This is a genomic window from Agromyces salentinus (assembly GCF_009749395.1).
Classification (GTDB): domain Bacteria; phylum Actinomycetota; class Actinomycetes; order Actinomycetales; family Microbacteriaceae; genus Agromyces; species Agromyces salentinus.
Map to the genome: position 1 here is coordinate 1 of NZ_WBIR01000016.1, position 114,434 is coordinate 114,434.

The following is a 114,434-nucleotide window of genomic DNA, read 5'->3' on the forward strand; positions in this document are numbered from 1 at the left end:
CGCGGCGCGCCCGCTCGGCCCGGTCGGCCCGGTGCATCGCAGCGCGCCCGGGCGGCCCGGTGCTGCGTCGCGGTGCGCGCCGGGCGGCTCAGGCGAGACGCGGGGTGCGCGGCGGCTCGGTCCGCCGGTGGCCGGTCCCCTCGAAGGCGGCGGCCAGGCGCAGCAGCGTCGTGTCGTCGTAGGCACGGCCCGCGAACGTCAGTCCGACCGGCATCCGGATGTCGGCCATCGTGCCCATCGGCACCGTCACCGTCGGGATGCCGAGATGCCGCGGCACGAGGTTGCCGTTCGCCACCCAGACGCCGTTGCGCCAGCCGAGGTCGGCGGATGCCTCGTTCACGTCCATGTCCGCGGGGCCGACGTCGGCGACGGCCGGGAACACGACCGCGTCGAGTCCGAGCCCGTCCATCCACGCCTCGAGGTCGACCCGGCGGGTCTCCTCGAGTCCCCGGAGGCCGTCCTCGAGCTCGGGCATGTCGTCGAGCGTCGCGCCGGGGTGCGCGCGCGCCCAGTCCGGGTACTCGGCGATGTCGTCGTCGAAGCCCGTGTACCGGTCGGGCAGCGCGCCCTCGGGGTGCGGGAAGATGCGGGCGCCGTCGACGTCGGCGAGGGCCCGCAGCGCGGGGTCGCCGTTGGCGTCGAGGAAGTCGTTCCACGACCAGGCCGAGAGGTCGACGATCTCGCGCCGCAGGTACTCCGGCGCGACGAGTCCACGCGTCGCGATCGTCGGCGTCCCCGGGCGGTCGCCCTCGTAGTTGGACACCACCGGGAAGTCGACGAGCACGACCTCGGCGCCCGCCGCCTCGAGGTCGCGGCGCGCGGCCTCCCAGAGGTCGAGGACCGTCGCCCTCGTCCGGATGCGCTGCCCGGTGGGCCCGCCTATGCCGGGCCTGCGCCCGGGCTCGGCCGTGCCCGCCTCGGGGTCGGCGTCGACGTACATGCGCGGCACGCCGAAGCGTCGCCCGGCGAGCACGGCGCGAGCGACCGCAGGTGGTTCGGCGGCGGCATCCGGCTCGCCCGCGGCATCCGCTTCGCCCGCGGCATCCGCCCCCAGCAGGGCGACGTACGAGTCGGGGCGCACGTCGGAGGATGCGGGGATCTCGACCCAGGGCTGGACGCGCCAGAAGTCGCCGCGCGTCTCGGGGTCGTCGGCGACGATGACGTCGAGCACCTCGAGCAGGTCGGCCATGGTGCGCGTGTGCGGCACGACGACGTCCATGGTCGGCACGAGGGGCCAGTTGCCGCGCACCGAGATCACGCCGCGCGAGGGCGTGTAGGCGCAGAGCGCGTTGTTGGACGCCGGGGCGCGGCCGGACGACCACGTCTCCTCGCCGAGGCCGAACGCCGCGAACGACGCCGCGGTCGCCGTGCCGGAGCCGTTGGAGGAGCCCGAGCCGAACGCGGCCGTGAGGTACGCCGCGTTGTACGGGCTCTCGGCGCGGCCGTAGACGCCGCGCTGCATGCCGCCGTTCGCCATCGGCGGCATGTTCGTGAGCCCGATGAGCACGGCGCCAGCATCGCGCAGGCGCTCGATCGTGAAGGCGTCGCGCTGCGCGACGAGGTGCTCGAACGCGGGCGATCCGGCGGCGGCGGTCAGGCCGCGCGCGAGGTAGCTGTCCTTCGCGGTGTACGGGATGCCGTCGAGCGGGCCGCGCACGCGCCCCGCCGCCCTGCGCTCATCGGAGGCGAGCGCGTCGGCCCGAGCTTCCGGGTTCATCACGACGACGGCGTTGAGCGCGGTGTCCGTCTCGGGCGCGTCGTACGCGGCGATGCGCGCGAGGTAGGCGTCGAGCAGCCCGACCGCGGTGACGCGCCCAGTCTCGAGCGCGGCGCGGAGGTCGGCGATCGACGCCTCGACGACGTCGAACCCGCTCCCCGGCGGTCGAGTGGGCAGCGACGCAGGAGCAGCCCCCGGCGGTCGAGTAGGCAGCGACGCAGGAGCAGCCCCCGGCGGTCGAGTAGGCAGCGACGTAGGAGCAGCCCCCGGGGGTCGAGTAGGCAGCGACGCAGGAGCAGCCGTATCGAGACCCCCCTCCAGGGGGTCTCGAGACGCTTCGCTCCTCGACCGCCGGGACTCCTCCGTCATCGGCCGGCCTCCACCTCGAGCGAGGGCTGCTGCTGCGTGATGCAGTGGATGCCGCCGCCGCGGGCGAAGATCTCGCGCGAGTCGATGGTGACGACGCGGCGGCCGGGGTAGGCGTCGGCGAGGATCTCGCGCGCCGCGGCATCCGCCCGCTCCTCGCCGAAGCCGCACGCGATCACGCCGTCGTTCACGACGAGGTGGTTGACGTAGCTCCAGTCGACGAAGCCCTCGTGGTCGCGCAGCGTCGCGGGCGCCGGCAGGTCGACGATCTCGAAGGGGCGGCCCGCGGCATCCGTCTCGGTCTCGAGCTGTTCCCGGAGCGCGCGCGTGACCTCGAAGTCGGGGTGCTCGGGGTTCGTCTGCGAGTGCAGCAGGAGGCGACCGGGTGACGGGATGGTCGCGACGATGTCGACGTGCCCGTTCGTGCCGAAGTCGTCGTAGTCGCGCTCGAGTCCGCGGGGGAGCCAGATCGCCTTGGTCGTGCCGATCGTGCGCGCGAACTCCGCCTCGACCCTCGCCCGGTCGGCGTAGGGGTTCCGGCGCGGGTCGAGCTGCACGGTCTCGGTGAGCAGCACGGTGCCCTCGCCGTCGACGTGGATGCCGCCGCCCTCGTTCACGAGCACCGAACTCACGAGCTCGGCTCCGATGCGATCGGCGATGAACCGCGCGATCTCGGCGGACTTGGCCCACTCGGCCCACTCGGGGGCGCCCCAGCCGTTGAAGACCCAGTCGACGGCGCCGAGCACGCCGGGGCGCTCGTCGTCGACGACGAAGGTGGGGCCGAAGTCGCGCATCCAGAACTCGTCGAGCGGGGCCTCGACGAGCTCGATCGCGCCGTCGAGCATGCGACGGGCGCGGGCGGTCTCGGTCGGGTCGACGACCATGACCAGCGGCTCGAACGGCACGATCGCGTTCGCGACGGCCGACCAGGCGGCGTAGCCGGCCTCGCGTTCGACCTCGGTCTCGCCGAGTGTCAGGCCCTCGCGCGGGAACGCCATCCAGGTGCGGTCGTGAGGGGCGGTCTCTGCGGGCATGCGCCAGGTCATGCGGGCACCTCCTGAGTGCGAGCTTCTGCAGTGCGGTCGGCAGTGCGGTCGGCCGTGCCGTCGGCCGTGCGAGCGTCGGATGCCGCGGGGCGCGCGGCCGGGTCCCGGTACGGCGGCGTGGTGAGCCACAGCACGGCGTAGAGCCCGCCGGCCAACAGCGGTCCGACGATCGCCGAGAGGTCTGCGCCGCCGAGCGCCTCGGAAATCGGCCCGACGTAGAGCGTCGTGTTGGCCATGAGCACGGCCGTCGTGGTGGCGCCGACCATGGCGATCACGCCGGGCCAGAACACGCCGCCGCGATACCAGAACGGGCTGCCTTGGCGCTCGTCGGTGAGGGCCCGTCCGTCGTATCGGTTGCGGCGCAGCAGGATGTCGACCGCGTACACGGCGACGAGCGGGCCGAGCACGGTCACGGCGAGTTCGAGCGAGGAGTTCAGGGCGTCGAGGAAGCTCGGGGCGATGAACAGCAGCCAGGCCGCGGCGGCGGTCGCGGCGGCGCCGGTGACGACGACGGTCAGTGCTCGGGGCATCCGGAACCCGAGGCCCTGGGCGTAGAGGCCCGTGGAGTAGGCGACGAGCACGTTGTTCGTGATGCTCGAGAGCACGATCATCGCCAGGAAGACCGGCGTGAACCAGGCGGGCACGATCTCGGCGATCGTCAACTGCGGGTCGGTCATGTCGATCGCGGTGCCGGCGACGACGCCGAGCGTGCCGATGAAGATCGCGGGGATGAAGCCGCCGAGCGCCGTCCACAGCGCGACCCTGCGCTTGGACACATCCGTCGGCAGGTAGCGCGCGTAGTCGGCGCCGGTGCCCCACGACAGCGGGCTCGACGCGACGATCGCGAAGCCGAGCAGCAGCATCGCCCAGTGCTCGCCGGGCTCGAGCGGCGCGGGGGCGTACGAGAGGTCGGCCGCGCCGAACACGAACACCGCGAGCACGATGAAGACCACGGCGAGCGCGGCCGAGAAGTACGGAGCCAGCTTCAGGATGGTCGCGTGGCCGTAGATGCCGATGACGAAGCTGAGCGCGGCGACGACGACGAGCACGCCCCACTCGGCGCCGGCCGGGAGCACGATGCCGATCTGCGCGACGAGCGCGAGCGCGGCCAGGGTCGCGAACGCGATGTTGATGATCTCGTAGAAGATGCCGATGGCCACGCCGAGGCCCGCGCCGAAGACGCGGCTGCCGCGGATGCCGAACATGGCCCGCATGATCGCGACGCTCGGCGTGCCCGAGACCGGTCCGCTGATCGCGAGCAGGCCCACGGCCGCCCACCAGAGGTTGCCGAGCACCGTGATGAGCAGGGCCTCCCACACCGGGAGGCCGAGCAGCATGAGCACGCCGCCGACGACGAAGTAGAGGTAGATGACGTTGGCCGACATCCACACCCAGAAGAGCTCGCGCGGGCGGCCGCGCCGCTCGTCCTCGGGGATGAAGTCGGCGCCGTGGGTTTCGATGCGGCCGGCGCGGTCGGCGTCGGCGGCTGCGGTGGCCGCGGTGGCGGTGGCGGATGCCGCGGCAGCCGCGGCTGCGGGCGCGATCGCGCCGGGCTGCGTGATCGCGCCGGGCTGCGGCGTCGCTGCGGCATCCGGGGTCGCTGCGGCATCCGGGGTCGCGGTGGTGGTGTTGCTCATCGTTGAGGACTCTCTGCTCGTCGATCTCTCGACAGGATCGGGGACTCGATCTACTATTGATCACACGATCAATAAGTTGCAGCGACGCTACCGACACGAGGTCACCATGTCAAGACCGGCCCGCAAGAAGGCCGCCCGCAAGAGCGCAGCCGAACGCTCGGTCGAGATCGCGGATGCCGCGTGCGCGGTCGCCCTCGAACACGGGCTCTACGCGGTCACGCTGCGCGGCGTCGCGGCCCAGGTCGACGTGGCCCCCGCCCTCGTCGCGCACTACGAGCCCAACATGGACGCCCTCGTCGCGAACACGTTCGGCACCATCGTCGCGCGGGAGCTGGCCGAGGTCGGCGAGCTCGTCGCCGAGCGCGAGAGCCCCCGCACGCGCCTCGCCCTGCTCCTCGAGACCCTCCTCGACGGCTCCCGCGACGACGTGACGCTCATCTGGGTCGAGGCGTGGGCGCTCGGCCGCCGTAACGAGGCGCTCGCCGAGCGCGTGCGCGCCGAGATGGACGACTGGCGCACCTTCCTGCAGGCCATCATCGAGGCGGGCATCGCCAGCGGGGAGTTCGAGACCGACGACGCGGCATCCGTCGCCTGGCAGGTGCTCGGCATGATCGACGGCCTGAACGCCCACGCGCTGGTCAGCTGGGAGGACTCCGGCGATCGCGGCACCCGCATCGGCCACGCCGTCGAGGGCATGCTCGGCCTGCACCGGGGCGTGCTCGCCGAGCCCTGATACGTGGGACGGAGCACGCGGCGGCGCCGGGCCGTGCCGTGCCGCGCCGCCGATTCGGCACCGTCCGCGATGTCGGATGCCGCGACTACCGTGGAGGCACGGCGAAGGGAACCCGATGTATCTGGTCGACGGCATGGTGGTCACGAGCGCGAGCGACCTCAAGAAGGCCTCGGAGTGCGAGTTCGCCTTCCTCCGCGCGCTCGACGCCAAGCTCGGCCGCATCGAGGCCGTGCCCGATCCCGAAGACGCCATGCTCGAACGCTCGGGGCGCATGGGCGACGAGCACGAGCTGCGGGTGCTCGAGCGGTACCGCGAGCAGTTCGGCGCCGGCGTCGTCGAGATCGAGCGGCCGTCCGTGCGCGACGCCGATGCGATCGCCGCCGCGGTCGCGGCCACCAACGCCGCCTTCGCCGCCGGTGCGCCCGTGGTCTTCCAGGCCACGTTCGCCGACGACGGCTTCATCGGGTTCGCCGACTTCATCGTGCGCCAGGCAGACGGCCGCTACCTCGTGCAGGACAGCAAGCTCGCCCGCCGGGCGAAGGTCACCGCGCTGCTGCAGCTCGCCGCGTACGCCCAGCAGCTGCACCGCATCGGAGTGCCCTGCGCCGACACCGTCGAGCTCCTCCTCGGCGACGGCACGACGAGCACGCACCGGCTCGACGACATCCTCCCCGTCTACGGACTGCGTCGGGCCCGACTCGAGCAGATCATCGACGAGCGGCTGGCCGACACGGGCCCCGTCGCCTGGGGCGACCCCAGGTACGGGCTCGACGGTCGGTGCCCGACCTGCGACCTCGAGGTGCAGGCGCACCGCGACGTCCTGCTCGTCGCCGGCCTGCGCGTCACGCAGCGCCCGGCCCTGGCTGAGGCCGGTATCACGAGGATCGACGCGCTCGTGGCCTCCGACGGGCCGGTGCCCGGGGTGCTCGACAACACCCTCGCGAACCTGCGCCTGCAGGCACGGCTGCAGCTCGAGGCCGAGGCCGCCCAGTTCGCGGCAGACGCGGCGGGCGGGCGCTCGCCCGACGACCCGCCGCTCCCCCCGCCGGTCGCGCTCCGCGATGCGGCATCCCTCTCGGCGATCCCCGAGCCCGACGCCGGCGACCTCTTCTTCGACTTCGAGGGCGACCCCCTCTACACCGAGGGCCCCGCCAAGGAGTGGGGCATCGACTACCTGTTCGGCATGGTCGACGTCGACGAGCAGTTCACCCCGCTCTGGGCGCACAGCTTCGCCGAGGAGAAGGTCGCGCTCGAGCGGTTCCTCGACCTCGTGGCCCTGCGCCGCGCAGCGCACCCCGAGATGCACATCTACCACTACGCCAACTACGAGCGTGCGCACCTGCTCGCCATCGCCGCCAGGCACGGCGTCCGCGAGGCCGAGGTCGACCAGCTGCTCTCCGACGGCGTGTTCGTCGACCTCTACCCGATCGTCAAGCGCGCGGTGCGCATCGGCAGCCGCTCGTACTCGATCAAGAAGCTCGAGCCGCTGTACATGGGCACCGAGCTGCGCGAGGCCGAGGTCAAGTCCGGCGGCGACTCGATCCTCGAGTACGTGCGGGCGCGCGACCTGGCCTCGAGCGGCGCCACCGACCCGGCCACCGGACTGTCCGGGCAGGCCGCCGCGCAGCACATCCTCGACGACCTCGCCGACTACAACCGCTACGACTGCGTCTCGACGCTCCGACTGCGTGACTGGCTGCTCGGGCTCGCGCGCGGCGCGGGCATCCCCTCGGTTCCCGAGTCCCAGCTCGTCGAGGCCGCGAAGGCCGAGGGCAAGGTCTACGAGCCCTCGCCGATCGCCCTCCACCTCCAGCATCTCGCCGGCCCCCGTGATGACCCCGACCGCGACGCCGACCACACGGCCCTCGCCCTCGCCGCAGCCGCCATCGACTACCACGACCGCGAGGCGAAGAGCTTCTGGTGGGCGCACTTCTTCCGGCTCGAGCAGCCGATCGAAGGGTGGGAGGAGCAGCGCGACGTCATCGTCGTCGACCCCGCGGCGTCCGCCGTCGTGCAGCCCTGGTTCCGTGAAGAGGGTCAGCAGGTCGACCGTCGTCACGTGCGCCTGCGCGGGCGCATCGCGCCCGGCTCGCGCTTCTCGGTCGGCGCCAGCGTGTTCGTGCTCTACGACTTCCCGGCGCCGTTCGCCCGGCGTGCCGCACGACCGGGGTCTCGCACGCCCAACCCCGTCCAGATCGTCGAGGTGCTCGACGACGGCGTCGTCGTCGAGGAGCGAGCCGTGGCCGGCGACCTCTGGTCGACCATGCCGGTGGCGGTCGTGCCGGGTCCGCCGCCGCACGCCGGTCGCCAGAAGGACGCGATCGCGGCCTGGGCCGAGCAGGTCGCGCGCACCTGGCCCAGGTGGCCCGCGAACCCGGCGGTCGACATCCTGCGCCGCATCGAACCACGCACCCGTGACGGGCTGGGGCTCCGCTCGATCGGCGCGCTCGCAGCCGACCTCGACTACGTCGGCGCGGTCGTCGCAGGGGTGCGGCACCTCGACGACTCCTACCTCGCGGTGCAGGGGCCTCCCGGCACGGGCAAGACCTACGTGGCCTCGCACGTGATCGCGACGCTCGTCGCGCAGCACGGGTGGAAGGTCGGCGTGGTCGCCCAGTCGCACGCCGTGGTCGAGAACGTGCTCGATGCGACGATCCGCGCGGGGCTCGCGCCCGACCTCGTCGGCAAGGCCCCGAAAGACGACGGCGAGCCCTTCGACCACGAGTACACGCGCCTCGACAAGCGTCGCAACGGCATCGCGCAGTTCGCCGAGGCCCATGCCACCACCGGGTTCGTCGTGGGCGGCACGGCCTGGGACTTCGCCAACGCCGACCGGGTGCCCCGAGGGTCGCTCGACCTGCTCGTCATCGACGAGGCCGGGCAGTTCTCGCTCGCGTCGACCATCGCCGCGTCGGTGTCGGCCCGCAACCTGCTGCTGCTCGGCGACCCGCAGCAGCTCCCGCAGGTGAGCCAGGGCATCCACCTCGAACCCGTCGACACCTCGGCGCTCGGGTGGATCGCCGACGGCCACGACGTGCTGCCGCCAGAGCTCGGCATCTTCCTCGCCGAGAGCCGCCGCATGCACCCGGCGGTCGCCGCACCGGTCTCACGCCTCTCGTACGAGGGCGAGCTGCACTCCCACGAGGTCGCCTCGACCCGCTCGCTCGACGGCGTGCATCCCGGACTCGTACCCGTGCCGGTGCTCCACGAGGGCAACACCGTCGCGTCGGGCGAAGAGGCCGCGGTCGTCGTCGAGGTCGTCGCCGACCTGCTCGGGCGCCACTGGGTCGACCCCACCGACCCCGATGCCGCCGGCGGGCGCCCGCTCGAGGAGTGCGACCTCATCGTGGTCACGCCCTACAACGCGCAGCTCACCCTCGTACGTCGTGCCCTCGACGAGGCCGGCTATCACGACGTCCCCGTCGGCACGGTCGACAAGTTCCAGGGTCAGGAGGCCGCGGTCGCCATCGTCTCCCTCGCGGCCTCGAGCGCCACCTCCGCGCCTCGAGGCGTGGAGTTCCTGCTGCTGAAGAACCGGCTCAACGTCGCGATCTCACGCGCCAAGTGGGCGGCGTACCTGCTCTTCTCGCCCGGACTGCTCGACGCCCTGCCGTACACGCCGGCCGGCGTCGCCCAGCTGAGCGCGTTCGTCCGGCTGGTCGGCGCCTCGCGCCCCGCGCTCCCCCGGCCCGGCGGAGTCCATCCGGGCGGAGCCCAGCCCGGTGCCGCACGCCCCGACGCTGTCGACGCCACCGACGACGCGCCCGACCTCCTGCTGGGGTCGCGCTAACCTCATCGCCCGACTGCCCGTGCATGGCCATGGGCTTGGCGGCGCACGCGGCATCCGCTCGTCAGCCGAGACCGGCGACGATCCCCTCGATTCATCCCTGCCGACCCCGGCTCCGACGCCGACTCACCGCTCGGGCGGTCAGCTGAGCTTCGCGACGATCGCCTCGATCCGTCGCTGCCGGGTCTCCGGCGCCTTCGCCGCCTCGACGTTCGTCACGTGGGCCTTGCGGGCGCTCGGCGACAGCGCATCGAACGCGGCCCGACCACCTGATGCCTCGAGCGCCGCGGCGAGGTCGTCGGGCACCTCGACCGTGCGCGGCGCGGTGTCGACCTCCAGGTCGACGACGATCGGGTCCCCACCCCGGATGCCGGTCTGCGCGCGCTTGTCGGCACTGAATCCGATGAGGTACCTGCCGCCCATCACGGCGACCGTGCTGCGGTACTCGAAACCGTTGACCGTCACGACCACCGGCGGCTTGCGCCCGGCGCCGAGCGCCTCGATCACGTCTCGGGCACCTCGATGCCCGTGTTGTTGCCCGTCTGGAACATCGTCGACTCGAATCGCATGGGGCGAGTCTGCCACCGCGATGGCGCCGCCGACACCGTCGCGCGCGTCCGGGCCGAAGCCCGCCGAAGCCCCCCGAACGCTGGGAATACCCCTCAGCGTCGAAACGTAGGTTATGGGTATGACTTCCCCTGCATCCGACCTGAACCCCGACCGCATCACCATGTACGGCGCCGAATGGTGCATCGACTGCCGCCGCTCCAAGGCGCTGCTCGACGGCCGTGGCGTCGACTACGACTACGTCGACCTCGAGGTCGTCCTCGACGGCGCCGACCGCGCCAAGGCGATCTCGGGACGCACCCAGATCCCCGTGGTCGTCTTCCCCGACGGCACGCACTTCACCGAGCCCACTGACGCCCAGCTCGCCGCGAAGCTCGACGAGGCCATCGCGGCGTAACCGGCGCCCACCGCCCAGCGCGCACGCGCTCGGCGACGCGGGCGGAGGAGATCGCGGGATCGGGAGGACCATTCCGCGGAATCGGTCCTCCCGATCGTGCGAACTCCTCCCGACCGGCGACAGCGCCCACCGAGTCCGGCGCTGACGCAGACAGCGAGGCCCGCGGCATCCGCCGCGGGCCTCGCTGTGTGTGCTGCTCTAGTCGGCGAGCGCGGGGATGACCTCCGCCTCGAACAGCTCGAGGCCGCTGCGGTCGTAGGCGAGCTCGGGCATGTAGTGGATCGCGTAGCCGAGGCCGCGGTCGCGCAGACGCTCGATCTTGGCCACGACCTCGCTCACCGTGCCGACGGCGGCGTCCTCGGAGTGGAAACCCTGCAGGTACCGCTCGGTGCCGGCCTGGCCGAGGTACGGCGCCACCCGCGCCTCGATCGCCGCGAGCCGGCGCTCCACGTCCGCGGCATCCGTGCCGACGACCGTGTTGAAGTTCGAGCTGCGCACGATGGAGTCGAAGTCGCGACCGAGGGCGTCGGTGTGCCCGCGCAGGACCTCGCTCTTGTGGGTGAAGCCCTCGGCGCCGCCGTTGAAGTTCGTGTAGCTCGCGTACTTCGCCGCGATCTTCAGGGTGACCTTCTCGCCGCCGCCGGCGATCCACATCGGGATGCCCCCGGCCTGGAGCGGCTTCGGCTGCACGATGGCGTCGTCGATCTGCCAGAACTCGCCGTCGAGGCTCGCCCGGCCGGTCGTCCAGGCCTGGTGCATGACCTCGACGCCCTCGCGCAACATCCGGAGCCTCGTGGGGGCGTCGGGGAATCCGTAGCCGTAGGCGAGCCACTCGTGCTCGTACCAGCCTGCGCCGATGCCCATCTCGGTGCGTCCACCCGAGATGAGGTCGACCGTCGCGGCGATCTTCGCGAGGTACGCGGGGTTGCGATAGGCGACGCACGTGCACATCTGGCCGAGGCGCACGCGCGAGGTCGACGCCGCGAAGGCCGACATGAGGGTCCATGCCTCGTGCGTGGCCTCGGTCTCGCTCGGCACCGGCACGGTGTGGAAGTGGTCGTAGACCCAGATGGACTCCCATCCGGAGTCGGGCGCATCCGCGTGCGCGGCGAGGTCGTGCATGGTCTGCCAGTGCTCGGCCGGGTCGATGTCGACGAGGTCGTGGCGCCAGCCCTGGGGGATGAACATTCCGAAACGCATGTCGTTCAGCCTAGGACGGATGCCGCGCGGATCGCCGTCGCGAATTCAGCGTTGTCCCTGAGGACGCGCCGTCAGGCCGGCCGTAGCGTGCTCGGAATGAACACGACCCACTGCGAATTCTCCGCCGAGGACTTCACCGCCACCGCCGTCACCTCGTCGGCGGGCCGCATCGTGCACGTCACGGGCTTCGGCCTCTGCCCGACCAGCGGCTGGGAGCTCTCGCTCGTCGCCGCGAACCCCGGCGTCGTCCCGCATCCGGAGAGCCTCTGGCTCGAACTCCGCGAGGCCGCGCCGCGCCGCGGCATGCCGCGCGTGCTCGTCGACACGCGCGTCGAGGCGATCATCGAGGACACGCAGGCGCGGGAGATCGTCATCCGCTTCGGGTGGCGCGAGCCGTTCCGTGTCGCGGTGGTCGAGCAGGTGCGCCACGGCGAGCGAGCGGATGCCGCGACTCGACGTGCCGCGGCATCCGTCTCCGTGTCGTGACCCGGCGCTCCGGAGGCTGAACGAGGGTCGACTGCGCGATCGGGCGCCCGACGAGGGCGACCGATCGCGAGCCGGCCGGCCGCTGATCAGGCGAGCGCGAACCGCAGCTCGGCCATCGCCGGGCCGTTCCACGTGTCACCGTCGAGGTCCTCGCCGCGCACGGTGACGACCTTGCCGCCCTTGGACACGACCAGCATGGCGAGCTGCGGGAGCAGGTCGCCGGCCGGCGTGCCGTCCGCGAGCGCGTCGCCGGTGCCGTTCGCCGTGGCGAACTCGATCGCCCCGCTCTCGCGGTCGAGCGTGCCGTTGACCGAGGTCGTGAAGTCGAACCACATGGTCTCGACCGCTCCGTCGGCGGCGAGCCTCGCGATGGCCGCGAGATCGCGCTCGACCCGCCCGGCATTGGCCTCGGCGAGCCCGCGGAGCGCGGCATCCGCTTCGGCGATGTTCAGGTGCGCCAACTGCTCGCGCAGGGCCGCGTCGATCTCGGCTGCGCCGAGCCGGTCGGGGGACCCAGGCACGCCGACGACGCGACGGCCGTTGCGGGAACGGTCGATGAACCCGCTGAGCAGCGGTTCCGCTGCGAACACGAAGAGCGGCACGCGCCCGTCGGGGTCGATCGCGGCGAGCTCGTGCTTGGTGGCGTCGGCGATGCGCTTGGCGTAGATGTCGAGCAGCGTCTTGCGACGCTCGTCGCCGACCTCGCCGCGGTCGCCGTGCTGGCCGCCACGGGGACTGGTCTCGCCCGGCTCGCGGTTCGTCGCGGCGTCGAGGTCGGCCGGATGCGACGGGTCGGTCTCGAGGCGGGCGGCACGCGCGGTGGGCGTGGCGTGCCACAGGCACCACTCGTGCGCCGAGAGCGTGAGGGCGAAGGCCTCCTGGTCCTGGCTCGGGGCGCGGAGCAGCTGGCCGAGCGTGAAGTGCGAGCCCACGTGCCAGGCGTCGTCGAGCCGGTTCGGCAGCACGAAGACCTCGGAGAAGCCCGGCGCGACGAAGATCGCCAGCGACCGGGAGAGTCCGCCCCAGAGCGTGACGTCGCCGAGCACGCCGTCGCGTTCGCGCCGGAGCGCATCGAGTTCGGAGGCGGAGGCCCCGCCGAGCTTGATCTGGTCGATCGCGTGGTCGAACGCGCTCTTGACCGCGACCTCGGCGCGTTCGCGCTCGTTGACCACGGGCGACGTCGAGGCGTAGACGGTGATGGCCGGTCGGTGCTCACCCGCCAGTGTTGCGAAATCGGCGCTGGTCGGCAGCTCGTGATGGAGCGTCATTCGTTCCTCCCCCGTGGATCGTGCGACGGCGATGTCGCTGAGACCCCAGCCTATGAAGGCGAGGCCGCGAGCGACACCCCCAGAGCGCGACGCTCGGCGCTCACGCAGGGTTCGGCGCCGTCAGCGGAGGAGCGGCGTCCGGGGCGCCGTCGGCGTCCTGCTCCCACTCCCGCACCGCGCGCGCCGCGATGAACGGCGCCCGCTGCTCCGCCCACTCGTCGACCGCCGCGAGCTCGGCCTCCTCCTGTCGCGCGACGAACGCGTCGGCGATGCGGCGGCCGGACTCGCGCCGGAGGCCGGCGCGGTACTCCGCGACGTCGAGCCTCGGCGCCGACTCCTCGCGAGCGGCGCGGAGCCGCTCGGCCGCGCGTTCGCGGTCGGCCGCCACGATGGTGTCGTCCGTGATCCCGGCCACCTCGTCGTAGGCGGTCGGCACCATGAGGTTCTGGAGGGTCTTGGTCAGCACGGGCATGAGTTCGATGCAGACGAAGAGCAGCGCGATCATGGCATGCGCGAACGCGAGCATTCCGTTGCGCTCGCCGATGCGCCACAGGGCGTCGAGACGGGCGAGCATGCCCGTGCTCTGGTCGGCGGCCGCGTCGTAGCGGGCGGCCTCCACGTCGCGGGCGGCGGTCAGCCGGTCGAGCCGCTCGGTGTCGGCGGCGAGGGTCTGCTCGGCCTGCTGCACCGCCGCGGCCGATCCGGCCTCGATGCGCGCCTCGGCCTGCGCCTTCGCGTCCGCCTCCGCGGCCTTCGCCGCATCGAGCGCGGCGAGCTTGCCGTCGCGGTCGAGCTTCTTGGACTGCGTGATCGGGCCGTCTCCGACGATGCCGGTGCCGCCGGTGCCGTCGAGCTCGGCGAGCCAGACCCGGTTGGCCTCGTCGTAGGCGGCCTGTGCGGCCGCGGTCGCCGCCTGGGCCGCGACGTAGTCGGCGTCGGCATCGAGCGCCGCACGTCCGCCGTCGGAGATGAGCGCCTGCTGGGCGGCGACGCTCTCGGTGAGCGACGCGATCTCGTCGTACCGCGGATCGGCGGCGAGCCGCTCCTCGAACGCCTGCTTCGCCTCGAGCACCATGACCTCGGTCTCGGCGGCGATCTCGCGCTCGAAGACCTGCAGCGTGAGCGGGGTCGCGACCACGACGCCGATCACGAGCGCGAGCGCGACCCGGGGCAGCGCGAGCAGCAGGTTCGCGGAGGCGCGGGGCTGCCTCGGCATGCCGACGACGAGCATGCGGTCGATGGCCAGGATCACGAGGCCCCAGCCGAGGCCGACGATGACGGCCACCCAGACGGGCGCCGTCAGCGCCATGGCCATCGCGAACGACGCCGCGGCCGCCGAGACGGCCGCGGTGGCGATGAGCACGAGGCCCATGGCGAGGTAGCGCTGACGCTCCCCCGGCGTGCGTTCGAGCACCTCGGGCCGCGCGCCGCCGAATGTCGCGAGCCTGTCGCCGAGCCGACTCATCCGTCCCCCGATTCCTTTGCGGCCGGCCCACCCGGTCCGGTCCGGCTCGCCACGCTACGCCGGGAGCCGGGCGAGGTCACTCGGGGAATCCCCCCAATCGACCCTGAGCGGGGCGGCCGCGAAGCCACCCCGCTGAGGTCGGGCGAGGGTCACGCGCAGTTCGCGCGCGGTTGGAGGTCTCAGCCGAGCACGGGGTGGTTCGAGCGGATCGTGCCGCTCGGGTCGACCGCCTGCTTGACCGCGCGCAGGCGGTGGACCCGCTCGCCGAACAGCCGCTCGGCCGGGCGTCGGCTCTCGCTGAAGTTCAGGTACTCGACGGGGGCGCGCCACGGTTCGATCCTCGAGAACAGCCGGCCGAGCGAGGCGACGAGCGCCTCCTGCATGCCGGGCATCGGGATGCCGCCGGCGAACACGAGGTACCCGGCGTCGAAGCCCGCGACGACCCCGGGCGCCGGAACGCCGTGGTCGTCAGCCGCGGCCAGCGCCGCGTCGGGGTCGAGCACACCGCCGAGGTGTCGCAGCTCGGCGACGAGCAGGGCCGTGTCGGCGCCGGGCCCCACCGCGGAGAGGAAGGCGCGCACGCCCTCGGGCGTCAGCTCGGTCAGCATCATGCCGTCGCCGAAGCCCGGAGTGGGCTCCGGCGGATCCATGTGGAGCTGCAGCAGTTCGGCGACGGGCTGCGGATGCACCGTGTCGATCTCGGGCGCGAAGGCGCGGAGCGGGGCGAGCAGCTCCGCGGTGCGCTCCGGCCCCTCCTGGCACACGGCCTCGATGAGCAGGAGCTCTCGTCCGGAGAGGAACGGCGGCAGGTCGGGCAGCGCCGGCAGGCGCATGACCCGCGCCGTCGAGGTGACGCTGTCGGGCAGCTCGGCCGTCCAGGCGGCCCACGCCGGCAGTACCTCGGTCGCGTCATCCAGCGGCCACAGCAGCATGCCGGCGATGACCTCGGCGATCGGGAAGAGGCGGAACTCGAGCGCGGTGACCACGCCGAAGTCCCCGCCGCCGCCCCGGATGGCCCAGAACAGGTCGGCGTCGTGCTCGGCGTCGATGCGCCGCATCCGCCCGTCGGCCGTCACGATCTCGGCGGCCAGCACCTGGTTCGCGGCGAGCCCGTGCGAGCGGGCGAGCCAGCTGATGCCGCCGCCGAGCGTGTAGCCCATGACGCCGACGTCGTGCGAGGAGCCGGCGAGCGCCGCGAGCCCGTGCGGCGATGCGGCCGCGACGACGTCGCCCCACTGGGCGCCCGGCTCGATGCGGGCGACACGGGCGGACGCGTCGATCTCGACGCCGCGCAGCTCGGACAGCTTGAGCAGCACGACCTCGTCGAAGCCGGCCTGCGCCGCGAGCGGTCCCGCGTTGTGGCCGGTGGCCTGGGCGGCGATGGCGAGCCCGAGGCTCGCGGCGGTGCGCACGGCCCGCCCGGCGTCTTCGGCGCTGCCCGCGATGACGACCGCCGCGGGCAGCTGGTCGACGGCGAGGTTCCACGCGAGGCGGTCGACGTCCCAGGTGGGGCCGCCCGGCAGGCTCAGCCGGCCGTCGAGCCGGTCGGCGAGGTCGGCGAAGGCCGCCTCGCGATCGGCGGCGGCCCGGTCCTGTCCGTGACGGGCACGTGCGGTGGCGAGGTCGGCGACGGGCGCGAGCGCGGGTTCCGCGGTCGGGGTGGTCTCGGGTTCGGCGGCGCTTCGAGCGGCGCCGGACACAGGGGTGTTCACAGCTGGTTCCTTTCGATGGGTCGCGCCGCGGGCCCAGGCCCCACTCGGGAGGCGGACGGCCGCGGGGGATCCCATCGGCACGCACGAACGCGAGATCCATCCAACGGCCGTCGCCCGCCCCGCGCCCCAGTGGCATCCCTCCACCCGCCTCAGGGTTATCCCTCGAGATCGGATGCCGCGGCGGTCGAGGCGGCGAAGAGGTCCGGATGCCGCATCCGCCGGAATACCCGGACGCGATCGGCGGTTCTCCTCATCGATGTCCGAAACACTGCGCCTGTCCGTCCTCGACCTCGTTCCCGTTCGGAGCGGCCAGACCAGCGCGGGGGCCGTCGCGGCATCCGTGGGTCTCGCCAAGCTCGCCGATCGGCTGGGGTTCACCCGCTACTGGTTCGCCGAGCACCACAACATGCGCTCCGTCGCGTCGACGACCCCGCCCGTGCTGATCGCGGCGACCGTGGCGCAGACCGAGCGCATCCGCGTCGGCTCGGGCGGCGTGATGCTGCCGAACCACGCGCCCTTCGTGGTGGCGGAGCAGTTCGCCGCCCTCGAGGCCATCGCCCCCGGACGCATCGACCTGGGCCTCGGCCGCGCGCCGGGCAGCGATCCCGTCATCACGCAGCTGCTGCGCATCTCGGGGCCGACCGCCGACGTCGACCGGTTCCCCGATCACATCGCCGACATCCTGAGCCTCGTCTCGCCCGACGGCGCGAACCTGCGACTGACGAGCGGCCGCGAGTACGCGATCACGGCGACGCCGGCCGCGACCTCGACGCCGCAGGTGTGGCTGCTGGGCTCGAGCGACTACTCGGCGAAGCTCGCCGCCGAGCTCGGGCTCCCCTACGTGTTCGCGAACCACTTCTCGGGCGAGGGCCTCGAGCGGGCGCTCGAGCTGTACCGCACGGAGTACCGGCCGAGCGAGGCGCACCCCGCTCCCGAGACCTTCCTGACCGTCAACGCGTCCGTCGCGCCGACGCTCGAGGAGGCGCGTGCGCGAGCGCTGCCGCAGCTCCGCGCCATGGCGCGCCTGCGCACCAACCGTCCGATGCGGGAGCTCGAGACGGTCGAGGCGGCCCAGGCGGCTCCCGCCGACAGCATGGTCGACGAGCTCATCGCCGGCATGGAGCGGCGCTGGATCATCGGCGACGCGGCATCCGCGGCATCCGAGCTGCGCACCCTGGCGACGCGCCACGGCATCGACGAGGTGATGATCTCGCCGATCGCCGGGTCGTACGAGACGGAGCCGGCGGATGCCGCGCCGGGCCGTGAGCAGACCCTCGAGCTGCTCGCGGGCGACCTCGGCACGGCGCGGGCGGCCGAGTAGCGGAACGCACGACGCCCGCGTGACCACGGTCACGCGGGCGTTCTCCATGCGGCGATCGACCGCGCCTCGGCGTCGTGCCGAGGCGCTGCAGCGCCTAGGCGGCCAGGCCCAGACGGCGCAGGTCGTCACCAGAGGCGCGGTAGTCGGCACCCGGCTCGACCACCAGCTCGCGCGGGACCCGGGCGGCGTTCTGCACGCGCGCGTCGGCGCCGACCTGGGCGAACGGCCCCACGACCGCGCTGCGGCCGATGACGGCGCGCTGGCCGATGCGGGCGTTCACGCCCACGGTCGCACGCTCGGCGATGATCGCCCCGGCCTCGACCCAGGCGCCGTGCTCGATCTGCGCACCCCGCTGCACCTCGGCCCCGGGGTCGACGTACGCCGTCGGATCGACGAAGGCGGTCGCATCGACCTTCGCGGTCGTCGAGACGAGACCGCGGCCGTTGACGTGCTTGCGGTAGCGACGCAGGACTCCGGCTTCGTCTTCGAACTCGACGTAACTGATGCCCACGTTCTCCTCCTTCCGGCGCGGATCCTCCGCACCCGGACATTGATACAACACGCGGGATGACCGGGGAATTCCCGGAACCCGGGCGGGGCTCGGTGCCAACCCTGAATCCCGGACGTGCCAGCACTGGGATCGGCCGGGAACCGTGGCGGCCGCGCCTGCCCGGGGCTAGCGTCGCACCACGTGCCGGGTCCTCCGGCATGCCCCGCGCTTCCGCTCGGCCCGCCGCATCCGTCGAAGAGATCCCATGTCGAACTACCTGCTCTGCTCGAGCCCCATCCAGGGCCACGCCGCCCCCGTCATCGCGATCGCGAGCGACCTCATCGCCCGCGGGCACACCGTCACCGTGCTCACCGGCTCGCGGTTCCGCGCCGCCGTCGAGGCGACGGGCGCCGGGCACCGCGCATTCGGCGGCATCGCCGACTTCGACGACCGCACCATGATGGACCACCTTCCGGAGCGCGACCGCCACCGCGGCATCGGCAAGCTCCAGTACGACGTGCAGACCATCTTCGTGAAGACGGTGCCCGACCAGTTCGCGGCTGTCGAGTCGGCCGTCGCGGAACTCTCGCCCGATGCGATCCTCGTCGACTCCGCCTTCGCCGGCGTGCTGCCGCTGCTCCTGGACGGCGTCACCACCCGGCCGCCGGTCCTGGCGCTCGGCGTGCTGCCGCTCAGCCAGTCGAGCGCGGATGTCGCGCCCTACGGGCTCGGACTGGCACCGAAGCCCGGCCCGTTCGGGCGCCTGCGCAACCGGGTGCTGAACCTGCTCGTGCAGCGCGTGGTGTTCCGCGCGACCCAGCGCCTCGCGAACGAGGTCATGCACTCGCTCGGACGCCCGACGCTGCCGGCCTTCGTGCTCGACTGCTCGCGCCTGTTCGACCGCTTCCTCCAGCTCGGCCCGTCGACGCTCGAACCCGCGCGGAGCGACCTCTCCGGCAACCTCCGCTTCGTCGGCACGGTGCTGCCGCCGGCACCGGAGGCCGGCCGGCTCCCCGGCTGGTGGTCGGAGTTGGACGGATCGCGCCCGGTCGTGCACGTCACGCAGGGCACGATCGACAACCACGACTTCGACCGGCTGATCCGGCCGACGCTCGACGGGCTCGCCGATCGCGACGTGCTCGTCGTCGTGTCGACCGGAGGCCGCCCGGTCGCCGAGCTCGGCGACCTTCCCGCCAACGCGCGGGCCGCGGAGTTCCTCCCATACGACCTCCTGATGGCGAAGGCCGACGTCTTCGTCACGAACGCCGGCTTCGGCGGCACGCAGTTCGCCCTGAGCCACGGCGTGCCGATGGTCGCCGCCGGCGACACCGAGGACAAGCCGGAGGTGGCGATGCGCATCGCCTGGTCGGGCGCCGGCGTGAACCTCGGCACCGGCACGCCGACCGCCGAGGCCGTGCGCGAGGGCGTCGACCGCGTGCTCGGCGACGAGCGGTACCGCGAACGGGCGCAGGGGCTGGCCGCGGACATCGCGGCGTACGACACGTCCGCCCTCGTCGAGGCCGAGCTCGAGGCCGCGGTCATCTCCCGGCTCGCCGAGGCCGCGCGCTGAGTCGCCGGCCCGCGTCGCGAGATCGGGCTGAACCCGTGGTCGCGGCATCCGCCACCAAAGGTTAGGCTCTCCTAAGCCGACGCTCTGGTCGGCGGACCCCTCCGGCATCCGGCCGGCCGATCCGGCGAGACCACGTGAACGCACAGCCCCTGATCACCCTCGATGGCGTGAGCATCCGCCACGACGAGGCGACGCGCGCCACCCCGGCCGACGTCTCCTTCGAGGTGCGGCCCGGCGAGGTCGTGCTGCTGCTCGGGCCGTCCGGATGCGGCAAGTCGACGCTCGCGCTCGCGCTCGACGGGCTCATCCCGCACGCCGTCCCCGCGACGCTCGAGGGCACGGTGCGCGTCGCGGGCCTCGAGACGTCGGCGCACACCGTCGCCGAGCTCAGCGAGCACGTCGCCATGGTCTTCCAGGACCCCGACGCGCAGGTCGTGACCGGCACCCTGCTCGACGAGGTCTGCTTCGGTCCCGAGAACCAGCTCGTCGCGGCATCCGAGGTGCTCGAACGCGCCGAGCGCGCGCTGAAGCTCGTCGGGCTCTGGGACCGGCGCACCGACAACCCCGACGTGCTCTCGGGAGGCGGGCGCCAGCGCCTCGCGGTCGCCTGCGCCCTGGCCCTCGCCGCACCGGTGCTCGTGCTCGACGAGCCGACCGCGAACCTCGACCCCGCGGGCATCGACGAGGTCTACGCCGTGCTCCGCGAACTCGCGAGCGAACGCGACCACGCGATCGTGCTCGTCGAGCACAACCTCGACGCGGCCGTCGACATCGTCGACCGCGTCGTCGTGCTCGACGCCTCGGGCCGGCTCGTGATCGACGGGCCCGCACGCGAGGTGCTGCAGCAGCGGGCCGACGAGCTGCTCGAGCTCGGCGTGTGGCTCCCGGTCTCGACGCTCGCGGCGATGCGCCTCCGCGCCGCCGGCGTGACGCTCAGCCCGCTCCCCCTGAACCCGGCGGAGCTCGCGGCCGCGCTCGACGCGGTCGACGTGCTGCCCTCCCCGCTCCTCGCACCCCCCGGCACGGATGCCGCTCGGTCGCGAATGGTCGCGTCCTCCGCCGAAGCGCGACCAGATGCGTCCGAACTCGCCGGCGCCACCGACGTCACGGCGCCCGCACCCGCGATCCGCGTGCGCGACTGCTCGGTTCGTCGCGGCGGGCGCCGCGGACCCGTCGTCGTCGACGGGGTCGACCTCGACGTGGCATCCGGCGACTTCCTCGCGATCGTCGGCACGAACGGCGCGGGCAAGACGACACTGCTGCAGGCGATCGCGGGCGTCATCCCGGCGCCGCGCGGCAGCATCGACGTGCTCGGCATGGACCCGTCGCGCGCCGACGCCCGCGCCCGAGCGCGCCAGATCGGCTTCGTCTTCCAGAACCCCGAGCACCAGTTCGTCGCGCACACCGTCGCCGAGGAACTCGAGCTCGGACTGCGCCTCCAGGGCGTCGACGAGGCGACCCGGCACGCCGAGGTCGAACGCATGCTCGCCCGCTTCGACCTCGTCGAGCACCGAGACCGGCACCCGTTCCTCCTCTCGGGCGGGCAGAAGCGCCGGCTCTCGGTCGGCACCGCGCTCGTGGCCGGCGCCCCCGTGCTCGCCCTCGACGAGCCGACCTTCGGCCAGGACCGCGCCCGCGCCTCCGAGCTGCTCGACATCCTGGGCGGCCTGAACGCCGAGGGCACGACCGTGCTCGTCGTCACCCACGACCTCCAGCTCGTCGCCGACCACGCCAGCCACGTCGCCGTCATGCGCGACGGCCGCCTGCTCGGCGCCGGGCCGACGGCCGAGGTCCTCGCCGGCCCCCTCGTCGAGGAGGCCGGGCTGCGGCATCCGCCCCTCGCCCGCGCCACGCGCGGGCTCGCCGGGCACCCCGAGTGGCATGCCGTCACGCGGATGTCGCAACTGCCCGTCGGCGATCGGGCCATCGCATGAGTGCCGCCACGCCCGGCACGGCCCCGACCCCGACGCCGCCCACCCCGACGCCGGTCACCCCGACGACGCCGGCCACCCCGACGCCGGCCGCCCAGACGACGCCGGCGACACCGGCGACGGGCGCGGCCGGCCCCGCATCGGTCGTGCGCGACCCGTACGCCGAGCAGGCGCCGGTGAGCGGCATCCGCTTCCTGCACCACCTCAACCCGCTCGCGAAGTTCGCCGCGCCGCTGCCCGTGATGCTCGCGCTCATCTTCACGCGCGGCGTCGCGATCCCACTCGCCTTCATCGTGCTCGCGCTGGGGCTCCTCGTCATCGGCGCCCGCCTCTCGGGTCGCGCTCTGGCGGCACTGCTCCTCGGTGTCCCTGCCGCGATCCTCGTGCTCGGCTTCAGCTTCGGCATCTGGGTGGACCCCGCTCGCATCGAGGGCGCGAGCGCCGCGGCATCCGTCGTCATCTTCGCGATCGGCGACTGGCAGTTCACCCTCGCGGCGTACCTCGTCGGCCTCGCGACGGCCCTGCGCATCACCGCGCTGCTCATGCTCTCGCTGCTCGCCGGGCTCACCACGAGCGGCCCCGAACTCGTGCGCGCGCTCGTGCAGAACCTGCGCGTGCCGTACCGCATCGGCTACACGGCCCTCGCGGCGCTGCGCTTCGTCCCCCGATTCGGACATGAGCTCGAGGTCATCCGGGCCGCGCACCGCGTTCGCGGGACGGATGCCGGGCGCGGGCCGGTCGCGGCCGTCAGGCGCACGATCGCCACGGCCATCCCGTTGCTCGCGAGCGCGATCCGCCACGCCGAACGGGTTGCGCTGGCCATGGACGCGCGCGCCTTCGGCGCCCACGCGACGCGCACCGAGCGCACCATCAGCCGGTGGCGCGTCCGCGACACGGCCTTCGTCGTCGCGTTCTGGGTCGTGTCGGCCGCCATCTACTGGTGGGCGCTCCAGGCCGGCCTCGGCGGCGTGACCCCCGACCGCACCGAGGTCGGACTGTGAACGCGCGGCTCGCCGCCGTCGAGCCGTCGGCACCACGACCGACGCGACTTCCCCCGAACCCCCATCCGATCGGAGCCCGGCCATGCGCCTGAACGTCCCCACCCGCCTGCTGCTCACCTGCGCCGCGATCGGCGCCGCCGCCGGGCTGCTGCTCATCCCGGCGTTCGTGCTCTCGACGACCGTCGCGCCGGCGATCCCGCTGCTGTACGCCGCGTTCGCCGGCGTGTGGAGCGTGCCGTTCGTCGTGGCCATCGCCCTCATCCGGCAGCCGGGCGTCGCCCTGCTCACCTCGCTCATCGCCGGACTCGTCAACGCCGTGCTGACCCCGCAGGGGCCGTCGGCGATCCTCACGTGCCTCATGATCGGCGCGATGGTCGAGATCCCGCTCGCGATCGGCCTCTACCGCTCGTTCCGCCCGTGGATCTTCTACGTCGGCGCCGGCGTGTTCGCCTTCCCGTACGCGCTCTACTCGATGCCGTTTCTCGGCGTCGACCAGTTCCCGCTCTGGGCGCAGATCGCGTACCCGACGCTGTCGGTGCTGTCCAACCTCGCCGGCGTCTGGCTCGGCCTGCTCATCGCCCGCCGCCTCGATCGCACGGGCGTCGCGCGCGGGCTGCAGCGCCCGGTGCGGCGCCCCAAGGCGACGGATGCCGCGCTGGAGCCCACGCCCGCCGCCTGACGTTGGTGCGCCGCGCGCGCCGAACGCGCCCCGCGCGCCGACCACCGAGACGTCGCAGATGGCGGCTTCACGCGCGTTTTCGCGACCATCCGGGACTTCTCGCGCGGTGGACCGGCGGCGCACCCGACCCGCAGCCGGCGATGGCGCGTACAGACACCGAACGGGCCGCAGCGACTGATCGCTGCGGCCCGTTCTGCCGTCCGTCGGTGACTACGCGGCGGGCGCGGTGTCGAGGATCTCGACGAGGAAGACCAGGGTCTGCCCGCCGAGCTCGGCGGCCGCGGCGTCCTCGCCGTAGGCGTACTCCGGCGGGATCGTCACGATGAGCTTCGTGCCGACCGGCTGGCCGACGAGCGCGGCGCCGAAGCCCTGGATGACCTGGTCGGTCGAGAACTGGGCGGGGTCTCCGCCGTAGCTCTGGTCGAAGACCTCACCGGTGTCCCAACTGGTGCCCTGGTAGTTGAGGGTCACGGTGTCGCCGGTCGAGACGACGTCGCCGTCGCCCTCCTCGAGCACCTTGAGCTGGTAGACGGCGGGCGGTGCGGTGTCGGGCAGCGTGACCGTGGGGGTCTCGCCCTCGGCGCCGAACTTGACCTCGGGCACGTCCTCGGTCCACTCCTTCGCGGTCAGCGGCTCCTTGACGTCGACCACGATGACGACGCTCTCGCCGGCCGCGAGGCCGACGTTCTCGTTGCCGGCACCCTCGTAGAGGCTCTCGGCGGGAGCGACCGTGACCGTGCGCGTGCCGGTCGGGACGCAGTCGATGCCGGCGCGGAACGCCTCGAAGACGGTGTCGTCGCCGGCGGTGATCGTCGCGGGCTGCGAGAACAGCTGCTTGCCGCTCGACCCGGCGAAGACGCTGACGACGGCGTTGACGCTGTCGCCGGCGGCCGTGGTCTCACCGCTGCCCTCGGTGACGATGGTGCGCTGCAGTTCGGTGGCCTCGAGCGGTGCCGTGAAGGTCGCGGTCGGCACGGCGCCGAAGTCGCCCTCGACCGTCACGCCGTCGCTCAGGTCACCCGACGGGAGGTCCATGCACTCGGCGGCCGCAGCGGTGGGGGTCGAGGAGGCTTCGGGGCTCCCGCCGGCGCAACCGGCGAGGAGGAGGGCTGCTGCGGCGGTCGCGAGCGCGACGGGCGCAGCGCGGCGCAGGGCACGATTCATGAGGGAGTGTTCTCGATTCGATCGGAAGGCAGGATGCGTCCAGTCTGCACGCTCCGGCTTTCCATTGCCTGAATCCCGGACATTCCCGGCGATCAGGGCGACAATGGGCTGCATGGGGGAACAGGTTGACGTCAGTGCTACCGTCCGGCATTTCGCTGAGCATGCCTCGGCTTTCGCCGAGTTGGACGATGCGGTGTGGAATCCGATCTCGATGGCGACGGTGCTCCGCGCGGCGCCGCAGTTCGGCGAACTGGTGCTCGACGCGTGCTGCGGGGACGGTGCGTCGGCAGTGCCGACCGCCGAACTCGTCGGGCCGACCGGGGTCGTCGACGCGGTCGACCTCTCGGAGCAGATGATCGAGCTGACGCGGCAGCGCGTGGAACGCGAGGCGGCCCCGCTGCCGCAGCTCCGACTCCACGCGGCGGATGTCACGCAGTGGGAGGTCGTCGGCTACGACCTCGTGCAGTGCGTGCTCGGCGTCTTCTTCTTCGCCGACCTCCAGGCAGGCGCGGCCCACCTCGTCGACTGCGCGAAGCCGGGCGGCCGCGTGGTCGTGACGATCTGGGCGCCCGGCGCCCTGCACGAGTTCACGGAGGCGCTCTGCGACGCGGTCGAGGCCGAGGGCGGTGACGCCGGTGCGGAGGCCGTCGCGGCGTACCGCGACGGCGGACCCCCCGAGATCCCGGAGTCACCCGGGGCGCTCGCCCAGTGGCTCGGCGGCCTCGGGCTCGAACGCACCCGTGCCGAGATCGTGCCGCGGCACCTCGACCTCGACGCCGACCTCGCCTGGCGCCTCGTGCTCGGGATGTCGCGACGACGCCTCGTCGCGGACCTGGACGACGAGTCGCGCGAGCGGGTCGCCACCGCGTTCCGCGCGCTCCTCGCCGAACGCGGCATCACCCGCGTCGACCTCTCCACGTTGATCGGCGTCGGCCACCGGCCGGAGTGACGCTCAGCGCGGCGCGGACCCAGTCGCGACCGGCCTCGAGTCGTCGTTGGACCACTGACTCCAGGAGCCGGGGAAGAGCGCCGCGTCGATGCCCGCGATCGCGAGCGCGGCGACCTGGTGGCTGGCGGCGACGCCGGACCCGCAGGACGCGGCCACGGGCGTGCCAGGCACGACGCCGAGGGCCGCGAACCGCTCGGCGAGCACGTCGGGGGCGAGGAACCGCCCATCGGCGTCGAGGGTTCCGGTGGTCGGCGACGACACGGCACCCGGGATGTGCCCGGCCTTCGGGTCAACGGGCTCGACCTCGCCGCGGTAGCGCTCGGCGGCACGGACGTCGAGCAGGACCCCGCGATCCGGGAGGGCCGCCGCCTCGTCGATGTCGATGACGGGCATGGCCCCGAAATGCGCCGTCGCGTCGCCCGGTTCGGGAACGTTCACGCCGGTCTCGAGCGAGTACCCGTCGGCGACCCAGGCGTCGATGCCGCCGTCGAGCATGAGCACGGACTCGTGGCCCGCGTGGCGCAGCAGCCACCACGCGCGCGCCGCCGCCTGGTTCGAGGTCGTGTCGGTGACGACGACGAGGTCGCCGGAGCGGATGCCCCAGCGCCGCATCGCGTCCGTGAAGGCCGCCTCGGTCGGGAGCGGATGGCGCCCGCGGCCGGCGACACCGTGGTCGGAGAGCTCGTCCTCGACGTCGACCGAGACCGCCGTCGGGATATGCCCGGCGCGGTATGCCTCGAGTCCGTGGGGCTCGGCGAGGGTCCAGCGCGCATCGAGCACGACGGTCCGCATGCCCGACTCGATGCGGGCGGCCAGTTCGCGGACGGAGATGAGGATCGACATCCCTCCATCCTGCGCCATCCCGCCCCCGCCGCGGCATCCGCCGGACGACCGTTCGCTCGCCGGATGCCGGAGAAGCCGCGCCCGCGGCCCCTCGCCCCCGGTAAACTGGCCGGACGGACGATTGCTGCTGGCGTGAGGAGGATGGATGATCCTCAGTCTCGCGATCTTCGCGGCGGTCTCCCTCGTGACGCCGTGGTTGGCGAGACTCCTGGGTCGCCGCGTGTTCATGCTCATCGCATTCGTGCCGGCTGCGGCATTCGTCCTGCTGCTGACCTGGCTGCCCGGGGTGCTCGCCGGCACGCCCGTGGTCGAGAACGTGCAATGGATCCCCGAGCTCGGCATCTCGCTGAGCTTCCGGCTCGACGCCCTGGCCCTCATCCTCGCCCTCGTGGTCACCGGCGTCGGCGCACTCGTGCTCCTGTACTGCACCTGGTACTTCACCGACGACGAGCCGGCGCTGGGTCGGTTCGCGGCTCTCCTCCTCGCCTTCGCGGGCGTGATGCTCGGCCTCGTCACCTCCGACGATGTGTTCGTGCTCTTCGTCTTCTGGGAGGCCACGAGCGTGCTCTCGTACCTCCTGATCGGCCACTACACGGGCCGCAAGGAGAGCCGCGGCGCCGCCCTCCAGGCCCTCACCGTCACGACGTTCGGCGGCCTCGCGATGCTCGTCGGCCTCGTCGTGCTCGCGGTCGACGGCGGCACGACCTCGCTCTCCGAACTCGTGGCGAACCCCGTCGTGGGCACCGCGGGCGAGTGGGGCATCGCGCTCGTGCTCGTCGGCGCGATCTCGAAGAGCGCGCTCGTCCCGTTCCACTTCTGGCTCCCGGCCGCCATGGCGGCGCCGACCCCGGTGAGCGCGTACCTGCACGCCGCCGCGATGGTCAAGGCTGGCGTCTACCTCGTCGCGCGCCTCGCCCCCGGCTACGCCGACCTCGAGGTGTGGCATCCGATCGTCGTCGGACTCGGCGTGCTCACCATGCTCGTCGGCGGATGGCGCGCGCTCCGCCAGTACGACCTGAAGCTGCTGCTCGCGTACGGCACCGTCAGCCAGCTCGGCTTCCTGGTGATCGTGACCGGGTTCGGCACGCGCGATGCGGCCCTCGCCGGTATCGCGCTGCTCCTCGCGCACGCGATGTTCAAGGCGGCCCTGTTCCTCACGGTCGGAATCATCGACCACGCCGCCGGCACGCGCGACTGGCGCAAGCTGTCAGAGCTCGGCCGTCGCATGCCGGTCGTGACCGCGATCGCCGTGCTCGCGGCGGCGTCGATGGCCGGGGTGCCCCCGCTCCTCGGCTACGTCGCGAAGGAGGGCGTGTTCACCGCGCTGCTCGAGGCCGGCACCGGCTGGGCCTGGTTCGCGCTCATCGGGGCGCTCCTGGGCTCGGTGCTCACGGTCGCGTACACCGTGCGCTTCATCTGGGGGGCCTTCTCCACGAAGCCGGATGTCGCGCCCACGCCGCTGCACTCCGCCGGCCCGGCGATCTCGATCGCCCCCGCCACCCTGGCCGTCGGCAGCCTCGTCGCGGCCTTCGCGATCTCGTTCATCGAGCCGCTGCTCGCGGCCTACGCCGACGAGCTTCCCGGCCCGCACGACTACCACCTCGCGCTCTGGCACGGCCTCGAGCCCGCACTGTTCCTCTCGGCCGGGGTGTTCCTCGTCGGCGGACTGCTCGCCTGGGCCCGTCGCCCCGTCGCCCGCCTGCAGGCGGCGCTCGTGCCCATGGTCGACTCGAGCCGGGGCTACCTCGGGATCGTCTCCGTCGTCGACCGGGTCGCCGCGGCGGTGACCACGGCGATCCAGTCGCGGGGCCTGCCCGGGTACCTGACGATCATCGTGGCGGTCTTCATCGGCGGTCTCGGCACCGCGGCGGTCATGAACACCGACTGGCCCGCCGAGGTGCGGCTCTGGGACTATCCGTCGCAGCCGTTCATCGCGTTCGTCATGTGCGTCGCGGCCGTCGCGGCCGCGCTCGTGCGCCAGCGCATGACCGCCGTCCTGCTCGTGAGCGTGACCGGTTACGGGCTCGTGCTGCTCTTCGGCATGTCGGGCGCGCCCGACCTCGCGCTCACGCAGGCGCTCGTCGAGACCATCGTGATCGTCGTCTTCGTGCTCGTGCTGCGCCGGCTCCCCAAGCAGATCGCGCAGCGCAACCCTCCGGTCCACAAGGTCGCCCGCGGCATCATCGGCGCCGTGGCCGGCGCCGTCATGGGCGTCATCGGCCTCGTGGCGCTCGGCGCCCGCGTGGAGCCGACGATCGCGAACGGACTGCCGGCACTCGCCCTCGAGGCGCACGGCAAGAACATCGTGAACGTCATGCTCGTCGACATCCGCGCCTGGGACACGCTCGGCGAGATCTCGGTGCTCGTCGCCGTCGCCACGGGCGTCGCGAGCCTCATCTTCGTCTCGGGACGCACGGGTGGAGCACCCCGCCTCGACGACGTCGACCTGGGTCTCGACCGGCGCGACCGCATGCGTCCGCTGCCCGAGCCGGCCTCGAGCATCCGGGCACCGCGCACCAGCCTCGCGAACACCGATGGCGAGACGGATGCCGCAGCCGACGCCGCCTCCACGAGGCAGACCTGGCTCCTGGCCGGCCGCACGATCTCGCCGCAGAACCGGTCGATCCTCATCGAGGTGCTCGTGCGACTGCTCTTCCACCCCGCCATCGTCGTCTCGGTCTTCCTGCTGTTCGTCGGCCACAACGCGCCAGGCGGCGGCTTCGCCGGCGGGCTGCTGGCCGGGCTCGCGCTCGTGGCGCGGTACCTCGCGGGCGGCCGCTACGAGCTCGGCGAGGCGGCGCCCGTCGATGCCGGGCGCCTGCTCGGCACCGGCCTGCTGCTCGCCGCCGGCACCGCGACGGCCTCGTTGTTCTTCGGCGGGGCGGCCCTCCAGTCGGCCTGGTTCGAGGCGGAGGTCCCGGTGCTCGGCACCCTCTCCATCGGCACCTCGACGCTGTTCGACATCGGCGTCTACCTCGTCGTCGTCGGGCTCGTGCTCGACATCCTGCGCTCGCTCGGCGGCGAGGTCGACCGCCAGGAGGAGGAAGCCGCGCACGACGAGAACCCCGAGGCACCGCCCACCACCGCGCCGACACCGCCCCCGCCGGCATCCGCGACGGCCTCCGCGCCGGTCGGAGCCCCGGCCGCCGGCGGGTCCGCCGAGTCGAACGCCGAGGGGAGCCCCGCATGACCGGTTCGCTCACCCTCGTGATCCTGATGGCCGTGATGTTCGGCGCGGGCATCTCGATCATGCTCGAGCGCAGCCTCACCCGCGTGCTCATCGGATTCCTGCTCGTCGGCAACGCGGTCAACGTGCTCATCTACCTCATGAGCGGCGCGCCCGGCCTTGCCCCGATCCTCGGCGAGGGCGTCGACCCCGACGAGATCTCCGACCCGCTGCCGCAGGCGTTCGTCCTCACGGCCATCGTCATCAACCTCGGCATCACGGCGTTCATGCTCGCGCTCATCTACCGCTCGTGGTGGCTCGCGCAGCTCGGCGCGAAGGGCGACCTCATCGACGACGAGGAGGAGGACCTGCACGACGCCGAGGAGGCCGCCGACCTCATCCGCATCTCGGCGGAGGACGACGCGGCGGTCCAGGAGATCATCGAGGCGAGCGACGAGGAGTTCGTGGACTCGCTCGACGACGAGCTCGAGCTCGAGGCATCCGCTCGCGACGACCTCGAACGCCGGGGTCCGTCGACGGGCGGATCCCGACCCCCGGAGGACGAGAGATGACCGCCGCCCTCGTGCCCCTCGTCGTGCTGCTGCCGTTGCTCGGCGCGGCATCCGCCCTCATCCTCGGCCGCCACCGGCGCGCGCAGGTCGGCGTGAGCGTCGCCGTGCTGGCGGCCGTCGCCGTCGTCGCCGGCGTGCTGCTCGCCACCGTCGATGCCGGCGAACCGCTCGCGGTCACGATCGGCGCCTGGCCCGCACCGTACGGCATCGTGCTCGTCGTCGACCGGCTGTCGGCGATCATGCTGCTGGTCTCCGCGGTCGTGCTCCTCGTCGTGCTCATCTACGCCGTGGGCCAGGGCGTCGCCGACCGGCATCGGGAGACCCCGGTCTCGATCTTCCACCCGAGCTACCTGATCCTGTCGGCGGGCGTGTTCAACGCGTTCATCGCCGGCGACCTCTTCAACCTCTACGTCGGGTTCGAGATCCTCCTCTCGGCCAGCTACGTGCTGCTCACCCTCGGCGGCACGGGCGAGCGCATCCGCGCGGGCGTCACGTACATCATCGTGAGCCTCGTCTCGTCGCTGTTCTTCCTCAGCGCGATCGCGCTCATCTACGGCGCGACCGGCACGGCGAACCTCGCGCAGCTGTCCGTGCGCATCGCGGAGCTGCCCGAGAACGTGCAGCTGATCCTGCACCTGCTGCTGCTCATCGCGTTCGGCATCAAGGCGGCCGTGTTCCCGCTCTCGTTCTGGTTGCCCGACTCGTATCCGACGGCGCCGGCCCCGGTCACGGCGGTGTTCGCGGGCCTGCTCACGAAGGTCGGCGTCTACGCCATCATCCGGACCGAGACCCTGATCTTCGCCGAGCACGACCTGTCGATGCTGCTCATGGTGGTCGGCGGGCTCACGATGGTCATCGGCATCCTCGGCGCCCTCACGCAGGCCGACGTCAAGCGACTGCTCTCGTTCACGCTCGTGAGCCACATCGGCTACATGATCTTCGGCATCGCGCTCACCACGCAGCTCGGCATGGCCGCGACGATCTACTACGTGGTGCACCACATCACGGTGCAGACGACGCTGTTCCTCACGACCGGACTCATCGAGCGGTTCGGCGGCGCGACCTCCATCAACCGGCTCGCCGGCCTGCTCAAGGCCTCCCCCCTGCTCGGGATCCTGTTCTTCATCCCCGCCCTGAACCTCGGCGGCATCCCGCCGTTCTCCGGGTTCCTCGGCAAGACGGGCCTCTTCCTCGCGGGCGGCGAGGAGGCCGCGGCCGACCCGGCGACGGCCTGGCTCGTCTGGGTCGTCATCGCGGCCGGCGCGATCACCTCGCTCATCACGCTCTACGCGCTCACCCGGTTCTGGAACATGGCGTTCTGGCGGCCGCGCGACGACCTCGACGGCTACGAGTCGGTGCTGCTCGGCTCGGTGCTCGAGGCACCGGAGGGCGCCACCGTCACCGCCACGAAGACCACGCCCCGCCTCATGGTGGCCGCGACCACGGTGCTCGTGGTCGTGACCCTGCTGCTCACCGTCTTCGCGGGCCCGATCTTCGGCCTCGCCGATCGAGCGGCCGCCAACCTCATCGACCCGTCCGTCTACATCTCGCTCGTCTTCCCCGGAGGTGCGCCGTGACCGACGACGCCCAGGCCGGGCACGACCCGACGCGCAGCACCGGTCGAGCGGATGCTGCGAGCCGGCCGGATGCCGCGGACGGGCCGGACACCGCCCGCCGCCCCCGCGGCACCACGGGCCCCGCGACCGACTCGATCCCCGAGATGTCCCGCTGGTGGAGTGTCTGGCGGCAGCTGCCGCTGCTCGTCGCCCTCGTCGCCCTCTGGTGCTTCCTCTGGGACCACATCGACGCACTGACCATCGTGTCGGGCATCGCACTGGCGGTGCTCGTCACCCGGACGCTCTACCTGCCGCCGGTGCTGCTCAGCGGACGCTTCAACGTGTGGCGGGGCCTCCTCCTCGGACTGCGGATGATGTACGACGTCGTCTTCGCGTCCCTGCAGGTCGCGTGGTTCTCGATCAACCCGCGCTGGAAGCCGATGAACTCGATCATCGCCGTGCAGCTGCTCACCAGGTCCGACCTCGTGACCACCCTGACGGCGGAGGCCATCTCGGTCGTGCCCGGAACCGTGGTCGTCGACATCGACCGCGAGCGGGGCCTGCTCTACCTGCACGCCCTCGGCACCCGCACGGCCGCCGACATCGAGCGCACCCGCACGGCCGTGCTCGGCACCGAGGAGCGCATCGTGCTCGCCATCGGCACGCGCGAACAGGCGGCGTCGGTGCACCGGGCCAGGCGCGATCGCCGCGCCGCGCGCGACTCCGTCGTCACCCCGCCGCCGAAGGGAGAACGTCCATGACCTTCCTGACCCTCGTGAGCATCGTCGCGGGCATCATGTTCGGCATCGGCGCGATCGCGTGCGTCATCCGAATCATCAAGGGCCCGTCGATCCTCGACCGCGCCCTCGCGACCGACGTGCTGCTCGCGATCGCGATCTGCGCCCTCGGTGCGGAGATGGCGCTCAACCGGCACACCGACACGCTCGTCATCCTCCTCGTGCTCGCGATGTTCGCGGTCGTCGGCTCGATCTCGATCGCCCGGTTCATGGGAAAGCAGGACGCCTCGTGAGCGCGGCCGAGATCGCCGTCGGCCTGCTCATCCTCGTGAGCGGGTTCCTCTCGATGGCCGCGGGCATCGGCATCGTCCGCTTCCCCGACGTGCTCACCCGGCTCCACGCCGCCACGAAGCCGCAGGTGCTCGGCCTCGCCGCCGTGCTCGTCGCGATCGTGGTGCAGGTGCCGACCTGGGGCGTGCTCACGACCGTCGTGCTCATCATGACGTTCCAGCTGCTCACGCAGCCGATGACCGCGCACATGCTCGGCCGGTCGGCCTATCGCAGCGACCACGTGCGCCGCGACCTCCTCATTGAAGACGACCTCGGCAGCGACATCGCCGAGCACGATCAAGAGGCCGCACGGATGCCGCGGGCCGACGACGTCGGCTGATCGGAGCCCGGCGCGCCGCGCGCCATCCTGGATTCGCACGGATCACGCGCCCCCGCTCCGGGAGTCGGCCGGGCGTCAGGGTCAGGGCCAGGGCCAGCCGAAGGTCGCGATCGCGCTCGCGGTATCGAGCACGGCCCGGCTGCAGCGGCTCCCGATCGGGAGCCCAGCCGACGCGCCGAGGCGCAGTCGTGCCGCGGCCTGTCGCCGGTGGGATGCGGCCTGCGGCATGCGTCCTGCCGGGTTCGCCGTCCACTGGAAACGGCGCAACGACGTACGCACGTTCTCCCTCGCGCCATGCCAGTTCACCCTCAACGATGAGGGGGAACTGGCATACCCGAATCGATAACGCCTACGACGGTCTGCGTGCAGGCGAGAACAGGCAGGAGACCGCACCGACGGCGTCAGGCGCGACCGGTGAACTCCGGCTTCCGCTTCTCCTGGAACGCCGCGAAGCCCTCGCGGTAGTCCTCGGTCTCGCAGAGCGCCGCCTGGGCGCGGTTCTCCTCGTCCATCGACTGCCAGAGCCCGATGCGGCCGTCGCGCAGCGAGGCCACGAGCGCCTTCGAGGCGATGAACGCCTGGGTGGCCCCGGATGCCGCGGCGCGGGCCGCGGCGCGGGTGGCATCCGTCACCTCGTCGGCGGGGAAGACCCGCGAGAACAGCCCGGCGGCGACCGCTTCGGATCCCGACATGAGGCGTCCCGTGACGATGAGGTCCATGGTCCGGTGCGCGCCGAGGCGCTCGACGAAGAGGGCGTGTCCGCCGGAGTCGAGCGTGGCCCCGAGGTTCGCGAACGGCGAGCCGATCTTCGCGGTGTCGGCCACGTAGACGATGTCGCTCGCCACGAGGAGGCCGAGCCCGACGCCGAGGCAGGCTCCGTGCGCGACGGCGAAGGTCGGCACCGAGAGCGAGGCCATTCGCTCGAGGAGCGGCTGCACCAGACCGCCGAGGTAGCCGAGCACGTCGTCCTCTCGCGGGTCGACGCCCGCGATGTCACGGCCGGCGCAGAACGCCCGGCCCTCACCGTGCAGCACGAGAGCGCGAACCTCACCGTCGACCGCGAGACTCTCGGCCCTGCGGTAGGCGTCGGAGAGCGCGATGAGGTCGTCGGGACCGAGCGCATTCAACTTCTGCGGGGCGTTCAGCACCACTTCCGCCACACGGTCGTTCACGCTGAATTCGATCATGATGCTCCTTCGTCAGGCGAGGCCGACCGCGCCGTCGGCTCGCTCGCAGGGTATCGACGTCAGACGTCGTAGTCGACGCTGACGCGATCGGAGGTCGGGTGCGACTGGCAGGTGAGCACGTACCCGCGCTCGAGCTCGTCGGGCTCGAGCGCGTAGTTCTCGGTCATCGTCACATCGCCGTCGATGACCCTCGCCCGGCACGTGCCGCACACGCCGCCCGCGCACGCGAACGGCACGTCGGGCCGGACGCGCAGCGCCGCGTTGAGGATCGACTCGTTCGCCGACACCGGGCTCTCCACGCTCGAGGACTGCCCGTCGAGCGTGAACTCGATCGCGAACGTGCGCTCGCCCTGGCGCACCTCGACCGGGCGCCCGTGGCGGGGCTCGACGCGGTCGGCGTCCGTCGTGAAGAGCTCGTATCGCACGTGCTCGGCGGGCACCCCGCGTTCGGCGAGGGTGTCGCGCGCGAGCTGCACGAGCTCGAACGGCCCGCAGAGGAACCACTCGTCGACCGTCTCCGGGCGGATGAGCACGTCGAGCATCGTCCCGAGCTTCTCGGCGTCGATGCGCCCCGACAGCAGCGGCGCCGTGCGCTGCTCGCGCGAGAGCACGTGGTGCAGCGCGAGCCTCGACGGGTAGCGGTCCTTCAGCTCCGCGAGCTCCTCGAGGAACATCACGTCGAGCGTCGAGCGGTTCGTGTAGACGAGCTCGAACTCGGATGTCGCGGAGCGGGCCAGCACCGTCTGCGCGAGCGCCATGAGCGGGGTGATGCCCGACCCGGCGGCGATGGCCACGATGTGCTTGCCGTCGAGTTCGTCGAGCGTGGACGTGAAGGTGCCCTGCGGGCTCATCACGTCGAGGGCATCGCCCGCCTTGAGCTCGGAGTTCGCCCACGAGGAGAACACCCCGCCGAGGTCGCGCTTGATGCCGACCGAGATCGTACCCGTGCCATCCGCCGCCCGCTCGGGCGGTCGGCAGATCGAGTAGCTGCGGCGGCGTTCGTGCCCCTCGAGCTCGGCGCGGAGCGCCACGTACTGGCCCGGCTGGTAGGCGTACTCGTCGGCGAGCTCGGCGGGCACCGCGAAGGTCACCTCGACGGCGTCGGCCGTCAGTGGGCGCACCTCGGCGACCTCGAGCCGGTGGAATCGGGCCCGACGACGCGTGGTCGCCTCCGGCGTGGTCGCGGCCTCGCCGCCGACGGTGGCGGCGAGAAAGGCCTCGGCCGCCTTCTCCGGCGGTCGAGGAGCCGACGAGGGAGCCCTCTCCTCCGGCGGTCGAGTAGCCGACGAAGAAGCCCTCTCCTCCGGCGGTCGAGTAGCCGACGAAGAAGCCCTCTCCTCCGGCGGTCGAGGAGCCGACGAAGAAGCCATCTTCTCCGGCGGTCGAGTAGCCGACGAAGGCGCCGCCTTCTCCGGCGGTCGAGTAGCCGACGAAGGAGGCGTATCGAGACCATCCAGCACGGGGTCCCGGTACGGCGCCGACGCGCCTGCTCGACCGCCGAGGGAACCGAGGTTGCGCGCGGCCATCAGAGCACCTTGAAGTAGTCGAAGGGCTCGAGGCAGTCGCGGCACTCGTAGAGCGCCTTGCACGAGGTCGAGCCGAAGCGGGCGAGTTCACGGGTGTTCAGCGAGTCGCAGCGCGGGCACTTGACCGCGAGCTGCACGCGCACGGGCCCGGCGTCGCGCGCCGCGGCGCGACCCGACGGGGCCTGGATGCCGTACCGGCGGAGCTTCTCCTTGCCCGCCTCGCTCATCCAGTCCGTCGTCCACGCCGGCGAGAGCACGAGGTCGACCTGCACGCGCTCGTAGCCGGCGTGGGTGAGCGCGAGCGTCACGTCGTCGCGCATCGCGTCGAGCGCGGGGCATCCGCTGTAGGTGGGGGTGAGCTGCACCCGCACGAGCCCGTCGTCCTCGACGGACGCCGTGCGGAGCACGCCGAGGTCCTCGATCGTGAGCACCGGGATCTCGGGGTCGGTCACGGTCGCCGCGACCTCCCAGACCTGCAGGTCGGCCGGCCGGACCGGGCGCTGGGCGCTGGTTTCGGGATGAGCGGATGTCGCGCGCGCGGCGTCGACCGCCACGGACCGGACATCGGCCACCGCGGTCACCACGAGGCCCCCGGGTGCTGGCGGGCCAGCACCTGCATCTCGGCGAGGAGCGGCCCGAGGTGCTCGGTGTGCCGGCCCTCGCGGCCGCCACCGGATGCGGTGAACGCGGTACGGCCGGTGGGCCGCTCGAGCTGCGCCTCGGCGAAGACGGCGTCGACGGCGGCCTCGAAGGCCGGACGCAGCGTCGACGGCAGCACGGCGACGCCGTCTGCGGCCAGTCGCTCGACGAGCGCGTCGTCGTCGAAGAGCTCGTCGACGTACGGCCAGGTGTCGGTCACCGCCACGATCATGCGGCGACGGGACTCGTCGGTGCCGCCCGCGAGGCGGAGCACCCACTGCACGGCGTGGTCGCGGTGGTAGTCGACCTCCTTGACGGACTTGGCCGCGATGGCCGCGATGGTCGCATCGGTCGATGTCTCGAGGGCCCCGTACAGCTCGTACAGGTACAGCGAGGCGACGAGCTGGCGCGCGATGGTGTGCGCGAAGTCGCCGTTGGGCTGTTCGAAGAGCCAGGCGTTGCGGAACTCGGGCTCGTCGCGCCAGTAGGCGAGGTCGTCTTCACTGCGGCCGGTCGCCGTGCCCGCGTAGTGCAGGAGCGAGCGCGCGTGCCCGATGAGGTCGAGGCCGATGTTGCCGAGCGCGACGTCCTCCTCGAGCTCGGGGGCGCGCGTGATCCACATGCCGAGCTGCTGGGCGAGCACGAGGGCGTCGTCGCCGAGGCGCAGCGCGTACTCCGCGGCATCCGCATCGGCGACCCGGCCGGCGCCGGTGATGCCCGCGCCGGCGAGCTCCTCGGCGAGCGCGACCTCGTCGACCGTGACGGAGCCGTGCGCGCCGTGCGCATCGTCTGGCGATCGAGTAGCCGACGAAGGAGGCGTATCGAGATCCTGATGCGAGGTCTCGATACGCTCGCTGGCGCTCGCTACTCGACCGCCGGTCTCGGCGCTCACAGGTGCTTCACCCCTTCGCTCTTCGTGTAGTACACGGCGTGCCGGTAGTTCTTGCCCGCGGGGCTCTCGAAGAAGGCGCCCTTCGCGTCGGGATCGCTCGTGGTGATCGCCTCGGCGGGCACGACCCAGATCGACACGCCCTCGTTGCGACGCGTGTAGAGGTCGCGCGCGTTGCGCACGGCCATGTCGGGATCGGGCGCGTGCAGCGAGCCGACGTGCACGTGGCTGAGGCCGCGGTTCGCGCGCACGAAGACCTCCCAGAGGGGCCAGGCCTCGGTTCCCATCTCGCCGGGGGTGCTCATCACGCCACCGCCCCGGATGCCGCGAGCCGGCGCTCGGCCTGCTTGCGGGCGTACTCGGCGGCGGCCTCGCGCACCCAGGCACCCTCCTCGTGGGCCTCGCGGCGGCGGCGGATGCGCTCCGCGTTCGCCGGCCCGCGGCCCGCGAGGACCTCCTCGAACTCGGTCCAGTCGATCTCGCTCATGTCGTACGCCTGGCGCTCCTCGTTCCAGCGCAGGTTCGGGTCGGGCAGCGTGACGCCCATGACCTCGGCCTGCGGCACGAGCATGCCGACGAAGCGCTGGCGCAGCTCGTCGTTGGAGAAGCGCTTGATGTTCCACGCCATCGACTGCGCCGAGTTCGGCGACTGGTCGTCGGGCGGGCCGAACATCTGCAGCGCGGGCCAGTACCAGCGGTCGACGGCGTCCTGCGCCATCCGCTTCTGGGCGTCGGAGCCCTGCATGAGCTCGAGCAGGATCTCGAAGCCCTGCCGCTGGTGGAAGGACTCCTCCTTGCAGATGCGCACCATCGCTCGGCCGTACGGGCCGTACGAGGCGCGGCAGAGCGGCACCTGGTTGCAGATCGCGGCGCCGTCGACGAGCCATCCGATCGCGCCCATGTCGGCCCAGGTCGGCGTCGGGTAGTTGAAGATCGAGGAGTAGCGCGCGCGGCCCTCGATGAGCTGGTCCATCATCTCGTCGCGCGTGATGCCGAGCGTCTGCGCGGCCGAGTAGAGGTAGAGCCCGTGACCGGCCTCGTCCTGCACCTTCGCCATGAGGATCGCCTTGCGCTTGAGGCTCGGCGCGCGCGTGATCCAGTTGGACTCGGGCTGCATGCCGATGATCTCGGAGTGCGCGTGCTGGCTGATCTGGCGGATGAGCGTCTTGCGGTACGCGTCGGGCATCCAGTCGCGGGGCTCGATGCGCGAGTCCGCGGCGATGAGGTCGTCGAACTGCGCCTCCTCGGGGGAGGGCTCGCGTTCGACCACGCTGAGGTCAGCGGGTGAGGTCATCGTCGACTCCTGTGTGTTCGCGGTTCCGACGCCGGTGGGCGCCCGATCGTCCTCGAGGCGCTGGTCGCCCCTCGGGAACATAATACTAACCGATCGTTCAGTTAGTATATAGTCGAAGGTGCGCCGCAGCAACGGCGCGGGACTCGACGAGGAGCTTCAGATGACGGATGCCGCGACCGACACCATGACGGACACCGTGACCGCCGCCCGCGCGAACCGCGCGATGATGGCGCAGGACCAGGCTTCGGCGGCGCTCGGCATGCACGTCGAACGTGACGATCCCGGCCACGCGGTCGTCTCCATGCGCGTCCGCGAGGACATGACGAACGGCTTCGCGATCACGCACGGCGGACTCGTGTTCACCCTCGCCGACACGGCGTTCGCCATCGCCTGCAACGAGGACGACACGGTCACCGTCGCCGCGGGCGCCGACATCACCTTCCTCAAGTCCACCGTCGCCGGGCAGACGCTCACGGCCACCGCCGTGCGGCGCACCCGAACCGGCCGCACGGGCCTCTACGACGTCTCGGTCGTCGACGAGCACGGCGACCCGGTCGCGGAGTTCCGCGGCCGATCCATCTCGACGAACCGCACCCGCTGACGAACCCCCAGGAGCACCACGTGTCGACGACGACCCTCTCCCCCAGCACGATCAGCAGCACCGGCGGAAGCACCGGCGCGGGCGGCGCCACGCGCCCGAGCATCTCGGGCCTCGCGCCCGCGGCATCCGACGCCCTCGATGTCGAGGAGCGCATGACGCGAGCCGAGTTGGAGGCCCAGCAGCTCGAGCGCCTCCAGCAGACCGTGCGGCATGCCTACGCGAACGTGCCCCTCTACACGCGCAAGTTCGACGAGGCGGGCGTGCACCCCGACGACATCCGGACCTTGGCGGATGTCGCGAAGCTGCCGTTCACGACCAAGGCCGACCTCCGGGAGACGTACCCGTTCGGCATGTTCGCCGTGCCCATGGAGCAGGTCGCGCGCATCCACGCCTCGAGCGGCACCACCGGGCGTCCCACCGTCGTCGGCTACACGAAGGGCGACCTCGAGCGCTGGGCGCAGCTCATCGCGAGGTCGCTCCGCGCGAGCGGCATCCGCCCGGGGATGAAGGTGCACAACGCGTACGGGTACGGACTGTTCACCGGCGGACTCGGCGCGCACGCCGGCATCGAGGCGCTCGGCGCGACCGTGATCCCGATGTCGGGCGGGCAGACGGCTCGTCAGGTCCAGCTCATCATGGACTTCGAGCCCGACGCGATCCTCTGCACCCCGAGCTACCTGCTCACCATCGCCGACGCCATGGTCGAGGCCGGCATCGACCCTCGCTCGACGTCGCTCAAGGTCGCCGTGCTCGGTGCCGAGCCGTGGACGAACGAGATGCGCCACGAACTCGAGGACCGCCTCGGCATCGACGCGCTCGACATCTACGGCCTGAGCGAGGTCATGGGCCCGGGCGTCGGCAACGAGTGCCTCGAGACGAAGGACGGGCCGCACATCTGGGAGGACCACTTCCTCCCCGAGATCATCGACGGCGACAGCGGCACCGTGCTCGCCGACGGCGAGATGGGCGAACTCGTGTTCACCTCGCTCACGAAGGAGGCGTTCCCGGTCATCCGGTACCGCACGCGCGACCTCACCCGTCTGCTGCCCGGCACCGCGCGCCCCGCGATGCGGCGCATCGAGAAGATCACCGGCCGCAACGACGACATGATCATCCTGCGCGGCGTGAACCTGTTCCCGACGCAGATCGAGGAGATCGTGCTCGGCATCGAGCACCTGACGCCGCACTTCATCCTCGAACTCACGCGCAACGGCCGCATGGACGCCATGGCCGTGCGCATCGAGCGCCACCCCGACCTCTCGCGCGAGGTGTGCGAAGCGGCATCCGTCGTGCTCGCCAAGAAGATCAAGGTGCTCATCGGGTCGACCGTCGAGGTCAGGCTCGAGGAGCCGGGCGCGCTGCCGCGCAGCGAGGGCAAGTACAAGCGCGTCTACGACCTGCGCGGGTAGCTCGCTCGTCGCTCGCGACCGGGTACTACTCCGCCGGCGACCCACCCGCGTCTCGCGCCGCCTGCGCCGCGCGCTCGACCCAGCTCGGGGTCTCGCCGTACCGCTGGAACGACACCAGCCTGCCCGCCGCGCTGTCGTCGATCACCTGGACGAGTCGCCGCTCGCGCGTCGCCTCCTGCTTCGCGGTGAGCACCCAGTGCGTGACGGTGCGACGGTAGGTCGGCGTGGCCGCCTGCCAGAAGGCGGATGCCGCCGGGTTCGCCTCGAGTCGCGCGACGGACTCGGGCGGCAGGATCTCATCGGCCGACTCGTGCGAGTAGACGCCCGAGCGATCGGCACGGCGACGCTCGTATGCCGCCAGGCCCGCGGGACGCATGCGCCCCTCGGCGATGAGCCGCTCGACATGGGCGATGTTGACCGCCGACCAGATGCTCGCGGGCTTGCGCGGACTCCATCGCTGGCGTCGCGCCTCGTCGTCGATGCGCTGGGAGACCGAGTCGATCCAGCCGTAGCAGAGCGCGACGGGCACGGCCTCGGCCCACGTGAGCCCCCGCTTCTCGGACTGCTTCTTGTAGAGGCCCATCCAGAGCTCGGTCGCCGTCTCGTGGTTCTCCTCGAGCCAGGCACGGAACTCCTCGGCATCGGCGAAGAACACCGCGGGGCGTTCGGGCGTGCCGCCCGGGGTTCCGATGCTCGTCGTCACCACGTCAGTCTGGCAGCGGGGGCCGACATCGGCGAGTGGCCGGGCACGCGGCATCCGCCCTGCGATGCTGCCGACCAACCGACCGTTCGGGTGGGAGACTGGGGGCGATGCCAGAGAACACCTCACTTCGACGCGGGCGGCCCGGCTACGACCAGCAGGGCATCCTCGACGTCGCCGTCGCCGCCTTCAACGAGTACGGCTACGACGCCACCTCCATGGGCGTGCTCGCCGAACGGCTCGGACTCTCGAAGTCGGCGATCTACCACCACTTCACGTCGAAGGACGAGATGCTCGACCGCGCGCTCGATTCCGCGCTGTCGGCGCTCGAGGGCGTGCTCGAGCAGGCGGATGCCGCGGGCGGGCGGGCCGCCGACCGCCTCGACCTCGTGCTGCGGGGCGCCGTGCACGTGCTCGTCGACCGGCTCCCGTCGGTCACGCTCCTGCTGCGGGTGCGCGGCAACACCGACGTCGAGCGGCGGGCGCTGGAGCGCCGGCGCGCCTTCGACCGGAGGGTCACCGCCCTCGTGTCGGAGGCGCAGGCCGAGGGGTCGCTGCGCAGCGACCTCGACGCGAGCGTCGTCTCCCGCCTCACCTTCGGCATGATCAACTCCCTCGTCGAGTGGTACCGCCCCGGCGGCGGCGAAGATGCCGACCGCATCGCCGACGACGTCGTGGCCGTCGCGCTCGACGGCCTCCGCATGCCGACGTCGAACCGCGTCGAGGACCTGCTCGGCTGAGGCGCTCCGGCCGCGACGCGTCAGGCGCCGGCCACCTCGGGGTGCTCGTCGGGCAGCCCGTGACGCTCGCCCGCACGGAGCAGGGCCAGCTGGCGCCGCTCCCAGTCGAGCATGTCCTGTCGCTGCGCCTCGAGGACCCGGCTCTCGCCGCACGCGGCCAGCGAGCGCCCGCAGGAGCACGTGCCGGGCTTTCGCGCATCGGGATGGTGGAACGCCTGCAGCCGCCAGAGCGCGACCATCGCCTTGTCGACGCGGCGCGCCGTCAGCGCGGTGGCACGCTCGGCGCGACGCACGAGGTCGCCCTCGAGCTCGGCGCGCACCGCCGCGCCGGCCTCGCTGCCGTCGAGCACGCCACCGGCGAGCTGGTCCCGCTCGGCCGTCATGCGTGCCAGCGCCGCCGCCGCCTCCTCCGACGCGACCGCGGCCGCCGCCTCAGCCGCGCGGGCATCCGCAGCGTGGCGTTCGAGGATGCCGCGCCAGAGGGCGATGTGCTCGCGGTCGCGGCGCTCCGCCTTCTCGGCGCCGCCGTGCGAACGACAGTGCGCGCAGACGACCTGGTCGGACGACGACGCGAACCGGAACGGCTGCAGGCTGCCGCAGCAGGGGCAGCGCGCCTCGACGTCGACGTGGAGCGGATACTCGTGGGGCATGTCCTCGTCGCCGTCAGTCGGCCGAGCGGACGCGGTCGCTCCGCGCGAGGAAGGTCGCCGCGATGATCGTCGCGAGGCACAGCACGGCGGGAGCGACGGTCTTCAGGAGATCGCCCTCGATCGCGCCGATGAACGCGTCGATGCCCTGCACGATCGTCATGGCCACGGCGATGGCCAGCAGCGCGGCATCCGACCGGAACATCGGGGCGACCAGGGCGAGCACGACGAGGGCGGTGCTGCGGGATGCCGCGTACAGGGCGTCGACCTGCTCGAGGCCCCCATCGGACACGGCGCCGATGCTGAAGGCGATGCTCACGACGGCGCTGATCACGGTGACGGCGTAGCAGACCCAGAAGGCCGCGCCGCGGACGTTCGCGCTCGTCGATGCAGTCATGTGCTCAGCGTGGACGAGTCGGGCCGCCGGGTCAAGGACGTGGGCGGCGCGGCTCCGCGCCGCCTGCGCGCAACGCCTGCCGGGCGGCCGGGCACCGCGTCCCGGGGCCGCGAGCCGGCCGACGTCGTCAGACGGTGCGAGCCCCGTGGGCGTGGCCCGCCCGGCGCTCGGCGCGCGCGCCCCGGGTCGTGTGCCACGGGTGCAGCACCTCGGCCCACCATCCGTCGCCCGAGGGCTGCCCGCTCGAGGTCGTGCGCACGGCCGCGGCATCCGCCTCCCGGATGCGCTCGCGGTGGTCGCGGCGTCGTTCGAGCTCCTGTGCGAAGCGGTCCTCCTCGGCCTGCTGGAGGTGGAGGTAGCTGAGTTCCGAGATCATCATGTCGACTCCCTGTCTGTCTGGAGTCGACTCTGCTCGCTGAGGTGCCGACGGCGTATCGGACATCCTCCCTATTCGGGGGCACCGGGTACGGCAGCCTCTCGTCGGGCCTGCGCTGATCGCCCTAGGCCGGCGGCCTCAGGCCACCAGCACGACCTCGCGTGCGGCGTGGTCGCGCACGCGCTTGGCGAGCAGGTGAGCCGGTCGTTCGACCACGTGGTAGAAGGCGAAGGCCACCACGAGGCTGACCGGAAGCGCGATCAGCACCGTCATGAACGGCCGGGGCACCAGATGTCCGATGGCGATCACGAGCGGCTCGTGGACGAGGTACAGGCTGAACGAGATCGTGCCGAGGAAGCGGAGCGGCCGGGATGACAGGATCGTGCTGAGCAGCCCCGCGTGCACGGCCGCCACGATCAGCATCGCGACTCCGATCAGCGTGAACGCCATCGTCGCCGTACGCGCCGTCGTGCTGTCGGTGTAGGGCAGGACCAGCCAGTACGAGCTCGCGAGCAGGAGCGCACCGGCGACCGAGACGGTCCACACGGGGATCGCCGCCAGGCGCGGCATCCGCTCGAAGAAGGCGCCCATGCGCTCCCACCCGGACGCGAGGGCGACGCCGAGCCCGAACATCGGGAGGTACTTGAGGGCCGTGACGCCCTCGAACGTGCCGAGGGTCGACAGCGCGACGGCGATCACGGCCTGGAGCCACGCGGGGACCCGGCGGGCGGCATAGAGGTAGACCGGGAGGAGGAGCGAGAAGAGCACCTCCCAGTAGAGGGACCAGAGCGGGCTGACCACGCCGCTCGGCCCGCCGAGGAGCGTGGCGTCCTCCAGCATGGACGACAGCGGGTACTCGGAACTGCGACGCGAGAGCCAGGTGCTCTCCGTCGCACTGTCACGAGGGAGGACCGCGATCACGATGCCGGCGAGGACCACGGACGCGATGACCGGCAGGTAGAGGCGCACGATGCGCGACGGGAAGTACGAGCGCCACGTGAAGGAGCGTGAACGGGCCGCGAGCGACAGCACCAGCCCGGAGAGGATGAAGAAGAGGTACACGGCCTCCGTGCCGCCCCAGAGCAGGTGCAGCGGAGTGTGCACGAGCAGCCACGTCGCGCCGGGTTCGGCGCGGCCGCCGTAGTACGGAGCCGCGAGCGCCGGCACGACGAGCAAGGAGTGGTGGACCAGCACGATGACCGCTGCGAGGCCGCGAAGCCCGTCGAGCGCGTGCAGACGACGGCGCGGAGCAGGCATGACACACCCCATCGGTGATCGAGAACGTGGACGGGCCCGACGCCGTCAGCGGGCCGAAGCAGCATGCTACCCGAAGGACCCCGCACGTTCACCCGGAACCTCGAGCCCAGCAGACCCGCGGAATCCAGCAGTTACGATCGCCTCATGGATTCCCCGCGTGCCGTTCGTCGTGGCTCGGCGGCGCGCTGGTGGGCGCTCGCCGCCGTCGGCACCGCGCTCTGCGTCGCGATCGTCGTCACGCCGGTCGCACTCGGCTCGACCACTCCGGCGAGCGGCGGACCAGTGGGGGCGATCGCCGCGACGACGACCCCGAGACCGACGCCCTCGGTGCCGTCGACACCGTCGACCGGTCGGGACGGCACCGACGCATCGCCCCGCCTCGCCGACCTGCCCGTGAGGCCGAGGGCGCTGTTCCTGGGCGACTCGTTCACCGAGGGGTACGGGGCGTCCCGGCCGGCGGCCATCTGGGCGACGATCGCAGCCGGCAGCCTCCGCTGGCAGCCGACGGTGGACGGCATCGGCGGCACGGGATTCACCAAGACGACCGCGACCGACGGCACCGATGGCCTCGGCTTCCGACAGCGCCTGCTGGCGCGAGGGAGCACCGGCGCACTCTACGACGTCGTCGTGCTGCAGGGCGGTCTCAACGACTGGCAGGCGACCGGCGACGAGGAGTACGCGGCGGTGGCGCGCGCCGTGCGCACCGCCCGCACCCTCTGGCCGGAGGCCGTCGTCGTGGTGTTCGGCCCGGCCGAGCCGATCGCCGACGGCACGAAGCGGCTCGCGCACCTTCCCCTCATCAGGGATGCGGCGCTCGACTCGGGGGCCGTCTTCATCGACCCGTCGTCGCCGAGCCCCTGGATCACGGCGGGCAACAGCGATCTCCTCGACCTGGGCGACGGCCTGCACCTCAACGACTCGGGCTACGCGTACCTCGCGGCCAGGTTCGTGGCCGCGGTGCTCGCGCAGGCGGGCTGAGCGTGACCGGGCGGATGTCGGCGGCATCCGCCAGAGTGGGACCATGACGCCAGCCACGCCGTCCGATGCGATGCCCCATGCCGACGGCGAGCCGACGACCGACCTCCGCACGGCGGCGCTCGACGCGCTGCGCGAACTCGTCGGCCGAGACGATGCGACGTTCCACGACGGGCAGTTCGAGGCGATCCGCGCGCTCGTCGAGGGGCGCCGCCGGGCACTCGTCGTCCAGCGCACGGGGTGGGGCAAGTCCGCGGTGTACTTCGTGGCGACGCTGCTGCTCCGCCGCCAGGGGGCCGGCCCGACGGTGCTCGTGTCCCCGCTGCTCGCGCTCATGCGCGACCAGATCGCCGCCGCCGAGCGGGCCGGCGTTCGCGCCGTGGCGATCAACTCGACCAACGCGCACGAGTGGGGCGACGTGCTGCAGCGACTCGACGCCGACGAGGTCGACGTGCTCCTCGTCTCGCCCGAGCGGCTCAACAACCCCGCCTTCCGCGAGCAGCAGCTCCCGACGCTCGTGCAGCGCATGGGCATGCTCGTCGTCGACGAGGCGCACTGCATCAGCGACTGGGGCCACGACTTCCGCCCCGACTACCGGCGCCTGCGCGACCTCATCGCGCAGATGCCGGCCTCGGTTCCGGTGCTCGCGACCACGGCGACGGCCAACAGCCGAGTCGTGGCGGATGTCGCGGAGCAGCTCGGCGCCACCTCCGTCGGCGTCGAGGCGGGCGACGGCGTGCTCACCATCCGCGGGCCGCTGGCCCGGACCTCGCTGCGGCTCGGGGTGCTCCGCCTGCCCGACTCGGCGAGCCGGCTCGCCTGGCTGCTGAGCCACCTCGACGATCTGCCCGGATCCGGGATCATCTACACGCTCACCGTCGCGGCGGCCACCGACATCGCCCGCGTGCTCCGCGAACGGGGTCACGACGTCCGGGCCTACACGGGCCAGACCGATCCCGACGAGCGCGAGGAGTCCGAGGCACTCCTGAAGCGCAACGAGGTCAAGGCGCTCGTCGCGACGAGCGCCCTCGGCATGGGCTTCGACAAGCCGGACCTGGGCTTCGTGCTGCACCTCGGGGCACCGTCATCGCCGGTGGCGTACTACCAGCAGGTCGGTCGCGCCGGCCGTGCGAGCGAGAGCGCCGACGTCCTGCTCCTGCCCGGCACCGAGGACCGCGCGATCTGGCACTACTTCGCCACCGCCTCGATGCCCGACGAGGACCGGGCGCGCCGGGTCATCGACGAGCTGTCGGATGTCCCGCTGTCGACGCCCGCCCTCGAGGCGAGGGTCGACATCCGGCGCACGCCCCTCGAACTCCTGCTGAAGGTGCTCGACGTCGACGGAGCGGTGCGCCGCGTGTCCGGCGGCTGGGTCGCCACCGGCGAGCCCTGGGCCTACGACGCCGAGCGCTACGCGCGCATCGCGGCCGACCGCGAGGCCGAACAGCAGCACATGATCGACTACGAGCAGACCGACGGCTGTCGCATGGAGTTCCTGCAGCGCTCGCTCGACGACGAGACGGCGGCGCCGTGCGGCCGCTGCGACAACTGCGCCGGCGTCTGGTACCCGGGCGATCTCGCCGAGGGCGCTGCCGAGGCGGCATCCGGCGCGCTCGACCGCGTCGGCGTCCCGGTCGAGCCGCGCAAGGCCTGGCCGACGGGTGCCGATCGGCTCGGCGTCCCCGTCAAGGGCCGCATCGCCCCGGCCGAGCAGGCGGGCGAGGGTCGCGCCCTCGCCCGCCTCACCGACCTCGGCTGGGGCGGCACGCTGCGCGAGGTCTTCGCCGCGGGCGCCCCCGATGGGCCCGTGACGCCGCAGATGCTCGACGCCTGCGTGCGCGTGCTCGCCGACTGGGGTTGGGCCGAGCGACCCGTCGCCGTCGTCTCCATGCCGTCGCGCTCGCACCCGCTGCTGGTCGACTCGCTCGCGACGGGACTCGCCCGCATCGGTCGCCTGCCCTACCTCGGGTCACTCCAGCCGGCGAACGGCGGTCCGAGCGGGCTGCCGGGCGGCAACAGCGCGTTCCGCCTCGCGGGTGTCTGGCAGCGCTTCACCGCCGAGGGCCTCGACGTGCCGTCCGGCGGAGTCCTGCTCGTCGACGACCTCGCCGACAGTCGGTGGTCGCTCACGGTCGCGGCTCGAGAACTCCGCCTCGCGGGCGCCACCTCGGTGCTCCCGTTCGTGCTGGCGCTGCGAGGCTGACGCCGGCTACGCCGCGGACGCGGCCGGAGCCTGTTCCTTCGCCACGAGCGTCAGCACGTCGTACGACGCCACGAGCTCGTCGTCCTGGTTGCGCAGCACCGCGTCCCAGCGCACCTCGCCGTACTCGTCGGTCTCGCGCGGCGTGATCTGCTTCGCAGTGAGCTCCACGCGGATGGAGTCGCCGGGCGAGACCGGCGTCACGAAGCGGAGGTTCTCCAGGCCCGAGTTCGCGAGCACGGGTCCGGGTGCGGCGTCGACGAAGAGCCCGGCCGCCCACGAGACGAGCAGGTATCCGTGCGCCACGCGTCCGGGGAAGAACGGGTTCGCCGCGGCCGAGGCCTCGTCCATGTGCGCGTAGAACGTGTCGCCGGTGAAGTGCGCGAAGGTCTCGATGTCCTCGAGCGTCACCGTGCGCGAGCCCGAGACGACCTGGTCGCCGATCCGCAGCTCGGCGAGCGACTTGCGGAACGGGTGCGGTTCGCCCGCCTCCGCGTACGGCGTCGACGCCGAGCCCGCGTGCCAGACGCCGGTCAGGGCGGTCAGCATCTCGGGCGAGCCCTGCACCGCAGTGCGCTGCATGTGATGCAGCACGGCACGGATGCCGCCGAGTTCCTCGCCGCCGCCCGCGCGTCCGGGCCCGCCGTGCACGAGGTTCGGCAGCGGCGAGCCGTGACCCGTCGAGGTCCGGGCGTCGTCGCGGTCGAGCAGGAGGAGCCGCCCGTTGTAGGCGGCGATGCCCGAGGCGAGGGCCACGGCCACGGCGGGGTCGTGCGTGGCGACGCTCGTGACGAGCGAGCCACCGCCGCGGGCGACGAGGCGCACGGCCTCGTCGACGGAGTCGTACCCGACGATGGAGCTCACCGGCCCGAACGCCTCGACCTCGTGCAGGGCCGGGCTCGAGGCATCCGCGAACCGCAGCATGACCGGCTCGACGAACGCGCCGTCGGCGGAGGAGCCGTCGGTGCCGTCGGCGAGCCGCACGGTGGGCGCCTCGGTCGAGCCGATGACGATCTCCCCGCCCTCGGCGGCGAGCCGGCGAACCTGGCGGAGCACCTCGTCACGCTGCCCGGTCGAGGCGAGCGGGCCCATGGTGACGCCCTCGGCGCGCGGGTCGCCGAGCACCATGCGCTCAGCGATGCGCGTGCGCACGGCGTCGATCACGCCGTCCACGGATGCCGCGGGCACGACGGCCCGGCGGATGGCGGTGCACTTCTGGCCGGCCTTCGACGTCATCTCGGCGACGAGCTGCTTCACGTACGCGTCGAACTCGGGCGTGCCCGCGACGGCGTCCGGACCGAGCACGGACGCGTTGATGGAGTCGGTCTCGCTCGTGAAGCGGACGCCTCCGGTCTGCACCGACTCGTTGGCCCGCAGTCGTTCGGCGGTCGACGCGGACCCGGTGAAGGACACGAGGTCGCCGAGGCGGAGGTGCTCGAAGAGGTCGGGCACGCTTCCGGAGACGAGTTGCAGCGAGCCGTCGGGCAGCAGGCCGGACTCGACGAGGACCCGCACGAACGCCTCGGCGAGGTATCCGGTGGGCGTGGCGGGCTTCACGAGCGTCGGCACGCCCGCGAGGAAGGCGGGCGCGAACTTCTCGAGCGAGCCCCACACCGGGAAGTTGAACGCATTGATCTGCACCGCGACCCCGGGGAGGCGCGTGTAGATATGCCGTCCGAGGAATGAACCGTCCTTGGAGAGCTGCTCGACGCCGCCGTCGACGTAGACCTGCGAGTTCGGGAGCTCGCGGCGCCCCTTCGAGGAGTACGTGAAGAGCACGCCGATGCCGCCGTCGATGTCGACCCACGAGTCCTGCTTGGTCGCGCCGGTGCGGCTCGAGAGCTCGTAGAGCTCCGCCTTGCGCTCGGTGAGGGCGAGGGCCATCTGCTTCAGGAGCACGGCGCGCTGGTGGAAGGTGAGCTCGCCGAGCGAGCGCTGGCCGGTCGTGCGCGCGTACTCGAGCGCGGACGCGAGGTCGAGACCCTCGGTCGACACGCGTGTCACGAGTTCGCCGGTCGAGGCGTCGAGCACCTCGGTCGCGGATGCGGCGACCGCGGCATCCGGTGTCCACCACGCGCCATTCACGTAGCTGGGCAGGATCGTGTTCATCGTGTGTGCCTTTCGTGGAACGGGCGTCGAGACGTCGCAGATGGCGACGTGTCGGAGGCGGAGGTCGCCATCCGCGACCTCTCGAGGAGGAGGATGGGGGCGAGTCGGGCGGGAGCGCTCACGAGGCGTCCCAGGTGTAGAAGCCCTGCCCGGTCTTGCGACCGAGGCTGCCCTCGGCGACCATGCGCCGCAGGAGGGCGGGCGGCGCGAACCGTTCGCCGAGGTTCGTCGCGAGGTACTCGGCGATGCCGAGCCGCACGTCGAGGCCGACGAGGTCGGTGAGCCGCAACGGGCCGACCGGATGCTTGTAGCCGAGCGTCATCGCCCGGTCGATGTCCTCGGCACTGGCGACGCCCTCCTCGAGCATGCGGATCGCCTCGAGCCCGAGGGCGACCCCGAGGCGCGATGACGCGAAGCCGGGAGCGTCCGCGACGACGATGGGCGTCTTGCCGATGGCGGCGACCCAGTCGCGAGCCTCGTCGACGAGCGGCGCCTCGGTGGCGCCGCCGCGCACGACCTCGACGAGGGTGGAGGCCGGTACCGGATTGAAGAAGTGCATCCCGAGGAAGCGCGACGGCCGGTCGAGGAGGGCCGCGAGCTCGTCGATCGAGATGGACGACGTGTTCGACGCGAGCGCGGCGCCGTCGCCGAGGACCGCCTCGACCCGGGTGAGGGCGTCGATCTTCAGCTCGAGCTGCTCGGGCACGGCCTCGACGACGAGCCCGCAACCGGCGAAGGACGCCACGTCCGTGCTGGTGCCGAAGCGGGCGGCGATGACCTCGGCGCCCTCGTCGGCGGTGCCGCGGTCGACGGATGCCGCGACGGACTCGAGGACCCGCGTCGACGCGGCGGCCGCGGCATCCGCGTCCCGTTCGACGACCGTCACGCGGGAGCCCGCGAGCAGGAAGGCGTGCGCGATGCCCGCGCCCATGCGCCCGCCGCCGAGCACGCCGACCGCGGACGGCGCACCGCTGGCGACGCTCGAGGAGCGCGACGTATCGAGACCCCGCGATGCGTTCACTTCTGCTTCCTCTCGAGGAACTCGGTCATGCGCCGGAACTTTTCGGGGCTCTCGAAGAGCACCGCCTGCGCCTCGTTGTCGACCGCGGGATGCGCGGACCGCGGCGCGCGGAACACGCGCTTGGTCGCGATGGTCGCATCGCGATCGTTGCGCGCGATGCGGTCGGCGATCGCGTGCGCCGCGGCGAGGAGCTCCTCGGCCGGATGCAGCGCACTGACGAGCCCGATGGCGAGCGCCTCCTCGGCCAGGACCGTACGGCCGGTGAGCAGCATCTCGGCGGCGCGCGCGTCGCCGACGATCTCCTTCAGTCGCCAGCTCGCCCCGGCCGCGGCCAGGATGCCGAGCCCCGTCTCGGGGTTCCCGATCTTCAGTGACGGCGTCGCGACGCGGAGGTCGGCGGCGTAGGCGAGCTCCGCGCCCCCACCGAGCGCGTACCCGTCGATCACGGCGATGACCGGCATCGGCAGTTCGGCGATGCGCAGGAACGCGCTCGCGTTGATGCCGCGGAGCGCATCGGCCGCGCGGCGCTCGCGCAACTGCGCGATGTCGGCGCCCGAGGCGAACACGCCGCCCGCGCCGGTCAGGATCAGGATGCGCGGGATCGCCTCGAGCTCGGCGCAGAGCAGGTGCAGCGCATCGATCGTGCGCTGGTCGATCGCGTTGCGCACCTCGGGCCGGTCGAGCGTGGCGACGACCCGGTCGGGGAAGCGCTCCACGCGGAGCGGGGAGGCCTCGGCGCCCGTCGAGGGCTGTGCTGCGGCATCCGTCATGAGATCGCCTCCACGATGAGGGCCGAGCCCTGGCCGACGCCGACGCACATGGTCGCGAGTCCGTACCGCGAGCGCTCGCGCTCCATGCGGCCGAGCAGCGTGACCACGAGACGCGAACCCGAGGATCCGAGCGGATGCCCCAGGGCGATCGCCCCGCCGTCGGCGTTGACGCGCTCGGGGTCGAGGCCGAGCCGGCGCATCGAGGCGATCGACTGCGTGGCGAAGGCCTCGTTGAGTTCGACGGAGCCGAGGTCGCCCACGGTGAGCCCGGCTCGCGCGAGCGCCTTCTCGGTGGCGGGCACCGGGCCGAGCCCCATGATCTCGGGGGCGATACCGGCGGATGCCCCGACCACGATGCGGGCGCGGGGCACGAGGCCGTGGCGCTCGACGGCCTCGGCGCTCGCGACGAGGATCGCGGAGGCGCCGTCGTTGAGCGAGCTCGCGTTGCCCGCCGTCACGACGGAGCCACCCGCGACGACCGGGCGCAGGCCCGCGAGCGCCTCGAGTGTCGTGTCGCGACGAGGTCCCTCGTCGACGAGCACCTCGCCGCCACGGGCGAGCGGGACGCCGACGATCTCATCGGCGAAGCGGCCGGCGTCGATCGCGGCCGCGGCGCGCTGCTGCGACCGCAGGGCGAACTCGTCGGCCTCCGGGCGCGTGATGCCGTCGAGCCTGGCGACCTCCTCCGCGGTCTCGGGCATCGAGAACGTGGCCTTGTCGCGCGCGAGCAGGCGCGGGTTCGCGAAGCGCCAGCCGATGGACGTGTCGAAGGACGCACCGGGCTTCGCCCAGGCCTTCTCGGGCTTGGCCTGCACCCATGGCGCCCGCGTCATGGATTCGACGCCACCGGCGATGACGAGGTCGGCGTCGCCGGCGCGAACGGCCTGTGCCGCCATCGTGATCGCGGACAGGCCCGAGGCGCAGAGGCGGTTGACGGTGATGCCAGGCACCGAGTCGGGCAGGCCCGCCAGGAGCACCGACATGCGCGCGACGTTGCGGTTGTCCTCGCCCGCCTGGTTGGCCGCGCCGAGGATGACCTCGTCGATCGCCCCGTCCGCCACCGCGGCCGGATCGAGGCCGGCCCTGCGCACGGCCTCCGCCACGACGAGGGCGGCGAGGTCGTCGGGCCTCACGGTCGCGAGCGCGCCGCCGTAGCGACCCACCGGCGTGCGCACGCCTCCGACGAGGTAGGCCTCGGGCATGTGCATCTCCTGACGTCGTCGTCTCGTCGGAATTAGTGACCGACCGTTCAGGAAGTAATTATGGCACGGTCGCGAGCCGTCACGCCAGTCGGCCCGGGAACGCGACGCGCCCCGACCCGCGGATGCGGGCCGGGGCGCGATGGCTCGGAGATCGCCGGCTACTCGAGCAGGTCGCGGTCCTTCGTCTCCTTGACGAGCGAGACGCCGATGAGCGAGATGACACTCGCGATCGCGATGTACAGGCCGATCGTCCACGACTGGCCCGTCGCATTCAGGAGCGACTCGGCGATCATGGGCGCGAACGCGCCACCGAGGATCGCGCCGAGCGCATAGCCGATCGAGACGCCCGAGTAGCGGACGCGGGCGGGGAACATCTCCGCGTAGAGCGAGGCCTGCGGGCCGTACGAGAGGCCGAGGCCGAACGTCATGACGAACAGGGCCACGAAGTACCAGAGGATCTCGCCGGTGTCGATGAGGAACCACATCGGCACCGCCCAGAGCGCGAGGAACACGTAGCCGATCTGGAAGGTGCGCACGCGACCGAGCCGGTCGGACACGCGCCCGCCCCAGAGCGTGAAGATCAACCAGCCGAACGACGCGAACGTCGTCGCGAGCAGCACGCTGGGACGGTCCATGCCGAGCCCGACGACCGCGTACGTCGCGAAGTAGGCGATGAGCAGGTAGCCGGCGGCGTTGTTCGCGATGAAGATGACCGCGGTGAGCACGACCTGCTTGGTGTTGTTGCGGAACAGCTCGCGGAGGGGCGCGGAGGACTCCTTGCGGCGGCGCAGCAGCTCCTCGAAGACGGGGCTCTCCTCGACGGCGCGGCGGATGACGTAGCCGACGATGATCAGCACGATCGAGAGCAGGAACGGGATGCGCCAGCCCCACTCCATGAACGCCTCAGGCGACATCGAGCTCGTGAGCACCCACAGCGTGAAGGTCGCGAGGATCATGCCGACCGGGACGCCGATCTGCGGGAAGGCGCCGAAGAAGCCGCGCCGGCCCTTCGGGGCGTGCTCGACCGCCATGAGGGCCGCGCCGCCCCACTCGCCGCCGGCCGAGAAGCCCTGCAGGATGCGGAGCAGGATGAGCAGGATCGGCGCGGCGATGCCGATGGCCGCGTAGGTCGGCAGGAACCCGATGAGCGAGGTCGAGACGCCCATCATGACGAGCGTGAACACGAGCATCCGCTTGCGCCCCAGCTTGTCGCCGAGGTACCCCGCGACGATCGCGCCGAGCGGCCGGAACAGGAACGAGATGCCGATCGTGGCGAACGCGAGGACCTGCGCGAGCCCGGGGTTGGACTCGGCCACGGGGGCGAGGAACAGCGGGGCGAGCACGAGGCCCGCCGCCTGGGCGTAGATGAAGAAGTCGTACCACTCGATCGAGGTGCCGACGAGGGTGCCCGCGAGCACCCTCCGCTCCTCGGCGGGCATGCGCCCGGTCTGCGTGCGCTCTCTGGCTTCGGTGGACATGCGAACTCCGTTGTTCTGGGCCTGCGGGGAAGGGGGTGCGGCGGCCGGGTCGCCTGCGTCGCCGACTTCCTGACCGATTGTTCGGTTGGGAATTGAGGGTACGCAACACGGAGGCCTCCGCGCAACCCGAACGGGTGGCACGGCGGAGCCGGGACATCCGCCGGACGTCCGCGCGAACGGCCTACTCGACCTCGAGCGCCTCTCGACGGCCGGCCTCGCGGGCGTCCTCGACGAGCCGGCTGACCTTCGCGGTGCGACGCCGACGACCGATGGTGAGTCCGACCACGATGAGCACGAGCGCGAGCAGCAGCACCGACTGCGGCAGCGGGAGCGCCCAGACCGTCACCGTCTGGGAGGCCGGCTGCACCGCGACCTCCGCGCCGTCGGGGCCGACCGCGCCGGCCTCGACCGAGACCGGAACGCTCACGGGTCCGATCGGCCACACGGCCGGAATCGTGAAGCTCAGCGTCCGGCGCTCGCCTGGCAGCAGGTCGGCGCTGGTGGGACCGGTGGCTTCGCCCGCCGGTTCGCCCTCTTCGGCGACCACGAAGCCCGTCGCGGGGATCCGCTCACCGCCGTACTCGGCGGTTCCCGCGATCGCGACCGCGACGTTGCCGGTGTTCTCGACGACGCCGGTCACCTCGAGCCGGCCCGGCTGGAACGGATTCCAGGAGATGTCGTACGCGCCGTCGGCATCGAGGGCGACGGTCGCCGCGATCTCACCCGCGACGCGGGTCATCACCCGGAACCCCACCCGGCTCTCGACGCCCACCTGCGCGCCATCGCCGGTGGAGGTCGACACCACGGATGCCGCGATGCCCGCGGCGTGATCGCCGGGAGTCGCATCCTCGGGCACCGTGACGGTGAACGGCACGACCGCCACCTGCCCCGGCGCCACGGTGACCGAGTCGGCGACCTCGATCCACGTGCCGGCGTCGACGGACGGCTGGTCGGAGGGCAGCATGTTGAAGCGACCGGTCGACGTCAGGTATCCGTCGGCCGCGGTGATGGCGAAGGTCACCTCCTCGTCACCGAGGTTGTGCACCGCGAGGTGATCGGCCGCCGACGCTCCGGGGTCGAGCTCGAGCTCCACCCGGGAGCGACCGTCGGGCCCAGCGGCATCCGCCGGCGAGACCGACCAGGTGATCGGTGCCGCCGTCTCCTCCTCCGCCCAGGCCGCGGGCGATGCGAGCGCCCCCGCGAGGGCGAGCGCGATGGTGGCCGCGACGGCCAGGCCGGCGGGGAGGAGACGACGCATGGTTTCCTACTCGAACAGGGACAGGGTCAGGATTGCGGCGTAGTTGCCGGGCGCGACGGTCACGGGGGTGCGCAGGAACAGGTCGGCGTTCGCGGTCCACTGCCCCTCGGGCGCGACCTCGCTGGACTCCCATGCCGATGCGAACAGCTCCTGGTCGACGAGGCCGAACGGGTCGGATGATCCCTCGTCCATGACGGTGTCGACGGGGTCTCCCTCGGAGACGAGGCCGAGGTCGCCGCCGTCGAGCAGGCGCGGAGCCCAGCCGAGGTGGCCTGCGCCGATCTCGGCCTGACCCGCGTCGCCGGCGAAGCCGCTCGAGGAGCCGAGGACGTACCAGGCGGCGCCTTCGGGGATCTCGTCCGCGGTGCGCGTGTCGGTGATCGTCACGGTGGGCAGTGTACCCGTGAACTGCCGGACGGTCTCGGTCGAGCCCGTCTCCACGAGCGCGGTCGAGGCGCTCGCGACGGTCATCGCCAGCACGCCGGGCTCGGCGATCTCGGGGATGGCGACCTGCACGTCGACCGTGCTGTCGCCGTGGTTCTCCTCGGCCGCCGCGACACCGGCGACGCCGACGAGCATCAGGGCGCCGACGCCGATCGCACAGGCGCGGGCTGCGATTCGCAGGTTCTTCATGTGGTGTTTCCTTCTCTTGTTCTCTGGTGGGATCGATGGCGAGCGGATGCTGCGCCGTGAGGTCAGCCGCAGTCGGATGCCGCGTACGGGGCATCCGTCGTCTGCGTGATGGTCGAACCGTCGACCACGGCCGTGAGCGTCACCGCGACCGAGCCGGCCTCGATGTCGGCCTGTCGCGTCGTGAACGTGTGCGTGCCGTTCGCTCCCGGGGCGATCGAGGGGAGCGTCTTCGTGCCGTAGTCGGACTCGAGCTCGGCGGCGAGCGGCATGTCCTCGGCGCTCTGCACTCGCACGGCCACGACCGACTTCCGCGCGACGCAGCGCGTGCTCGCGGTGACCTCGACGTCCAGCTCGGGCTCGGCGGCGGGTCGACTGCCGACGACGACGCCGGGCTTCAGCGAGACGACCGTCCATCGATAGGTCTGGCTGTCGCCGTTCGGGGCGATCGTCCTGGCCTGGATCACGTTCGGACCGGCGGACAGGGGCAGGTCGATCGCGCCGGCACCGAGCTCGATCGGGCGATCGTCGACCGTCAGGACCACGCGGGTGTCGTCGTCGACCGCGGCAAGTGTGGTCGAGACCCGGTCGACGTCGGCGGGGACGACCGCGAGCCAGGACCGCGGGGCGACGGGCGCACCGAAGTCGACGCCCAGCCACGTCGGTTCCTCGAGGGCCGCCGCGAGTCGCATCTCGACGGGCTCCGGCACCGCGTCGAAGAACGGTACGGCCCGCCCGTCGACCTGCAGGCCGCTCATGACGAACGCCGCGGGAGTCGAGCCCGTTGCGAACGGGCCGTCGGCCATCACGCCGACGCGCGGTGCTGCCGCACCCACGGCCGCGTTCGTGATCGTGCCGATGGTGGTGAAGTCGACGCCGTTCGCGGAGTAGCTGCCCGTGAAGGAGTCGCCGTTGCGCACGATCTTGAGCCAGATGTCCGGCGTCGAAGGCGCGGGGATGCGCGTGTTCTCGTTGGGCGATCCCGCTGCCTCGGTGACGAGGGCGAGCTGGGGCGTCCCGTTGGCATGCTTGCGATGGAGCGCCACGTAGTTCTCGTCGTCGACGTAGTAGACGAGTCCCGCCTCCTCGTAGAACGACTTCGTCGCGCCGCTCATCTTGACGACGACCTCGTTCGGCGTCGCGCCGCCCGAGTCGCGCAGCAGGATCCCGTTCGAGGAGTTCTGCGTCGCCCACAGCGTGCCGCCGCCTGAGAGCAGCCGGATCGAGTCGGGCGCGACGGCCGACCAGCGCGACGCGTCCTCGCGGATCCAACTGAGGCCGGCGGCCAGGGGCACGGTGGGCGCCTGCGTCATCGCGTCGGCGTTCACGGCGAACGGGTCGTTGCCGGTCACCTCGGATGCCGCGGTGTTCGTCGAGACGCGAACGTTGAATCCAGGCGCGTAGGTGTTGTCGCTGAACTCGAAGCGGTGGCTCCCGTTCATCGAGAACAGCGCCGTTCGCGAGGACTTCGATGGGTCGGGGCTCGTCGTCGGCCCGTACCATCCGACCGTGTTGTTCGTGAACGCCAGGTCGGACACCGACTTCGCGTTGATCAGCTGCGTGCCCGGCAGCAGGTTGAACCGGTTCGCGTCGATGCGCACATTCCGGTGCACGGTGCGGTCGGGTTCGGTGCTGCCGTTCGTAGGGTCGAAGAAGATCACCGGAGCACTGGTGGTGGGCCGGTCGAAGATGTTCTCGCGGATGACGAGGTCTTCGACGCCGCCCGACTCGTACCAGCTCGCCGCGTCGCCCGAGACGTAGATGCTGGCCATGCCGGCCTGGTCGAACAGGTTCCGCTCGATGAGCACCGGCTTCGGCGTGGTCACGAGGATGCCGCGGGTCGGAACGGACGTGAACGTGTTGCCCGCGATGCGCACTTCAGGCGTGTACGTGAGGCTCTCGGCCGCATGCGTGTCGACCTGGATGCCCTCGGGCGCTCGATCGAGCGTCACCGTCATCTGCGTGAGGCTCGTGTCGCGGTCGTAGCCGCTCGGACCGCTCACGCCCGTGACCGTGTACTCGTCGCCGGCGACCGGGAGCATCGTGCCACGGTTGACGAAGCGCAGCGTGTCACCGGGGTAGAACTGCGGGAAGCCCGCGCTCTGGTGGTGCATGTACTGCAGCGTCACCTGCTTGTTCGCGATGTCGACCGCCTTGACCTGCATGTACGTGCCGTGGATGTTGATGGGGTCGTCGTGCGGGTTGTCGAAGAGGGAGTTGAGGATCTGGACCTTTCCGCCCACACCCGACATCTGCAGGTAGTCGGCGAAGCCCGAGGTCTGCCGCCACGTGCCGGCGTCGGTCTTGAACCGCACGCCGTCGAGCGTGACGTTGTGCGCCATCTGCGCGACCATGCCGAAGCCGTGCAGGTAGCCGAACTCGAGGTCGACGAGGTCGGTGTTCCTGCTCTCGAACGCGAAGATGCCGGGGGTGTCGCGGTAGGTCGGTCGAAGCTCGTAGACCTCACCGCGGCCGCCGGGGTCGGCGCCGCCGGAGTAGGTCACCCGAAGCCGGTTGTCGCCGAGTTCCGAGACACCTGTGGAATTCGTCCACACGGGGGACGAGGTTCGATAGGTCTGGCCCGTGGCGAGATGGCGTCGCTGGTTGTGCCCCTGCGTGGCCCAACCGGGTTCGTAGCGCCAGTACGGCTGCCCGGTCGTGGGGCTGGTCTCGCCGAGGAAGGCGGCCCGGCCGTTGCTGATCTCGTATCGCGTGCCCGGCGGCACCTGGATGTCGCGGTACGGCACGCCGTTCGCGACGCCCGTGCCGAGCACGGTGAGGTCGATCGTGTTCGGCGCGACCCAGTCGGTGCCGAAGCGGGTGAAGGTGACGTCCTCGGAGCGGATGGACGCGATCTGCGTCTGCAGGCCGTGGAAGTTGAACTTCGAGCCCTCCCCGTCGACGATGACATCGGACATGTCCTCGATCAGGATGCCGATGTTCTTGATGCGCGGGCCGGCGTCGGCTCCGGTCGTGTTCGAGACGTACAGCTCGCGCTTCTCGGTCTGCTCCGGGTAGATCTCGTACGTGCCGTACGGGAAGAGGATCGTGACCGGCCCGTCGAGCCCCTTCGCGTGCCGCACGGCGTCGGCGATCGCCGCGGCGGAATCGTGCGCGCCCGACGGATCGGCGCCGAAGTCCGTGACGTCGACGACGGCGCGTTCGGCGGCGTGCTCCGCCATGGTCGAGGTGTCGGCTTCGGCCGGGGCCGAGGAGCCGTACCCGGCGGTTGCGGGAGTGACGGGTGCGCCGTCCTCCGCGCTCGCGGCGGTCGGGGCGATGATGGCCGCGGCCAAGGCGGCTGTCGCGGCGATGACGCCGAGCGGGATCGCCCGCGGCGAGCGTGATTTCGTGCGCATGAATGCCTTCCAGTGCGTCATTGAACAGCGATGGCTAGATTCAATGTGGAATGCGGCGCCGACAATGTCAAGCAAAAGATCTGATGTCTGTGTCTCGAAACCGGCTCTACGAGAACGAATCTTCGGGTATCGCGCTGAGAGTTCCGATCTTTCGGGCGGCATCCGCTCGATCACAAGACCGACGGATGCCGCCCGACAAGATCAACCGCAGATGGTCGCCGGGTAGGCGGCCTGCACCGACTGCGTGACCGGGGCGCCGTCGATGACCGCGGTGACGGTCGCCGCGACCGCCCCGGCGGCGACATCCGCCTTCCGGGTGGTGAACGTGTGCGTGCCGTTCGCACCCGGCGCGATCGAGGCGATCGACTTCGCGCCGAACGTCGACTCGAGCGTGGCCGCGACGGGCACCGCGGCCGTGTTGTGCACGCGGGCGCTCACCATGACCTTGTTCGCCACGCAGCGCGTGCTCGCCGTGACCTCGACGCCGAGCGCCGGAGCCGCGACCTCGTCGGCCGTCACGATCAGCCAGCTCAGCTGTACGTCGGGAGCCCTCGTCGGGCTCAGCGAGACGTCGATGCGACCGTCGACTCCGACGACGACCCCGGCGTACGCGGCGGTCTGGTTCGCCGCGTCGAAGTCGTGGTCGGCTTCGACGACGACGCCGTTCACGGTGACCTCGGCGCCGCGATCAGGGGCCCACTGCGCCCACGGGTCTGCGTACCCGGCGTACACCGCGTACGTGCCGGGCGCGAGGCCGTCGAACCGGTAGGCGAGATCGGCGCCGCCGGTCGCGTACCTCAGCGTCGAGAACATGTCCCCGCTCTCATCGCCGGAGGAGGCGTTCGCGTCGCCGAGATAGCCCCACGAGGCGTGCGATCCAGTGTCGACCCCGTACTTCTGGTCGGGTCGCGTGTTGAGCAGGAGCCCCTCGCCGGCCGTCGTGTCGACGAGCGCCTGCCAGTCGGCGGTCCGCTGTCCGCCCGCGTTCACGGCGTAGCGCACGTGCTCGGGCACGACCGTCACCGCCCGGGTGAAGGTCCGCCCGCCGAACTCCGGCAGTGTTCCCGTCACCGTCACGACGCCGGGCAGGTCGAGCGAGCCGTCGATGGCCCACTCGACCGGCTGCGCCGTCGATGCGCCGTTCTGCTCGACGGTCACGGTCGGCACGTCGAACGCCTCGCCGAGGCGGATGCTCGCGGGCACGCCCGTGACCTCCCATGCGGCCCACTGGTCGAGGTCGTCGAGCGTCCACTCATCCCAGATCTCGACCGAGAGCGTGTCGCCGCCCTGGCCCATGTTCAGGGGCAGCCAGACAAGGGGTGCGTTCCGCAGCGCGTCGTCGGAGCCGCCGTTCCAGCGGTCTCCCATGTAGATGTACTTGCCGTGCTCGCGGTCGACCGGGATCACCGAGGTCGGCTGGGTGTTCCACGAGTTCGACTGCGCCCACCAGGGGAACGGGTCGCCGATCTCGGTCCAGTCGCCCATGAGGTCGGTCGCGCTCGCGTACTTCGACGGGTTCGGCGACCAGCCCGTGGTCCCCGAGGTGATCAGGAAGTAGCGTTCGTCGTGCTTGAAGAGGGCCGGCGATTCGCGCGACCATCCGACGAAGATGCGGTTGTAGTCGACGCCTTCGACGGCCTCGGCGGCCGGGGTCGCGAGCGCGGTGTAGTCGGCGTCGAGCTTCGAGATGTACATCGTGGCGTTGTCTTCACTCGAGTAGATGATGTACCCGGTGCCGTCGTCGTCGACGAAGAGGTTCATGTCACGCGCCATGCCCGGCGTCCCCCAACCCTCGGGCGAGGAGTTGAGGGCGTAGTTGTCGATGTAGCGGAACGGACCGAACGGCGAGTCCGCGATCGCCACGCCGGCCCTCGCTTTCGCGTACTGGGCGGTCGAGGTCTCGCTCGGGCCGTCCATGTGGGCCCACATGACCCACTTGCCGGTCGACTCGTTGAAGATCACCTTCGGGCGCTCGATGATGGGCGGCGTCACGCCGGGCACCGGCGTCGTGCCGAGGTCTCGGTAGACGGCGTCCTTCTGCGCCTGGGTGTAGTCGCCGTAGAGCGCCTCGAAGTACGGCTCGTCGAACTGCGCCCGCGACGAGAGTGCGCGCAGCGCGAGCCCCTCGTCGGTCCAGTTGGTGAGGTCCCGGGAGCTGTACACGTGCACGCCCGGCGCGGAGTGGTAGCCGTTCGTGCGGTCCTCGCCGTACAGGTAGTAGATCGTCTCGCCCTCGGCGTCGGTCGACGGCACGACCTGACCGCCGTGCGCCTGGATCACGTTCCCGTTCGTGTCGAGCCATTCCTGTCCCGGCCGGAAGCTCGTGTAGGTCGGGCCGACCGGCCCCTCGGGTGCGACGAGCGAGAACCGCTGGTTACCGCCGCCGTTCGAGGTCCAGAGCCCCACGGATGCCCCGACCGACGTCGACTGCCCCGCGACGTCGAGCACGCGCTCCCGCGCTGCGTTGAGCAGGGTGAATGTGGTGCCGTCGGTGGTGTTCGCGATCCACTGCGCCGAGGCATCCGCTCGGGCCTCGTCGTCGTTCAGCGTGCGCAGTTCGGTGCCGCCGCTCGCGTTCGCGGCGAGTGTGCGCCCGTCTGCCAGGCGGAGGGCGAACCGGTCGCCCGTGGTGCCGTCGCCTTCGCTGAGGCGGGTCGCCGTCCAGAGTTGCGCGGCGTCGGCGTCGGCTGCGGCCGCATCGCCCAGCACCGTGGCCGGGCTGCCCGAGGTCGCCGCGAGCGGCTTGCTGCTCTGCGCGCCGACGAGCCGGAAGGTCTCGCCGTCGCGCACGGCGGGCGCGTCGGCGGCGGCTCCCGAGACTCCGCTGACCACGAAGGTGGTGATGGACTTCGCCGGTACCGTCAGTTCGGCCGTGGCGGAGGCCGGGTCGACCGCGACGGGCGCTCCCTCGACGAGCGCATTGGCCGACGGATCGCCAGCCGGCGACTCGGTCGTCACGATGGGTTTGACGGTCGCACCCGCACCGAGTTCGCCGAACCGCGAGAGGTCGACGCGAACGGTCCGCTCGTCGCCGGAGGGGTTGGTGTGCACGAGCACCGCACCCGACCCGTCGGCCTTCACGGCGGAGGTCGTCTGGGTGTCGTCGGTCGGCACGATGCGGTCGCCGGGCTCGATGTAGTGCGTGAAGTTGCGGATCGCGTCGAACTTCGAGTTCGTCACGACCTTGCACGAGGGGTCGGCATCGCCATCGGCCAGACGCCGCTCGGAATCGCCGTCGGCTGTGCAGTCGAAGTCGATGAAGACCGAGCCCCAGTTGAGCTTCTCCTGCTTCTCCATGTTGTACAGGTCCTCGACCGGCTGCCAGAGGACCCAGGCCGAGGGGTCGAGTTCGCGCAGGTCGCCGGTGATGTGCTGGGCGATGCCGAGCCCGTTCTCGATCGAGGCGGGGTTCCACGCGTTGCCGCCCCAGTTGCCCTCGACTTCGCTCATCCAGAGCGGCTTGTCCGCTGCCTTGGCGATGTCGCGGGCCCGCAGCCGGTCGCCAGTCCCGTAGGTGTGTACGTTCAGCTGGTCCACGGCCTGCTTCGCCTCGGGCGTCCAGCCCTCCCAGTCGGCGACGAACTGTCCGGGGTTGGTCTCGTCCGGCCCCGAGAGGAGCGCATCGGTCGTCGTCTCCGTTGCGGTGAGTTCCGCGTCGAGCGCGGTCAGCACCTGCGACTGCATCGCGGGCCCGACGTGCGCGCCCTCCTGACGGCCGCCCGTCGGCTGCCCGTTGCCCCCGAGGGTCGTGCCCCAGTAGTTCGTGTTGGGCTCGTTCAGCGGGTCGATCGTGTCGAACTCGATGCCGTGCGCGTCCTCGACATGCTCGGCGACCGTCGTGAGGTAGGTCGCGAACTTCTCGATCGCCGCGGGCTTGATCTGCTCGGCGTTGGCGTCGAAGCCGCCGCTCACGTAGCCGCTCTCGGTCATGAAGTACGGGGGCGAGTTGCTGAACGCCTCCCACTTGGTCACTCGGTCCTTGATCTGGTCGACCCAGGCGAGCTGCGCGGCGTCGGCGCCGAGGTCGTAGTCGGATGCCGCGTCGCCGGTCCATGCGGCGAGGAACCGATCGCGGTCGGCGTAGCTCGAGGTGATCTCGCCCTGTGCGTCCGTGAGCGGGGCATCCGCGTTCCACCAACCGGGCACGGCGCCGCCGGGTCGCAGGTAGTCGGGCACGTCGGAGGCGTTGCCGCCGCCGATGTTGTACCTCGCGATGTTGAGGTTCATGCCCTCGTCGCCGAACACCGCGTCGATGAGGTCGGTGCGGAGCGCTTCGGGATATTCGCCGGTGGCGTTCGCCATCCAGACGAGGCTGGTCCCCCAGCCCTCGAACGCCGGACCGGTGACCGCCGGATTCGGCGTGAGCACCACGTCGGCCTCGGCGGCGGAGGCGGCGAGCGGCATGAACTGCAGCGACGCCGCAACGGCCGCTGTGGTGGCGATGGCGGCCGCGGCTGCGCGCGGGCCAGGTGTCGAACGGGACATCTTCGTCTCTCCCAATCTGGAGGGTGGCGTCGACATGCGAGGTGTCGACCGGATTCTTGGCATGGGTGTGCCGAGGTCGTCGGTACGGAGGGCGGATGGGGCGAGCAGGTCAGGCCGGTTCGATCCGCCAGCGCTGGCTCTCGCTGCCGGCGTCGATCGCACGCTGCACGAGACGAGCTCCGTCGGCGGTGGACCCGTCGAGGACGTCGAGGCAGTGTCCGCTCGCGACGTTGACCAGTCGGTGACCGCCTCCGTCGGCCGGGACGGCGCGCCACCACTGATTCGGGCTGAACCCATCGGCCCACTGATCGAGGCGCGTCCCGTCGGCCATCGAGGTGGCCGGGTTGTCGAGCACCTTGCCGCTGCGCTGGCTGCGGATCCGGAAGGACCCGTCGTGGCCGGGCACGAGCTGCCAGCGCTGGTTCGAAGCGCCCGACCACGACCACTGGATCACCGGCGCGCCATCGTTCGTCGATGCCCATTCGACGTCCATGACCTTGCCGCTGCGCTCGTTGGCGAGCCGGCAGACCACGGGGAGCAGCGAAAGCCGAACGGTCACCCGCGTCCCCTGCGGAAGCGCGAGGACGCGGGCGTGATCGCCGAGCTCCGACGAGGCGACGGACGCGCCGTCGACCTCCAACTCGACGACGCCGCGGCGGCAGATCAGGGTGATCTCCTGTGCGACGTCGGACACGATCGTGGCGGTCGCCGTGCGCGCGTCGAGGTCCCACGCGAGCTCCTCGACGAGGACCCGGTTGCGTCCACGTACCAGCGTGATGGATCCTCTGGCGAGCTCGGGCGGGATCGCCGGCAGCAGTTCCAGCACACCCGGACGCGAGTAGACCAGTGCTTCCGCGAGGACACCGGGGATCGCGTTGGCGGCATCGGCGTTGTAGAGGTGCAGGTCGGGATTGTGCGAGGTCATGAGCGAACGCCAGACCATGTTCTCCCCGAGGATCTTGCGGAGGTTCGAGCTCACGCCCTCGCCGTCCTTCAGTCGTGCGGAGGCCAGCGCGCGATGGAGGCTGCCGTGCGCCGACCGATTCTCGTCACCCCGACGGATCAGGGCGTGCCGGGCGGCGTGCATGAGGTCCGGGCGCTCCTCGGGATTCACCTCGTGGAGTGGCCAGGCCCCGTAGAGGTGCTGCACGTGCCGGTGGTTGTTCCGGTCGGCCAGCCCGGGCCAGGACCACTCTGCGAGCGAGTGGTCGTCGTTGATGCGATAGTCCGGCAGCTGCGAGAGCAGGGCCGTCCACCTCGCGATGCCCGCTCCCGCGCCGCCCTCGACGCCGAGTTCGGTGGCGGCATCGATGGCCGCCTGGAGCGCGTGCCGACCCGCCATGATGTCGCCGGTCGCGTTGATCGAGAGCATCTGCCCGGTGTTCGACGGCGAGTTCTCCATCGAGAACGAGGGGACGAAGATGCGCTTGCCGTTCGCATCCACGCGACCCAGGAAGTCCTCGTAGAAGAGCGCGAGCTCCATCAGGGCCGGGCCGAGCCGCACACGGAGGAACTCCTCGTCACCCGTGGTCTGGTAGTACTCGAGGAGCGGGTAGAGCATCCAGTCGGCTCCGCCCGTCCAGCACTGGCCGGGGAAGCTGTCGCCGTTGAAGTGCAGCATGTGTCCGTGCTCGCCGTCGGTGCGGCTGGGGGCGAGGAAGCCCCGAGCACCGTACAGGTTGCGGGCGTTCGCACGCCAGTCGTCGAGTTGGCCGAGCACCAGGTCGAAGTAGCCGTCCATCGACGCACCGTGATCGAGGATGTTGCCGCCCGCGACCTGCAGGTTCACGTTCGCGTCGGTCGTGAAGTCGTCGGCCCAGGCGGCGTCCCAACTCCCGGCCCAGATGCCGGTGAGCCGAGGCGGCAGTATCCCGCTCGAGCTTGCGAAGTGATACCGACCCGCATCGAAGAGGCGCTCGAGCAACGCGAGCTGGAGCGTCGAACGGTCGGCGTTCTGCAGCCCGATCAGCTCGGCGGTCGGGCGGGCGCGGTCGGCGTCTGGAACGTCGAGGACGAGTCGGGATTCCCCGAACCGGTCACGATGTTGCGGCAGGTGCCGTCGCAGGAGCGCGTCGTAGTCGACCTGCAGGATTCCGAGCAGCGCGTGCACCGGCCTGCCCTCCCACTCGCTCGCGCGCTCGTAGCGCGCGAGCTTCGTGAGGAGCAGGACCTTCGCCGCCTTCGAGATGACGAGGCCGTCGGCGTTCGAGGTGATCGAGGATCCGACGCCCGTGATGACCGCCCGCGTCACGCCCTCGAACCCGAACGCGCCTCCCCCCGGGTAGACGCCCCGCAGGGCGAGGATCCCATTGCGGCCGCTCGTGGTCGCCTCACGGGTGTACCGGATGCTGTCGGGCGCCCCCTCGAGGTCGGTCGCGATGTCGAGGGCGAGGTCGACGGTCGCACCCGCCGGCGGGGTGAGCTCGTGCACCACGACACCGCTCGCCCGCGAGACGAACGCGCGCCGCCTCCAGACGCCGTGCGAGGTGCTCCAGGTGTGGGTCACCTCCCCGGTGGCGTAGTCGGTCGTTCTCGTGTAGTCCCGATACTCCGACATCGCAGGACTCGACAGGCGAAGCTCGTACGCGGGGTGGAAGCTCTGCGTCCACTTCAGGTCCCACCCGTCGGCGAAGCGAGCCGCAGCGCCCCAGTAGTCCCCTGCGATCGCGCGGTCCTGGACCTCGGCGAGTCGCGCGGCGGCATCGGGTGCCTCGATCCCGCGGGTGCCGTTCGGCAGGACGAACCGGTGGTGGTTCAGCACGATCTTCTCGAGGGCGGGGGACCCGTGGAGGATCGCCCCGAGCTCGCCATTGGCGGAGAGGAATCCGTCGGTCCATCCGGTGGCCGGCTCGGTGTCGAAGATGCCGATGGCGGGCAGGGCGAGGCCCGCCGTGGCGGAACGCGGCGCCAGCGCCGAGGCCGGGGTCGCCGGCAGCAGCGCGGCACCGGCGCCCACGGTCGCAGTCGCGATGAATCCGCGCCGCGTCAGGCTGAATCCGTCGAGCGTCGTCATGCCGGCTCGGCAGTCACGAGGCGACGAGGGACTCCGTTGGATTGCGGCCGGGCGACGGCCGAGGCGGGGTGTCGGCGCGCTCCAACCACGGGGGAGGGCGTGGAGGTGTACGGACACGGTTTCAGTTGGGACATCGTCGTCTCTTCCGATACTTGGGGATGTTGACGTCAACATCCAGATGTTGACGTCAACATATCGAAGCTCGAACCGCCTTGTCGAGCGATTTTCAGATCTCGCCGAAAGTAAACGTTGGAAAGGTGGATCTCGCCCTTATGAAACGTTTCGCGGGCCGGATCAGGGAGTGCGCCCCGCCCCACCCTCCCGGAGGGATTCCCGGTCGCCGGCGAAGGCGTGCCGTCCGGGCAGGAGGAACGCCGCGATGAGGCCGACCAAGCCGAACACCGACGCAGTGAGGAACGCCGCCGACAATCCGTCCGTGACCGCCTCGGGGCCGCCGGGCGTCGACGAGGCGCCGGCGACCTGGACCGCCACGGCGGAGACGATCGCGATGCCCAGGGCTCCCCCGAGATTGAACGAGGTGTCCACGAGCCCGGCGGCGAGGCCGGACTCGTGCTCGGGCACGTCGTGCAGTGCGGCGATCTGGGAGGTGACGAACGCCGCTCCCATGCCCGATCCGAAGAGCATCAACGGCCAGAAGAGGTCGCCGAGGAAGCTGCCCTCCGCCGGGGCGGAGGCCAGCAGGACTGCCCCGGCCACGATGAGCAGCAGCGCAGGCACCGCGACCGGCCGCATGCCGAACCGCGTCACCGCGGCCTGCCCGGCGAATGCGCCGACCACCGACATGACCGTCATCACGGCGCTCGCGAGACCGAACTCGAGGGGTGAGAAGTCGAGCACCTGCTGTGCGTACAGCGTCAGCGGGAACAGCATGCCGTCCACCGCGAGGCCGATGGCGAGGATGACGAGGTTGCCGGCGACCAGGGTGCGCATCCGGAAGATCCGCAGTGGCACGAGCGGCGCGACGGATCGCGACTCGATGACGACGAACAGCACGAGCAGGAGCGCCGCGGCAGCGAGTTGCACGAGGGTGGGCATGCCGCCCCAGCCGGCCTCCGGCGCGTTCACGATCGCCGAGATCAGCAGGCCGAGTGCGGCGGTGATCGTGAGGGCACCGGCCACGTCGAACCGGCGCACCTCCGCCCGCTCGCGGGATTCGCCGACGATCGCCGGCAGGAGCAGGAGGATGACGAGTCCGACCGGCGCGTTGATGAAGAAGACCCACTCCCAGCCGAGTCCCGCCGTGACGATCCCGCCCAGGAGCAGCCCGGCGGTCGCCCCGATGCCACCGAGCGCACCCCAGAACCCGAGCGCCCGGTTCCGCTCGACCGGGTCCCGGAAGAGCCCGATCACGATCGCCAGTGCCGTCGGCGCCATGATGGCCGCGGAGACACCCTGCACGAGTCGCGCGATGACGAGGACCGGACCGCTCCATGCGAGCCCGCACATGAGCGACGCGATCACGAAGAGCGCGGTGCCGACGAGGAAGATCCTCCGACGCCCGAGCAGGTCGCCCACGCGACCGAAGAAGAGCAGGAGGCTGCCGAAGGCCACCGCGTACCCGGTGATCACCCACTGCACTCCGGTCACGGTGAGCGCGAGGTGCTCCTGGATCGACGGAATCGCCGTGAGGACGATCGTCGAATCGAGGATGACCATGAAGAACGCGGCCCCCAGCAGGGCCAATGCCTTCCACCGGCGAGGATCGGGACTCGATGCCTCGACCGATGCGGGCTGCGGCGCCCGCTGTTCGTCCGACACGGCGACCTCCAATGGTCGGCCCGACGGCGCCGACCTGGACCATCGACGTCGGTCGACTCGTTCGTCGACTTGGGTGGAGGCTACGCCAATCTAGTCCTAAACAACAACCAAAGATGTCAAACTATGTACTCCTCGGTATCCTTGTCGAATGGCGAATCGCTCGTACCAGGACGGATGCGCCGCGGCGCACGCCCTCGACCTGATCGGTGAACGATGGGCGCTGCTCGTGGTCCGCGAACTGCTCTTCGGGCCCAAGCGCTTCACCGACCTGAGGGCCGGACTCCCGGGCGCGAGCCCGAACGTCCTCGCGCAACGACTGCGCGAACTCGACGAGGCGGGCGTGCTCCGCCGCCATAGGCTTCTCCCGCCGGCGGCGGCCACGGTGTACGAGCTCACCCCGTGGGGCCGGCAACTCGAGCCAGTCATCATCGCGCTCGGGCGTTGGGGCGGCCGCTCGCCGAGCCTGCTCCACGACGCGCGGATGAGCGCCGACTCGGTCGCACTGGCCCTCCGCACCAGCTTCAGCGCCGAGCTCGCTCGCGGGCTCAGCGCCGAGCTCGGCCTCCGCATGCACGAGGACGTCTACGTTGTGCAGGTCGCCGGCGACGTCATCCGCATCCGCCGCGGAGAGGCCGAGCACCCCGATGCCGTCATCGCCGCAGAGGTGGGCGTCATGAACGACGTGATCTGGAACGACCTCTCCATCGAGGACGCCATGAACGCCGGCGAGCTCTCGATCACGGGCGACCCCGAGCTGGTCGAGCGATTCGTCCGGCTCTTCCCCCTCCCCGAGCCGGCGGATGTCGCGGCACGCACCATGCGCTGATCCAACCGGGTCCGGGGTTCGGCGCCGAGCCCGGGAACCTACTCGGCAGGCGCCTCCTCCTCGGTGGGAGTCGGCGCCTCATCGGTCGGCTCCGCAGGGGGCGGAGTGGCCGCGGCGGGCGGGCCGAACGGCGTCCACTCGCCGTCGCTGCACTGGAAGAAGGACCACGCGACGGTGTCGATGTAGAGATCGCCGTCGGTCAGGCACTTCGCGGGCTGCGGGTCGCCCTCGCCGAGGAGGACCTGCGTGCCCGGGGCCCCGGCCTCCCCGGCGGCACCGGTCTCCCCGGTCGCGCCGGTCTTCCCTGTGGCGCCGGTCTTCCCGGTGGCGCCGGTCTCGCCGGTGGCGCCCGTCTCGCCGGTGGCACCCGTCTCGCCCGTGAGGTTCTCGGCCGCACTGGTGCGGATGTTCCCGACGACCGTCCACTCGCCGTCGTCGAACAGGTACACGTCGGAGTTCGCGAGGTCGATGTACACGTCGCCCTGGTATCCCTTGCCCGCTTCGGGCACGCCCGTACCCGCACGAACCGCCGAGCCGGCGGGCAGGATCTCCTCGAGCGCCTCCTCGTACGCGGCGTCGTCGGCCTCGGCCGTGGGCGTCGGCGTGGCGACCGCCTCGACCGCGTCACCCGACCGGGCCAGCGAGGATCCGAGGAACGCCGCCACGAACGAGAGCAGCACGACCGCCACGCCGACCCAGATGAGCGCCGCCGTGCTGACACCGGCCGCCTTCTTCTCCGCCGGGGGCGAGCCCGCCGTGCCCGCGGCATCCGTCGCCGTGGTTCCGGATGCGGGCTGCGGGGTCCCGGGCGATGCCGGGGGCGTGCCCTGCGGGTTGCCGTCGTCGCTCATGTCGTGCCCCTCCACGCCGTGCGCTCGCACCCGACTCGTGGATCCACGGAGGCGGAGCGCATCGCGCTCATGCTAGTGGCGAGGGGCAGTACGGGAACAGGCCCCCGTCCAGATGGACGGGGGCCTGTTGCGCCGTGGAGTGGGCGGATGCCTCAGACGGCCGGCTTCGAGTCGCCGTCGATCGCGGCGGCATCGTGGTCGGATGCCTCGGCAGCTGCCTGCTCGTCGTCGGACTCGATCGTCTCGTCGGCCTCCTCGAGCACGTCGGGAGTGTCGGCGGTGTCGGGCTGCTCCTGCTCGGATGCGTCGGCCGCGGCATCCGTGCTCTCGATCTCGACGACCTCGATCGTCGCGACCTCGGCGACCTCGGCGACCTCGGCGACCGGGGCCTGGTAGCCGGGAGCGTCCTCGGGGAACGCCTCCTCGCCGAACGCGAGGAAGTCGAAGTTCACGTCGATCTCGGCGCGGTCGAGGAGGTCGGTCATGCGACGCTGGCGATTGCGCGGGATGAGGGTGACGACGCGTCCCTCCTTGCCGGCACGGCCGGTGCGCCCGGCGCGGTGCAGGTAGGTCTTGTACTCGTCGGGCGCGTCGGCCTGGATCACGAGGTCGATGTCGTCGACGTGGATGCCGCGTGCCGCGACATCCGTGGCGACGAGCACGTCGACGCGGCCCGAGGTGAGCTGCTGCAGGTTGCGCGTGCGGCGCGACTGGTTCAGGTCGCCGTGCAGGGCGACGGCGCGGATGCCGTAGTCCTCGAGGTGCGCGGTGAGGTCCTCGGCGAACGCACGCGTGCGGCTGAAGACGAGGGTCTTGCCCCTGCGGTTCGCGAGCTGGGCGACGATGTCGCGCTTCTCGCGGTTCTCGATGACGAACACGCGGTGCTCGATCGTCGACGAGGCCTGGTCTTCGCCGGCGACCTCGTGCACGGCCGGGTCGACGAGGAACTCGTCGACGAGCGTGGCGACGCCCTGGTCGAGGGTGGCCGAGAAGAGGAGCTTCTGGCTGCCCGCGGCGGTGCGGCGGAGGATGCGCTGCACCGGCTCGAGGAACCCGAGGTCGCACATGTGGTCGGCCTCGTCGAGCACGGTGATCGCGATCTCGCTGAGGTCGAGGCGGCCCTGCTCGATGAGGTCCTCGATGCGGCCGGGCGTTCCGATCACGATGTCGACGCCGCGCTGGAGGGCACCGACCTGGCGGCCCTGGGGCACGCCGCCGTAGATCTGCGTGGTGAAGAGGCCGACGCTCTGCGCGATGGGCTGCACCGTGCGGTCGATCTGCAGTGCGAGCTCGCGCGTGGGGGCCAGGATGAGCGCGCGGGGCTTGCGGCCCATCTGGCGCTTGCCGCCGGCCTTGCCCGACTGGGACCAGAGCGTCATGAGGCGCTCGACCGTCGGGGCGCCGAAGGCGATGGTCTTGCCGGAGCCGGTCTTGCCGCGGCCGAGCACGTCGCGACCCTCGAGCACGACGGGGATCGTCGCGGCCTGGATCGGGAACGGCGCCGAAGCACCGAGCTCGGCGAGCACGCGCACGACGTTCTGACCGAGGCCGAGGTCGCCGAAGCTCACGCCGTCGACGTCGCCGGCCTGGATCGCCTCCGCCTCGAGGCGCTCGAGCACGACGTCGTCGTTCGGGGTGAAATGCGCGCCGGCATCCTTCGCCGGGTAGAAGCTCGACGGACGACGAGCGGAGTCCTGGAAGCCGGGACGCTCGACGTCGCGGCGGGCGGGACGCTCGGTGCGGTCGTTGCGGTCGAACGAACGGGCCGGGCGGTCGTTCCGGTCGTTCCGGTCGAACGAACGCGCCGGGCGGTCAGTGCGGTCGAACGAACGGGGCGCACGATCCGTGCGGTCGTTCCGGTCGAACGAACGGGGTGCACGGTCGTCACGGTCGAACGAACGGGCAGGACGGTCGTTGCGGTCGCTCCGGTCGAAGGAGCGCGCCGGACGGTCGTTCCGGTCGTTCCGGTCGAACGAACGCGGTGCACGGTCGTCACGATCGAAGGAGCGCGCCGGACGGTCGTTGCGGTCGTTCCGGTCGTTCCGGTCGAAGGAACGGACAGGACGGTCGTTGCGGTCGTTCCGGTCGAACGAACGGGGTGCACGGTCGTCACGGTCGAACGAACGCGCAGGACGGTCGTTGCGGTCGTTCCGGTCGAACGAACGGGGTGCACGGTCGTCACGATCGAACGAACGCGCAGGACGGTCGTTGCGGTCGAACGAACGGGGTGCACGGTCGTCACGATCGAACGAACGCGCAGGACGGTCGTTCCGGTCGTTCGAACGGGGTGCACGGTCGTCACGATCGAAGGAACGCGCCGGACGGTCGTTCCGGTCGTTCCGGTCGAACGAACGCGGCGCACGGTCGGTGCGGTCGTTCCGGTCGAACGAACGCGCGGGGCGGTCAGTGCCGCCATTGCGGTCGTACGAACGCGGCGCACGGTCGTCACGATCGTTCGAACGCGCGGGGCGATCGTTGCGGTCGAACGAACGGGGGGCGCGCTCGTCACGGCCGTCGCGATCGGCACGGTGCGGCGACCGGCCCGCGGAGACGCGCTCGTCGCGCGACCAGCGGTCCTTGGCGCGGGGGGCGTCGACCTCTTCGGGGCGGTGGCCGCGGTGGCCGGCGCTGCGCGAGCCGGGCTTGGTCGCGGACTTGCCGCCCTTCGCGTACGACGGGTCGAAGTTCTTGGCGGGTCGGCCGCCGGCGGGCTTCTTGTTCTTGGGCATGGCGATGCTTTCTGGGTTACTTCAAGTACATGGCAGATCCGCCGCGGGGCGGCGCGCTGAGAACCCGGAACATCGTCGACCGGGGCCGTTCACATACGGTGACTATTCGAGGGCGACTGCCCCGAAACCGGCCCCTGGACTCACAAACCCATCCGCACGAACCCGTGCGGTGTCCAGAACCGACCTCTCAACGATAGCGGATGCCGCTGGGAAACCGCCGAGCCTGCCCGCCGCCGACCGCGCAGATGAGACTCGCTCGCCTTCGAGTTGGCCGCGCGCCGCACGCGGAGTAGCATCACTGCACCCCTGAACCCGGAGCCCTGGTGACCTCGACCCGAAACGCAGGCGGCTCCGGCATCCGCGCGCGGCGGATCCTGGTGGCCGTCGCCGCCGCCCTCGTGGCCGTCGTCGGCGTGTCCGCGCTCTCGGGCTTCCACCGTCAGCTGCGTGAGATCGACCCCTCGGGTGCGGATGCCGCGAGCGAACTCACGACCCCCGCGGTCGTGGGCATCCGCACGTTCGCGCCGCCTGCCGGAATCCTCGTGGACGAAGACCTGGAGTACGGCGTCCGTGACGACGGCACCGTCCTGACGCTCGACGTCTGCCGTCCGGGGTCCACCCCCGCCGAGGCGGCACCCGTCGCGGCGGCCGAGTTGACGACCGACGGCGCGGCCGCGCTGCCCGCGGTCATCTCGATCCACGGCGGCAGCTGGGCCCGCGGCGACAAGGCGAACGCCGACTGGCGCAACGTCTGCATGTGGCTTGCGAGCGAGGGGTTCGTCGCGGCATCCGTCAACTACCGCCTCGTCCCCGAGGTTCGCTTCCCGGCGGCCATCGAGGACGTCGCGCTGGCCGTGGAATGGCTGCGCGCGCCCGAGCAGCTCGACCGCTTCGGGCTCGACCCCGCACGCATCGGCGCCTTCGGCGGTTCGGCGGGCGGCAATCTCGCGGCGCTGCTCGGCACACGCGGCGAGGGCGCCCTCGACGCGGGTTCCCGCGTGGCGGCGGTGGCCGAGCTCTCGGGGCCGGTCGGACTCACGACCGACGAACTGGCTGCCGACGGGGCCTCGACCTGGCTGCGCGGCATCGTGGCGACCTACCTCGGCTGCGAGGCCGATGCCGACGACGACGCGTGCCCCCAGGCGACGGATGCCTCGCCCGCACCCTTCATCGACGCGAGCGACCCGCCATTCCTCATCGGCCACGCCGAGGCCGAGGCGGTCCCGCTCGGACAGTCCCGCCGTCTCGCGGCGAACCTCGCCGAGGGAGGCGTCCCCGTCGAGCTCGCCGTCGTGCCCGGGGCGGAGCACTCGATCGGCATCCTCGACGAGGCGATGCGCGCCCGCGTCGCGGCGTTCCTGCACGCGCACCTCGGCTGATCGCCGCGTCCGACCGGCACGCGGCATCCGCCTGGCACGCGGCATCCGCCCGTGGCAACCGCTCGACCCGAGGCGACGCGAGATGCGATCATCGGCGGGAGCCGTTCAGCCGAGGAAGGCGCAGATGACGCACGAGGATTCCCCCATCCGGGTCTCGAGGCACGAGTGGCGCCTGATCGCCATCCGCACCTGGCACGAGTTCCGCATCAACCAGTCGGCCGACATCGCGTCGGCGCTCACGTACTACGCGGTGCTGACGGTGTTCCCGGCCACGCTCGCAGGCCTGGCCATCCTCGGCGCGTTCGGCACGGCGCAAGAGGTGACCCGCGACGTGCTGGCAGTCGTCTCCGACCTGGGCGGGGGCTCGATCGTCGGCGCCCTCGGCCAGCCGATCGAGCAACTGCTCGACGCCTCGAACCAGTGGTTCGCGATCATCGTCGGCCTCGCCGGCGCGCTGTGGACCACGTCGGGCTATCTCGGCGTCTTCGGGCGCGGCATGAACCGCATCCTGAACGTCGGCGAGGGGCGCGCGTTCTGGACCTCGCGTCCGCTCATGCTCCTGACCGCCGTCGCGGTGCTCGTGCTCGGTGGGGCGATCGGCCTGCTCCTGCTCCTCAGCGGGCCGATCGCGGATGCCGCCGCGCGGACGCTCGGGCTCGACGAGGGCGTGGTCTTCTGGTGGGACCTCGCGAAGGTGCCCGTCGTGATCGCCCTGGCGGCGGTGACCCTCGCCCTCCTGTACTGGGCGACGCCGAACGTGCGGCGCCGGAATTTCCGGTGGTTCAGCGTCGGCGCGACCGGGGCGCTGCTCGCGTGGGCGATCGCGACCGCGCTGTTCGGCTGGTACGCCCTGAGCTTCGGCACGTACGAACGCAACTACGGGGTCCTCGGGGTGGCCGTGGCGTTCATGCTCTGGTTCTGGCTGTCGAACCTCGCGATCATGTTCGGCGCGGTGCTCGACACCGAGGTGGAGCGGGTGCGCCAGCTTCGCTCGGGCATCCCGGCCGAGGAGCACCTCCACCTGCCGCTCCGCGACGATCGGATGATCCGCAAGAACCGGCAGCAACGCGAGGCGGATGTGCGCGCGGCCGCCGAGCTCCGCCCGCCTGCCGATACCGAGACGTTCGTGTAGCTCGAGCCGCGCCGCGCCGCGGGACGCCGCGAGCGCGGACGGGCCGGGCCTCCGGCCGAGTGGCGCCGACCCGGCGCACGGGATGACCCGCCGCGCCCCCAGACCGAGGCGCGGCGGGCCGCTCGTGGGACCCGACTTCGATGAAGCGCGGCCCCGGGGTTCGGGGTCCCCGGGGCCGCTTTGGGTCCGCCTCCTCCGCGCGCGTCGCCGGCACGCGGGGAGACGGAGTCAGTGGTGCACGGAGTCGCCGTGCAGGTTGCCGTGCAGTTCGCCGTGCGGCACGGCGTCCTCGCCGGCATCGGTCGCGGCGAGGGCGGGTGTCGCCAGGGCCGCGACGAGCGCCGCCCCGATCACCATGCCGATGGCCGTTGCGGCCGGCCCGCCGGAGCGCCGGCCCCGGACGGCGCCGACCTCGACCGGAGGGCGCCCGGATGCGGCATCCGTCGGCCCTCCGCGTCGGCTCCGCACCGTCGCCGCGGCACCGACCGCGACGACCACGACGAACAGGTCGGCGACGAGCAGGGGCAGCACCGCGATGCCCACCGCCGGGGCGGCGCCCGAGGCGATGACCGCCCCGGACGCCGCGATCAGCACCAGCGACACGAGGAGCGTGACGCCGGGGGCGGGCACTCGAGCCGCCCGCAGTGCCGCCACGCCCCAGCCGAGGGCGGCGAGGCCGCTCCCGACGAGGACGACGGCCGCCGCGGTTCCCCAGCCCGATGAGCCCAGGGCACCGGCGCCCACCGCGGTGAGCACGAGCCCGGCGCCGAGGGCGGCGAACATGGGCCAGCTTCGCGTGAGGACCACCAGTGCCAGCACGGCCGGCTCCCTAGGCCGTCGCCGTGCGGTTCGAGGAGACCGCGCGCTCGGCTCCGACGCCGACTCCGAGCAGCACGAGCGCGCTCGCGAGGTGCAGGAAGTGGTCGGCCGTATTCAGCGCGAGGATGTTCGCGGCGGTGCCGGCCAGGAAGAACCCGACGATGCCGAGCAGCAGGTACGCGGCCCCGACGACCGAGTTCGTCGCCTTGGCGGCACGGGTGCTCGCGATGCCGGCGATGAGCAGCGCCGCACCGATCAGCAGATGCGCGATGTTGTGCAGCGGGTTCACCTCGAAGATGCCGAGCAGCAGCCCGCCATCGGTGGCGATGAAGCCGACGCCGCCGGTGACGGCGAAGCCCAGCAGGCCGACGACCAGGTAGACGGCACCGAACACGACGCCGACGATGCGATTGACAGAGCTTCCCATGATGATTCCTCCTCAGGTGGCGCAGCGGATGCCGCGACGATGACGTTCCGTTCCGGTGCGGGGTGCTCCACCGATCGGCGGAGCACCCCGCGAGGCGGCTACATGGCCGGCATCAGCACCGTGTCGATGAGGTAGACGGTCGCGTTGGCGGTGTGCACGCCGCCGCAGATGACCGCGGCGTCGTTGACCATCAGGTCGTCGCCAGAACCGGTCACCTCGACGGTGCCGCCCTGCACGGTCGTCAGCGTGCCGGCGACCTCATCGGGCGAGAGCTGGCCGGGCACCACGTGGTACGTGAGGATCGACGTCAGGGTCTCCGAGTCGGTCTTCAGCGCCTCGATCGTGGCGGGATCGATCTTCGCGAAGGCGTCGTCGACCGGAGCGAAGACGGTGAACTCATCGCCGTTCAGGGTGTCGACGAGGTCGACGTCGGGGTTCAGCTGACCCGAGACCGCCGCGGTGAGCGTGGTCAGGATCGGGTTGTTGGATGCCGCGACGGCCACCGGGTCCTCGGCCATGCCGGCGACCGAGCCCTCGCCGTCCGGGACGGCTTCGGCGTAGGCGGCGCAGCCGGTGCCGACGAGGTCGGCTGCCGGGTCCATGGCCTCCTCCGTGGGGGCGGCGGCCTCTTCGGACATGGTGGGCTCCTCGGACTCCGCCGAGGTGCTGCCACCTGCGCTGCAGCCGGCGAGGCCGAGCATGGCGACGGCCGTGATCGAGAACACGGCGAGTGCGGTACGGGTGCTGCGGATCGATCGCATCGGATCTCCTCCTTCGTAGTGGACGGCCCGGAGCGGGTCGACAGGAGGGATTCGGAGGGGGTTCGCGATCGGATTGGACGGATTTCCGGATTCCTCCGAACCAATCGGTTCGGGCGTCGGCTCCGAATACCAGGTGACACTCGAAACGAGGTGCCCCCTGTGACCGCCTTTCCCGTCGATGCACCGGCCGGTGCCGACCACGCCCCCTCCACGTTCGGATGACCCATGCCCTCCTCTCACGACCGGCGCCGTCCCGCAAGGGGCGGCCGGGCGGGCACGCCTCTGTCATGCTTGGGTGCGTGGTCGACGTCGCTGAGCAGCCCGGTGGGCACGCCCGTGCGCTCGAGGACCTCCTCCTCGCCACGGCGGCCGGCGACCGCGACGCCTTCAGCCTCCTCTACGACGCCACGGCGGCGCGGGTCTTCGGCCTCGTGCGACGCCTGCTCGTCGACGCGGCGCAGGCCGAGGAGGTGACGCAGGACGTGTTCCTCGAGGCATGGCAGACGGCCGCCCGGTTCGATCCCGAACGGGGCGCGGCGATCCCGTGGTTGCTGACGCTGGCGCACCGCCGCGCGGTCGACCGGGTCCGGGCCTCGCAGTCCTCGCGCGATCGCGACCTGAAGGTCGGCATCCGCGACCTCGACGTGCCGGTCGACGACGTCGCGGAGGCGGCCGAGATCGCGATCGAGCACGAACGGGTCGCCGAGGCGCTCACCTCGCTTCCGGCGGCACAGCGGGAATGCATCTCCCTCGCGTACTACGGAGGCTGCACGCAATCCGAGATCGCGACGAGACTCGACGTGCCGCTGGGCACGGTGAAGACCCGATTGCGCGATGGCATGATCCGACTACGAGACCTCCTGGGGGTGACGACATGAACCCATCCGACGGCCCGGCGGGCGACGAACTGCGCGAGCTCATCGACCTCGCACCGGCGTACGCCCTCGACGCCCTCGACGAGTTCGAGCGCGCCCGGTTCGAGCGCGCCCTTCCCGGTTCGCCCGAGCTGCAGGCCGAGGTCGACTCGTTCCGCGCCATCGCCGCGGGCCTCGGCGACGACGTCGCGCCGCTGGCTCCCCCGCCCTCGCTGAAGGCCGGCCTGTTCGACCGCCTGGACTCCGCCCCGCAGGAGCAGCGCGCCGCCGGACCCGCGGCCCCCCAGGGCCGAGCGGATGTCGCGGAGCCGGCGCCGTTCGCGCCGGCCGAGCCGGTCCGCGCCGAGCCGGCGCCCGTCGCCGACCTCGGCGAGCGCCGTTCCCGCCGCCGCCTTGCGATCGCGCTGTCGTCGGCTGCGGCCGCCGTGCTCCTGATCACGAGCGTCGTCGTCGGCGCCAACTGGTTCGGGCCCAACGGCTGGGGTGCGGAACGCGAGATGAGCACCATCGCCGCGGCACCCGACGCGCAGCAGACGACCGCCGAGGTCGCGGGCGGCGGCGAGGTCACCCTCGTCTCCTCGGCAGAGCTGGGTCGCAGCGCGGTGCTCGTCGACGGGCTCGAGCAGCTCGGCGACGAGGAGACCTACGAGCTCTGGTACATCGACGAGTCCGGTCCCGTGTCGGCGGGCACCTTCGACGTGCCGGGCGACGGCGAGACGTGGCGCGTCCTCGAGGGCGACTTCGCCCCCGGCGTCGTCGTCGGCATCACCGTCGAGCCGGCCGGCGGCTCGGAGCAGCCCACCACCGAGCCCGTCGCGGTCATCCAGACCTGACCGCGGGCACCGGCGCCCGCGACACGGGTGCGTTTCGCCCGACTGCGCGCGATGCGGCGACCCACTGCCCCAGACTGGTGGCGTCCGCACGCCCGCGGGCGGCGAGGGGGGCTACCGATGACCGATTCCATGACGACCGGGCAGGTGCAGGCCGGTGAACGACGTTCGTGGGCGCCGATGGTGGGGCTCTTCCTCGCCCAGGTGCTGATGTCGTTCAACGTCTCGGCGCTGCCGATCTCGCTCGGTGGCATGGTCGAGGACTTCGGCGTTCCGCCGACCGTGGCCAGCACCACGATCGTCGTGTACGGGCTCGCGGTCGCCGCCCTGGTGATGACGGGCGCGAAGCTCGGCCAGCGCATCGGATGGGTACTCATCTTCCGGTGCGTGCTCGTCGTGTTCGCGGCATCCTCGCTGATCATGATCTTCTCCCCCACGATCGGGTGGGCGATCGCCGGTCAGGCGCTGGCCGGCTCCGCGGCGGCGATCATCGTGCCGGCGCTCGTCGCCCTGATCGCCGAGAACTACCGCGGGACCCAGCAGGCCACGGCCGTCGGCTCCCTCGGCTCGGCGAGGGCGTTCTCGGGCATCAGCGCATTCCTCATCGGCGGCACGCTGGGCACGCTCGTCGGCTGGCGGCCGATCTTCTTCATCACGCTCGCGCTCGCGATCGCGGTGTTCGCGCTGAGCTTCGGCCTGCGCTCGGATCGCGGCGACAAGTCGGTGCGCATCGACCTCGTCGCCTCCGTGCTCATCGGCGCGGCGATCGTGCTCCTGACCCTCGGATTCAACAACCTCAACTCGTGGGGCATCCTGCTCGCCGAGCCCGGCGCGCCGTTCGACGTCATCGGCCTCTCACCCGCGCCGGTGTTCGTGGTGGTCGGCATCGTGCTCGGCCAGTGCTTCTTCCTCTGGACGAGGCGGCGCATGCGGCGCGGCCTCGTTCCGCTCGTCGACCTCAGCGTGCTCCGCCACCCGCGCGAGCGGGCCGCGGTCTACGCCATGTTCATCATCGTGTCGATGGAGGCGGCCGTGAACTTCACGGTGCCGACCTACATCCAGGTGGTGCAGGGCCGCACGCCGTTCGACACCTCGCTCGCGATGATGCCGTTCAACCTGACCGTCTTCGTCACGGCCACCCTGATCGTGCGGTTCTACCGGCGCTACAGCCCGCGCACGATCGCGCTGTTCTCGTTCGGGCTCACGACCATCGCCCTGCTCTGGCTCTCGCTCGTGGTCACGAACAACTGGGAGACGCTGCCCACGATCCTCGGCCTCGTGGTCTTCGGCATCGGCCAGGGCGCGCTCGTCACGCTCGTGTTCAACGTGCTCGTCACCTCGGCGCCGAAGGAGCTGGCGGGCGACGTCGGCTCGATCCGCGGCACCACCCAGAACCTCGCCTCCGCGGTCGGGACGGCCGTGATGGGCGCGCTGCTGGTCACCATGCTGACCCTGAACGTGGGCAACGCGGTGGCCGAGCACCCGGAACTGCCGGACGAGCTCGTCTCCCAGGTCGACCTCGACACCGTGAACTTCGTCAGCAACGACGAACTCCGCGGCGTGCTCGAGGAGACGACCGCGAGCCCCGCCCAGATCGACGCCGCCGTCGCGCTGAATGAGGAGGAGCGCCTGCACACCCTGCGGCTCGGATTCCTGATCCTCGCGGGCCTCAGCGCCATCGCCGCGCTTCCGGCCTCCCGGCTGCCGAAGTACCGGCCGCAGGAGATCCCCGACCCGTCGGCGGAGTGAGCGGGACGGCTCCCTACCAGGGCATCGGCCGGTCGCCACCGCGCTCGGAGTCGTCGGGGAACTGGGGAAGCTCGGTGCCGCCGGCGCGGATGCAGAGCCAGCGCAGCTGCCCCTCGCTGTCGGGACGGCAACGCCACGTGCGCCAGACGCCCTGCCCGACCCGTACCGCGGTGCCGGGGCCGACCTCGACCACCTCGTCGTCGAGGGCCAGCTGTCCACGCCCCTCGAGGAACACGTAGAGCTCCTCGACGCTCGCGTGACGGTGCCAGTAGCCGGCCTGCTCGCCGGGTTCGAGCGCGTTCGCGGTCATGCCGATGTACTGCATCGTGAGCTCGTGGTCGACGACGCGCCGGCCGTCGCGGGAGCTGTCGGGCCGGAAGCCTCCGTAGTGCGACCTCCAGTCGTCGAGGCCACCGATGTCCAGTACCTGATATCCGCTCACCGTCGCAGCCTATCGACGCGAAATGCACGCGTAACCGCGGTTGCCTACACTGGAGCACGCCGAGGGGGCTCACGGAACACCGAGGGCCCCCGCGGCCTTCGCTCAGATCCCCGCACCACCCCGGCGGGCCACGAGAGGCCACCACCCATGACCCCGAACCAACCCGTCACCGTCTCGATCCGCCGCGAGGTCGACCCCGATCGCGTCCCCGAGGTGACCGACTGGGTGCAGGCGGGCATCAATCGGGCGAACCGCTTCCCCGGGTTCCTCGGCTCGGGCTGGGTGCGTCAGGCCGAGGACTCCGACGTCTGGCACGTCCTCTACCGCTTCTCGAGCGAGGCGACGCTCGACGCGTGGGAGCACTCCGACGAGCGCGCGGCCTGGCTCGCCACCGGCGAGGGCCTCGTGCGCTCCGAGCGCAGCCGTCGACGCACCGGCATCGAGGGCTGGTTCGACGAGCCGCCGACCGGCTCCGTGCCGGTGGTCGATGCGGACGCGGCATCCGACGCCGAGGAACTGCCCCCCGCGCCGCCGCGCTGGAAGCAGGCCGTCACGATCTGGCTCGGCTTCTTCCCGGTGAACCTCGCGTTCAGCTACCTGCTCTCGCCGGTGCCGTTCTGGGGCGGGCTACCGCTCTGGCTCAGGGTGCTGTCGATGACGCTCGTGCTGACGCCCATCATGACCTACTGGGTGCTGCCGTTCATCACGCGCTCGCTGCGCGGTTGGCTCGCTCCGCGCACCACCTGAGCGGATGCCGCGGGCCGGCGTCCGGTTCCGGGAATCAGAGGCACTTCGCGGCTTCGGCGATCTGCGCGTCGGAGGGGCGGCCATAGGCCTCGATGCCCGACCCGGGCACGTCGTACCCGGCGGCGATCGCCCACGCCGTGGCCCACATCTCGTCATCGCGACCGAACACCGGACCGGTGAAGATCGGAGCGCATTCGGGACGGACGACCTGCGTGTGCCCGACCTCGTGCACGACGACCGCCTTCGCGTTGACGTCGGCGTCGAACTCCCAGCCGATGCTGTGGCTCAGCTGGATCGAGGCCCAGCCGCCGTCCGTGTACCGGTAGGTGGCGTTGCCGGCGTACCACTCGTCACTCGAGCGATCATTGACCACGTGCGCCCAGCTGAAGTCGAGGTTCACGCCACGGGCGATGGATCGGGCGAACTCCTCGACCGGGCCGTGCTCCGCGTAGGCGGCATCCGCTCGGCGTGCGCTCTCGGAACCGGCGGAGGCCCGCATGGCCTCGACCGCGGTCGCGAGCCTCGTGTAGGCACCTGCGCTGTCGGGAGCCTCGAACCAGTCGTCGCCTTCCTGGTCGATGCCGTGCTGCACGGCGATACGCGTCTCGTACGTGGCGACCTGGTTGGCGGCGAGCAGTTCGCTGCCGCTCGTCGCCGCCGAGGCGTAGAACGAGGTCCGCGCGGCATCCGCGCTCACCGCCGATGCGTCGACCTCGTCGGCGGTCGCCGCGAGGTCCTCGAGCTCGCCGAGGAGGAGCACGCCCCGGTCGCGGGTCTCGAGCAGTTCGATGACGCTGATCCAGGCCGGTCGCAGCGTGCCCTGGTCGTAGGCGATCGGTGCCGCCCCCTCGGGCACGTCGGTCTCCGCGAGTTCGAGAGCGCGTTCGGAGAGCTCGTCGAGCTCCGTCGCGAGCTCGGCGCCGCCGACGCCTGACACCACGACGGCCGCCATCGCCTGGCCCTGCTCGCCCGCGCTGCCGGCGCGCGTGATCGCGGCCCGGAGGTCACCGCGGGCGGCGGAGGCCTGCTCCTCGATCGCGGCCACCTTCGCGATGTGCTCGTTTCGGACGGAGTCGGCGACCGAACCCGCGAGGAGGTGGGTTCCCGCCGCTCCGAGCACCGCGATTGCGACGCCGAGCACCGGAATCCACCAGGTGCTCCGACGACGCACGACCGGGCCGGGCGCGCCGGCGACGAGCTCAGTCGTGTCGGTGGGCGGCAGGGCGTGCGTGGGGTCGGTCGCGTCGGTCATGCGGTCAGCCGTTTCGTTCAGGGCCGTACTGCACGGCTGGACGACTGTATCCGAGCCGGTGCCCGCGAACCACGCGGAACCATCACGCTTGCGTAACGGCTGCTGCCGTCAGGCCCCGTCGCTCGCCGCGTCGCCGTCGGATGCCGCGCCGGAAGCCCGGTGCTCGCGGATGCGCCGCACGACGAGCACCACGAGGGCGATCGCGATCGCGCCGTAGACGAGGACGTCCAGGTACTGCAGCCACTGGTCGAGCAGCTCGTGCTGGGTGCCGAGCGCGGCGCCCACGCCGATGAGCAGGGAGTTCCAGAGCGCGGACCCGAGCGCCGTGAAGAGCACGAAGGTCGTCAGCGGCATCCGGTCGGCGCCCGCCGGCAGAGAGATGAGGCTGCGAACGCCCGGGATCATCCGGCCGAACAGCACGGACCAGCGTCCGTGCCGATGGAACCACTCGGCACCGCGTTCGAGGTCGCTGCGGCTGACGAGCCGGGTCCACGCGACCCAGTCGATCGCCCTCCGGATGCCGATCACCGCGCCGAGCGCGTAGAGCAGCAGCGCTCCGAGCACCGACGCGAGCGTCGACCACGCGATGAGCCAGCCGAGGTGCAGGTCGCCCGCCTGGCTGAGGTAGCCCGCGAACGGCAGGATCACCTCGCTCGGGATCGGCGGGACGAGGACCTCGAGGAACACGAGCACGCCCACGCCGACATCGCCCATGGCGTTCAGGATGTCGGCGGCGAAGCCGGTGAGGCCCGTGAAGCCGTGGTCGGCGGTCTCGAGGGGAAGGGTCGTCAGGGGAGTCATGCGGCTCCGATGGTCGGCGGTCGATGGTCGTCGGCGTCGCCACGCTATCGGCCGCGGGTGAACGTCGGCTGGGCGTCCGGGGTGCGCGACCGTTCGGTCAGCGCCCGCCGCCGATGCGCCGGGCCAGCGTCGAGGCGGCCTCGAGCACCTCGGCCACGACCCGGTCGCGCAGGGCCGCGCCCGCGTCGTCGGGGTACGTCACGGCGATCGCCGCCGCCGGCCAGCCGAGGTGGTCGAGGACCGGTGCGCCGGCGGATGCGAGCCCGGGCGTGACCTCGCCGTCCTCGGCGGCCCAGCCGCGCAGGCGGACCTCGGCGAGCACGCGCTTCAGGCGCCCGTAGGTCCACTCCGCGGCATCCGGCCCGGTCGCCGGTGACGGATGCCGCGACGCGAACGCCGCGCGATCCGGGTACAGCGCCCGCAGTTGCGCCGGGGGCAGCTGCGCGAGCATGGCCCGGCCGGTCGCGGTGAGGTGCGCGGGCAGGCGCACGCCCACGTCGGTCACGAGCGACGGCCGCCGCGGCGCGCGCTCCTCGACGAGGTAGAGCACGTCCCGCCCGTGCAGCACGGCGAGGTGGCCGGACTCGCCGAGCCGGTCGACGGCGGATGCCACGAGCGGACGTCCGAGCCGCGCGAGGGGCTGCTGGCGACTGAACCCGCTCGAGAGCTCGAACGCGGCGATGCCGAGGCCGTACCGGCGCTCCTCGGGCAGGTGCACGACGAAGCCGCGCTCGGCCATGACGGCGAGGAGGTGGTACGCGGTCGAGCGCGGGATTCCGAGCGCCTGCGCGATGGTCGCGGCGGGCACGGGGCCGCGCTGGGCCGCGAGGTGGCTGAGGATCGCGAGCGTCTGGTCGGCCGCGGGCACCTTCGAGGGCGTCGCCATGCGTCCTCCCGTCTGGAATCCCGGACGCCAGCGTACTCCCGGCCGTTCGCGCACGCGCGACCGCGCGCTGGAATGGAGGGCATGAGCACCATCGCGCCCGCCCCTGCCACCTCCGCTGCGGCATCCGTCACCGTCGGCGCCGGCCCGCTCGGCATCGACGACGTCGTCGCGGTCGCGAGGCACGGGGCATCCGTCGTCCTCGATCCCGCGGCACTCGTGGAGGTCGAGCGCAGCCGCGCGATCATCGAGGGCCTCGCCGCCGACCCCGAGCCGCACTACGGGATCTCGACGGGCTTCGGCGCCCTCGCCACGACCTTCATCGCCGAGGATCGCCGGGCGCAGCTGCAGGCGAGCCTCGTGCGCTCGCACGCCGCGGGCTCCGGCGCCGAGGTCGAGCGCGAGGTCGTGCGCGCGCTGATGCTGCTCCGCCTGTCGACCCTCATGACCGGGCGCACGGGCGTGCGCCGCGCGACCGCCGAGACGTACGCGGCGATCCTGAACGCCGGCATCACCCCGGTCGTGCGCGAGTACGGCTCGCTGGGTTGCTCGGGCGACCTCGCGCCGCTCGCGCACTGCGCACTCGTCGCGATGGGCGAGGGCGAGGCACGCGACGCATCCGGCGAGGCGACGGATGCCGCGGCCGCCCTCGCCGCGGCCGGCATCGCGCCACTGCGCCTCGGCGAGAAGGAGGGCCTCGCGCTCATCAACGGCACGGACGGCATGCTCGGCGTGCTCGCGCTCGCGATCGACGACCTGCGGATGCTGCTCACCACGGCCGACGTCGCCGCCGCCATGAGCGTGGAGGGGCTGCTCGGCACGGACGCGGTCTTCGCCGAGGACCTGCACCGCCTGCGTCCCCAGCGCGGGCAGGCGGTCTCGGCGGGCAACCTCCGACGGCTGCTCGCCGGCTCCCCCATCGTCGCGAGCCACAAGGGGCCCGAGTGCACCCGCGTGCAGGACGCCTACTCGCTGCGCTGCGCACCCCAGGTGCACGGCGCCGCCCGGGACACGCTCGAGCACGCGGCATCCGTCGCCGAAGCCGAGCTCGCGAGCGCGATCGACAACCCCGTGCTCACGCCCGACGGCCGCGTCGAGTCCAACGGCAACTTCCACGGGGCACCCGTCGCGTACGTGCTCGACTTCCTCGCGATCGCGGTGGCGGATGTCGCCTCGATGAGCGAGCGGCGCACCGACCGGTTCCTCGACCGGGCCCGCAGCCAGGGCCTGCCGCCGTTCCTCGCGCACGAGGTCGGCGTCGACTCGGGACTCATGATCGCGCAGTACACGGCCGCGGGCATCGTCTCGGAGCTCAAGCGGCTCGCCGTACCGGCGTCGGTCGACTCGATCCCGTCGTCCGCCATGCAGGAGGACCACGTGTCGATGGGCTGGGCCGCCGGGCGCAAGCTGCGGCGCGCCGTCGACGGGCTCGCGCGCGTGCTTGCCATCGAGGTCATGACGGGCGCGCGCGGTCTCGCCCTTCGCGCGCCGCTCGAGCCAGGGCCGGCCACGGCCGGCGTGGTCTCGCTCGTCGCCGGGGTGGGCGCCGTTCCCGGCCCGGACCGGTTCCTCTCCCCCGAGATCGAGGCCGTGAGCGCACTCGTGGCGACCGGCGCCGTACGGGCCGTCGCCGCCTCGTCCGTCGGTGCAGGACTCGGCTGACAACGGGTGAAACCGGGGCTGCCCGTTCGCGCAGAGCTCGCGTCGGGGACCCCCGAACAGGGGCCGCAAGGCCCGAACGGGTGGTTGTGAACGGGGATGCCCGGTGCCAGACTGAGACCGGTCGGTGCCGAGCCGCCTGCACGAAATGGACCTGATGACGAAGCCGCGTTCTTTCTTCCCGAGCCCTCGCACCATCGCGGTGCGCAGGGGAAGGCGCGCAAGCCTCGCGGCATCTGCGGTCACGCTCACCCTGACCATCGGGCTCGTGGGCGCGGCGCCGTCGTACGCCGACGAGACCGACACCGCGGCGTCCACCTCCGCCGACGGGTCGAGCGTCGAGACGCCGACGGACTCGGCGGGCGACACGTCCGAAGGGACCACGGAGACGCCCACGCCGCCGCCTCCGACGACCGAGCCGCCCACGGAGCCGCCGGCCACGACACCACCGCCGACTCCCACGCCCGAGCCGACTCCCACACCGACACCGACTCCCACACCGACACCGACTCCCACACCGACACCGACTCCCACACCGACACCGACACCGACCCCCACCCCGACGCCGACGCCGACCCCCACGCCGACTCCTACCACTCCGCCGCCCACCAGCGCCCCCTCCACGCCGCCCGCCCCCGCCGCGCCCGCACCGCAGGCTCCGGTCGTCTTCCAGGGCGACGGCCCCTACGTGAAGGTCACCTCCGCCGCGTCGGGCGCGAGCCGCGACATCACGTCGATGCTCGGCGCACGCAGCGCGATCGATCGGGCCACCGGAGCCGTGCGCACGGCCGAGAAGGCACTCGCCGACGCGAAGACGACACGCGAGGGTGCACGCTCACTCGCCCGCGAGGCCGACGCGGCGGCTGAGACCGCTCGCGCCGAGGCCGACGCCGCGGCTCGCACCTTCTTCGCGGCCTCCAACGGCAGCGGCGACACGTCGACCTCCATGGATGCCGTCTTCGGGTCCGGCAAGGACCTCCTCGCCGGGCTGGCCGGCATGGCGCGCGTCGAGCAGATCGCCGGCGACACCGAGGAGCTGGAGCAGATCGCCGCCGCCCGCGACGACGAGGCCGACGCGGCCGAGGAGGCCGCCGACGCCGCGTGGGCCGCCGCCGACGAGGTTCCCGTCGACGAGCGCGAAGACGAGCTCAGCGACGCCGAACGGGCACTGACCGCTGCAAAGACGAACCTGAGCGGGCTGCAGGCGAAGGCCGCGGCGAGCAGCATCGCCGTCATCGACACGCTTCCCGCCGACTCGGGCCAGCTGAGCGACCAGGGCTGGTCCCAGCCCGTCGCCGGGCGTCTCACCGACGGCTACGGCCCGAGGCCCGACAAGCCGATCGCGGGCGTCAACGAGTTCCACCGCGGCACCGATGTCGCCGCCGCCTGCAAGACTCCCGTGTTCGCGGCGACCGGGGGCGTGGTCATCGAAGCACGAGCGAACGGCAGCTACGGCAACTGGGTCCTCCTCGATCACGGTGCCGGGGTCTCCACCGGCTACGCGCACCTCATCGACGGCGGCATCCTCGTGGAGCCCGGCCAATCCGTGTCCGCGGGCCAGCTCATCGGCATGGTGGGCAGCACCGGAGCGTCCACCGGCTGCCACCTGCACTTCGAGGTGCGTCTGGGCGGCATGGCCGTCGACGCCAGGCCGTTCATGGCCGCGCGCGGCATCGCCGTCGGCTGACGGTCGCGCCTCCGCCGCGTCTTCCCCTCTCCGTCCACCTCCGCGGCCGAGAGAGCTCCCGCGAGGGTCGGCGTGTCGGAGGCAACGCGCATCCCACCGCAGACCGGCGAACCGTCGCACGAGCGGATGCCCCGGTTCCCAAGCTGCGGCGCGCTCACCACTGACCGGCACCGCGTCCGGGATCCCGGACAGCCCGCCCGCGGCATCCGTTGTCGCCCGGTCGCCGGTGGTGTGGGATCGGAGCATGACCGACGCACCCATCACCGAGCACGCCGAAGCGCCCGCTGATTCCGAGCCCCGCGCCGACGGCGCCTCGTCCACGGCGCACCGCCCTCGCACCGTTCGCGCTGGTCGGGGATCGACGCTGACCGCCAAGAGCTGGCAGACCGAGGCACCCCTGCGCATGCTCATGAACAACCTCGACCCCGAGGTGGCCGAGCGGCCCGAGGACCTCATCGTGTACGGCGGCACCGGCAAGGCCGCCCGCAACTGGGAGTCGTTCGACGCGATCGTGCGCACCCTCGAGGGACTCGAGGCCGACGAGACCCTGCTCGTGCAGTCGGGAAAACCGGTCGGCGTCTTCCGAACCCACGAATGGGCGCCGCGCGTGCTCATCGCCAACTCGAACCTCGTGGGCGACTGGGCGACCTGGCCCGAGTTCCGCAGGCTCGAGCAGCTGGGCCTCACGATGTACGGCCAGATGACGGCCGGTTCGTGGATCTACATCGGCACGCAGGGCATCCTGCAGGGCACCTACGAGACCTTCGGCGCCGTCGCGCGATCCCTGGCCGCGAAGCGCGGCATGAGCGAGGCGGATGCCGCGCACGCGACGCTCGCCGGCACCATCACCCTCACCGGCGGCTGCGGCGGCATGGGCGGCGCGCAGCCGCTCGCGGTCACGATGAACGGCGGCGCGGTGCTGGTCGTGGACGTCGATGCATCCCGGCTCCGTCGACGCGTCGAGCACGGATACCTCGACGAGGTCGCGACCGACCTCGACGAGGCCGTCACCCGCGTCGTCGCCGCTCGAGACGCCGGCGAGGCCCTGTCCGTCGGGGTCGTCGGGAACGCCGCCCTGGTGTTCGGCGAGCTGCTCCTGCGTCATCGCGCGGGCGAGCTCGTGATCGATGTCGTGACCGACCAGACGAGCGCGCACGATCCGCTCTCGTACCTGCCCGTCGGCGTCGCGTTCGAGGACTGGCACGCCGAGGCCGAGCGGGATCCCGAGGGCTTCACCGATCGCGCCCGGGGCAGCATGGCCAAGCAGGTGGCCGCGATGGTCGGCTTCCAGGACGCGGGCGCCGAGGTCTTCGACTACGGCAACTCGATCCGGCGCGAGGCCGAGCTCGGCGGGTACGACCGCGCGTTCGAGTTCCCGGGCTTCGTGCCCGCCTACATCCGCCCGCTCTTCGCCGAGGGCAAGGGGCCGTTCCGGTGGGCGGCGCTGTCCGGCGATCCAGCCGACATCGCGGCGACCGACCGGGCGATCCTCGAGCTGTTCCCCGACGACGAGCACCTCCGCCGCTGGATCACCCAGGCCGGCGAGAAGGTGCACTTCGAGGGCCTGCCCGCGCGGATCTGCTGGCTCGGGTACCAGGAGCGCCACCTCGCGGGCCTGCGGTTCAACGAGATGGTCGCGTCGGGCGAGCTCAGCGCCCCCGTCGTGATCGGCCGCGACCACCTCGACTCGGGTTCCGTCGCGAGCCCGTACCGCGAGACCGAGGCCATGGCCGACGGCTCCGACGCGATCGCCGACTGGCCGCTGCTGAATGCGCTGCTCAACACGGCGTCCGGAGCGACCTGGGTCTCGCTGCACCACGGCGGCGGCGTCGGCATCGGGCGGTCCATCCACGCGGGGCAGGTCATCGTCGCCGACGGCACCGAGCTCGCGGCCGAGAAGATCGCACGCGTGCTCGTGAACGACCCCGGCACCGGCGTCATGCGTCACGTCGACGCCGGCTACGAGCGGGCGCGCGAGGTCGCGGCCGAGCGCGGCCTGCGCGTGCCGATGACGGAAGGCTGAGCGGATGCCGCGGCGCACGCTCCTCACGAACATCGGCGAACTCGTCACGAACGACCCGGCGCCCGGCCGTGACGGCGGACCGCTCGGCATCATCCGCGACGCCGCCGTGCTCATCGAGGGCGACCGCGTCGCCTGGGTCGGCCGCACGCACGACGCCGATGGCTCACGATCCGTCGATCCTCGACCATCCGAGGCGGCTGCGGGGGCGAGGATCGACGGATCGATCGCGTTCCCGACCCTCGAGCACGTCGGGGGCCGTGAGGACGTCGCGGGCGTCCGGCGAGCCGAGGACCTCGGGGGCGTCGGTGCGGTCGACATCGACGTCCAGGTCGACCTGGGCGGGAGGTCCGTCATCCCGGGCTTCGTCGACAGCCACACGCACCTCGTGTTCAGCGGCGACCGGGCCGACGAGTTCGCGGCGCGCATGTCCGGCACGGCATATGAGGCCGGCGGCATCCGCTCGACCGTCGTGGCGACGCGCGCGGCGACGGAGGACGAGCTCCGCGCACGGCTGGCCGGGTTCGTCGGCGAGCTGCACGCGCAGGGCACCACGACCTTCGAGGTCAAGTCGGGATACGGCCTGAGCGTGGCGGACGAGGCGCGCCTCGTCCGGTTGGCGCGCGAGGTCACCGAGGAGGTCACGTTCCTCGGGGCGCACGTCGTGCCGTTCGAGTTCCGGGAGGACCCGCGGTTCGGTGCGACGGGAACCGCCGAGGCCGCCCTGCGCACCGCCGACGCCTACCTCGACCTCGTCGTCGGCGAGATGCTGGCGGCCTGCGCGCCGCACGTCAAGTGGATCGATGCCTTCTGCGAGCGCGGCGCCTTCACGTCCGAGCAATCGCGACGCGTGCTCGAGGCGGGCGCTGCGTCCGGGCTCGGCGTCCGGGTGCACGGAAACCAGCTCGGCCCGGGCGGCGGCGTCCGCCTCGCGGTCGACCTCGGCGCGGCATCCGTGGACCACTGCACCTACCTCGACGAGGCGGATGTCGCAGCCCTCGCGGCATCCGACACCGTGGCGACCCTGCTGCCCGGCGTCGAGTTCTCGACCAGGCAGCCGTACCCCGATGCGCGCCGCCTCATCGACGCGGGCGTCACCGTGGCGCTCGCGAGCGACTGCAACCCGGGGTCGAGCTTCACGAGCTCGATGCCGTTCTGCATCGCGGTCGCGGTGCGCGACATGGGCATGACCCCCGCCGAAGCGCTGTGGGCCTCGACGGCGGGCGGCGCGGCAGCGCTCAGGAGGTCGGATGTCGGGGCGCTCCGGCCCGGCACCCGGGCGGACCTCGTCGAGCTCGCCGCTCCGAGCCACCTGCACCTGGCCTATCGGCCGGGGGTGCCGCTCGTGCGCCGCGTCTGGGCTGGCGGCGAGCTCATCGCCGGCTGAGTCGCGCTCCTCCCGCCGACTGACGTTCGGCTCGAATCAGGGGTGGACACGCGCCGCACCCAGGGCGAGGCATCGCTCTCGAAGCGGGCGCCACATCGCCATCGCCACATCGCCACATCGCCACATCGCCACTGGAATCTCGGACGGGACCTCCGCGCCGCACGGGCACAGGCACGGGCACGGCTGCCGAACCTCGTCCGACCCGACCCGACCCGACCCGACCTGACCGGGCGCCCGCAGTCGGAAGGCTCGCTGCCGTGCATCCGGGGCCGCGATCCGGAAGGTCGCCGGAACCAGCATCGGCCCCGACGCTCCATACCCGAGGCCGGGGGCACTCGGGCAGCGCGGCGTCAGGCCCGCCGCACCTCGATCGCGCTCACGCCGCTGAAGCCGAGCCATGCGCGTTCCCCCGCCTCGACGAGAGTCGCGAGCACGTGTTCGCACGTGGCGCAGCGAACCACCGTGCCGGCCGGGCTCGTGAACACGAGCGCCCTGGCGAACTCGGCGACCTCGCCGCATCCGTTGCACCTCGCGGTCGCGGCGGTGACGTCGAACGTGAAGTAGTCGGCAAGGGGCCCGGCGAGGGCGTTGCCGTCGAGGTGATCCATCAGGTTCCTCCGAAGCGTTCGGTGCGGATGTCGCGGGCGTCGTGCCCGAGTTCGATGAGCCAGGATGCGACGCGCTCCACGAAGCCCGTCGAACCGCACACGAAGATGCGCGGCGCCTCGGTCGCGGGGATCACGGCCGCGGCGAGCGCGTCGCGGGTCACGCGTCCGGGCGGCAGCGGCCACCCGTCGGGCGTCGTGCGCGTGTAGACGAGGTCGAGTTCGAAGGGGGCGGATGCCGCGCGCAGGCGCTCCAGCTCCGCCGCGAAGTAGACGTCGTCGGGCGTGCGCACCGAGTAGAGCAGGCGGAACGGCGTGGGGTCGTCCGCGTCGGCGTGCGCCTGCGCCATGGCGACGAGCGGCACCACGCCCGAGCCGCCCGCGATGAGCTGCACCGGCCGCGGGTCATCCGCCGGGGCATCCACCGCCGGGGCATCCGTCACGGTGTCCGCAGCCGCCGCTCCAGACACCTCCGCGGCGGCATCGGGTGCCCACACGAAGAACGCCCCGAGCGGGCCGTGCACCTCGAGGCGGTCGCCCTCGCGCGCATCGTCGACGAGGTACGGCGAGACCTCGCCGTCGGGCACGCGGTCGACGGCGAGCACCACGCGCGTCGCGTCGCCGGTCGCCGGTCCCGAGGAGGCGATCGAGTACGACCTGGTCGCCGTGTACCCGTCCGGCGCAGTGAGCCGCACGTCGAGGTGCTGTCCGGCCGCGTTGCCCGGCCACCCCTCGACCTCGAGCACGAGGCGCGCGGCCGTGCGGGTCTCGGGAGTCTTGGCGACGACCGTCGCGGCGTGCCAGCCCGATCGCGGTACCGAGGGGCGACCGATCACCAGTACCGCTCCTCCTGCCACGGGTCGCCGTGGATGTGGTAGCCGTTCTGCTCCCAGAAGCCGGGGTCGTCGCGCGGCATCATCACGAGCGAGCGCACCCACTTCGCGCTCTTCCAGAAGTACAGGTGCGGCACGAGCAGCCTGGCCGGTCCGCCATGCTCGGGATCGAGTGGCTCGCCGTCGAACTCGGTCGCGATCCACGCCTGCCCGTCGAGCAGTTCGTCGAGCGGCACATTCGTCGTGTAGCCGCCGAAGCTGTGCGCCATCACGTAGTCGAACTGCGATTCGACGTCCTCGAACAGGGTGTCGAGCGAGACGCCGCGCCAGCTCGTGCCGAGCTTGGACCAGTGCGTCACGCAGTGGATGTCGGTCGCGATGTCCTCGGCGGGCAGGGCCTGGAACTCGTCCCAGCTCCACCGGTGGGTGCCGGCCTCGGTCACGATCGTGAAGGACCACTCGGCGGTGTCGACCTCGGGTGTCGGCCCGGCCGAGAGCACCGGGAAGTCGTGCACCAGCGTCTGCCCGGGCGGGAGCCGCTCGTCGCGATCCCGTGACCTGCCGCCGAACCCGCGTGTGACGAATGACATGCGACCCCTTTCCACGCCTGACGATACCGGGCCGCGGCAGACCTGTCACAGGTGGGTTCCGGGTCCGGCGCGGGGATACCGTAGTCCCATGCCGAGCACTCGGGCCGAGTTCCACGAGACGGCCACCCTGATCCCGGTGGCGCAGCACCTCGCGCGCGTGCTGCGCGCGATGGGCGATCTCGCCGCCCGGCGCGCGGGCGACGACGTCGAGCACGTGCGACTCGCGGATGCCGCGGGGCGCACGCTCGCGGCATCCGTGGACGCCCGCCTCGCCTCGCCGCCCTTCGACAACTCGGCCATGGACGGGTTCGCCGTGCGGTGGGCGGATGTCGCGGGCGCCACGCCCGAGCACCCGGTCGCGTTGCGCGTGGTCGACGATCATGCCGCCGGCGCGGCCGGCGTCGCCGATGCTGCGCCGCTCGGTCCCGGCGAGGCGGCCCGCATCATGACGGGGGCGCCGGTGCCGCCCGGAGCCGACACGGTCGTCCCGGTCGAGCGCACCGACGGTGGCGCGACCGTCCAGGGCGATCACGCGCAGCGGGTCGCGATCTTCAGCACGCCCGATCGCGGACGCCACATCCGCCGCGCCGGCGAGGATCTCAGGGTCGGCGACCGCGTGCTCGAGGTCGGCACGGTGCTCGGCGCCCGTCAGGTCGCGGGCGCGGCGACCGCCGGCCATGCGACCCTCCCGGTGACGCGGATGCCGCGCGTGAGCGTCGTCGCGACCGGCAGCGAGCTCGCCGAGCCGGGCGAGCCGCTCGGGCCCGGCCACATCCCCGACTCGAACTCGCTCCTCCTGGCCGGTCTCGTGCGCGAGGCGGGCTGCCTCGTCGCCGAGGTCGTCCGCATGCCCGACGACGCCGAGCAGCTTCGCACCTGGCTCGCCGAGCGCCAGCCGTGCGACGCCGTCGTCTTCTCCGGCGGCGTCAGCGTCGGCGCCTACGATGTCGTGCGCCGCGTGCTCGGCTCAGGCGAGTCCGGCGCCGTCGAGTTCGTCCGTGTGGCCATGCAGCCCGGATCGCCGCAGGCCTTCGGCGTGCTCGCCGACGGCACTCCCGTGTTCGGGCTCCCGGGCAACCCTGTCGCCGTCGCGGTCTCGTTCGAGGTGTTCGTGCGTCCGGCGCTGCTCGCCCTCCAGGGCCGGTGCGACGTGCGCCGTCGGCGTGTCCTGGCCCAGGTCGCGAGCGGCTGGGCGTCACCTGCCGGGCGGCTGCAGGTGATGCCGGTGTCCTTCGTCACCCCTGACGCGGATGCGGACGCCGATGCGGATGCGGATGCGGCATCCGACGCCGGGTCCGCATCGCCGGCGGAGTCCCCGACCGGCCCGACCGGGCTCCCGCGCGTGCGCCCGGCCGCGAGCGGTGGCGCAGGCTCGCACCTCTCGGGAGGCCTCGCGGGCGCAGACGGGTTCGCCCTCGTGCCCGAGCATCTCGCCTCGGTCGCTCCGGGCGACACCGTCGAGGTGCTGGTCCTGCCATGACGGATGCCGCGACGCGCCAGCTCGACGCCGTCCTGCTCGCCGGTGGGCGGGCGAGCCGCCTCGGCGGCGTCAGCAAGCCCGGACTCACGGTCGGCGACCGCACCCTCCTGCAGCATGCCGTCGACGCGGCGCACGCGGCCGGCGCAGAGCGCATCGTCGTCGTCGGTCCCCCCTCGCTCGAGGCCCCGGGATGCCTCGTGGTGCTCGAGGATCCGCCGTTCGGCGGGCCCGTCGCCGCCATCGCCGCGGGTCTCGCCGCGCTCGATGCCGACGCCTCCCGGCGTTCGAGGGGCGACGCGTCCCGGGACCCGGGCGCTCGCCCCGCGACATCCGACGTGCTCGTGCTCGCCTGCGACCTGCCGACGGCCGCCGACGCGGTGGCGCGGCTGACCGCCCGCCGCCGCGAGCCGGGCGAGTCCGGCCGGGGCGGCGAAGGCGAGCACGGCGACGGCGTCCACCTCGTCGACGCCGACGGGCGCAGCCAGTGGCTCACCGGGATCTACGCGCGTGGCGCACTCGACCGGGCGTTCGACGCGATCGGAACGCCCGACGGGAGCGCCATGCGGCACCTCGTCGCGTCACTCGACCTCCTCGTCGTCGACGACGACGGCACCGCGGCCGACATCGACACCTGGCACGACCTCGATCTCGCGCGCGCCCGTTCCCGCGCCCGCGCCCGGAGCCCGCACCGTCCGCCGGGACCACGACCCGACCCGACCACAGCAGAGCAGCACACGACCCACGAGGAGTCCCCATGAGCACCGCAGGCGACCAGCAGACCCCCGCCGATCTCGATGCCTGGGTCGACCAGGTGGCTGCCGTCCTCGGACTCGAGCCGAGCGAGGTCCCGGTCGGTGAGATCCTCGACCTGACCCGCCGCGTGGCGCACGGCATCGCCCGCCCGGCCGGCCCGGTCACCGCCTTCATGCTCGGGCTCGCCGTCGGCCGGGGCACGGCGTCCGGCACGACGACCGAACTCGCGGACGGCCTGGGCGCCCTCGCCGAGCGCTGACGCTCGCGGCCCCGACCTACCGGCGGTCCGTGCCGAGGGCCCGGAGCCGGCGGATCACAGGTTGACCCATTCGGTGGTGCCCCCGTCGAGGTGCTGCCGCTTCCAGATCGGCGTGTGCTCCTTGATGCGGTCCACGAGCAGGCTGCAGACCTCGAACGCCTGAGCCCGATGCGGGGCGGCGACGGAAGCGATGAGCGCGACGTCCCCGATGCCCAGCGACCCGATGCGGTGCGCGGCCGCGATGCGCAGGCCCGAGTCCCTGGCCACCTGCGCGAGCGTCTCGTGCAGGAAGCGCTCGGCCTCGGGATGGGCCTCGTAGTCGAGTGCGGTCACGCTCTCACCGTGGTCGTGGTCGCGGATCACGCCCTCGAACGTGACCAGTGCGCCGTTCTCGCTCGAACGCACGAACCCCTCGATCTCGGCGCGATCGAGCACCTCGACGGTGACGCGGGCGAAGACCTCGGGCTCAGACAACAGCGTCTCCTTCGGAGGGTTCGGTCGAATGCAGGGAGTCGGATGCCGCGGGGCGCGCATGATCGCCCCCGGCGAGCTGGTCGACGAGATGGGGCAGCACGCCGTCGAGCACGGCGAGCCCGTCGGCGACACCGCCGCGGGAGCCGGGCAGGTTCACGATCACGGTCCGCCCGGCGATGCCGGCGAGGGCCCGGCTGAGGGCCGCGGTCGGCGTCGCCGCCCGGCCGGCCGCGCGGATCGCCTCGGCGACGCCGGGCAGCTCCTGGTCGAGCACGGCGAGGGTCGCCTCCGGCGTGCGGTCGCCGGGGTTCACGCCCGTGCCGCCGGTCGTGATGAGCACGACGGGCGAACCCGCCACGGCGCCGCGCACCGCGTCGGCGATGTCGGCGTCGGCGACGACGATCGGCGCGCCGGCGTCGTAGCCGCGTTCGCGCAGCCACTCGACGATCACCGGACCGGTCGTGTCCTCGGCCTGCCCGGCCGCGGCCCTGGTCGAGGAGACGAGCACGATCGCCGGGCGCAGGCCCGCGGCATCCGGAACCGACGGCGCGTCCGCCCCGTGCGCCGACGCGGGCGCCGACGACCCGTCCGCCGCATCCGCTCGCCAGACGCCGCGCTTGCCGCCGCGCTTCTCGATCAGCCGGATGCCGCCGGTCTGCGCCGCGGGATCGATGGCCTTGACCATGTCGTGCAGCGTGAGGCCCGCGACCGCGACGGCCGTGAGCGCCTCCATCTCGATGCCGGTGCGGGCCGTCGTCGACACGGTCGCGCGGATCGTGATCGCGCGCTCCTCGAACCCGAAGTCGATCGACACCGCGTCGAGGGGGACGATGTGGGCGAGCGGGATGAGGTCGCTCGTGCGCTTGGCCGCCTGGATGCCCGCGATGCGCGCGGTGGGCAGCACGTCCGCCTTCTTCAGGCCGTCGCTGCGGACGAGCCCGATCACCTCGGCCGTCGTGTCGAGCCGGCCCTCGGCGATCGCGATCCGGCGGGTGACCGGCTTGGCGCCGACGTCCACCATGCGCGCGCGTCCGTCGTCATCGAGATGGGTGAGCGGGTTCATACCCTCACGCTAGCCCGCCGCCGCCGACCGCGGGAACGGGAGCGGGCCGCGAGCGGGTCTCCCGCTCGCGGCCCACCGGCCCATCCGGGCCCCGGCTCACTCGTCATCGCTCAGGCGCCGGCCGGTGCCGTCCTCAGCAGCGCGCGCACCGAGGTCGTGCGGCGGCGGGCGACGGCGATCGTCGTCGCGCCGAACGCGAGCAGGGTCCAGACCGCGAGTCCGACCACGGCCGCGCCGACGCCGTCGGACTCGGTGAGGGCGGCGACCATGCCGTTGTAGGCGGGAGCGGTCGGCATGAAGGCGGCGATCTCGCTCAGCACGCCCGGCACGGTCGAGACGACACCGGTCGCGACCCCGAGCACGCCGATCAGGGCGGCGACCCATCGTCCGGCGCCGCCCAGCACTGCCACGAGTCCCTGGTTCACGGCGGCGAAGGCGACGCCCGATGCGACGCAGAGCGCCGCGAACGTGAGCCACTCCGCGACGTCGTACGTGGCCGCCAGCTGCACGACACCGGCGACGAGCAGGCCCTGCAGGGCTCCGAGCGCGGCGGCCGGGGCGAACCCGCGGAGGGCGAGCAGCGCCGAGGGCGCACGCGAGGTGAGCGCACGGCGCGAGACGGCCTGGAGTGCGACGAACGTCGCCAGCCCGCCGAACCAGAGCGCCAGCATCGCGAGCAGCGGGACCGCGGATGCCCCGAACAGCGAATCTCCGGACCCCTCGGCCGAGACGGGGTCGGCGACGACCGACGCGAGGCTCTGCGCCTCGCCGTCGGTGTACGAGGGCACGGACTCCGATGCGGTGCGGAGGCCGGTCGCGAGCTCGCCGGTGCCGTCGGCGAGCGACTGCACGCCGGTGGCGAGGGTGCCCGCTCCGGTGGCGAGCGACGACGCACCCGTGCTGAGCTGCGAGGCGCCGTCGGCGAGCGACCGGGCGCCGTCGGCCGACTGGGTCGTGCCCGTGGCGAGCTGGGAGAGGCCGCCCGCGAGCTCGTCGGTCTTCGCCGCGGCCTCGACGAGGCCGGCGCTCGACTGCGACGTGAGCGCGGCGATGCCGTCGGAGGTGGGCTTCGCGTAGCCGTTCGCGGTGCCGGCCGCCTGCGCTGCAGCCCCGGCATCGGTCGCGACCTGGCCCGCCGTCCCCGCGGCGGTCGCGAGGTCGGCGCAGAACGTGCTCTCCGGGGTGGGTGGCACGCACTGCGTCGCGAGCGCGCCGAGGCTCTGCGCGAGCCCGCCGGCCGCGGTGGCCACCCCGACGGTCTTCGCCGCGGCATCCGCGGCGTTGGCGGCCGTGGCCTGGGCCGCACCGACGAGCTCCTGGTTGTTCACGCCCGCGGCGGCCTGACGCAGGCCGGCGGCCAGCTCCCCGGCTCCCGAAGCCGCCCCGCTCGTGCCCTCGGCGATCGTGTCGAGGCCGGTGCCGAGCGAGCCCGCCCCGGTCGAAAGGTCGGCGGCACCTGTCGCGAGCTGCGTGGCGCCGTCGGGCAGGGCAGCGGCGCCGTCGGCCGCCTGCTGGGCGCCGTCGGCGAGATCCGCAGCACCATCGGCCGCCGTGCCGAGCTGCGTGCCGAGGCTCGTGAACCCGAGGAACACGTTCTCGAGGTACGTCGACGACAGCTGCTCGCCGAGCACGCTCGTCGCGGTCTGCGTGACCTGCGCGGTGATGGCGTCGTCGACGACGAGGCTGTCGGGCGGCGTGGTCACCTCGATGGTCGCGCGCTCGGGCGTGCCGCCGGGCGCCGTCGAGGTCGCGGCGGCCGAGAAGTTCTCGGGGATCGTGACGACCGCGGCGTACGTGCCGTCGGCGAGACCGCTCTTCGCGTCGTCGGCGTTCGAGATCGTCCAGGTGAGGTTCGACGTGTCGTCGGCGCCCTCGACGAGGCCCGCGGTCAGCTGGCGGCCGAGCGGCACGGTCTGGTCGTCGATCGTGACGGGCTCGTCCTCGTTCACGATCGCCGCGTTGAGCGCGTCGAGACGCTCGGTCGGGTTGTAGAGCGCGGCGACGAGGATGCCGCCGATCACGACGGGCAGCATGAGCACGCCGATGATCGTGAGCCAGGTGACGGGTCGCTTCGAGCGTGCGCGTTCGATGGGGAGGGTCATGCGTTCACCTCGGTGGTGGTGTGCGCCTCGGCCGGTTCGGCGGGCTGGGTGAGTTCGAGCACGGGGACGTCGCTGCGGCCGGCCGCCGCGAGCAGGGCGCGACCGGTCTCGCGATCGGTCGCCGAGAGCACGACGGTGACGGATGCCTCGAGCGAGGCGTCCCAGAGTGCGGAGGCGACCTGGTCGCGGGTGGCCTCGTCGACGAGCTGGTCGGCGCCGTCGATGACGACGATGCCCCCTCGCCCGCTCGCGGCACGACGCACGTCGGCGACGGGATCCGCCGAGTCGCCGAGCAGGACCACGCCGACGCGCGAGCGCACCCAGGCAGAGCGACCGGGCAGCAGGTGCCCCCCGACGCGCAGGCGGCCGTCGGTGGGATCGATGCGGCCGGCGAGCGTCAGCAGCAGCGCGCGCGAGGCGATCTGGTCGTCGCCGGTCACGATGAGCGACTGTCCGGGCTCGACCCGCAGGCTCACGCCCCCGAACACGGTCACGTCGCGCTCGACGAGCGAGACGCCGGCCCCGACGATCGCGGCGGACGTGTCGGGCTCCGGCCAGTCGGCGAGCGCGAGCTCGCGTTCGACGGCCTCGCCCTCGATGTCGAAGTGCGGCAGCGCCCGGTCGAGCCATGCCGGGAGCCACCAGGCCTTGTCGCCGAGCAGCGCCATGACGGCCGGCACGAGCGTCATGCGCACGATGAAGGCGTCGATCGCGATGCCGACGGCGAGGCCGAGGGCGATCGGCTTGAGCGAGGAGTCGCCCTCGGGCACGAAGGCGGCGAAGACCGCGAACATGATGACGGCGGCGGCGGTCACGACGCGGGCCGAGGCGGTGAAGCCGGAGCGCACGGCGCCGATGGCGACCTCGCGCGGGCTGCGGCTCGCGTGGCCGTCGAGCGCCTTGCGCGCGTGGACGTAGTCCTCCCGCATGCGGCTGACGAGGAAGACCTGGTAGTCCATCGCGAGGCCGAACAGCACGCCCATCGCGACGATCGGCATGAAGCTGATGATGGGCCCCACCTTGGTGACGTGCAGCAGGTCGGCGAACCATCCCCATTCGAAGACGGCCGCGACGACCCCGAACGCGGCCACGACGGAGAGCAGGTAGCCCGCTGCCGCGGTGATCGGCACCCAGATGGATCGGAAGACGATCGCGAGCAGGATGAGCGAGAGCCCGACCACGAAGAGCCCGAAGGGCAGCAGCGCCGCCCCGAGCCGGTCGGAGATGTCGATCGCGACGGCCGTGAAGCCGGTGACCTTGAGGTCGACCCCGTACTCGTCGAGGAAGTGGTCGTGCAGCCCGCGGAGTTCGCGCACGAGGTCGGCGGTGGCCGGGTCGTCGGGAGCCGTGGTCGGGATGATCTGCACGATGCCGGTGTCGGCCGTCTCGTTCGGCACGGCGAGCGCGACCGTCTCGACGCCGGGCAGGGTGGCGATCTCATCGCCGAGGTCCTCCATGAGCCCGAGCGGGTCGGTCGAGGTGACGATCGTGCCGGTCATCACGAGCGGCCCGTTGAATCCGGGCCCGAAGTGCTCGGCGACGAGATCGTACGACTGGCGCGCCTCGTTGTCCTTCGGCAGCATGCCGGCGTTCGGCAGCGCGAGCGCGAGGCTGGCCGCGGGGATCGCGACGATGCCGAGCGAGAGCACGACGGCCACGGTCGTGACGATCGGATGCCGCGTGATCAGTCCGACCCAGCGCGAGGCGAAGCCCCGACGGGCGGGCTCGGCCGGCGTCGACTGCCCGGCGGTCGCCGTCGCATCCGTCGACGGCCCCGCGGCACCGGGAACGGCAGCGGATGCCGCAGCACGCCGCCCGGCGGCATCCGCGGTGCCCGTCGCGCGACGACGCCGACGCGGCTCGCGCCGCTTCCAGCCGACGACGCGGCCCTTCGCGAACCCGAGGAGCGCGGGGGTCAGGGTGATGGCCACGAGCACGGCGATCGCCACGGCCGCGGCGGCGGCGACGCCCATGACCGTGAGGAACGGGATGTTGGCGAAGCCGAGGCCGATGAGCGCGATGAGCACGGTGATGCCCGCGAAGACGACGGCGGAGCCCGCGGTGCCGGTGGCCCGCGCCGCGGATTCCTCGGGGTCCTCGCCCGCTCGCACCTGGTCCTGATGTCGGGCCATGATGAACAGCGCGTAGTCGATGCCGACGGCGAGGCCGAGCATCAGCGCGAGCAGCGGCGTGGTCGAGGAGATGGTCGCGAACGCGGTCGACAGCATGATCAGCGAGAGCGCGAGGCCCACGCCGATGACCGCCGAGGCGAGGGGGAGGAACGCGACCGCGATCGAGCGGAACGTCACGATCAGCACGAACAGGGCGATGAGGAGGCCCACGCCCTCGGTGAGCGTCACGCCGGGGACGGAGACCGCGAACAGGTCGCCGCCCAGCGACACCTCGGCCCCCTCGGGGAGCGCGGCCTCGAGGTCGGCGGTCAGCGCGCCGAGGTCGTCCTTCGTCGAGGCCGGGACGTCGGTGGCCTGGCCGTCGAACTGGAGGCGGACGAGCGCGGCGCTGCCGTCGTCGGCGACGAGGCCGGTGACCATCTCGTCGTACGGATCGGTGACCGCGAGCACGCCGTCGAGGTCTTCGATCTGGCCGATCGCCTGCTCGATCTCGGTGGTGAACGGAGCATCCTCGACACTGTCGCCATCGGGGGCGACGACGATGAACTGGGCGCTCGTCCCGCTGGCCGACGGGAAGGACCTGTTCAGCTGCTCGAGGCCGGCCTGCGCCTCGGTGCCGGGGATCGAGAACGAGTTGCTCGTGCTCTTGCCGAACATCGCGAAGGCGCCGCCGGCGATCACGAGCAGCAGCAGCCACGAGACGAGCACGCGCCACGGGTGCCGGAACGACCAGCGACCGAGCGAATAGAGCAGAGTGGACACAGCGCCTCCGAGCCGATGTCAGAACGATTCGATACAGCGCTGTATCCGATACATAGTTGTATCGTAATTCGAACGCGCGCCACGAACCTGTGGCCTTCGTGTGAAACGGGGGGTTGAATGAGATCCATGGTCGATTCCGAGGTCACCTCGACGCGGAGCCGCGAGCGCACGAGGCAGCGGCTCCTCGACGCCGCGGCGCAGGTGTTCGCCGAGGTCGGGCTCGACGCGGCATCCGTGGAGGCCATCTGCGATCGCGCCGGATTCACCCGCGGCGCCTTCTACTCCAACTTCGAGACGAAGGACGAGCTCTTCCTCGAGCTCTCGGGCCTCGTCGCCACCGAGCGCGTCGCCGCGGTGCGCTCCCGCGTCGGCGAGCTCGAGCAGGAGGGCGGCTTCGACCTCACGCCGACCGATGCCTTCGCGATCATCGAGCAGGTGCTCGACCTCTCGGCCGACGACCGGCTCGGGGTGCTGCTCATGAGCGAGATCCGGATCCACGCGCTGCGCAACCCCGACCTCGCCGCGGCCTACCTCGAGCAGGAGGCTGAGATGCAGCGAGGGGTCGCGCAGATCGTCGCGGACATCGGCCGCGCCAAGGGCATCCGCTTCCGGGTCACGGCCGACGAGGCCGCGCGCATCATGCTGCTCGTGTGGGAGGGTGCCGCCGTGCGCGCCGCGATGGGCGGTGTCGACGCCGAGGAGCTCCGCCGCCGCACGAGCACCGAGCTCGCGCTCGTCGCGCAGCTCACGATCGCCGACTGAGCGGCGCCGCGGCCTCCTCGACCGCCGCCGCGATCAGAGCGCGATGGTCTCCACCAGGTCGCCGGCGGCGAGCTCGGTGACCTCCTCCGGCACGACGATCAAGAGGTCGGATGCCGCGAGCGTCGCGACGAGGTGCGACCCGGGGCCTCCGACGACGAGCGCCCGCCCGTCGTCGTCGCGTCGGCCGCGCAGGTACTGCCGCCTGCCCTCGATCGACACGAGCGGTTCGGCCAGCGCGATCCGCGCGACGGATGCCGCGGGGCGACCCGAGATGGCCCGCAGCGTCGGAGCGACGAAGAGCTCGAACGAGAGCTGGGCACTCACCGGGTTGCCCGGGAACCCGATGACCGGCATGCCCCGGTAGGCGGCCACGGCCTGCGGCCCGCCCGGCTGCATGGCGACACTGCCGACCCAGGCGCCGAGCGGTTCGAGGAGCTCGCGAACGACCTCGTAGGCGCCCTTCGAGACGCCGCCGCTCGTGAGGACGACCTCGGCACCCGCCGCGCGCGCGGCGTCGAGCTCACCCCGGAGCCGCTCGACGTCGTCGCGCACGCGGGCCTCGTGCACGACGAGTGCGCCGGCCGCGCGTACGGCGGCGGCGAGGGCGACGCCGTTGGCATCGGGGATCTCCCCGGCGCCGAGCGTCTCGCCGGGCGCCACGAGCTCGCTGCCCGTGCTGATGACGGCGACCCGGACCCGCTCGCGCACGAGCAGCTCCGTGAGGCCCGATGCCGCGGCGGCCGCGAGATGTCGGGATCCGAGCGTGAGGCCCGGCGGCAGCACGTCGTCGCCGGCTTCGAGGTCGGAACCCGCGTCGCGGACGTACTCGCCCGCCGACCTGCCGCGGAGGACGGTGACGGATGCCGCGCCGTCGACCTCCGCGCCCGGTTCGGTGTCCTCGACGGGCACGACCGCGTCGGCGCCCTCGGGCACCGGAGCGCCCGTCATGATCCGCACCGCGGTGCCCGGCGCGAGCGCCGCCGGCTCGCCGGGCGCGGCCGCCACCTCACCGGCGATCGGCAACGCCACCGGCACCGCGGCGACGTCCGCGGCCCGCACGGCGAACCCGTCCATCTGCGCGTTCCGGAACGGCGGCAGGGCGATGGGCGACTCGACGGGCGACGCCGTGATGCGGCCGAGCGCCTCGGCGAGTGCGACGCGCTCCGTCGGCCGGGCGCCGAGGCCGGAGAGGAGCGAGCGCACGAAGGCGGCGTGCTCCTCGACGCTCACGCGAGCGCTCATCGACGCGTCCGCGTCGGGCTGGAGGCGAGCGGTGCGGCGGTGAGGCGGGTCATCCCCCGATTCTCGCAGGCGGCCGACCGGTCACGATGTCCCCGACCCGCGGGTGCGCAATGCAGTAGCCTGAGATTCCGCGAATACGGGAGAAACCATGACCCAGTTCCGCATCAGCGAAGCGGCAGCCCTCCTCGGTGTCAGCGACGACACCGTCCGCCGCTGGGCCGATCAGGGGCGCATCCAGGCGCGACGCGGCGACAACGGCCTGCAGGTGGTCGAGGGCGCCGACCTCGTCGCGCTCATGACCGAGCACGCGGGCGGCGACGCCCTCGCCGGGGCCTTCCCCCTCGCTCGCACGTCGGCCCGCAACCGGTTCATCGGCCTCGTCACGGCGGTGCATCGCGACGGCGTCATGGCGCAGGTCGAACTCCAGGCGGGGCCGTTCCGCGTCGTGTCGCTCATGAGCCGCGAAGCCGCCGACGAGCTCGGGCTCGAGCCGGGCGTCCTCGCCGCGGCGACGGCCAAGGCGACCGTCGTGTCGATCGAGCGACCGCCGGGAGCGAACGGATGACCCGACCACGACGTGCGCCGTCGGCCGGCCGGATGCCTCGTGCTTGGCGGATGCCGCGTGCTTCGCGGCCGCGCGGCGCGGCCGCCCTCGCGGCGGCCGCCCTCGCCCTGACGCTCACGGGCTGCGCTCCGACCGCCGACCAGCCGGGCGGCTCGACGTCCCCGTCGGAGCCCACGGGTGCCGCCGCCACGGGCGAGCTGGGGGAGGCCGACCTCACCGTGCTCGCCGCAGCCTCGCTCACGGAGGCCTTCGACGCCCTCGCCGGGCAGTTCGAGCAGGCCAACCCGGGCGTCGAGGTGACCGTGAGCTACGGCGGCAGCGGCGCACTCGCGACACAGGTCCTCGAGGGCGCCCCAGCCGACGTCTTCGCCTCGGCGGCCGAGCCGCCCATGCAGCAGGTGGTCGACGCCGGCCTCGTCTCCGCCCCTGAGGCCTTCGCCACGAACACGCTCGAGCTCGTCGTCCCGGCCGGCAACCCGGCCGGCGTGACCGGCCTCGCGAACCTCGCGGACCCCGACCTGCGCATCGCGCTCTGCGATCCGTCCGTGCCGTGCGGCGCGGCATCCGTCGAGCTCCTCGCGAATGAGGACGTCACCGGGGCTCCCGACACGCTCGAGTCCGACGTGAAGGCGGTGCTCGCCAAGGTCTCGCTCGGCGAGGTCGACGCGGCGCTCGTCTACCGCACCGACGTGCTGGCCGGTGGCGACGCCGTGGACGGCATCGAGGTCCCGGCCGCGGCCGGCGTCGTGAACCGCTACCCGATCGCCGCGCTCACCGAGTCGCCCGCTCCCGGAGCCGCCGCCGCCTTCGTCGCGTTCGTGACGGGAGACGCCGGCCGCGAGACGCTCGCCGCGTACGGATTCGGCGCCCCCTGATGGCGAGGACCGCGACTCCCGTCACCGGACGCCTGGCCTGGCCGATCGTCGCCGGCGCGGTCCTCGCACTCGCGGTCCTCGTGCTGCCGCTCCTCGCGCTCGTGGTGCGCGCGCCGTGGGCCGACCTGCCCGCCCTCCTCGCGAGCAGTGCCGTGCTCGAAGCCCTCGCGCTCTCGTTCGGCACGGCGATCCTCGCGACCGCCATCTGCCTCGTCCTCGGCATCCCGCTCGCGGCACTCGTCGCCCGCGCTGAGTCATGGGCGACGCTCCCCCGGCGGCTGCTCCGGGCGGCGGTCACCGTGCCGCTCGTCCTGCCGCCGGTGGTCGGCGGCATCGCGCTGCTCACGCTCCTCGGCCGACGGGGCGTCATCGGCGAATGGCTCGATCGCGTGTTCGGCGTGACGATCCCCTTCACCACCGGCGCGGTCGTCATCGCGCAGGTCTTCGTCGCCCTTCCGTTCCTCGTCTTCGCCGTCGAGGGCGCCCTGCGCTCGTCCGACCGCCGCACGGAGCTCGCCGCCGCCACCCTCGGCGCCTCGCGCTGGCAGGTGTTCCGGCACGTGACGCTGCCGATCGTCGCGCCGGGCGTCGCGGCGGGCGGGGTGCTCTGCTTCACGCGGGCGCTCGGCGAGTTCGGGGCGACGATCACGTTCGCCGGTTCCCTGCCGGGCACGACCCGCACCCTCCCCATCGCGAGCTACCTCGCGATGCAGACCGATCCCGACGAGGCGGTCGCCCTGGCACTGCTGCTCCTGGCCGTCTCCGTCGTCGTGCTCCTCACCCTGCGCGACCGCTGGCTTCCGGGGGCGACGGCATGATCGGCGGCGTCGGGATGACGGATGCCGCGCGCACGCGCCCTGGCCTCGACGTCGATGTGTCGCTCAGCTACGGGCCGACCCGCATCGCCGCCGCCTTCGCCGTGCGCCCGGGGCATCCGCTGGCGATCATCGGCCCGAACGGCGCCGGCAAGTCGAGCCTGCTCGCCGCCGTCGCCGGACTCGTCCCGCTCGATGCCGGCACCGTCTCGATCGGCGACCGCAGGGTCGAGGCGCTGCCGCCCGAACGTCGGCGCATCGGCGTCGTGTTCCAGGACTACGTGCTCTTCCCGCACCTGACCGTGCGCGACAACGTCGCCTTCGCCGCCCGGATGCGCGGACCGCGGGCCGCCGCTCGCGCGGCTGCCGAGCCCTGGCTCGAACGCTACGACCTCATCGCGCTCGCCGATCGGCTCCCGTCCGAGCTCTCGGGCGGCCAGCGGCAACGCGCGGCGCTGGCCAGGGCCCTCGCCGCCGAGCCCGACGTGCTGCTGCTCGACGAGCCGATGTCGGCCCTCGACGTCGAGATCCGCGGGGACATGCGGGCCGAACTGGCCACCCACGTCCGCGAGTTCGGCGGCGCGACGGTGCTCGTCACGCATTCGCCCGCCGACGCGGCCATGCTCGCCGATCAGGTGCTCGTGCTGGAACGCGGCATGGTGACCCAGCGCGGCACCCTCGACGAACTGCGGGCCGCGCCCGCGACTCCCTACGTGCGACGCATGCTCGCGGCATCCGAGGCCTGAACCGCGACCTCGCGAACCGCGCCTTCGCGCGTCACGATCGGGGAGCCGCGCCCGGCGCCTCCTTCGGCGTGTCGAACCGCGAGGCCATCGGAGGTTCGAACTCGATCTCGGCCCACTCGTCGATGTCGAAGTCGAGTTCGAGCACGGCGCAGGTCGGCATCTCGCCGACGGAGCGGGTGAGGTCGAACGCGAAGTCCGAGATGCCGGGGTTGTGCGCCACCACCATGACGCGGGCGAGCTCGCCGTCGAGCTCGCCGACGACCCGCAGGATCGTCTCGGGCGAGGAGCCGTAGAGCCGGTCCTCGAGCACGACGGATGCCGCGTCGAGCCCGAGCGCGTCGGCGATGAGCCCGGCCGTGGTCCGCGCCCGGAGCGCGGTGCTCGAGACGATGAGGTCGGGGATCGCGCCGCGCTCGCGCAGGCGGCGGCCCATCTCCGGCGCATCGCGGAGCCCCCGATCGTTGAGCGGCCGGTCATGGTCGCTGAGGCCCGGCTGCCCCCAGTCGGACTTCGCGTGCCGAACGAGCGTGAGCGTCTTCATGCGCCGAGTCTGCCACCGTCGGGCGCGGGCCGCGCGGCGAGTCCCGCCGCGAACTCCAGCACGCACAGGGCCGCGAGCCGCACCGTGCGCTGGTCTGCGGCATCCGTGGTCGCATCGATCTCGACGAGGTCGGCGCTCCGCACCCGGAGATCGGATGCCGCGGCGCGGACCAGGGCTCGCAGCTCCCAGGCGGCGAGGCCGCCGGGCACCGAAGCCGGGCACGCGGGGGCGACGGAGCGGTCGCACACGTCGACGTCGACGTCGAGATGCACCGGCCCGCCGGCCGCGCCGGCGACGGCGAGCGCCTCGGCCATCACGTCGGCGGGCGATCGCCGGTGCAACTCGTCGCGGTGGATCACCGTGATGCCGAGGTCGGCCGCCCGCCTCGCGTAGGCGGCGGAGTTCGCGAAATCGGCGATGCCGACCTGCACGATGCGCGCGGGATCGAGTCCGGCCTCGATGAGCCGGCGCACCGGCGAGCCGTTCGAGACGCCGTCGCGAAGATCGTGGTGCGCGTCGATCGTGACGAGCCCCGCGGTGCCCAGTCCGTCTCCCCAAGCCCCGAGCGCCGTGGCGACCGTGACGGAGTTGTCGCCGCCGAGCGCCATGACGGCATGCGACCGCTCGAGCAACGTGGCCATGGCGGCGCGGGTCCGCCCCTCGCCCTCCGCGCCGTCGGGCTCGTGGATGTCGCCCGCGTCGGCGATCACGAGGTCCACGAGGTCGCGGATGCCCAGCCCGCCGGCATCTCCGCTCGTTCGGTCGGGCATGAGCGCCGGGCTGTAGCGACGCAGCGCCTCGCGGATCGCGGTCGGCGTCGCATGCGCGTTCGTCGGCGAGAGCGAGGTGCGCCAGGCCGGCACGCCGAGCAGCAAGAGATCCACGGATGCCGCGGCCGTCAGCTCGTCGAGGGCCGGCCACGCTCCGGCTCGGGGCCATTCGGGGTCATGCGAAAGCGTCGGCATGCCTGAACGCTACCGAGCGCACCCGTCGTCGATCGAGGGGCCCGACGCACCCGCCGTCTGCGATCCCGGACGCCACCGGCGGCCCGGCCGGGACTCGACCCCCGTCACGCGGTGAGTGCCGCGAGCAGCTCCCGCTCCTTCGCCGGCGAGAGCCCCGCGCCGCGCTCACGATCGAGGCCCTGCTCCCGCTCCCACTCGAGCGTCTCGGCCAGGAGCTGTTCGAGGGGGCGCAGGCCCAGCCCCTCCCGCTTCGCGGCCGCGTTCGACCGGTCCATGAACGCGTTCCACTCCGGATCCGCGATCCAGAGCGGGAGCGAGTCCGGGCCCGACCACTCGGCGACGCCCTGCTCGGCGAGCCAGGCGGTGTCCACGGCGACGACCTCCCCCTCGTACCCGGCGACCGCCCTCGAGGCGTCGAGCCACGCGCCGAACGTGACGCGGTCCCCGACCGCGTTGAGGGCGCCGACGAGTCCGCGCTCGGCGGAGTCCAACGTGAAGCGCACGAGGTCGTCGACGTGGACTGCCTCCGCCGCCGCATCGAGCACGTCGGGTACGAGCACCGGACCGCCGTCGCGCACCGCCCGTGCCATCCGCGCCACCCAGTAGCCGCTTCGCCCGGAGGTGTCGCCCGGTCCCGCGATGAGCCCGGGCCGGATGGCGAGGAACCGGTCGGCGAGCGCGTCGCGATACGCGAGCTCGATCGCCGACTTCGCCTCGCCGTACGTCTCAGGGGTCGAGTCGTCGTCTTCGAGCGGGGGCAGCAGCGCCGCAGACTCGTCTGCGCCCGGCTCGTCGTGCCTCGCGTACACGTTGCACGAGGAGATGAAGGTCCAGTGCCGCGACGCGTCGCCGAGCGCCTGGGCAGCTCGTCGCGCGTAACCCGGTTGACGGGTGACATCGATGACGGCGTCCCAGGTCCGCCCGGCGACGGCGTCGTACGCGTCGGGCTTCGACCGGTCGGCGCGGACGAGTTCCGCGCCGTCGGCCACGGCCCCGGCCTCTCCCCTGGCGAGGCAGGTGACCCGGTGTCCGCGGGCCACCCCCTCGGCTGCCAGCGTCCGTCCGAGCCATTGCGTGCCACCGAGTACGAGCAGGTCCATGGCGCCATCCCACCACAGGCCGGATGCCGCTGTCCCGCGTGTTCACGGAGCGCGAACCGATCACTTCGGCTCGGATCGCCTCCCCTGCACGGGCCGGCGTGATAGGCAGGAGGCATGGGCAGGATCACCGCGCGGACGCGGGTCACACGAATCACGGTCGGCGGCCGGACGTCCCATCGGGACGACGTGCTCGCCGTCGAAGAACCACTCGAGATCCGCGTGGGCCGCACTCCGCTCGCCGTCACGATGCGCACGCCCGGGCACGACATCGACCTCGCCGTCGGCTTCCTGGTCTCCGAGGGCGTCATCTCCCGCGGCGACCAGGTCGCCGCGGCCATCCACTGCGCCGGTCCCGACGGCGAGAACACCTACAACGTCCTCGACCTGACACTGGCTCCGGGGGTTTCCCAGCCGGATGCCTCGCTGCAGCGCAACCTCACCGTGACGAGTTCGTGCGGGGTCTGCGGCAAGGCCAGCATCGATGCGGTGCACACGCGCACGTCGTACCCGGTCGATGACGACCTGACCATCGGCGCGGAGCAGCTCATCACCTTCCCCGAGCGGCTGCGCGCCGGACAGGAGATCTTCGAGAGAACCGGCGGTCTCCACGCGGCCGCGCTCTTCGACGGTCGCACGGGGGAGTTGATCGTGCTCCGGGAGGACGTCGGCCGGCACAATGCCGTCGACAAGGTGATCGGCTGGGCCGCGCGCGAGGGGATGCTCCCGCTTCGCGGCATGGTCCTGCAGGTGTCCGGGCGCACGAGCTTCGAGCTCACGCAGAAGGCCTCCATGGCCGGGATTCCCGTCCTCGCCGCGGTCTCCGCTCCGTCCTCCCTCGCGGTCGAGCATGCGCGCGACGCGGGCATCACGCTGATCGGGTTCCTGCGCGGCAGTTCGATGGTCGTGTACTCGCGCCCCGAGCGCGTGCTCGATGCACCGACGCCACCAACCACGGCCACCGTCGCGGCGACGGCGACGGCGACGGCGACGGCCACGGCAACGGCGACGGCCCGCTCGTGACCGGGCCGGCGGGCGAGTATCCCGACCTCGAGGTCGGCCATCCGAAGGAGTGGGCCGTCGGGGTGCCGGGCATCGTGCACTCGATGGAGCCCGCGCTCGCGAAGATGGGCGTCTCGCGCACCACCCGGCTCGCGCTCGCGATCAACCAGCGCGACGGCTTCGACTGCATGAGCTGCGCCTGGCCCGACCCGGCGCATCGCAACGTGCTCGAGTTCTGCGAGAACGGCATGAAGGCCACCACCTGGGAGGCGACGCCCATCACGGTGCCGCGCTCGTTCTGGGCCGAGAACTCCCTCACCTCGCTCCTCTACCGCAGCGAGCACTGGCTCGGGCAGCAGGGACGACTGACCGAACCCGTGCACAAGCCGGCCGGCTCCGATCACTACGAGCCGATCGCGTGGGATGCCGCGTTCGCACTCATCGCGCAGCGACTCGACGCGCTGGACTCACCAGACCGGGCCGCCTTCTACACGAGCGGGCGCGCCTCGAACGAAGCCGCCTTCCTGTATCAGCTCTTCGTACGCGCGTTCGGCACGAACAACCTGCCCGACTGCTCGAACATGTGCCACGAGTCGACCGGCACCGCGCTCACCTCGACGATCGGCGTCGGCAAGTCGACGATCGCGTACGACGACTTCGCGAAGGCCGACCTCGTGATCGTGATGGGCCAGAACCCGGGCACGAACCATCCCAGGATGCTCACCGCCCTCGAGGAGACGAAGCGCAACGGCGGGCGCGTCGTCTCGGTCAACGTGCTCCCCGAGGCGGGCCTCGTCCGATACAAGAATCCGCAGCGCGTCCGCGGCATCCTCGGCAAGGGCACGGTCATCGCCGACCGCTTCCTGCAGATCCGGTCGGGCGGCGACATGGCGCTCCTGCAGGCGGTGTCCAAGCGCGTGCTCGACGCCGAGGATGCGGCGCCGGGCACCGTCCTCGACCACGGGTTCCTGGCGGAGCACACCATCGGCCTCGACGCCCTCCGCGCACACCTCGCCGAGCTCGACGAGTCCGCCGTGCTCGCCGCCACCGGGCTCACCGCTGACGAGATCGACGGCCTGGCCGCCGACTACCTCGCCGCCGACCGCGTGATCATCACCTGGGCCATGGGCCTCACCCAGCACAAGAAGGGCGTGGCGACGATCAAGGAGATCGTCAACCTCCTCCTCCTGCGCGGCAACATCGGCCGGCCGGGAGCCGGCGCCTCGCCCATCCGCGGCCACTCCAACGTCCAGGGCGATCGCACGATGGGCATCTGGGAACGGATGCCCGAGCGATTCCTCGCCGCGCTCGAACGCGAGTTCGGATTCCCCGTCCCCCGCAGGCACGGCGCCGATGCACTCCAGACGGTGCACGGGCTCCGCGACGGCGACATCGACGTCTTCGTCGCGCTCGGCGGCAACTTCGTGGGGGCGATCTCCGACACGGCCGCGGCCGAGGCCGCGATGCGCGGGGCGAAGCTGACCGTGCAGGTGTCGACCAAGCTCAATCGCTCGCATGTGGTCACGGGGGAGGAGGCGATCATCCTTCCGACGCTCGGGCGTACCGAGATCGACGTCCAGGCGGGCGTCCCGCAGTTCGTCTCCGTCGAGGACAGCGTCTGCGCCGTGCACGCCAGCCATGGGGCGATCCCACCCGTCGCGCCCGGCCTCCTCTCCGAGGTGGCCATCGTCTGCCGCCTCGCCGCCGCAACCCTCGAAGGACGAGCGGATGTCCCGTGGTCGGCGTTCGAGGAGGACTACGACCTGATCCGCGACCGGATCTCCCGCGTGGTTCCGGGCTTCGAGTCGTACAACGTCGACGTGCGACGGAAGGGCGGATTCGTCCTCCCGAACGGCCCGCGCGACGAACGCAGGTTTGACACCGCGAGCGGCCGCGCGGAGTTCACGGTGAGCGCACTCGAGCATCTGGAGCGACCCCCCGGCCGGCTCATCCTGCAGACCCTCCGGTCTCACGACCAGTTCAACACGACGATCTACAGTCTCGACGATCGCTACCGCGGCATCCGGAAGGGCCGCGACGTGGTGTTCGTGCACCCCGACGACCTCGCGGAGCTCGGCCTCGCCGACGGCGACCGCGTCGACGTCATCAGTGAGTGGCCCGGACAGGCCGACCGGATCCTCCCCGACCAGCGGGTCGTCGCCTACCCGACCGCTCGAGGCTGCACGGCGGCCTACTATCCCGAGGCGAACGTGCTGGTGCCGCTCGAGAGCGCAGCCGAGGAATCCAACACGCCCGTCTCGAAGGCCGTGATCGTCCGGCTCGAGCGCCGCTCCTGAGCCGCGCCTCACTCGGCAGGCCAGGCCTGCTGCGATTCGGATGTCGCCGTGAAACGACGAAAGCCACCCGGAGTCCGGGTGGCTTACTCGACTGGCTGAAGCGAGCGCTTCGCCCGCATCGTCTGTTAAATGCAGGAAGGCCACCCCGTTGGGGTGGCCTTCCTGGAATGGTTGTCCGGCGGTGTCCTACTCTCCCACAGGGTCCCCCCTGCAGTACCATCGGCGCTGCGAGTCTTAGCTTCCGGGT

At 72.2% G+C, this 114,434-nt stretch carries 92 protein-coding genes, 1 rRNA gene and 4 pseudogenes; 42 read left to right on the top strand and 55 right to left on the bottom strand.

The annotated features are described in order from the left end of the window. Positions 1-88 precede the first annotated feature (88 nt). The 3 genes from GQQ95_RS14200 to GQQ95_RS14210 are packed head-to-tail and all read right to left on the bottom strand — an operon-like array spanning position 89 to position 4,766. Positions 89-2,086 carry an amidase gene (locus tag GQQ95_RS14200; RefSeq protein ID WP_246205522.1) on the bottom strand — a complete coding sequence of 666 codons (1,998 nt, stop codon included), beginning with the start codon at positions 2,084-2,086 and terminating at the stop codon, positions 89-91. Continuing rightward, positions 2,083-3,129 (bottom strand): agmatine deiminase family protein, encoded by a 1,047-nt coding sequence (locus GQQ95_RS14205; RefSeq protein ID WP_157428332.1) that lies wholly within the window; start codon positions 3,127-3,129, stop codon positions 2,083-2,085. Before GQQ95_RS14205 ends, GQQ95_RS14200 begins: the two co-directional genes overlap by 4 nt. Next, positions 3,126-4,766 carry a purine-cytosine permease family protein gene (locus GQQ95_RS14210; RefSeq protein ID WP_157428333.1) on the bottom strand — a complete coding sequence of 547 codons (1,641 nt, stop codon included), beginning with the start codon at positions 4,764-4,766 and terminating at the stop codon, positions 3,126-3,128. Before GQQ95_RS14210 ends, GQQ95_RS14205 begins: the two co-directional genes overlap by 4 nt. Positions 4,767-4,872: 106 nt before the next feature. On the opposite strand from GQQ95_RS14210, the gene GQQ95_RS14215 reads away from it, so the two are divergent. Continuing rightward, a complete protein-coding gene (locus GQQ95_RS14215) occupies positions 4,873-5,499 on the top strand; it encodes a TetR/AcrR family transcriptional regulator (RefSeq protein ID WP_157428334.1) in 627 nt (208 codons plus the stop codon). Between the two features lie 115 nt (positions 5,500-5,614). Continuing rightward, on the top strand, positions 5,615-9,289 hold the full coding sequence (locus tag GQQ95_RS14220; protein WP_157428335.1) for a TM0106 family RecB-like putative nuclease: 3,675 nt from the start codon (positions 5,615-5,617) through the stop codon (positions 9,287-9,289). 138 nt (positions 9,290-9,427) lie between these two features. On the opposite strand, the gene GQQ95_RS14225 is transcribed toward GQQ95_RS14220, so the two are convergent. Then, the gene (locus GQQ95_RS14225) at positions 9,428-9,793 is read right to left on the bottom strand and encodes a YdeI/OmpD-associated family protein (protein ID WP_246205523.1); all 366 of its coding nucleotides are present in this window, start codon (positions 9,791-9,793) and stop codon (positions 9,428-9,430) included. 181 nt (positions 9,794-9,974) lie between these two features. On the opposite strand from GQQ95_RS14225, the gene GQQ95_RS14230 reads away from it, so the two are divergent. Beyond that, positions 9,975-10,250: a glutaredoxin family protein gene (locus GQQ95_RS14230; RefSeq protein WP_157428336.1), complete on the top strand. Its 276-nt coding sequence runs from the start codon at positions 9,975-9,977 to the stop codon at positions 10,248-10,250. Between the two features lie 198 nt (positions 10,251-10,448). Here GQQ95_RS14230 and GQQ95_RS14235 read toward each other — a convergent pair whose 3' ends face one another. Then, positions 10,449-11,450 carry an LLM class F420-dependent oxidoreductase gene (locus tag GQQ95_RS14235; protein ID WP_157428337.1) on the bottom strand — a complete coding sequence of 334 codons (1,002 nt, stop codon included), beginning with the start codon at positions 11,448-11,450 and terminating at the stop codon, positions 10,449-10,451. Positions 11,451-11,546: 96 nt separating this feature from the next. Here GQQ95_RS14235 and GQQ95_RS14240 point away from each other — a divergent pair, with 96 nt between their 5' ends. Beyond that, positions 11,547-11,936, top strand: coding sequence for a hypothetical protein (locus tag GQQ95_RS14240; protein ID WP_157428338.1), 390 nt, complete (start codon positions 11,547-11,549; stop codon positions 11,934-11,936). Between the two features lie 86 nt (positions 11,937-12,022). Here the strand turns inward: GQQ95_RS14240 and GQQ95_RS14245 are convergent, their stop codons facing one another. The 3 genes from GQQ95_RS14245 to GQQ95_RS14255 form a co-directional block, all read right to left on the bottom strand. Beyond that, positions 12,023-13,204 (bottom strand): baeRF3 domain-containing protein, encoded by a 1,182-nt coding sequence (locus GQQ95_RS14245; protein WP_157428339.1) that lies wholly within the window; start codon positions 13,202-13,204, stop codon positions 12,023-12,025. 100 nt (positions 13,205-13,304) lie between these two features. Further along, a complete protein-coding gene (locus tag GQQ95_RS14250) occupies positions 13,305-14,669 on the bottom strand; it encodes a DUF4407 domain-containing protein (protein ID WP_157428340.1) in 1,365 nt (454 codons plus the stop codon). Positions 14,670-14,848: 179 nt separating this feature from the next. Continuing rightward, the gene (locus GQQ95_RS14255; protein WP_157428341.1) at positions 14,849-16,381 is read right to left on the bottom strand and encodes an FAD-binding oxidoreductase; all 1,533 of its coding nucleotides are present in this window, start codon (positions 16,379-16,381) and stop codon (positions 14,849-14,851) included. A 256-nt stretch (positions 16,382-16,637) separates the two neighbouring features. On the opposite strand from GQQ95_RS14255, the gene GQQ95_RS14260 reads away from it, so the two are divergent. Next, a complete protein-coding gene (locus GQQ95_RS14260) occupies positions 16,638-17,702 on the top strand; it encodes an LLM class flavin-dependent oxidoreductase (protein WP_157428342.1) in 1,065 nt (354 codons plus the stop codon). 94 nt (positions 17,703-17,796) lie between these two features. On the opposite strand, the gene GQQ95_RS14265 is transcribed toward GQQ95_RS14260, so the two are convergent. Beyond that, positions 17,797-18,213, bottom strand: a complete 417-nt coding sequence (locus GQQ95_RS14265; protein WP_170297071.1) for a transferase — start codon at positions 18,211-18,213, stop codon at positions 17,797-17,799. A gap of 244 nt (positions 18,214-18,457) precedes the next feature. Here GQQ95_RS14265 and GQQ95_RS14270 point away from each other — a divergent pair, with 244 nt between their 5' ends. From GQQ95_RS14270 to GQQ95_RS14285, 4 genes are all read left to right on the top strand, one after another. Then, the gene (locus GQQ95_RS14270) at positions 18,458-19,762 is read left to right on the top strand and encodes a glycosyltransferase (protein WP_157428344.1); all 1,305 of its coding nucleotides are present in this window, start codon (positions 18,458-18,460) and stop codon (positions 19,760-19,762) included. Positions 19,763-19,929: 167 nt separating this feature from the next. Continuing rightward, complete coding sequence (locus GQQ95_RS14275; RefSeq protein ID WP_246205526.1) at positions 19,930-21,696, top strand: ABC transporter ATP-binding protein; 1,767 nt, start codon at positions 19,930-19,932, stop codon at positions 21,694-21,696. Further along, the gene (locus GQQ95_RS14280; protein WP_157428346.1) at positions 21,693-22,694 is read left to right on the top strand and encodes an energy-coupling factor transporter transmembrane component T family protein; all 1,002 of its coding nucleotides are present in this window, start codon (positions 21,693-21,695) and stop codon (positions 22,692-22,694) included. The genes GQQ95_RS14275 and GQQ95_RS14280 overlap by 4 nt, the downstream gene beginning before the upstream one ends. An 82-nt stretch (positions 22,695-22,776) precedes the next feature. After that, entirely contained in the window at positions 22,777-23,373 is a 597-nt protein-coding gene (locus GQQ95_RS14285; RefSeq protein WP_157428347.1) for an ECF transporter S component, read from the top strand. A 210-nt stretch (positions 23,374-23,583) separates the two neighbouring features. Here GQQ95_RS14285 and GQQ95_RS19360 read toward each other — a convergent pair whose 3' ends face one another. Next, positions 23,584-24,537, bottom strand: a complete 954-nt coding sequence (locus GQQ95_RS19360) for an FKBP-type peptidyl-prolyl cis-trans isomerase (protein WP_170297072.1) — start codon at positions 24,535-24,537, stop codon at positions 23,584-23,586. 193 nt (positions 24,538-24,730) lie between these two features. Between GQQ95_RS19360 and GQQ95_RS19365 the strand changes: the two genes are divergently transcribed. Then, positions 24,731-25,486 (top strand): class I SAM-dependent methyltransferase, encoded by a 756-nt coding sequence (locus GQQ95_RS19365; RefSeq protein ID WP_170297073.1) that lies wholly within the window; start codon positions 24,731-24,733, stop codon positions 25,484-25,486. Positions 25,487-25,489: 3 nt separating this feature from the next. Here GQQ95_RS19365 and GQQ95_RS14300 read toward each other — a convergent pair whose 3' ends face one another. Next, complete coding sequence (locus GQQ95_RS14300; protein WP_157428350.1) at positions 25,490-26,329, bottom strand: sulfurtransferase; 840 nt, start codon at positions 26,327-26,329, stop codon at positions 25,490-25,492. A 145-nt stretch (positions 26,330-26,474) separates the two neighbouring features. Between GQQ95_RS14300 and GQQ95_RS14305 the strand changes: the two genes are divergently transcribed. From GQQ95_RS14305 to mnhG, 6 genes are read left to right on the top strand one after another with little or no spacing between them, the layout of a single operon-like run. Further along, positions 26,475-29,519 (top strand): Na+/H+ antiporter subunit A, encoded by a 3,045-nt coding sequence (locus GQQ95_RS14305; RefSeq protein WP_157428351.1) that lies wholly within the window; start codon positions 26,475-26,477, stop codon positions 29,517-29,519. Beyond that, complete coding sequence (locus tag GQQ95_RS19475; protein ID WP_212275466.1) at positions 29,516-30,067, top strand: sodium:proton antiporter; 552 nt, start codon at positions 29,516-29,518, stop codon at positions 30,065-30,067. The genes GQQ95_RS14305 and GQQ95_RS19475 overlap by 4 nt, the downstream gene beginning before the upstream one ends. Further along, complete coding sequence (locus tag GQQ95_RS14315) at positions 30,064-31,644, top strand: Na+/H+ antiporter subunit D (protein ID WP_157428352.1); 1,581 nt, start codon at positions 30,064-30,066, stop codon at positions 31,642-31,644. Before GQQ95_RS19475 ends, GQQ95_RS14315 begins: the two co-directional genes overlap by 4 nt. Beyond that, positions 31,641-32,384 (top strand): Na+/H+ antiporter subunit E, encoded by a 744-nt coding sequence (locus tag GQQ95_RS14320; protein ID WP_246205528.1) that lies wholly within the window; start codon positions 31,641-31,643, stop codon positions 32,382-32,384. Before GQQ95_RS14315 ends, GQQ95_RS14320 begins: the two co-directional genes overlap by 4 nt. After that, the gene (locus tag GQQ95_RS14325) at positions 32,381-32,653 is read left to right on the top strand and encodes an MrpF/PhaF family protein (protein WP_157428411.1); all 273 of its coding nucleotides are present in this window, start codon (positions 32,381-32,383) and stop codon (positions 32,651-32,653) included. Before GQQ95_RS14320 ends, GQQ95_RS14325 begins: the two co-directional genes overlap by 4 nt. After that, positions 32,650-33,030, top strand: coding sequence for a monovalent cation/H(+) antiporter subunit G (gene mnhG / locus GQQ95_RS14330; RefSeq protein ID WP_157428412.1), 381 nt, complete (start codon positions 32,650-32,652; stop codon positions 33,028-33,030). The genes GQQ95_RS14325 and mnhG overlap by 4 nt, the downstream gene beginning before the upstream one ends. Positions 33,031-33,431: 401 nt before the next feature. Here mnhG and GQQ95_RS14335 read toward each other — a convergent pair whose 3' ends face one another. The 6 genes and pseudogenes from GQQ95_RS14335 to paaA form a co-directional block, all read right to left on the bottom strand. After that, on the bottom strand, positions 33,432-34,217 hold the full coding sequence (locus GQQ95_RS14335; protein ID WP_157428353.1) for an enoyl-CoA hydratase/isomerase family protein: 786 nt from the start codon (positions 34,215-34,217) through the stop codon (positions 33,432-33,434). A gap of 59 nt (positions 34,218-34,276) precedes the next feature. Next, positions 34,277-35,404, bottom strand: a pseudogene (gene paaE / locus GQQ95_RS14340) (1,2-phenylacetyl-CoA epoxidase subunit PaaE); the annotation flags it as partial. A 338-nt stretch (positions 35,405-35,742) separates the two neighbouring features. Beyond that, positions 35,743-36,222 (bottom strand): 1,2-phenylacetyl-CoA epoxidase subunit PaaD, encoded by a 480-nt coding sequence (gene paaD, locus GQQ95_RS14345; protein ID WP_246205558.1) that lies wholly within the window; start codon positions 36,220-36,222, stop codon positions 35,743-35,745. A gap of 98 nt (positions 36,223-36,320) precedes the next feature. Then, positions 36,321-37,229, bottom strand: a complete 909-nt coding sequence (gene paaC, locus GQQ95_RS14350; protein WP_157428414.1) for a 1,2-phenylacetyl-CoA epoxidase subunit PaaC — start codon at positions 37,227-37,229, stop codon at positions 36,321-36,323. Positions 37,230-37,270: 41 nt separating this feature from the next. Continuing rightward, the gene (paaB, locus tag GQQ95_RS14355; RefSeq protein WP_157428355.1) at positions 37,271-37,576 is read right to left on the bottom strand and encodes a 1,2-phenylacetyl-CoA epoxidase subunit PaaB; all 306 of its coding nucleotides are present in this window, start codon (positions 37,574-37,576) and stop codon (positions 37,271-37,273) included. Next, a complete protein-coding gene (gene paaA, locus GQQ95_RS14360; RefSeq protein WP_157428356.1) occupies positions 37,576-38,565 on the bottom strand; it encodes a 1,2-phenylacetyl-CoA epoxidase subunit PaaA in 990 nt (329 codons plus the stop codon). Before paaA ends, paaB begins: the two co-directional genes overlap by 1 nt. Positions 38,566-38,683: 118 nt before the next feature. Here paaA and paaI point away from each other — a divergent pair, with 118 nt between their 5' ends. Then, a complete protein-coding gene (gene paaI / locus GQQ95_RS14365; protein ID WP_343032770.1) occupies positions 38,684-39,166 on the top strand; it encodes a hydroxyphenylacetyl-CoA thioesterase PaaI in 483 nt (160 codons plus the stop codon). 152 nt (positions 39,167-39,318) lie between these two features. Beyond that, complete coding sequence (gene paaK, locus GQQ95_RS14370; protein WP_157428416.1) at positions 39,319-40,575, top strand: phenylacetate--CoA ligase PaaK; 1,257 nt, start codon at positions 39,319-39,321, stop codon at positions 40,573-40,575. A gap of 25 nt (positions 40,576-40,600) precedes the next feature. Here paaK and GQQ95_RS14375 read toward each other — a convergent pair whose 3' ends face one another. Then, entirely contained in the window at positions 40,601-41,278 is a 678-nt protein-coding gene (locus GQQ95_RS14375) for a YdeI/OmpD-associated family protein (protein WP_246205536.1), read from the bottom strand. A gap of 107 nt (positions 41,279-41,385) precedes the next feature. Here GQQ95_RS14375 and GQQ95_RS14380 point away from each other — a divergent pair, with 107 nt between their 5' ends. Then, positions 41,386-42,015 (top strand): TetR/AcrR family transcriptional regulator, encoded by a 630-nt coding sequence (locus GQQ95_RS14380; protein ID WP_157428358.1) that lies wholly within the window; start codon positions 41,386-41,388, stop codon positions 42,013-42,015. 20 nt (positions 42,016-42,035) lie between these two features. On the opposite strand, the gene GQQ95_RS14385 is transcribed toward GQQ95_RS14380, so the two are convergent. The 4 genes from GQQ95_RS14385 to GQQ95_RS14400 form a co-directional block, all read right to left on the bottom strand. Continuing rightward, entirely contained in the window at positions 42,036-42,665 is a 630-nt protein-coding gene (locus GQQ95_RS14385) for a hypothetical protein (protein ID WP_157428359.1), read from the bottom strand. Positions 42,666-42,678: 13 nt separating this feature from the next. Beyond that, on the bottom strand, positions 42,679-43,059 hold the full coding sequence (locus tag GQQ95_RS14390; RefSeq protein ID WP_157428360.1) for a hypothetical protein: 381 nt from the start codon (positions 43,057-43,059) through the stop codon (positions 42,679-42,681). 127 nt (positions 43,060-43,186) lie between these two features. Next, on the bottom strand, positions 43,187-43,438 hold the full coding sequence (locus GQQ95_RS14395) for a hypothetical protein (RefSeq protein ID WP_157428361.1): 252 nt from the start codon (positions 43,436-43,438) through the stop codon (positions 43,187-43,189). 135 nt (positions 43,439-43,573) lie between these two features. Then, positions 43,574-44,692, bottom strand: a complete 1,119-nt coding sequence (locus tag GQQ95_RS14400) for an acyltransferase family protein (RefSeq protein ID WP_170297074.1) — start codon at positions 44,690-44,692, stop codon at positions 43,574-43,576. A gap of 144 nt (positions 44,693-44,836) precedes the next feature. Here GQQ95_RS14400 and GQQ95_RS14405 point away from each other — a divergent pair, with 144 nt between their 5' ends. Further along, on the top strand, positions 44,837-45,670 hold the full coding sequence (locus tag GQQ95_RS14405; RefSeq protein WP_170297075.1) for an SGNH/GDSL hydrolase family protein: 834 nt from the start codon (positions 44,837-44,839) through the stop codon (positions 45,668-45,670). Between the two features lie 70 nt (positions 45,671-45,740). Continuing rightward, positions 45,741-47,870, top strand: coding sequence for a RecQ family ATP-dependent DNA helicase (locus tag GQQ95_RS14410; protein ID WP_212275472.1), 2,130 nt, complete (start codon positions 45,741-45,743; stop codon positions 47,868-47,870). Between the two features lie 6 nt (positions 47,871-47,876). Here the strand turns inward: GQQ95_RS14410 and paaZ are convergent, their stop codons facing one another. The 11 genes from paaZ to GQQ95_RS14465 all read right to left on the bottom strand — a co-directional run bounded on the left by paaZ (position 47,877) and on the right by GQQ95_RS14465 (position 68,971). Further along, on the bottom strand, positions 47,877-49,976 hold the full coding sequence (gene paaZ / locus GQQ95_RS14415; protein WP_157428365.1) for a phenylacetic acid degradation bifunctional protein PaaZ: 2,100 nt from the start codon (positions 49,974-49,976) through the stop codon (positions 47,877-47,879). A 118-nt stretch (positions 49,977-50,094) separates the two neighbouring features. Then, on the bottom strand, positions 50,095-50,997 hold the full coding sequence (locus tag GQQ95_RS14420; protein WP_281352035.1) for a 3-hydroxyacyl-CoA dehydrogenase family protein: 903 nt from the start codon (positions 50,995-50,997) through the stop codon (positions 50,095-50,097). Continuing rightward, positions 50,994-51,767, bottom strand: a complete 774-nt coding sequence (locus GQQ95_RS14425) for an enoyl-CoA hydratase/isomerase family protein (RefSeq protein ID WP_157428366.1) — start codon at positions 51,765-51,767, stop codon at positions 50,994-50,996. The genes GQQ95_RS14420 and GQQ95_RS14425 overlap by 4 nt, the downstream gene beginning before the upstream one ends. Beyond that, a complete protein-coding gene (locus GQQ95_RS14430) occupies positions 51,764-52,969 on the bottom strand; it encodes a thiolase family protein (RefSeq protein ID WP_157428367.1) in 1,206 nt (401 codons plus the stop codon). The genes GQQ95_RS14425 and GQQ95_RS14430 overlap by 4 nt, the downstream gene beginning before the upstream one ends. Positions 52,970-53,127: 158 nt before the next feature. Further along, entirely contained in the window at positions 53,128-54,447 is a 1,320-nt protein-coding gene (locus GQQ95_RS14435) for an MFS transporter (protein WP_157428368.1), read from the bottom strand. A 181-nt stretch (positions 54,448-54,628) separates the two neighbouring features. Then, positions 54,629-55,705 carry a WxL protein peptidoglycan domain-containing protein gene (locus tag GQQ95_RS14440; RefSeq protein WP_157428369.1) on the bottom strand — a complete coding sequence of 359 codons (1,077 nt, stop codon included), beginning with the start codon at positions 55,703-55,705 and terminating at the stop codon, positions 54,629-54,631. Between the two features lie 6 nt (positions 55,706-55,711). Next, positions 55,712-56,338, bottom strand: coding sequence for a hypothetical protein (locus GQQ95_RS14445; RefSeq protein ID WP_157428370.1), 627 nt, complete (start codon positions 56,336-56,338; stop codon positions 55,712-55,714). A 62-nt stretch (positions 56,339-56,400) separates the two neighbouring features. Then, complete coding sequence (locus GQQ95_RS14450) at positions 56,401-59,694, bottom strand: DUF1349 domain-containing protein (RefSeq protein ID WP_170297076.1); 3,294 nt, start codon at positions 59,692-59,694, stop codon at positions 56,401-56,403. Between the two features lie 201 nt (positions 59,695-59,895). Then, a complete protein-coding gene (locus tag GQQ95_RS14455; RefSeq protein ID WP_157428372.1) occupies positions 59,896-64,179 on the bottom strand; it encodes a family 43 glycosylhydrolase in 4,284 nt (1,427 codons plus the stop codon). Between the two features lie 109 nt (positions 64,180-64,288). Beyond that, positions 64,289-67,192, bottom strand: coding sequence for a glycosyl hydrolase family 95 catalytic domain-containing protein (locus GQQ95_RS14460; protein WP_157428373.1), 2,904 nt, complete (start codon positions 67,190-67,192; stop codon positions 64,289-64,291). Positions 67,193-67,486: 294 nt separating this feature from the next. Next, complete coding sequence (locus GQQ95_RS14465) at positions 67,487-68,971, bottom strand: MFS transporter (RefSeq protein WP_157428374.1); 1,485 nt, start codon at positions 68,969-68,971, stop codon at positions 67,487-67,489. Positions 68,972-69,119: 148 nt separating this feature from the next. Here GQQ95_RS14465 and GQQ95_RS14470 point away from each other — a divergent pair, with 148 nt between their 5' ends. Further along, the gene (locus tag GQQ95_RS14470) at positions 69,120-69,797 is read left to right on the top strand and encodes a winged helix-turn-helix transcriptional regulator (RefSeq protein ID WP_157428375.1); all 678 of its coding nucleotides are present in this window, start codon (positions 69,120-69,122) and stop codon (positions 69,795-69,797) included. 38 nt (positions 69,798-69,835) lie between these two features. On the opposite strand, the gene GQQ95_RS19480 is transcribed toward GQQ95_RS14470, so the two are convergent. Further along, a complete protein-coding gene (locus tag GQQ95_RS19480; RefSeq protein WP_157428376.1) occupies positions 69,836-70,648 on the bottom strand; it encodes a hypothetical protein in 813 nt (270 codons plus the stop codon). Between the two features lie 419 nt (positions 70,649-71,067). Further along, a pseudogene (locus tag GQQ95_RS14480) lies at positions 71,068-73,377 on the bottom strand (DEAD/DEAH box helicase); the annotation flags it as partial. A 323-nt stretch (positions 73,378-73,700) separates the two neighbouring features. On the opposite strand from GQQ95_RS14480, the gene GQQ95_RS14485 reads away from it, so the two are divergent. Continuing rightward, on the top strand, positions 73,701-74,756 hold the full coding sequence (locus GQQ95_RS14485) for an alpha/beta hydrolase (RefSeq protein WP_170297077.1): 1,056 nt from the start codon (positions 73,701-73,703) through the stop codon (positions 74,754-74,756). 124 nt (positions 74,757-74,880) lie between these two features. Then, positions 74,881-75,888: a YihY/virulence factor BrkB family protein gene (locus tag GQQ95_RS14490; RefSeq protein WP_170297078.1), complete on the top strand. Its 1,008-nt coding sequence runs from the start codon at positions 74,881-74,883 to the stop codon at positions 75,886-75,888. 228 nt (positions 75,889-76,116) lie between these two features. On the opposite strand, the gene GQQ95_RS14495 is transcribed toward GQQ95_RS14490, so the two are convergent. The 3 genes from GQQ95_RS14495 to GQQ95_RS14505 all read right to left on the bottom strand — a co-directional run bounded on the left by GQQ95_RS14495 (position 76,117) and on the right by GQQ95_RS14505 (position 77,895). Next, complete coding sequence (locus tag GQQ95_RS14495; RefSeq protein ID WP_157428380.1) at positions 76,117-76,707, bottom strand: hypothetical protein; 591 nt, start codon at positions 76,705-76,707, stop codon at positions 76,117-76,119. A 10-nt stretch (positions 76,708-76,717) separates the two neighbouring features. Beyond that, on the bottom strand, positions 76,718-77,134 hold the full coding sequence (locus GQQ95_RS14500) for a DUF4383 domain-containing protein (protein ID WP_157428381.1): 417 nt from the start codon (positions 77,132-77,134) through the stop codon (positions 76,718-76,720). Between the two features lie 98 nt (positions 77,135-77,232). Further along, positions 77,233-77,895, bottom strand: a complete 663-nt coding sequence (locus GQQ95_RS14505) for a fasciclin domain-containing protein (RefSeq protein WP_157428382.1) — start codon at positions 77,893-77,895, stop codon at positions 77,233-77,235. Positions 77,896-78,182: 287 nt separating this feature from the next. On the opposite strand from GQQ95_RS14505, the gene sigK reads away from it, so the two are divergent. The 3 genes from sigK to GQQ95_RS14520 all read left to right on the top strand — a co-directional run bounded on the left by sigK (position 78,183) and on the right by GQQ95_RS14520 (position 81,349). Next, positions 78,183-78,773, top strand: a complete 591-nt coding sequence (sigK, locus tag GQQ95_RS14510; protein ID WP_157428383.1) for an ECF RNA polymerase sigma factor SigK — start codon at positions 78,183-78,185, stop codon at positions 78,771-78,773. Further along, positions 78,770-79,603 (top strand): anti-sigma factor, encoded by an 834-nt coding sequence (locus tag GQQ95_RS14515; protein WP_157428384.1) that lies wholly within the window; start codon positions 78,770-78,772, stop codon positions 79,601-79,603. The genes sigK and GQQ95_RS14515 overlap by 4 nt, the downstream gene beginning before the upstream one ends. Positions 79,604-79,720: 117 nt before the next feature. After that, positions 79,721-81,349: an MFS transporter gene (locus GQQ95_RS14520; protein WP_246205541.1), complete on the top strand. Its 1,629-nt coding sequence runs from the start codon at positions 79,721-79,723 to the stop codon at positions 81,347-81,349. 13 nt (positions 81,350-81,362) lie between these two features. Here the strand turns inward: GQQ95_RS14520 and GQQ95_RS14525 are convergent, their stop codons facing one another. Further along, positions 81,363-81,791 carry a cupin domain-containing protein gene (locus GQQ95_RS14525; protein WP_157428385.1) on the bottom strand — a complete coding sequence of 143 codons (429 nt, stop codon included), beginning with the start codon at positions 81,789-81,791 and terminating at the stop codon, positions 81,363-81,365. Between the two features lie 147 nt (positions 81,792-81,938). Here GQQ95_RS14525 and GQQ95_RS14530 point away from each other — a divergent pair, with 147 nt between their 5' ends. Further along, a complete protein-coding gene (locus GQQ95_RS14530; RefSeq protein WP_157428386.1) occupies positions 81,939-82,538 on the top strand; it encodes an antibiotic biosynthesis monooxygenase in 600 nt (199 codons plus the stop codon). Positions 82,539-82,572: 34 nt separating this feature from the next. Here the strand turns inward: GQQ95_RS14530 and GQQ95_RS14535 are convergent, their stop codons facing one another. The 4 genes and pseudogenes from GQQ95_RS14535 to GQQ95_RS19820 form a co-directional block, all read right to left on the bottom strand. Next, positions 82,573-83,790, bottom strand: a complete 1,218-nt coding sequence (locus GQQ95_RS14535; protein WP_157428387.1) for a hypothetical protein — start codon at positions 83,788-83,790, stop codon at positions 82,573-82,575. A gap of 108 nt (positions 83,791-83,898) precedes the next feature. Then, on the bottom strand, positions 83,899-84,591 hold the full coding sequence (locus tag GQQ95_RS14540) for a DedA family protein (protein ID WP_157428388.1): 693 nt from the start codon (positions 84,589-84,591) through the stop codon (positions 83,899-83,901). A 97-nt stretch (positions 84,592-84,688) separates the two neighbouring features. Further along, positions 84,689-85,477 (bottom strand): IclR family transcriptional regulator, encoded by a 789-nt coding sequence (locus GQQ95_RS14545; protein ID WP_157428389.1) that lies wholly within the window; start codon positions 85,475-85,477, stop codon positions 84,689-84,691. Positions 85,478-85,524: 47 nt separating this feature from the next. After that, positions 85,525-85,656 (bottom strand): annotated as a pseudogene (locus tag GQQ95_RS19820) (hypothetical protein); the annotation flags it as partial. Between GQQ95_RS19820 and hutH the strand changes: the two are divergent. The 4 genes and pseudogenes from hutH to hutI form a co-directional block, all read left to right on the top strand. Continuing rightward, positions 85,598-87,136, top strand: a pseudogene (gene hutH / locus GQQ95_RS14550) (histidine ammonia-lyase); the annotation flags it as partial. The pseudogenes GQQ95_RS19820 and hutH sit on opposite strands and share 59 nt — an antisense overlap. Before the next feature lie 685 nt (positions 87,137-87,821). After that, positions 87,822-88,820, top strand: a complete 999-nt coding sequence (locus tag GQQ95_RS14555; protein WP_157428391.1) for a M23 family metallopeptidase — start codon at positions 87,822-87,824, stop codon at positions 88,818-88,820. A 244-nt stretch (positions 88,821-89,064) separates the two neighbouring features. Continuing rightward, entirely contained in the window at positions 89,065-90,843 is a 1,779-nt protein-coding gene (hutU, locus tag GQQ95_RS14560) for a urocanate hydratase (RefSeq protein WP_157428392.1), read from the top strand. 4 nt (positions 90,844-90,847) lie between these two features. Next, positions 90,848-92,227, top strand: coding sequence for an imidazolonepropionase (hutI, locus tag GQQ95_RS14565; RefSeq protein WP_157428393.1), 1,380 nt, complete (start codon positions 90,848-90,850; stop codon positions 92,225-92,227). Between the two features lie 350 nt (positions 92,228-92,577). On the opposite strand, the gene GQQ95_RS14570 is transcribed toward hutI, so the two are convergent. The 3 genes from GQQ95_RS14570 to GQQ95_RS14580 are packed head-to-tail and all read right to left on the bottom strand — an operon-like array spanning position 92,578 to position 94,255. Beyond that, the gene (locus GQQ95_RS14570) at positions 92,578-92,835 is read right to left on the bottom strand and encodes a DUF6510 family protein (protein WP_246205543.1); all 258 of its coding nucleotides are present in this window, start codon (positions 92,833-92,835) and stop codon (positions 92,578-92,580) included. Beyond that, entirely contained in the window at positions 92,835-93,668 is an 834-nt protein-coding gene (locus GQQ95_RS14575) for an FAD-binding oxidoreductase (protein WP_246205547.1), read from the bottom strand. The genes GQQ95_RS14570 and GQQ95_RS14575 overlap by 1 nt, the downstream gene beginning before the upstream one ends. Next, complete coding sequence (locus GQQ95_RS14580) at positions 93,665-94,255, bottom strand: sulfite oxidase-like oxidoreductase (protein ID WP_157428394.1); 591 nt, start codon at positions 94,253-94,255, stop codon at positions 93,665-93,667. The genes GQQ95_RS14575 and GQQ95_RS14580 overlap by 4 nt, the downstream gene beginning before the upstream one ends. Positions 94,256-94,343: 88 nt before the next feature. Between GQQ95_RS14580 and GQQ95_RS14585 the strand changes: the two genes are divergently transcribed. Genes GQQ95_RS14585 through GQQ95_RS14595 form a run of 3 tightly spaced genes read left to right on the top strand, consistent with a single transcriptional unit; the run spans position 94,344 to position 96,747 of the window. After that, positions 94,344-95,735: a molybdopterin molybdotransferase MoeA gene (locus GQQ95_RS14585; protein ID WP_157428395.1), complete on the top strand. Its 1,392-nt coding sequence runs from the start codon at positions 94,344-94,346 to the stop codon at positions 95,733-95,735. After that, entirely contained in the window at positions 95,732-96,493 is a 762-nt protein-coding gene (mobA, locus tag GQQ95_RS14590; protein WP_157428396.1) for a molybdenum cofactor guanylyltransferase, read from the top strand. Before GQQ95_RS14585 ends, mobA begins: the two co-directional genes overlap by 4 nt. Continuing rightward, complete coding sequence (locus tag GQQ95_RS14595) at positions 96,490-96,747, top strand: DUF6457 domain-containing protein (protein ID WP_157428397.1); 258 nt, start codon at positions 96,490-96,492, stop codon at positions 96,745-96,747. The genes mobA and GQQ95_RS14595 overlap by 4 nt, the downstream gene beginning before the upstream one ends. A gap of 54 nt (positions 96,748-96,801) precedes the next feature. Here GQQ95_RS14595 and GQQ95_RS14600 read toward each other — a convergent pair whose 3' ends face one another. From GQQ95_RS14600 to GQQ95_RS14615, 4 genes are all read right to left on the bottom strand, one after another. Then, on the bottom strand, positions 96,802-97,221 hold the full coding sequence (locus tag GQQ95_RS14600; protein ID WP_246205549.1) for a molybdenum cofactor biosynthesis protein MoaE: 420 nt from the start codon (positions 97,219-97,221) through the stop codon (positions 96,802-96,804). Continuing rightward, complete coding sequence (gene moaCB, locus GQQ95_RS14605; protein ID WP_157428399.1) at positions 97,214-98,284, bottom strand: bifunctional molybdenum cofactor biosynthesis protein MoaC/MoaB; 1,071 nt, start codon at positions 98,282-98,284, stop codon at positions 97,214-97,216. The genes GQQ95_RS14600 and moaCB overlap by 8 nt, the downstream gene beginning before the upstream one ends. A 110-nt stretch (positions 98,285-98,394) precedes the next feature. Then, complete coding sequence (locus tag GQQ95_RS14610; protein WP_157428400.1) at positions 98,395-100,386, bottom strand: YhgE/Pip family protein; 1,992 nt, start codon at positions 100,384-100,386, stop codon at positions 98,395-98,397. Then, positions 100,383-103,280: an MMPL family transporter gene (locus GQQ95_RS14615; RefSeq protein WP_157428401.1), complete on the bottom strand. Its 2,898-nt coding sequence runs from the start codon at positions 103,278-103,280 to the stop codon at positions 100,383-100,385. Before GQQ95_RS14615 ends, GQQ95_RS14610 begins: the two co-directional genes overlap by 4 nt. 126 nt (positions 103,281-103,406) lie before the next feature. Here GQQ95_RS14615 and GQQ95_RS14620 point away from each other — a divergent pair, with 126 nt between their 5' ends. After that, positions 103,407-104,042, top strand: coding sequence for a TetR/AcrR family transcriptional regulator (locus GQQ95_RS14620; RefSeq protein WP_246205550.1), 636 nt, complete (start codon positions 103,407-103,409; stop codon positions 104,040-104,042). A 33-nt stretch (positions 104,043-104,075) separates the two neighbouring features. Here the strand turns inward: GQQ95_RS14620 and GQQ95_RS14625 are convergent, their stop codons facing one another. Beyond that, positions 104,076-105,284 carry a molybdopterin molybdotransferase MoeA gene (locus tag GQQ95_RS14625; protein WP_157428403.1) on the bottom strand — a complete coding sequence of 403 codons (1,209 nt, stop codon included), beginning with the start codon at positions 105,282-105,284 and terminating at the stop codon, positions 104,076-104,078. A gap of 148 nt (positions 105,285-105,432) precedes the next feature. Between GQQ95_RS14625 and GQQ95_RS14630 the strand changes: the two genes are divergently transcribed. Genes GQQ95_RS14630 through GQQ95_RS14645 form a run of 4 tightly spaced genes read left to right on the top strand, consistent with a single transcriptional unit; the run spans position 105,433 to position 108,285 of the window. After that, complete coding sequence (locus tag GQQ95_RS14630; protein ID WP_157428404.1) at positions 105,433-105,849, top strand: TOBE domain-containing protein; 417 nt, start codon at positions 105,433-105,435, stop codon at positions 105,847-105,849. Positions 105,850-105,899: 50 nt separating this feature from the next. Then, positions 105,900-106,724, top strand: a complete 825-nt coding sequence (gene modA, locus GQQ95_RS14635) for a molybdate ABC transporter substrate-binding protein (RefSeq protein ID WP_157428405.1) — start codon at positions 105,900-105,902, stop codon at positions 106,722-106,724. Continuing rightward, entirely contained in the window at positions 106,724-107,542 is an 819-nt protein-coding gene (modB, locus tag GQQ95_RS14640) for a molybdate ABC transporter permease subunit (protein ID WP_157428406.1), read from the top strand. The genes modA and modB overlap by 1 nt, the downstream gene beginning before the upstream one ends. Beyond that, positions 107,539-108,285 carry an ABC transporter ATP-binding protein gene (locus GQQ95_RS14645; protein ID WP_212275468.1) on the top strand — a complete coding sequence of 249 codons (747 nt, stop codon included), beginning with the start codon at positions 107,539-107,541 and terminating at the stop codon, positions 108,283-108,285. The genes modB and GQQ95_RS14645 overlap by 4 nt, the downstream gene beginning before the upstream one ends. A 31-nt stretch (positions 108,286-108,316) precedes the next feature. Here the strand turns inward: GQQ95_RS14645 and GQQ95_RS14650 are convergent, their stop codons facing one another. From GQQ95_RS14650 to GQQ95_RS14660, 3 genes are all read right to left on the bottom strand, one after another. Beyond that, complete coding sequence (locus tag GQQ95_RS14650; RefSeq protein WP_212275470.1) at positions 108,317-108,826, bottom strand: SixA phosphatase family protein; 510 nt, start codon at positions 108,824-108,826, stop codon at positions 108,317-108,319. Further along, on the bottom strand, positions 108,823-109,791 hold the full coding sequence (locus tag GQQ95_RS14655) for an arginase family protein (protein ID WP_157428407.1): 969 nt from the start codon (positions 109,789-109,791) through the stop codon (positions 108,823-108,825). Before GQQ95_RS14655 ends, GQQ95_RS14650 begins: the two co-directional genes overlap by 4 nt. A gap of 104 nt (positions 109,792-109,895) precedes the next feature. Then, the gene (locus GQQ95_RS14660; protein WP_157428408.1) at positions 109,896-110,891 is read right to left on the bottom strand and encodes an NAD-dependent epimerase/dehydratase family protein; all 996 of its coding nucleotides are present in this window, start codon (positions 110,889-110,891) and stop codon (positions 109,896-109,898) included. Between the two features lie 114 nt (positions 110,892-111,005). Here GQQ95_RS14660 and fdhD point away from each other — a divergent pair, with 114 nt between their 5' ends. Both fdhD and GQQ95_RS14670 read left to right on the top strand, forming a co-directional pair. Next, positions 111,006-111,911, top strand: coding sequence for a formate dehydrogenase accessory sulfurtransferase FdhD (gene fdhD / locus GQQ95_RS14665; protein ID WP_157428409.1), 906 nt, complete (start codon positions 111,006-111,008; stop codon positions 111,909-111,911). Beyond that, the gene (locus GQQ95_RS14670) at positions 111,908-114,187 is read left to right on the top strand and encodes an FdhF/YdeP family oxidoreductase (RefSeq protein WP_246205554.1); all 2,280 of its coding nucleotides are present in this window, start codon (positions 111,908-111,910) and stop codon (positions 114,185-114,187) included. Before fdhD ends, GQQ95_RS14670 begins: the two co-directional genes overlap by 4 nt. Positions 114,188-114,360: 173 nt before the next feature. On the opposite strand, the gene rrf is transcribed toward GQQ95_RS14670, so the two are convergent. Beyond that, positions 114,361-114,434: ribosomal RNA gene (gene rrf, locus GQQ95_RS19825) — 5S ribosomal RNA — on the bottom strand; the annotation flags it as partial.

Bases quoted from the DNA above. Each gene is read 5' to 3' on its own strand.
- GQQ95_RS14280 (WP_157428346.1), top strand. From the start codon at position 21,693: ATGAGTGCCGCCACGCCCGGCACGGCCCCGACCCCGACGCCGCCCACC.
- GQQ95_RS14400 (WP_170297074.1), bottom strand. From the start codon at position 44,692: ATGCCTGCTCCGCGCCGTCGTCTGCACGCGCTCGACGGGCTTCGCGGC.
- GQQ95_RS14650 (WP_212275470.1), bottom strand. From the start codon at position 108,826: ATGAAGACGCTCACGCTCGTTCGGCACGCGAAGTCCGACTGGGGGCAG.
- GQQ95_RS14240 (WP_157428338.1), top strand. From the start codon at position 11,547: ATGAACACGACCCACTGCGAATTCTCCGCCGAGGACTTCACCGCCACC.
- GQQ95_RS14245 (WP_157428339.1), bottom strand. From the start codon at position 13,204: ATGACGCTCCATCACGAGCTGCCGACCAGCGCCGATTTCGCAACACTG.
- GQQ95_RS14450 (WP_170297076.1), bottom strand. From the start codon at position 59,694: ATGCGCACGAAATCACGCTCGCCGCGGGCGATCCCGCTCGGCGTCATC.
- mobA (WP_157428396.1), top strand. From the start codon at position 95,732: ATGACGGATGCCGCGACGCGCCAGCTCGACGCCGTCCTGCTCGCCGGT.
- GQQ95_RS19360 (WP_170297072.1), bottom strand. From the start codon at position 24,537: ATGAATCGTGCCCTGCGCCGCGCTGCGCCCGTCGCGCTCGCGACCGCC.
- GQQ95_RS14405 (WP_170297075.1), top strand. From the start codon at position 44,837: ATGGATTCCCCGCGTGCCGTTCGTCGTGGCTCGGCGGCGCGCTGGTGG.
- GQQ95_RS14395 (WP_157428361.1), bottom strand. From the start codon at position 43,438: ATGATGATCTCGGAACTCAGCTACCTCCACCTCCAGCAGGCCGAGGAG.
- GQQ95_RS14595 (WP_157428397.1), top strand. From the start codon at position 96,490: ATGAGCACCGCAGGCGACCAGCAGACCCCCGCCGATCTCGATGCCTGG.
- GQQ95_RS14315 (WP_157428352.1), top strand. From the start codon at position 30,064: ATGACCGCCGCCCTCGTGCCCCTCGTCGTGCTGCTGCCGTTGCTCGGC.
- modA (WP_157428405.1), top strand. From the start codon at position 105,900: ATGCCGCGTGCTTCGCGGCCGCGCGGCGCGGCCGCCCTCGCGGCGGCC.
- GQQ95_RS14620 (WP_246205550.1), top strand. From the start codon at position 103,407: ATGGTCGATTCCGAGGTCACCTCGACGCGGAGCCGCGAGCGCACGAGG.
- GQQ95_RS14250 (WP_157428340.1), bottom strand. From the start codon at position 14,669: ATGAGTCGGCTCGGCGACAGGCTCGCGACATTCGGCGGCGCGCGGCCC.
- GQQ95_RS14545 (WP_157428389.1), bottom strand. From the start codon at position 85,477: ATGGCGACGCCCTCGAAGGTGCCCGCGGCCGACCAGACGCTCGCGATC.
- GQQ95_RS14570 (WP_246205543.1), bottom strand. From the start codon at position 92,835: ATGGATCACCTCGACGGCAACGCCCTCGCCGGGCCCCTTGCCGACTAC.
- GQQ95_RS14540 (WP_157428388.1), bottom strand. From the start codon at position 84,591: ATGACTCCCCTGACGACCCTTCCCCTCGAGACCGCCGACCACGGCTTC.
- GQQ95_RS14390 (WP_157428360.1), bottom strand. From the start codon at position 43,059: ATGACTGCATCGACGAGCGCGAACGTCCGCGGCGCGGCCTTCTGGGTC.
- GQQ95_RS14445 (WP_157428370.1), bottom strand. From the start codon at position 56,338: ATGAAGAACCTGCGAATCGCAGCCCGCGCCTGTGCGATCGGCGTCGGC.
- GQQ95_RS14505 (WP_157428382.1), bottom strand. From the start codon at position 77,895: ATGCGATCGATCCGCAGCACCCGTACCGCACTCGCCGTGTTCTCGATC.
- hutI (WP_157428393.1), top strand. From the start codon at position 90,848: ATGCCGCGGCGCACGCTCCTCACGAACATCGGCGAACTCGTCACGAAC.
- paaB (WP_157428355.1), bottom strand. From the start codon at position 37,576: ATGAGCACCCCCGGCGAGATGGGAACCGAGGCCTGGCCCCTCTGGGAG.
- GQQ95_RS14440 (WP_157428369.1), bottom strand. From the start codon at position 55,705: ATGCGTCGTCTCCTCCCCGCCGGCCTGGCCGTCGCGGCCACCATCGCG.
- moaCB (WP_157428399.1), bottom strand. From the start codon at position 98,284: ATGAACCCGCTCACCCATCTCGATGACGACGGACGCGCGCGCATGGTG.
- hutU (WP_157428392.1), top strand. From the start codon at position 89,065: ATGACCGACGCACCCATCACCGAGCACGCCGAAGCGCCCGCTGATTCC.
- GQQ95_RS14460 (WP_157428373.1), bottom strand. From the start codon at position 67,192: ATGACGACGCTCGACGGATTCAGCCTGACGCGGCGCGGATTCATCGCG.
- GQQ95_RS14260 (WP_157428342.1), top strand. From the start codon at position 16,638: ATGTCCGAAACACTGCGCCTGTCCGTCCTCGACCTCGTTCCCGTTCGG.
- GQQ95_RS14435 (WP_157428368.1), bottom strand. From the start codon at position 54,447: ATGTCCACCGAAGCCAGAGAGCGCACGCAGACCGGGCGCATGCCCGCC.
- GQQ95_RS14230 (WP_157428336.1), top strand. From the start codon at position 9,975: ATGACTTCCCCTGCATCCGACCTGAACCCCGACCGCATCACCATGTAC.
- GQQ95_RS14655 (WP_157428407.1), bottom strand. From the start codon at position 109,791: ATGCCGACGCTTTCGCATGACCCCGAATGGCCCCGAGCCGGAGCGTGG.
- fdhD (WP_157428409.1), top strand. From the start codon at position 111,006: ATGGGCAGGATCACCGCGCGGACGCGGGTCACACGAATCACGGTCGGC.
- paaK (WP_157428416.1), top strand. From the start codon at position 39,319: ATGACGCGAGCCGAGTTGGAGGCCCAGCAGCTCGAGCGCCTCCAGCAG.
- GQQ95_RS19480 (WP_157428376.1), bottom strand. From the start codon at position 70,648: ATGAGCGACGACGGCAACCCGCAGGGCACGCCCCCGGCATCGCCCGGG.
- GQQ95_RS14530 (WP_157428386.1), top strand. From the start codon at position 81,939: ATGACCCCGAACCAACCCGTCACCGTCTCGATCCGCCGCGAGGTCGAC.
- GQQ95_RS14235 (WP_157428337.1), bottom strand. From the start codon at position 11,450: ATGCGTTTCGGAATGTTCATCCCCCAGGGCTGGCGCCACGACCTCGTC.
- GQQ95_RS14385 (WP_157428359.1), bottom strand. From the start codon at position 42,665: ATGCCCCACGAGTATCCGCTCCACGTCGACGTCGAGGCGCGCTGCCCC.
- GQQ95_RS14645 (WP_212275468.1), top strand. From the start codon at position 107,539: ATGATCGGCGGCGTCGGGATGACGGATGCCGCGCGCACGCGCCCTGGC.
- GQQ95_RS14325 (WP_157428411.1), top strand. From the start codon at position 32,381: ATGACCTTCCTGACCCTCGTGAGCATCGTCGCGGGCATCATGTTCGGC.
- GQQ95_RS14335 (WP_157428353.1), bottom strand. From the start codon at position 34,217: ATGATCGAATTCAGCGTGAACGACCGTGTGGCGGAAGTGGTGCTGAAC.
- GQQ95_RS14455 (WP_157428372.1), bottom strand. From the start codon at position 64,179: ATGTCCCGTTCGACACCTGGCCCGCGCGCAGCCGCGGCCGCCATCGCC.
- GQQ95_RS14305 (WP_157428351.1), top strand. From the start codon at position 26,475: ATGATCCTCAGTCTCGCGATCTTCGCGGCGGTCTCCCTCGTGACGCCG.
- GQQ95_RS14580 (WP_157428394.1), bottom strand. From the start codon at position 94,255: ATGTCATTCGTCACACGCGGGTTCGGCGGCAGGTCACGGGATCGCGAC.
- GQQ95_RS14660 (WP_157428408.1), bottom strand. From the start codon at position 110,891: ATGGACCTGCTCGTACTCGGTGGCACGCAATGGCTCGGACGGACGCTG.
- GQQ95_RS14520 (WP_246205541.1), top strand. From the start codon at position 79,721: ATGACCGATTCCATGACGACCGGGCAGGTGCAGGCCGGTGAACGACGT.
- GQQ95_RS14500 (WP_157428381.1), bottom strand. From the start codon at position 77,134: ATGGGAAGCTCTGTCAATCGCATCGTCGGCGTCGTGTTCGGTGCCGTC.
- GQQ95_RS14425 (WP_157428366.1), bottom strand. From the start codon at position 51,767: ATGACGGATGCCGCAGCACAGCCCTCGACGGGCGCCGAGGCCTCCCCG.
- GQQ95_RS14630 (WP_157428404.1), top strand. From the start codon at position 105,433: ATGACCCAGTTCCGCATCAGCGAAGCGGCAGCCCTCCTCGGTGTCAGC.
- GQQ95_RS14585 (WP_157428395.1), top strand. From the start codon at position 94,344: ATGCCGAGCACTCGGGCCGAGTTCCACGAGACGGCCACCCTGATCCCG.
- GQQ95_RS14215 (WP_157428334.1), top strand. From the start codon at position 4,873: ATGTCAAGACCGGCCCGCAAGAAGGCCGCCCGCAAGAGCGCAGCCGAA.
- GQQ95_RS14515 (WP_157428384.1), top strand. From the start codon at position 78,770: ATGAACCCATCCGACGGCCCGGCGGGCGACGAACTGCGCGAGCTCATC.
- GQQ95_RS14490 (WP_170297078.1), top strand. From the start codon at position 74,881: ATGACGCACGAGGATTCCCCCATCCGGGTCTCGAGGCACGAGTGGCGC.
- GQQ95_RS19475 (WP_212275466.1), top strand. From the start codon at position 29,516: ATGACCGGTTCGCTCACCCTCGTGATCCTGATGGCCGTGATGTTCGGC.
- GQQ95_RS14610 (WP_157428400.1), bottom strand. From the start codon at position 100,386: ATGACCCTCCCCATCGAACGCGCACGCTCGAAGCGACCCGTCACCTGG.
- GQQ95_RS14285 (WP_157428347.1), top strand. From the start codon at position 22,777: ATGCGCCTGAACGTCCCCACCCGCCTGCTGCTCACCTGCGCCGCGATC.
- modB (WP_157428406.1), top strand. From the start codon at position 106,724: ATGGCGAGGACCGCGACTCCCGTCACCGGACGCCTGGCCTGGCCGATC.
- GQQ95_RS14410 (WP_212275472.1), top strand. From the start codon at position 45,741: ATGCCCCATGCCGACGGCGAGCCGACGACCGACCTCCGCACGGCGGCG.
- paaA (WP_157428356.1), bottom strand. From the start codon at position 38,565: ATGACCTCACCCGCTGACCTCAGCGTGGTCGAACGCGAGCCCTCCCCC.
- GQQ95_RS14210 (WP_157428333.1), bottom strand. From the start codon at position 4,766: ATGAGCAACACCACCACCGCGACCCCGGATGCCGCAGCGACCCCGGAT.
- GQQ95_RS14300 (WP_157428350.1), bottom strand. From the start codon at position 26,329: ATGTCGATCCTCATCTCCGTCCGCGAACTGGCCGCCCGCATCGAGTCG.
- GQQ95_RS14205 (WP_157428332.1), bottom strand. From the start codon at position 3,129: ATGACCTGGCGCATGCCCGCAGAGACCGCCCCTCACGACCGCACCTGG.
- GQQ95_RS14625 (WP_157428403.1), bottom strand. From the start codon at position 105,284: ATGAGCGCTCGCGTGAGCGTCGAGGAGCACGCCGCCTTCGTGCGCTCG.
- GQQ95_RS14535 (WP_157428387.1), bottom strand. From the start codon at position 83,790: ATGACCGACGCGACCGACCCCACGCACGCCCTGCCGCCCACCGACACG.
- GQQ95_RS14430 (WP_157428367.1), bottom strand. From the start codon at position 52,969: ATGCCCGAGGCCTACCTCGTCGGAGGCGTGCGCACGCCGGTGGGTCGC.
- GQQ95_RS14270 (WP_157428344.1), top strand. From the start codon at position 18,458: ATGTCGAACTACCTGCTCTGCTCGAGCCCCATCCAGGGCCACGCCGCC.
- GQQ95_RS14200 (WP_246205522.1), bottom strand. From the start codon at position 2,086: ATGACGGAGGAGTCCCGGCGGTCGAGGAGCGAAGCGTCTCGAGACCCC.
- GQQ95_RS14380 (WP_157428358.1), top strand. From the start codon at position 41,386: ATGCCAGAGAACACCTCACTTCGACGCGGGCGGCCCGGCTACGACCAG.
- GQQ95_RS14220 (WP_157428335.1), top strand. From the start codon at position 5,615: ATGTATCTGGTCGACGGCATGGTGGTCACGAGCGCGAGCGACCTCAAG.
- GQQ95_RS14470 (WP_157428375.1), top strand. From the start codon at position 69,120: ATGGCGAATCGCTCGTACCAGGACGGATGCGCCGCGGCGCACGCCCTC.
- sigK (WP_157428383.1), top strand. From the start codon at position 78,183: ATGCTTGGGTGCGTGGTCGACGTCGCTGAGCAGCCCGGTGGGCACGCC.
- paaZ (WP_157428365.1), bottom strand. From the start codon at position 49,976: ATGAACACGATCCTGCCCAGCTACGTGAATGGCGCGTGGTGGACACCG.